Origin of the sequence: Thauera sp. WH-1 (genome assembly GCF_047806685.1) — a bacterium.
In the GTDB taxonomy this organism is placed as follows: Bacteria; Pseudomonadota; Gammaproteobacteria; order Burkholderiales; family Rhodocyclaceae; genus Thauera.
The window spans coordinates 170,835-283,310 of sequence record NZ_JBLQGP010000003.1; the positions used below are offsets into that span (position 1 = coordinate 170,835).

A 112,476-nucleotide genomic window follows, 5' to 3' on the forward strand; every position below is an offset into this window, starting at 1 on the left:
ACCGCATCGAGGATGCGGCTGCTGTTGCCGTGATCACCTCCGACGGCCAGTTCCGCGGTGGCAAGGCGCTGCCGCTCAAGCCGATCGCCGACGAGGCGCTGTCGCTGGGCGGCTGCGATACGGTCAAGAACGTCGTCGTCGTCAAGCGCACCGGCGCCGACATCAACATGGTCGCCGGTCGCGACAGCTGGTATCACGAGGTGGTCGCCAGTCAGTCCGAGACCTGCGAGCCCGAGTGGGTCGAAGCCGAGCACCCGCTCTTCATCCTCTACACCTCGGGTTCCACCGGCAAGCCCAAGGGCGTGCAGCACTCCTCGGGCGGCTACCTGCTGCAGGCGGTGCTGTCGATGAAGTACACCTTCGACATCAAGCCCGACGACGTCTACTGGTGCACGGCCGACATCGGCTGGGTGACCGGCCACACCTACATCACCTACGGCCCGCTCGCCTGCGGCGCGACCGAGATCGTGTTCGAGGGCGTGCCCACCTACCCGGACGCCGGCCGCTTCTGGAAGATGATCCAGGACCACAAGGTCAGCATCTTCTACACGGCGCCGACGGCCATTCGCTCGCTGATCAAGGCGGCCGACAACAACCCGGCGGTGCATCCGACCAAGTACAACCTGTCCTCGCTGCGCATCCTCGGTTCGGTGGGCGAGCCGATCAACCCCGCAGCCTGGGAGTGGTACTACGAGAACGTCGGCGGCAGCCGCTGCCCGATCGTCGATACCTTCTGGCAGACCGAGACCGGCGCCCACATGATCACGCCGATGCCGGGCGCCACGCCGATGGTGCCGGGTTCGTGCACCCTGCCCTTCCCGGGCATCATGGCCGCCGTGGTCGACGAGACCGGCACCGAGGTGCCCTGGGGCCAGGGCGGCATCCTGGTGGTCACCAGGCCGTGGCCGTCGATGATCCGCAACGTCTGGGGCGACCCCGATCGCTTCAAGAAGACCTACTATCCGGAGGACTTCAAGGGCAAGCTCTATCTGGCGGGCGACGGCGCCATCCGTGATGTCGAAACCGGTTACTTCACCATCACCGGCCGGATCGACGACGTGCTGAACGTCTCCGGGCACCGCATGGGCACGATGGAAATCGAATCGGCGCTGGTCGCGCACGAGAAGGTGGCCGAAGCCGCGGTGGTCGGTCGTCCGGACGATGTCACCGGCGAGGCGATCGTCGCCTTTGTGGTGCTCAAGGGCGTGCGCCCCACCGGTGAGGAAGCAGCCAAGGTCATCAAGGAGCTGCAGAACTGGGTGGGTCACGAGATCGGACCGATTGCCAAGCCCAAGGACATCCGCTTTGGCGAGAACCTGCCGAAGACGCGCTCGGGCAAGATCATGCGCCGTCTGTTGCGTCAGCTGGCCAAGGGCGAGGACGTCACGCAGGACACTTCGACGCTGGAGAACCCGGCGATCCTTGAGCAGCTCAAGGGCTGAGCGCCGTCGGCTGGGTTGCGAGGCCCGGCCGTGCAAGAACGATAGGGGGAGAGGCCCGACCATTGAGCCGGGCACAGGGGGGAGACCGGGCACGCGCAACGCGTGAACCCTGATCGTGCGAAGCGCCGAACCCGTCCACAAGAACGGGGCGGCGCCTTCGTCAGCCATTGCGCGAGGCGAACATCATGGGAGGGTCATGATGCGCAAGGGACTGGCCGGACAGCGTCTGGTGGCCGTGTTCATCGCCGGCATGCTGTTGCTGAACTATCCGATTCTTTCTTTGTTCGACCGGCCATTGAGCCTGTTCGGACTGCCCTTGCTACACGTCTATCTGTTTTCCGTCTGGATCGGACTGGTGGTGGCCGTGGCCTGGATCGTCGAGCGCGGAGCGCGATGATGGGGAGGGCGCGATGCTGCCGGGCTGGCTGATCGTTGGCGTTTCCTTCGCCTATCTGCTGTTGCTGTTCGCGGTCGCCTATTTTGGCGATAGACGGGCCGACCAGGGCCGCTCGATCATCGCCAACCCCTGGGTCTACAGTCTGTCGCTGGCGGTGTACTGCACGGCGTGGACCTATTTCGGCAGCGTCGGTCGGGCCGCCTCGGGCGGGACCTCCTTCCTGCCGACGTACCTCGGGCCCACGCTGGGCCTGGCGCTGGCCTGGCTGGTGGTGCTGAAGATGATCCGCATCGCCCGCAGCCATCGCATCACCTCGATCGCCGACTTCATCGCCTCGCGTTACGGCAAGAGCCACCTGCTTGGCGGGCTGGTCACCATCATCGCGGTGGTGGGGATCGTGCCTTACATCGCCCTGCAGTTGAAGGCCATCTCGAGCGGTTACGCGCTGCTGATCGGCGACCATGACACCCTGTTTCGCGCCGAGGGGCCGACCGGCTGGTGGCGCGACAGCACGCTCTACATCGCGCTCACGCTGGCCGCGTTCACGGTGCTGTTCGGCACCCGCCACCTCGACACCACCGAGCGCCACGAGGGCATGGTGGCGGCGATCGCCTTCGAGTCCGTGGTGAAGCTGCTCGCCTTTCTCGCTGTCGGTATCTACGTCACCTACTGGCTATACGACGGTTTCGGCGACCTTTATGCACGTGCGATGGCGGCGCCGGAACTTGCCAACCTGCTGGCGTTCGACGGCGTTGGCCGCCTAGGGTACGGCGGCTGGTTCGCCCATGTGCTGCTGGCGATGCTGTCCATCATCTTCCTGCCGCGCCAGTTCCAGATCGCGGTGGTAGAGAACGTCAACGAGCAGCACCTGCGCCGCGCGACCTGGGCCTTTCCGGCCTACCTGCTGGCGATCAACATCTTCGTGATTCCGATCGCGATCGGCGGACTGCTGCATTTCGGCCAGGGCACGGTCGATCCGGATACCTTCGTGCTGACGCTGCCGCTTGCGCACGACAATGCGGCGCTGGCCCTGTTCGTGTTCGTCGGCGGGTTGTCGGCGGCCACCGGCATGGTCATCGTCGAGGCCATCGCGCTGTCGACGATGGTGTGCAACGACCTCGTGATGCCGATGCTGCTGCGCAGCCGACGGCTGAACCTGGCGCGCGAGCGCGACCTCACCGGACTGCTGCTCGCTATCCGGCGCGGCGCCATCGTCGGCGTATTGCTGCTGGGCTACCTCTACTTCCGTCTCGCCGGCGAAGCCTACGCGCTGGTCAGCATCGGCCTCATCAGCTTTGCGGCGGTGGCGCAGTTCGCGCCCGCCATGCTCGGCGGCATGTACTGGCGCGGTGGCACGCGCGAAGGCGCACTCGCCGGCCTCCTCGCAGGCTTTGGCGTGTGGGGTTACACGCTGATGCTGCCATCCTTCGCGAAGTCGGGCTGGCTCGACCCCGGTTTCCTCGAAGCGGGGCTGTTCGGCCTGAGCTGGCTCAAGCCCGAGGAGCTCTTTGGTCTGGTGGGCTGGGACAACATCACGCATGCGCTGTTCTGGAGCCTGCTCGCCAACATCGGCTGCTACGTCGGCGTGTCGCTACTGCGCATCCCGACCGGCGCAGAGGCCACGCAGGGCGCGCTGTTCGTCGATGTGTTCCGGCGCGCCGATGCGCCGCCCGCCAGCTTCTGGCGCAGCGGCGCCGAGGTGCGTGATCTGCTGCCCCTGGTCGCGCGCTTCCTCGGCCAGCGTCGCACCGAGGAGGCCTTCAGTGCCTATGCGCGTACCCACGGCTTCGAGCGCATCGAGCAGCTCAAGGCCGACCCCGAGCTCGTGCATTTCGCCGAGTCGCTGCTGGCGGGGGCGATCGGCAGTGCGTCGGCGCGGGTGATGGTATCGACCGTGGTGCAGGAGGAGCCGCTCGGCCTCGGCGAGGTGATGGACATCCTCGACGAGGCTTCGCAGGTGCGCGCCTACTCGCACAAGCTCGAGGAAAAATCGCGCGCGCTCGAGGCGGCGACCGCGGAGTTGCGCGCCGCCAACGAACAGCTGAAGGAGCTCGATCGCCTCAAGGACGACTTCATGTCCTCGGTGACGCATGAGCTGCGCACCCCGCTGACCTCGATCCGCGCCTTCTCCGAGATGATGGTCGACGACCCGGAAATCGACGTCGAGGACCGCCAGCGCTTTCTCGGCATCATCGTGTCCGAGACCGTGCGCCTGACTCGGCTGGTGAATCAGGTGCTGGACATGGCCAAGATCGAGTCCGGCCATGCCGAGTGGCACAACACCGACATCGACATGCGCGAGCTGGTGCAGCACTCGGTCGATGCCACGATGCAGCTGTTCCGCGACTGCGGTGCAGCGGTGCATGTCGACATGCCCGACGCGGTGCCGGTGCTGCGTGCGGACCACGACCGCCTGCTGCAGGTGATGCTGAACCTGCTGTCGAACGCGGCCAAGTTCGTGCCGCACCGAGGCGGGCGGGTGGATGTGCGGCTGCGGTGCGACGGGCACATGCTGCGCGTCGACGTCCGCGACAACGGGCCGGGGATCGAGGCTGCGCTCGTACCGGTCATCTTCCAGAAATTCCGTCAGGGCGGTGACGAGCGCTCCCGCCCGCAGGGTACGGGGCTCGGTCTGCCGATCAGCCGCCAGATCGTGGAGCACTTCGGAGGAAGGCTGTGGCTGGAGTCGACCCCGGGAGAGGGGGCGACTTTCTCCTTCGAATTACCGCTGGCGTCGGCGCCGACCGAGCGATGACATAGAATAGCGCCCGGGGAGGAGCATCAATGAACAAGAAAGTGCTGATCGCGGACGATGAGCAGAACATCGTCATTTCTCTGGAATTCCTCATGAAGCGGGAGGGCTTCGAGGTCTTGATCGCCAGCGACGGCGAAGAGGCGGTGAGCCGCATCCGCGCCGACCACCCCGACCTCGTCCTGCTCGACGTGATGATGCCCAAGAAGAGCGGCTTCGAGGTGTGTCAGGAGATCAAGGCCGACCCCGCACTGGCGACTGTCCGGATCCTGATGCTCACGGCGAAGGGGCGCGACACCGAGGTCGCCAAGGGCCTCGCTCTGGGGGCCGATGCCTACATGACCAAACCCTTCTCCACCAAGGAACTGGTGGAAAAGGTGCGCAGCCTGCTCGGGAGCTGATCGATGTCCGCGCGCGTGCGTTTCATCCTCGCCGTGATCTTGCTGTTCTTGTTGATGACCGGGCCTTTTCTGCTCACTGCGCTCATCATCTGGGTGGAGACCACGGAGGAAGGGCGCGCACAGCTGATCGAGGTGGTTGCGCCGCATCTGACGCTGGGGACCATGCTCACTGCGCTCGGGTTTGCCGCCGGGGTAGGGGTGGTGCGTGCGCTGTTCCGCCAGTACGTGCAGGGTTTGCTGCGCATGTCCGAGCATCTGCGCCTGATGCTGGGCGCCAACCGCGGCTTTCGCGTCCAGCCCGATGGCCCGCCCGAGGTGCAGGCGCTGGCGCGGGCGACCAACGAACTGGCCTGCCAGCGCGATGCCTTGCTCGGCGACGTGGAGGCGCAGATCGCCCGCGCCAAGGAGTCGGTCGAGCTCGAGAAGAATCGTCTCGCCACGCTGATGTCCGAGCTCACGCAAAGCGTGGTGGTGTGCAACCTCGACGGCCGCATCCTGCTCTACAACCAGCGCGCGCGCATGCAGTTCCGCGCCTTGTCCGACGCGCCCGCGGTGGCGGGCGGGGGCGAACTGATCGGGCTGGGGCGCTCGATCTATGGTGTTTTCGAGCGCAACCAGATCGCGCATGCGCTCGACACCGTGCAGCAACGTCTGCGCCGGGGCGTGGTGCAACCGCAGGCGAACTTCGTGACCACCACCCGTGCCGGGCAGTTGCTGCGCGTGCAGATGGCGCCGGTGCTGTCGGTGCTCGGCGCCGCGCGCCAGGAGCCGACCCTCGCCAACGGTGGGGGCGAGTCGAACGCGGGCACAGCCCACGAGGGGCCGGCCGAGGCGGCGGTCGCGGTCGGGGCTTCGGGCGTGCCATCGCAGGCCGAGCGCATGCTGACCGGCTTCATCCTGATGCTCGACAACATCACCCGCAACTTCGAGAACGAGTCGCGCCGGGACCAGATGCTGCACGGGCTGACCGAGGGCAATCGCGCCTCGCTCGCCAACGTGCGCGCGGCGGCCGAGATGCTCGACTACGCCGATCTGCCGGAGGAAATGCGGGTGCGCTTTCGCAGCGTGATCCGCGACGAGGTGCAGGCGATGAGCCAGCGCCTGGACCAGACCGCGAACGAATTCGCCGATTCGCTGAAGGCACGCTGGCCGCTCGAGGAGATGCTCGGCGCCGACCTGATCGCCGCCGTCCAGCGTCGCATCGAGAGCCGCATCGGCCTGCCGACCAAGCTCGAGGAGGTCGATGAATCGCTGTGGGTGAAGGTCGACAGCTTCTCGCTGATGCAGGCGATCACCTATCTCGCCAGCCGCCTGTCGGACGAGTTCGAGGTGCGCGAGGTGCGCTTCCGGCTGACCGCAGCGGGGCGGCTGCTGCACCTGGACCTGATCTGGTCGGGGCAGGCGATGAGCACCGAGACGGTCATGAGCTGGGAACTCGAACCGATGCAGATCGACGGCGAGAGCAGCCCGCTGACCGTGCGCGACGTGATCGACCGCCATGATGGCGAGATGTGGCTCGAGCGCGAGAAGGTGCGCCACCGCGCCTTCTTCCGCATCCTGCTGCCGGCGGCGACGCCGCAGGAGCAGGTCGAGTCGGAAACCTACCTGCGCGGCGAGAGCCGGCCCGAGTATTACGACTTCGATCTGTTTGCCTGGTCCGAGAAATCCCATGGACTCGAAGACCGCCTGCTGTCCGAGCTGACCTACACGGTGTTCGACACTGAGACCACCGGCCTCAACCCGTCTCAGGGCGACGAGATCATCCAGATTGGGGCGACCCGCATTCTCAACGGCAAGCTGCTGCGCAGCGAGTCCTTCGAGCAACTGGTCGATCCGCGGCGGCCGCTGGCGGCCGAGTCGGCGAAGATCCACGGCATCACCGCGGACATGCTGCGTGGGCAGCCGACGATCGACAAGGTGCTGCCTGCCTTCCATGCCTTTGCCGCGGACACGGTGCTGATCGCGCACAACGCGGCCTTCGACATGCGCTTCCTGCAGTTGAAGGAGCCACAGACCGGGCTGCGTTTCGACCAGCCGGTGATCGACACCTTGCTGCTGTCGGCGGTGATCCAGCCCAACCAGGAGTCGCACCGCCTGGAGGCGATCGCCGAACGCCTCGGACTCACCATCGTCGGCCGCCACACCGCGCTCGGCGATGCGATCGTGACCGCGGAGGTGTTCCTGAAGCTGGTGCCCTTGCTGGCCGAGAAGGGCATCCGTACGCTGCGCGAGGCGCGCGAGGCGGCAGAAAAGTCCTACTACGCACGGATCAAGTACTGATGTCCGGGCGGTACGGCGCGTTCCGGCGGGGTTGGGCTTGAGACGGAACGCCGGCTTTGCCCGTCGCCTGCGCCGCTACTACGGTTGGTATACCGCAACCTTCCTGCTGTTCGTGGTCCTGCTCGCGTTCGGCGAGTACCTGGGGCTGTCCGAGCGCGTCATCGGCCACATCTTCCTGTTCGTGACGATCGCGGTGTACGCCACCATCGGCGTCATGAGCCGGACCTCGGACGTGTCCGAGTACTACGTCGCCGGGCGGCGCGTGCCGGCGTTGTTCAACGGCATGGCCACGGCCGCCGACTGGATGAGCGCGGCCTCCTTCATCGGGCTGGCCGGCACCTTGTATTTCTCCGGTTTCGAGGGCCTGGCCTTCGTCACCGGCTGGACCGGCGGCTTCGTGCTGGTGGCGCTGCTGCTCGCCCCCTATCTGCGCAAGTTCGGCCAATACACCATCCCGGATTTCCTCGGAGCGCGCTACCAGGGCAACGTGGCGCGCCTGGTGGGGCTGGCCGCCGCGGTGCTGGCGAGCTTCGTCTATCTGGTGGCGCAGATCTACGGCGTGGGCTTGATCACGAGCCGTTTCGTCAGCGTGGAGTTCGAGATCGGGCTCTTCATCGGCCTGGCAGGCATCCTCGTGTGTTCCTTTCTCGGCGGCATGCGCGCGGTGACGTGGACGCAGGTGGCGCAGTACGTGATCCTGATCATCGCCTATCTGGTGCCGGTGGTGATCCTGTCGTACAAGCTCACCGGGATTCCGATCCCGCAGGCGGTGTACGGCACGGTGCTGCAGGAGATCAGCACGCGCGAGGACGTGCTGCTCGAGGCGCCGACCGAGCGCGAGGTGCGCGGCCTGTATGCCGAGCGCGCGGACGAACTCGCCGCCCGCATCGCGGCACTGCCCGAGTCGCTGGAGCGCGAGCGGCGCAAGCTGATCGAACAGCTCAACGAGATGCGGCTCAATACCGCGCCTGCGCGCGACATCGCGTTGACCGAGCGCGCGCTGCGCGACTTGCCGCGTACGCCCGCCGAGGCGCAGCAGGCCTGGGAGCGCGCCCGGCTCGAGGCGCTCGAGCGCTCGCGGCCGCCACCACGGCACGCCGATGCCCATCCGGGCCAGACGCCGCAGGAGTCGGCGGTGGCACGCAACAATTTCCTCGCGCTCATGTTCGTGCTGATGGTGGGGACGGCGGCCTTGCCGCACATCCTGATGCGCTACTACACAACGCCCGGCGTCGCCGAGGCGCGGCGCTCGGTCATGTGGTCGTTGTTCTTCATCTTCCTGCTCTACGTCACCGCGCCGGCCTATGCGGTGTTTGCCAAGTGGGAGGTCTACCACAACCTGGTCGGCAGCAGCATCGCGGTGTTGCCGGACTGGGTGGCGTCGTGGGGCAGGGTGGGCCTGGTCAGGGTCGAAGACCTGAACGGCGACGGCATCCTGCAGCTGGCCGAGCTTCGCCTCAACACCGATGTCATCGTGCTGGCGACGCCCGAGATCGCGGGCCTGCCCTACGTGGTGTCGGGCCTGGTGGCGGCGGGCGGTCTCGCCGCCGCGCTGTCGACCGCCGACGGCCTGTTGCTGACGATCTCCAACGCACTGTCGCACGACCTCTATTACAAGGTGGTCAATCCGCGCGCCTCGGCACATCGGCGGCTGGTGATCTCGAAGTCGCAACTGCTGGTGGTGGCGGTGGTGGCGGCCTGGGTGGCGTCGATGAGGCCCGACAACATCCTGTTCATGGTCGGGCTGGCCTTCTCCATCGGCGCCTCGGCCTTCTTTCCGGCGCTGGTGCTGGGTATCTTCTGGAAGCGAGCAAACCGCCCTGGGGCGGTCGCCGGCATGCTGCTGGGGCTGGCGCTGACGCTGTTCTATGTGGTGCGCACCCACCCCTTCTTCGGCGGCTCGATGGCTAATGCCTGGTTCGACATCAACCCGATCTCGGCCGGGGTGTTCGGCGTGCCGCTCGGTTTTTTCACCATCGTCGTTGTCAGCTTGCTGACGCCGCCGCCGCCGCAGGAGATCCAGGACCTGGTCGACTATGTGCGGTATCCCGAACTCCCTGAACGCGGGCCGCGTTAGGCGTGCCTCTTGAAGCGCCGCCGATGCGCCCCACATAGGGTTCAGTCAGATGATCCCTGAGGACGCCCACCATGCGCTTCGACAAGCTCACCACCAAGTTCCAGCAGGCCCTGCAGGATGCGCAAAGCATCGCCGTGGGCAACGACCAGCAATTCATCGAGCCGCTGCACCTGCTGCAGGCGATGCTCGAGCAGGACGACGGCGGCAGCGTGTCGCTGCTGCAGCGCGCGGGGGTCAATGTGCCGCCGCTGAAGACGGCACTCGGCAAGGCGATTGCGCGCCTACCCAAGGTCGAGGGCCATGGCGGCGAGGTCAGCATCGGCCGCGACCTGACCAATCTGCTCAACGTCACCGACCGCGAGGCGCAAAAGCGCGGCGACCAGTTCATCGCCAGCGAGATGTTCCTGCTCGCCCTGGCGGACGACAAGGGCGAGGCGGGCCGCCTGCTGAAGGAGGTCGGCCTGACGCGCAAGGCACTGGAGGCCGCGATCGAGGCGGTGCGCGGCGGTGCCGGTGTCGCCAGCCAGGACGCCGAAGGCCAGCGCGAGTCGCTCAAGAAATACTGCATGGATCTCACCGAGCGTGCCCGCAGCGGCAAGCTCGACCCGGTGATCGGTCGCGACGACGAAATCCGCCGTGCGATCCAGATCCTGCAGCGCCGTACCAAGAACAACCCGGTGCTGATCGGCGAGCCCGGGGTGGGCAAGACCGCGATCGTCGAGGGCCTGGCGCAGCGCATCGTCAATGACGAGGTGCCCGAGACGCTCAAGGGCAAGCGCGTGCTGTCGCTCGACATGGCGGCGCTGCTCGCCGGCGCCAAGTACCGTGGCGAGTTCGAGGAGCGCCTGAAGGCGGTGTTGAAGGAGATCGCCCAGGAAGAGGGCCGCATCATCGTCTTCATCGACGAGCTCCACACCATGGTTGGCGCGGGCAAGGCCGAGGGCGCGATCGATGCGGGCAACATGTTGAAGCCCGCGCTCGCGCGCGGCGAGCTGCACTGCATCGGCGCCACCACGCTCGACGAGTACCGCAAGTACATCGAGAAGGATGCCGCGCTCGAGCGCCGCTTCCAGAAGGTGCTGGTCGAGGAGCCGACGGTCGAATCGACGATCGCCATCCTGCGCGGTCTGCAGGAGAAGTACGAGATCCACCATGGCGTCGACATCACCGACCCGGCGATCGTCGCCGCCGCGGAGCTGTCGCATCGCTACATCACCGACCGCTTCCTGCCCGACAAGGCAATCGACCTGATCGACGAGGCGGCCGCCCGCATCAAGATGGAGATCGACTCCAAGCCCGAGGTGATGGACAAGCTCGACCGCCGCATGATCCAGCTCAAGATCGAGCGCGAGGCGGTGAAGAAGGAGAAGGACGAAGCCTCGCAGAAGCGCCTGCAGCTGATCGAGGAGGAGCTCGCCAAGCTGCAGCGCGAGTACAACGACCTCGAGGAGATCTGGAAGGCGGAGAAGGCCAAGGTGGCCGGCTCGGCCCACATCAAGGAAGAGATCGACGCGCTGCGCGCGCAGATGGCGGATTTTCAGCGCAAGGGCCAGCTCGACAAGGTGGCCGAGCTGCAGTACGGCCGCCTGCCGCAGCTCGAGGCGCAGTTGACGATGGCCGAGCAGGCGGGCGAGGGTGGCCAGCCCAACAAGCTGCTGCGCACCCAGGTCGGCGCCGAGGAGATCGCCGAGGTCGTGTCGCGTGCCACCGGCATTCCGGTGAGCAAGATGATGCAGGGCGAGCGTGAGAAGCTGCTGCATATGGAGGCCAAGCTGCACGAGCGGGTGGTCGGCCAGGACGAGGCCGTGCGTCTGGTGGCCGATGCGATCCGGCGCTCGCGTGCCGGGCTGTCGGACGAGAACCGCCCGTATGGCTCCTTCCTCTTCCTCGGCCCCACCGGCGTGGGCAAGACCGAACTGTGCAAGACGCTGGCGAGCTTCCTGTTCGACTCCGAGGAGCACCTGATCCGCATCGACATGAGCGAGTTCATGGAGAAGCACTCGGTCGCGCGCCTGATCGGCGCCCCCCCGGGCTACGTCGGCTACGAGGAAGGCGGCTACCTGACCGAGCAGGTGCGGCGCAAGCCCTACAGCGTGATCCTGTTCGACGAGGTCGAGAAGGCGCACCCGGACGTGTTCAACGTGCTGCTGCAGGTGCTCGACGACGGCCGCATGACCGATGGCCAGGGGCGCACGGTGGACTTCAAGAACACCGTGATCGTGATGACCTCCAACCTGGGCAGCCAGATGATCCAGGCCATGGCCGGCGACGACTATGGCGTGATCAAGCTGGCGGTGATGGCCGAGGTGAAGACCTACTTCCGCCCCGAGTTCATCAACCGCATCGACGAACTGGTCGTGTTCCACGCGCTCGACGAGAAGCACATCGCCGGCATTGCCAGGATCCAGCTCAGATACCTGGAGAATCGCCTGGCACGGCTGGAGATGGCGATGGAGGTGACCGACGCGGCGCTGGCCGAGCTGGCGACAGCCGGCTTCGATCCGGTATTCGGTGCGCGCCCGCTCAAGCGCGCGATCCAGGAGCGCATCGAGAACCCGCTGGCGAAGGCCATTCTCGAAGGCCAGTTCAGCGCCAAGGACAGGATCCGCGTGGATGCCCGCGACGGCCACCTGAGCTTCGAGCGGGCCGCGGCCTGAGCCGGCTCAGGGCGGTGTGGCCTGCCTCAGCCACGCCGCGAACTCGTCCGCGGGTAGCGGACGCGAGAACAGATAACCCTGCATCAGCGTACATTGCCGCTCCCCCAGGAAGGCACGCTGGGCGGGCGTTTCCACGCCCTCGGCGACGACGTCCATGCCCAGGTCGCGCGCCAGCGACAGCGCAGCGGTGACGACTGCGGCATCTTCGGGGTCTCCCGGCAGGTCGGCGACGAAGCTCTGGTCGATCTTGAGGCGGGCGATCGGCAGCCGCTTCAGGTAGGCGAGTGAGGAGTAGCCGGTGCCGAAGTCGTCGAGCGCCAGGGTGAAGCCGAGCTGCACGAGCTGATGCAGGCGATCGGACAGCTTGTCGCCGGGATGCATGAGCGCGCTCTCGGTGATCTCCAGCTCGATCGCGCTCGGCTGCGCGCCCGTCTCCTCGAGGATGGCGGACACCTTGTCCACGAAGTCGTCGCGCTGGAACTGCAACGCCGAGATGTTGACCGCGATGCAGACCTCGCCCAGCCCGGCGCGCATCCACCGTACCTGCTGGCGGCAGGCCTCGCGCAGCACCCAGTCGCCGAGCGGGATGATGAGCCCGGAGTCCTCGGCGACGGGAATGAAGCGCGCGGGCGAGATCGCACCCAATGCCGGGTCGGTCCAGCGCACCAGCGCTTCGCAGCCGCAGGTGTGGCCGCTGGCGGTGTCGATCTGCGGCTGGTAGTGCAGGGACAGGGCGTCATTGGCGATGGCGCGGCGCAGCGCGTTCTCGAGCAGCAGGCGCTCGGTGGCGCGGATGTTCATCTCGGGCGTGAAGAACTGGTAGTTGTTGCGCCCGGCGGCCTTGGCGCCATACATCGCGGTGTCCGCGTGCTTGAGCAGGGTCTCCATGGAGTCGCCGTCGTCCGGGAAGAGGGCGATGCCGATGCTGACCGAGGGCCGCAGCTCGTGGTCGTCGATCTCGAGCGCGGTGGCCAGCTTCTCGAGCATCTTGCGCGCGACGGTGGCGGCGTCCTCTGGCCCGGTGATGCGCGGCAGGAGGGCGACGAACTCGTCGCCGCCAAGACGCGCGAGCAGGTCCTCGGTGCGCACGCAGGCGCTCAGGCGGCGCGCGACCGCCTCGAGCATGCGGTCGCCGGTGAAGTGCCCGAGCGAGTCGTTGATGGTCTTGAAGTTGTCGAGATCGAGGAAGAGCACCGCAAAGCGGTCGCCGTGGCGCGCCGCGCTGCGCAGCGCGAGCGTGCCCTGCTCGATCCACGCGCTGCGGTTGGGCAGGCCGGTGAGGGTGTCGTAGCGGGCGAGGTAGTGGATGTGGGCTTCGGCTTCGCGCGAACTGGTGACGTCTTGCACCGTGCCGCGCAGCCGGCCGAGGCCGTCGGCCGTCCATTCGCTCTCGATCTGGAGCTGCAGCACACGCGGCGGCGTGGACAGGGTGCGGCAGTCGAGTGTGCTGCGTCCTGCGCCTCGGCACAGCTCGTCGAGCTTTGCCTGCAGCGCGGCGCGGTCATCGGCGCAGAAGCTGGCGACGAGGTCGTCGAGGCCGCGCAGCGCCTGCGGGTCTCGATGGAGGAGGGCGTGAAGGTCGTGCGAGCAGCGCAGGCCTTCGCAGCCCCGCACGGTCTCCCAGCTCGCCATGTGCGCGATGCGCATGGCCTCGCTGAGGGCGCGCTGCTTGTCGCGCAGGTCGGCGCTCGTGGTTTCCAGTTCGTGCGTTCGACGCTCGACGAGGGCGGCGATCCGGCGTGTGTTGCCGGAGCTGATGAGAAGGAAGGCGCCGAGCAGCCCGCTGGCAAGCAGGCCGGAGGCGATCGTCCCCCAGGCTGCCCAGCTGCGCAGGCCGTAGAGGTAGAGCGGGGTGGCTCGCAGGCGCAATTCGAGCTGGCGCTCGGCAAACTCGATGCCGATGCTGCGTTGTATCTGCCGTTCGCTCCAGGCTGGCTGCTCGCAGCCCGCCGCGCCGACCAGGCGGGTGCCTCCGGGGCTGCCGTCCGCGTCGACGAGGCAGAGCTCGATTTCCGGCGCGAGCGCGGGGGTTACCACGCTCTTGATCGCGTCCTCCATGCGGAAGGCGGCGGATACGATGCCGGTGCGCGCCTCGCCCTCGTCTGCCGGCCAGGCGGGTCCGGACGTGGCGAGGTAGACCACCATGCCACGCTGGGTGCCGCTTTCCTGCACGAGGCGGAAGGATTCGCTCGCCACCGGGCGACCGCTCTGCTGGCTGGCGCGGATGGCGGCCGCGGCGGCCGGCAGTGAGTACGGGTTCATGCCGATCACGCTGAGATTGGCCTCCAGCGGCTCGACATAGGTGATCGGGTAGTAGCGCGCGGCGGGCGCGGCGGGAAAGGTGCGTCCCTCGGTGTCGCGGTCGAGGATGCGAAAGCCGGCCATTGCCGCCTGCATGTGGGCTTCGAAGCCGGCGCGTTCGTCGTCGCGCACGAGCGGCGCCCAGGCGAAGTTCTTGGCGCCGGGGTAGCGTTCGAGCCAAGCGTGGACGAACGCGGCGAACTCGGCCCGCGTCAGCGCCTTGCTGACGCCGACCAGGTCGCGGATCGACAGCAGGGTGTCGATCTGGGCGTCGAGGCGGCGCTGGATCTGGATGCCGAGCAGTTCGGTGTCGCGGTTGAACTGGGTGTGGACACGGGCTTCTTCCCAATGGATGACCTGGCGGAAGGCAAAGCTGAGCACCAGCAGCGCGATCAGCAGGGGGACGGCCACCCCCGCGCGGCGGCTGCGCCAGTCGGATGCCGGGCGGCCAAGGAAGACCAGCATCAGCGGTGTGGCGATGATTGCGCCAAGCGTGTCGCCCAGCCACCAGTTCCACCAGTTGAACAGCATCTCGTCGCGTGCGATGAGGCCTTCGGCGGCGAGCAGGGGAATGCTCGTCGATGCCGCGATCAGGCAGCTCAGCGGGGCGATGACGGCGAGCAGGAGCAGGATGCTGGCGGGGGTGTCGAAGCGGTGCCGCGCGCCGATCAGGCGCTTCACCATCCAGCCCCCGGCCAGCGCCTGCAAGGTGGCGGCGGCCGGGACCAGGAGCAGGATCGAGGGGTGCAGGGCCTCCGCACCGACGGCGTTGGCGGCGAGCCACTGCACGCACAGCGAGCCGACGAAGATGCCCGGCCACATCCGCCAGCCGAAGATCATCACCGCCGACAGGGCAATGCCCGCCGGCGGGAAGACGGGCGCGGCATAGCCGGGTGGAATCGCCACCTGCAACGAGATCCAGCCCGCGACCGCGTAGCCGAGGGCAAGCAATGCGATCGCGATCAGGGTAGGCAGGGGGCGAGGGCTCATCGCGCGGAGTATAGGTGGGCGGCATTTCGCCAATTGCGGCATGCTGCACGCTTCGGGCCAGATCGCGGGGTAGATGCGCTAAACTTCGAGCTTTCGCCCGCAGCGAAGCCCTCTGCTGTGGCGGCAGCAAGCATTGCCTGTCGTTTCGATATGGCGGCTGCGCCCTGCCACCTTTCCTTCCACCTTTCCAGTCCGTCGCGGAAATCGAGATGTTCGAAGCCATTCGCAGCAACAAGCGGGTTGCGCAGGTCATCCTGGCAATCCTCATCATCCCCTTCGCCTTCTTCGGTATGGACGCGTACTTCAGCGACTCGCCGACCGGCAACGAGATCGCCAAGGTCGGCGGGACCGGCATCAGCGCCTTCGAGTTCGACCAGGCCTTGCGCGAGCAGCAGGACCGGCTGCGCCAGAGCGCCGGCGGCCAGGTCGACCGCGCCTTGCTCGAGTCGGTAGAGCTGCGCCGCGTCGTGCTCGACAACCTGATCAACCAGCGCGTGCTGGCGCTGTACGCGGCCGAGAATCGCCTGGTGGTCACGCCGCAGCAACTGCAGGAGACCATCGCCGCCGTGCCGGCGTTCCAGGAAGACGGCCGCTTCTCCCTGCAACGCTACGAGATGATGGTGCGCGCGCAGGGCATGACGCCCGCCAATTTCGAGGCCCGCCTCGCGCAGGACGTGCGTGTGCAGCAGATCGTGAGCTCGGTCGGCGACGCCAGCGTCGTGCCGCAGGCGTCGGCGCAGCGCTTCCTGGCTGCCCAGCTCGAGGAACGGCGCATCCGCGAGCTGCGCTTCCCGGCCGCGCGCCTGGCCGCCGAGGTGCAGGTGAGCGAGGACGAGATTGCCGCCTACTACGAGGCCAATCCGGCGCGCTTCGAGCGCGCTGCGCGACTGCAGGCCGATTACCTGGTGTTCGACCGCAGCGCCGTCGAGCAGGGTATCGAGGTCGCCGATGAGGAGGTGCGCGCCTTCTATGAGGCAAACCAGGCGCGCTACGGGGTGGCCGAAGAGCGCCAGGCGCGCCATATCCTGCTCGCGCTCGACGCTGGCGCGGACGAGGCCGAGGTAGCCCGGGTGATGGGCGAGGCCCAGGCCCTGGTTGCCGAATTGCGTGCGCAGCCCGAGCGCTTCGCCGATCTGGCCCGCGACAAGTCGCAGGATCCGGGTTCGGCCGGGCGCGGGGGTGACCTCGGCTTCTTCGGTCGCGGCATGATGGTGGGGGCGTTCGAGGACGCCGTGTTCGCGCAGGACAAGGGGCAGGTGGGCGATCCGGTGCGCACCGAGTTCGGCGTGCACATCATCGAGGTGACCGACATCAAGCCGGCCACGATCAAGCCCCTGGACGAGGTGCGCGAGCAGATCGTCGCCGAACTGCGCGGCGCCGAGGCCGGACGCCGTTTCGCCGAGCTGGCCGAGCAGTTCGCCAACACCGTCTACGAGCAGCCTGACAGCCTGGCCCCGGCGGCCGAGCTGCTGGGTCTCGAGGTGCGCAGCACCGACTGGATGTCGCGCGACGCCGCCACCGGCCCGTTTGCCAACGAGCGCCTGCTCAACGCCGTCTTCTCCGAGGAGGCGGTGCAGAAGGGGCGAAATACCGAAGCCATCGAGATCGGCAACGGCACGCTGGTGTCGGCGCGGGTGAAGGCTTTCGAAGCGGCGCAGCGGCTGCCGCTCGATGAGGTGCGTGAGCGTATCCGGGAGGATCTGCGCCTCGAGCGTGGCGCCCGAGCGGCGGCAGAACAAGGGGCGGCAGCGCTGGCCGTGCTGCAGAAGGGCGAGCCGCTTGCCGAGACGCAGCGCCCGGGCGAATGGGGCGAGGCGCGCACGCTGCAGCGCGGTGCGCCGGGCCTGCCGGCTGCCGCCATGCAGGCGGTGTTCGCCGCGCCCGCGGAACCGCTGCCGGCCCATGTAGGCGTGAGCACGGTCGAAGGCGACTATGTGATCTATCGCATCGAGGCCGTCGAGCGGCCGCAGATCGCCGACAGCGACGAGCGCGTCGCGGCGGTGGCGGCGCAGTACTCGCAGCTGCTCGCGGGGCGGGACTTCGCCGCCTTCCTCGCCGAGCTGCGCCAGCGCTACAAGGTCGAGATCAGCGCCGACCCGCTGCCCGCATCCTGAGCTCGGCCTGACCGCCTGTAAACGCAGAACGCCCGGCATCGCCGGGCGTTCTGCTTTGGGCGCTGGCGCTTTTCGCGCGGCTTACTGCGGTATCGGCGTGGGGTTGCCGAGGGCGGTGATGTTGAAGCCGGCATCGACGTACATCACCTCACCGGTGATGCCGCTGGCGAGGTCCGAGCACAGGAAGGCCGCGGTGTTGCCGACCTCCTCGATGGTCACGTTGCGGCGCAGCGGGGCATTGTGTTCGTTGAAGGCCAGCAGCTTGCCGAAGCTGCCGATGCCCGAGGCAGCCAGGGTCTTGATCGGGCCGGCGGAGATGGCATTGGCACGCGTGCCCTCGGGGCCGAGGGTGACGGCGAGGTAACGTACCGCCGCCTCCAGGCTGGCCTTGGCCAGGCCCATGATGTTGTAGTTGGGCATGGTGCGCACCGCGCCGAGGTAGGACAGCGTGAGCAACGCGCCATTGCGGCCCTTCATCATCGGGCGCGCCGCCTTGGCCAGCGCAGGGAAGCTGTAGGCGCTGACCTCCTGCGCGATGCGGAAAGCGTCCCGCGTGAGGCCGTCGAGGAAGTCGCCCTCGAGCGCCTCGCCCGGCGCGAAGGCGATCGAATGGACCAGGCCGTCGAGCCCGTCCCAGTGCTGACCGAGCTGCTCGAACAGCGCGGTGATCTGGGCGTCGTCCTGGACGTCGAGCGGGAACAGCAGGTCGCTGCCGAAGTCCGCCGCCATCTTGGCGACGCGCTCCTTGAAACGGTCGTTCTGATAGGTGAAGGCGAGCACTGCCCCTTCGCGGTGCATGGCCTTGGCGATGCCGTAGGCAATCGAACGGTTGCTGAGCAGACCGGTGATGAGGATTCGTTTGCCGGCTAGAAAGCCCATCAGGGGAAACTCCAAATGACAAGAGCCGGATTATAGCGAAAACCCTGATGCCGGCATGCGCTTCCGATCGCGCTGGGGCATAAAACCTGCCAGAATCCGGCCTGTTCTTGATATTGCCCCTTGCACGTGCGCCGCATTTCCTGTCTCCGTCGTGCCCTTCCCGCAAGCCTGCCTGCGCGCATTGCCGCCTGCCTCCCGGTGCTTGCCGCGAGCCTGCTGCTGACTGCCTGCGGCGCTGCCTGGAACGATCCCTATCCGGCCGATGAGCGCGGGCAGAACATCCTGTACACCGCCTTCACCGAGCGTCCCAAGCACCTCGACCCGGTGCAGTCCTACAGCGAGGACGAGGCCACTTTCCTGTACCAGATCGTCGAGCCGCCGCTGCAATACCACTACCTCAAGCGGCCCTATGTGCTCGAGCCGGCGACGGCCGCCGCCATGCCGAGCCTGCGTCGTTTCGACGCCCTTGGCCGCGAACTGCCGGCGACGGCCGATGCCGCCAGGATTGCGAAGACGGTGGTCGAGGTCCGTATCCGGCCGGGCATCCTGTACCAGCCGCATCCGGCTTTTGCCACCCATGAGGACGGCAGCCCGCGCTACCTGGGGCTGAGCGCTGCCGATCTGCGCGGGGTGCGCGGCCTGGGCGACTTTCGGTACACCGGCACGCGCGAGCTCGAGGCCGGCGACTATGTGTACCAGATCAAGCGCCTGGCCAACCCGCGCCTGCATTCGCCGATCTTCGAGCTGATGGCCGAGTACCTGCCCGGCCTCAAGGACCTGCAGGCCGCGCTGGTCGAGGCGGGGCGGGCGGGGGAGGGCGCAGCGGATGCGGACGGGTCGGCGCCGGCCGGCGGCTCGGATCCGGGCTGGCTCGATCTCACCCGCTTCGCGCTGCCCGGCGTCGAGGTCGTCGATCGCCACACCTATCGCATCACCCTGCAAGGCGCCTATCCGCAGTTCCTGTACTGGCTTGCGATGCCCTTCTTCAGCCCGGTGCCGCCGGAAGTGGACCGCTTCTTCGCCCAGCCCGGCATGGCCGAGCGCAACCTCACCCTCGACTGGTGGCCGGTCGGCACCGGTCCCTACATGCTGGTCGAGAACAACCCGAATGCGCGCATGGTGCTGGCGCGCAACCCCAACTATCGCGGCATGCCCTATCCCTGCGAGGGCGAGCCGGGCGATGAGGCCGCGGGTTTGCTGGCCGATTGCGGCCAGACCCTGCCCTTCATCGACAAGGTGGTTTTTTCGCGCGAGCGCGAGGGCATCCCGTACTGGAACAAGTTCCTGCAGGGCTATTACGACGCCTCCGGCGTGTCTTCCGACAATTTCGACCAGGCGGTGAGCCTGACCAGCCAGGGCGAGGTGTCCCTGTCCGAGGAGATGGAGGCGCGGGGCATCCGCCTGCTGACCTCGGTGTCCCCCTCGATCTTCTACCTCGGCTTCAACATGCTCGACCCGCTGCTCGGTGGCGGGCCGTCGAAGGCCGAGCAGGAGCGCGCGCGCAAGCTGCGCCAGGCGATCTCGATCGCGCTCGACATGGAGGAATTCGTGTCGATCTTCCTCAATGGCCGCGGGGTACCGGGCATGAGCCCGATCCCGCCCGGCATCTTCGGCGCGCGCGAGGGCAGGGCGGGCATCAATCCGGTGGTGTACGAGTGGCGTGGGGGCGAGGCCGACGGACGGCCGCAGCGCCGCAGCGTGGACGCGGCGCGCCGCCTGCTGGCCGAGGCGGGCTGGCCCAATGGCCGTAATGCGCAGACCGGCGAGCCGCTCATCATCAACCTCGACACCACCCCGGGCGGGCTGGGCGACAAGGCGCGCTCGGACTGGCTGGCCAAGCAGTTCCGCGAGCTCGGCGTGCAGTTCGTGGTGCGCCCGACCGACTTCAACCGCTTCCAGGACAAGATCCGCCAGGGCAACGCCCAGCTCTTCTTCTTTGGCTGGAATGCCGACTACCCCGACCCCGAGAACCTGCTCTTCCTGCTCCACGGCGCGCAGGGCAAGGTCCGCTTCAACGGCCAGAACGCCGCCAACTACGAGAACGCGGAGTACGACGCCTTGTTCGAGCGCATGAAGGCGATGCCCGACGGCCCCGCCCGCCAGCAGATCATCGACCGCATGGTGGCGATGGTGCAGCAGGACGCACCATGGATCTTCGCCTTCCATCCCAAGGCCTATTCGCTGCAGCACGGCTGGGTGCACAACCGCAAGCCGGGGGCGATGGTGCGCAATACGATGCAGTACCAGCGTCTCGACGTGGCGCGCCGCGAGGCTGCGCGTGCCGAATGGAACAGGCCGATGCTGTGGCCGCTGGCGCTGGTCGCGCTGCTGCTCGCCGCAGTGATCGCCCCGGCGGTGATCCACTGGCGCCGGCGCGAGACCGCCACCGCCGCCCCGGCGGCGCCGTCGCCCGCTTCCTCCTCCCCGGCCGAAGGAGGCGCGCCCTGATGCTGGCCTACCTCGTCCGTCGTCTGCTGTATGCGATCCCGATCCTGATCGGGGTGAACCTGCTCACCTTCCTGCTCTTCTTCGTGGTCAATTCGCCTGACGACATGGCGCGCATGCACATCGGCGTCAAGCGCGCCACCCCCGAGGCGATCGAGCGCTGGAAGGTGGAGCGCGGCTACGACAAGCCCATGTTCGTCAATGCCGAGGCCGCGGGTAGCGCGCGCTTCACCGACACCATCTTCTTCGACAAGTCGCTGCGCATGTTCGCGCTCGAGTTCGGCCGCGCCGACGACGGCCGCGACATTGGCCAGGAGATCCGCGACCGCATGGGACCGTCGCTGGCGATCGCGCTGCCGACCTTCGTGCTGAGCCTTGTCGTGTCGATCAGCTTCGCCTTGCTGCTGGTGTTCTTTCGCGCCACCTACCTCGACTTCTGGGGTGTCGTGCTGTGCGTGGCGATGATGTCGATCTCGAGCCTGTTCTACATCATCGGCGGCCAGTGGCTGGTGTCCAAGATGTGGTCACTGGTGCCGATCTCGGGCTATGCGCCGGGGTTCGATGCCGCGCGCTTCCTGCTGCTGCCGGTGCTGATCAGCGTGCTCGCGGGGATCGGCTCGAGCGCGCGCTGGTACCGCACCATCTTCCTCGAGGAGATCTCGAAGGACTACGTGCGCACCGCGCGTGCCAAGGGCCTGTCCGAGCTTGCGGTGCTGTTCCGCCACGTGCTGCGCAACGCGCTGATCCCGATCCTGACCGGCGTGGTCGTAGTGATTCCGCTGCTCTTCATGGGCAGCCTGCTGGTCGAATCCTTCTTTGCCATTCCCGGCCTGGGCAGCTACACGATCGACGCCATCAATGCGCAGGACTTCGCAGTGGTGCGGGCGATGGTCTTCATCGGCTCCGTGCTCTACATCATCGGCCTGATCCTGACCGACATCTCCTACACGCTGGTCGACCCGAGGGTGAGGCTGCAATGAGCACGCCGTGGGGAACACCGATGGGCTTCCAGCCGGTGCTGTTGTGGACCGACGTGCTGCTCTTCCTGCTCGTCGGCGTGGCGGTGCTGGCCGCGCTCTACGTGCGCGGGCAGGAGCCCTTGCGTGCCGCCTGGCGCAAGGTTGGCAAGCGCCCCACCGGCATGGCCGCGGCGACCGTGCTGTTCGCCTTCGTCGCGGTCGGCCTACTCGACAGCCTGCATTACCGACCCTTGTTGCCGCCGGTGGCGGCCACGCCCGCTGCAGAGGATGGCGAGCAGGCGCCAGGCTCGGCAGCGGGCGAAGGGGCAGAGTCCGAGCGCGCTGCGGGCGAGGGCGCGCTGGCTGCGCAGTACTCGACCGAGGTGCTGTCCGTGCTCGACGCGCTGTTGATGCCGCTGCGCCTGCAGACCGAGAAGACCTACTCCGCCCCTTTTGCATGGCGCCTGTACCAGCGCGAGACCATGGAGCTCGAGGATGGCCGCCAGGTGCGCGACTACCCGCGGCTTGTGCACGGGGCCGCTCACTTGCAGGCTCCCGAGCATGAGCGCGGCGCGGACGTGGCGGCGCGGGTGGCCAACGCCGTGGGGCAGGCCGCGCTGTGGTCGGCCGTCGCCTTCGTGCTGCTGGTGACGACGGTGTGGCGTGGCAGCGGGCTGGGCTGGGGGGCGGTGGCGGTGGCGATCCTCGGCGGGCGCACCGTGCTGGCCTGGCGCGCCGCGTTAGTGACGCTGGCCTTCGTGCTGTTGATCGTCGCGCTGTGCCTGCAACTCGCGCCCCTGTATCACGTGCTCGGCACCGACAAGGTCGGCCAGGACGTCCTGTATCTGGCCCTCAAGAGCGTGCGCACTGCGCTCGTGATCGGCACCATCACGACGCTGGTGATGATGCCCTTCGCGGTCGCCCTCGGAATCGCCGCCGGCTACCTGGGCGGCTGGGTGGATGATGCCGTGCAGTACCTGTACACCGTGCTCAACGCCATTCCCGGCGTGCTGCTGATCGCCGCCGCGGTGCTGATGATGCAGGTCATCATCGACACCAACCCGCAGTGGTTCGACACCGCCGCCGAGCGCTCCGACGCGCGCCTGCTGGCGCTGTGCTTCATCCTCGGCATCACGAGCTGGACGGGGCTCGCGCGCCTGCTGCGCGGCGAGACGCTGAAGCTGCGCGAGCTGGAATACGTGCAGGCGGCGCGCGCCTTCGGGGTGAAGACGCCGGCCATTCTGCGCCGCCACATCCTGCCCAACGTGATGCACATCGTGATGATCGCGCTGGTGATGGACTTCTCCGGGCTGGTGCTGGCGGAAGCCGTGCTGTCCTATGTGGGCATCGGTGTCGATCCGACCACGATCAGCTTCGGCACCATGATCAACATGGCGCGCGCCGAACTTGCCCGCGAGCCGATGGTCTGGTGGTCACTGGCGGCCGCGTTTGTATTCATGTTCGTGCTGGTGCTGGCGGCCAACCTGTTCGCTGACGTGGTGCGCGACGCCTTTGATCCTCGACGGGGCTGAGGGCGGTGGGGCGCCGGGCGGTTTCGGCGCGCTCTTGACCGCAGCGCGGGGCATTCCTTCCGCCGGCTGCGGAACTCGCCGTCGCTGCGCTCGGCTCGGACAGTCCTCGCCGGCTCCAGGAAGGCCCCACCCTCCGGTCAGCGCAGCCTGGCCTCAACGCCCGACAAGACCCTAGCCCAATGAATGATCTTCGATTCGACAACCGCTTCGTGCGCGAGCTGCCCGGTGATCCGGAGCACGGACGGCACGTTCGCCAGGTGCATGGGGCCTGCTATTCGCGGGTCGAGCCGACACCGGTGCGCGCACCGACGCTGCTGGCGTGGTCGCCCGAGGTGGCCGAACTGCTCGGCCTCGATCAGGCCGATGTCCGGAGCCAGCACTTTGCCGACGTGTTTGGCGGCAACGCGCTGCTGCCGGGCATGGAACCCTACGCCGCCTGCTATGGCGGGCATCAGTTCGGCAACTGGGCGGGGCAGCTCGGCGACGGGCGGGCGATCACGCTCGGCGAGGCGATCAATGCGCGAGGTGAACGCTGGGAACTGCAGCTCAAGGGCGCCGGGCCCACGCCGTATTCGCGCCGGGCCGACGGGCGTGCGGTGCTGCGCTCGTCGATCCGCGAGTTCGTCTGCAGCGAGGCGATGCACCATCTTGGCGTGCCGACCACGCGTGCGCTCAGTCTGGTGGCCACCGGCGAGCATGTGGTGCGCGACATGTTCTACGACGGCCATCCCCGGCCCGAGCCGGGCGCGGTGGTGTGCCGCGTGGCGCCGTCCTTCATCCGCTTCGGCAACTTCGAGATCTTCGCCTCGCGTGGCGAGGAGCCCCTGCTCGAGCGCCTGATCGACTTCACCATCGCCCGCGACTTTCCCGAGCTCGCCACCGAGCGCGATCCGGTGGCGCGTCGCCTGGCCTGGTTCGAGGAGGTCTGCCGGCGCACGGCCGTCCTGCTGGCGCACTGGATGCGGGTCGGCTTCGTGCATGGGGTGATGAACACCGACAACATGTCGATCCTCGGGCTGACGATCGACTACGGACCCTATGGATGGATCGACAACTTCGACCCCGACTGGACGCCGAACACGACCGACGCCGGGGGGCGCCGCTATCGCTTCGGCCACCAGCCGCGCATCGCGCACTGGAACCTGTGGCAGCTGGCCAATGCCGTGTATCCGGTGATGCAGCAGGTCGAGCCGCTCGAGCGCGCGCTGGCGGGCTATGCCCGCGTGCATGAGGCCGAGTACCGGCGGCAGATGGCCGCGAAGCTCGGCCTTGAATCCTGGCGGGCTGGCGTGACGGATGACGACACGCAGGCGGACGAGCACCTGCTCGACGAGCTGCACCGCATCCTGCAGGCGGGCGAGATGGACATGACGCTCTTCTTCCGCCGCCTGGCCGACCTGGACCCGGCCGCCCCTGATCCGGCCCTGTTCGAGACCGGGCTCGATGGGGGCGTGTTCTACGTCGAGGCTCGCCGCGCGGCGGTGGCGCGCGACTTTTCGGCCTGGCTGCAACGCTACGCGGCGCGGGTGACGGAGGAGGGCGTGGCGGCCGAGACTCGGCGTGCCGCGATGAACCGCGTCAATCCGCTTTACGTGCCGCGCAATTACCTGGCGCAGCAGGCCATCGATGCGGCCGAACAGGGCGACCTGAGTGAGCTCGAGACCTTGTTCGAGGTGTTGCGCAAGCCCTATGAGGCGCAGCCGGGGCGCGAGCGCTTCGCCGCCAGGCGCCCGGACTGGGCGCGCCACAAGGCGGGGTGTTCGATGCTGTCGTGCAGCTCGTGAGCGTGCGCGCCCTTAGGCCTTGACCCGCATCAGGCGCTGCTTCTCGCGCTCCCAGTCCTTCTTCTTCTCGTCCTCGCGCTTGTCGTGCAGCTTCTTGCCCTTCGCCAGCCCGATCTCGAGCTTGATGCGGCCCTGCTTGAAGTGCATGTCGAGCGGCACCAGGGTGTAGCCGGCACGCTCGACCTTGCCGATCAGGCGGGCGATCTCCTTCTTGTGCAGCAGCAGCTTGCGCGTGCGCGTGGGGTCGTGGCGGACGTGGCTGGAGGCGGTGGTGAGCGGGGTGATGTGCATCCCGAACAGGAAGATCTCCTCGCCGCGGATGACGACGTAGGATTCCTTGATGTTGGCGCGCCCGGCGCGGATGGCCTTGACCTCCCAGCCCTCGAGGACCATGCCGGCCTCGTGCCTTTCCTCGATGAAGTAGTCGTGCGTGGCCTTGCGGTTTTCGATGATGCTCATGGTGTGGCGATTCCTCGGGCGCGGGGCGCGGCAGCGAACGGGGGTGCCCGCATGCGGTAGAATCGCGCATTTTAACAGTTTGGCTGCGCGCCCGTTCCGGCGGGTGTGGGGGCCGACAGGCAGGCTTGCGCATGGCCGACGTCAAGAAGCTCGTTCTCATCGAATTCACGCCCGCACAGATGTTCGACCTGGTCGACCGGTGCGAGGACTATCCGCAGTTCCTGCCCTGGTGCGGCGGTGCCGATGTGCATCAGCGGACCGCCGAGCTCACCTCGGCGACGCTGCACATCAATTACCACGGCATCAAGGCGCATTTCAGCACCGAGAACGCCAAGCGCTACCCGAGCGACATGCGCCTGCGGCTGACCGACGGCCCCTTCACCCATCTCGACGGCCACTGGCAATTCACCGCGCTGGGCGACACCGCCTGCAAGGTCGAATTCAGCCTGCATTACGAGTTCTCCAGCAAGCTGCTGGAGAAGGTGCTCGGTCCCGTCTTCAACCACATCGCCAACACCTTCGTCGATTCCTTCGTGAAGCGTGCCGGGCAGATCTACGTAAAGGCCTGAAGATGAGCGCGATGATTCACGTCGAGGTCGTGTATGCGCTGCCGCAGCGCCAGGAACGGGTCGAGCTGCGCCTGCCCGAGGGGGCGACGGTGCGCGATGCGGTCGAAGCCTCCGGCCTGCTGGCGAAGTACCCGGACATCGAGCTCGAGCGCAAGAACAAGCTCGGCGTGTATGCAAAGCTGGTGAAGGCGGACGCCGCCCTGCACGACCGCGACCGGGTCGAGATCTACCGCCCGCTGATTGCCGACCCGAAGGCCGTACGGAAGAAGCGTGCCGACGAGGGCAAGGTGATGAAGAAGGGGGGCGGTCCGGCCGAAGAGCAGGTCTGAGCTGCAGGCCTGATCCCGCGGTCATCCCCTACTGGCAGTGCTGGGCGATCTGCCCCTGCAGGCGTGCCGCTTCGGCGCTGCGGGCGTCGTCGTCGAGGAACTCGCGCTCGCCCTGGGCATTGAAGCGCGAGATGCGCTGGCCCGATTCGAGGGCCGCGAGCTGGTTGCGCGCCTGCTCGCAGAAGCGCTGGCGCTCGGCTTCGCGCGCCGCGTCCTCCTGGGTCTTGGCCTGGGCTTCGGCCTGCGCGGCGCGGCGCTCGCGGAACTCGCGTTCGCGCTCCGACAGCGTGCGCGGGCGGTTGGGATCGGGCTCGCCCTCGGCCGCCGCGGCCGCGTCGCCGCTGCCCTCGGCGGGCGGCGGGCCGAGTTGCAGCCCGCGCGGGCGCTGGATCACGGTGAATTCGCCGGTAGGCGGCGGCGTGTCGGTGTAGTGCACGCGGCCGTCGCGGTCCTTCCAGCTGTAGATCTGCGCCATTGCCGGTAGCGCGAGGAACAGGGCAAGAACGAGGACGGCGGGGCGCATCATGGAGAATCTCCGGACTGCGCCGCTTACATGGCGCTTTAGCGCTCTGTATAATACGGATTTGGTCGAAAGGAAAATAGCCATGCGAGTGATTCAGAAGGCGCTGACCTTCGATGACGTCCTTCTCGTTCCCGCCCACTCCACGGTTCTTCCGCGCGACGTGAGTCTGCAGAGCCAGGTCACACGCCGCATCCGGCTCAATATTCCGCTGGTTTCCGCGGCGATGGATACCGTCACCGAGAGCCGCCTCGCGATTGCGCTGGCGCAGGAAGGCGGCATCGGCGTGGTGCACAAGAACCTGAGCCCGGCCGAGCAGGCGGCCGAGGTGCACAAGGTCAAGCGTCATGAATCCGGCATCCTCAAGGATCCGATCACCATCCCGCCGACGATGACCGTGGGCGAGGTCATCGCGCTGCAGCGCCAGCACCGCTTCTCCGGCGTGCCGGTGGTGCAGGCGGGCAAGGTGGTCGGCATCGTCACCAATCGTGACACGCGCTTCGAGACCAACCACGATCAGCTCGTCAGCGAGATCATGACGCCGCAGGATCGCCTGGTGACCGTCCGCGAGGGCGCGAGCCTGGAGGAGGCGCGCGAGCTGCTGCGCGTGCACCGCCTGGAGCGCGTGCTGGTGATGAACGATGCCGGCGAGCTGTGCGGCCTGATCACCGTGAAGGACATGATGAAGTCCACCGAGCATCCGCTGGCGGCCAAGGACGAGCAGGGGCGCCTGCGCGTGGCGGCGGCGATCGGCGTGGGCGAGGGCACCGAAGAGCGTGCCGAGCGGCTGGCCGAGGCCGGCGTCGACATGATCGTGGTCGACACCGCGCACGGCCACTCGCAGGGCGTGCTCGACCGCGTCAGCTGGGTCAAGAAGCGCTTCCCGCACATCGAGGTGGTGGGCGGCAACATCGCCACCGCCGCAGCTGCGCTGGCGCTGGTCGATGCCGGGGCCGACGGGGTCAAGGTCGGCATCGGTCCGGGCTCGATCTGCACCACCCGTATCGTTGCCGGCGTCGGCGTGCCGCAGATCACCGCGGTCGACAACGTCGCCAATGCACTGGCCGGCACGGGTGTGCCGATGATTGCCGACGGCGGCATCCGCTTCTCGGGCGACATCGCCAAGGCGATCGCCGCCGGTGCCGACTGCGTCATGCTCGGCGGCCTGTTCGCCGGCACCGAGGAGGCGCCGGGCGAGACGGTGCTGTTCCAGGGCCGTTCCTACAAGGCCTACCGCGGCATGGGTTCGCTCGGGGCGATGCAGAAAGGGGCGGCCGACCGCTACTTCCAGGACGAGAACACCGGCAACATCGACAAGCTCGTGCCCGAGGGCATCGAGGGTCGGGTGCCCTACAAGGGCGCGGTGACGGCGGTGATCCATCAGCTGATGGGCGGTCTGCGCTCGTCGATGGGTTATCTCGGTGCGGCGGACATCCCGACCCTGCATGCGCAGGCGGAGTTCGTCGAGATCAGCTCGGCCGGCATGCGCGAGTCCCACGTCCATGACGTGCAGATCACCAAGGAAGCGCCCAACTACCAGATCAGCTGATCGGGTGGTGCCCAATCTCCCAGGCGGCTGCGAGGCCGCCTTTCCTTTTTTCAAGACGCTAGAGACGTTCGCGCCCATGGCTCACCAGAAAATCCTCATTCTCGACTTCGGTTCCCAGGTCTCCCAGCTCATCGCCCGTCGCGTGCGCGAGCAGCAGGTGTACTGCGAACTGCATCCCTTCGACGTGTCGGAGGAGTTCGTGCGCAACTTCGGCGCGCAGGGCGTGATCCTGTCGGGTGGCCCCAACTCGGTGTACGAGGCCGAGGACTGGCGCGCGCCGCAGGCGGTGTTCGAGCTCGGCGTGCCGGTGCTGGGCATCTGCTACGGCATGCAGACAATGGCCAGCCAGCTGGGGGGCAAGGTCGAGAGCTCGAGCAAGCGCGAGTTCGGCTACGCCGAGATGCGCGCGCGCGGGCATTCCAAGCTGTTCACGGACATCGAGGACCGCCGGAACGACGAGGGCCATGGCCTGCTCGACGTGTGGATGAGCCACGGCGACAAGGTCACCGAGCTGCCGCCCGGGTTCAAGGTCATCGGCAGCAACGAATCCACCCCGATCGCGGCGATGGCCGACGAGACGCGCGGCTTCTACGGCGTGCAGTTCCACCCCGAGGTCACGCACACGATCAAGGGACGCGAGATGATCGCCCGCTTCGTGCATGACATCTGTGGCTGCGGCCACGACTGGAACATGCCCGACTACATCGCCGAGGCGGTGCAGAAGATCCGCGAGCAGGTTGGCGACGAGGAGGTCATCCTCGGCCTGTCCGGCGGCGTGGACTCCTCGGTGGCGGCGGCGTTGATCCACCGCGCGATCGGCGACCAGCTCACCTGCGTGTTCGTCGACCATGGCCTGCTGCGCCTCAACGAAGGCAAGCTGGTGATGGAGATGTTCGCAGGGCGGCTGCACGCCAAGGTCGTGCATGTGGATGCGACCGAGCAGTTCATGGGCCACCTCAAGGGCGTCACCGACCCCGAGCAGAAGCGCAAGATCATCGGCCGCGAGTTCGTCGAGGTGTTCCAGGCCGAGGCCAGGAAGCTGCCGAACGCAAAATGGCTGGCGCAGGGCACCATCTACCCTGATGTCATCGAGTCGGGCGGGGCCAAGAGCAAGAAGGCGCACACGATCAAGAGCCACCACAACGTCGGCGGCCTGCCCGAGACGCTGGGCCTCAAGTTGCTCGAGCCGCTGCGCGACCTGTTCAAGGACGAGGTGCGCGAGCTCGGCGTGGCGCTCGGCCTGCCGCACGACATGGTGTATCGCCACCCCTTCCCGGGACCGGGCCTGGGCGTGCGCATCCTCGGCGAGGTCAAGCAGGAATACGCCGACCTGCTGCGCCGCGCCGACGCGATCTTCATCGATGAGCTGCGCGCCGCCGACTGGTACGACAAGACGAGCCAGGCCTTTGCCGTCTTCCTGCCGGTCAAGAGCGTGGGCGTGATGGGCGACGGCCGCACCTACGAGTACGTGGTGGCCCTGCGCGCAGTACAGACCCAGGACTTCATGACCGCACACTGGGCGGAGCTGCCGCACAGCCTGCTCGGCAAGGTCAGCAACCGCATCATCAATGAGGTGCGCGGCATCAACCGGGTGGTGTACGACATCTCTGGCAAACCGCCGGCGACCATCGAGTGGGAGTGAGCCTCCGCCCGTCAACGGCAGTTACCGAGTAGTCGGGGCTGGCCTGCGGTGGCGGCACCGTTGGCCCGCTCAGGGCGGCTCACGCAGGATGTGGCCGTGCGGGCGGAGCTGGGTGAACAAGGCGTTGGCGGTCAGCACGGTTCTGGGACGCAGGGGAACCCCTGCCGTGCTCAGCAACTCGGCGATCCAGACGTTGCACGTGCGGAACAGGTGGAAGCGCTCGCGCGAGGCGTAGAAGTGGCTGACGCCGTATAGTCCTGGCCCGACCAGTTGGGGCCCCTGGGCGAGGGTGCCCACGCCTGCTGCTTCAGGCCCGCGCTCGTGGCTGTCGCTCACGGCGTCCACCAGCGCCGCGAAGCCGGACGGTGACAGCTTCAGTTCGACCACGCCGAATTCGGCAAAGTAGCGCTCGACGGGCCCGTCGAAGGCGACCACATGCAGCACGGCCGGCGTCGGCCACAACAGGGCGCGCAGGCCGCTCCACAGCCCCGGGGCAGGTGCCATGTAGTATTCGCGGTCGCCCCAGCCGACCTCCAGAAACTCGGCCTGCGGAAAGTCGCGCCGCGCCGGCCAGGCCTGTGGCGCAACATCTGCGGCGCGCACGACGATGCCGCTGTGGTAGCCGTGATGCACGACCCAGATACGGTGCGCCGGCTGCTCGGGGGCGGCCGCCGGTGTGGCGGGCCGAGCCGCTGGCACGGCACAGCCGGCGCTGGCGAGCACAAGCACCAGCGCCAGCACGAAGGCGCGTGCCCATGCACGCCAGCCGCCTGCGCTGCCGCCACCATCCAGGCGTGCGCGGTCGTCGACGCCGTGTGCCCCGCCGCCGCGCAGCGTCCTCACCGGGGCGGCGCTGGAATCACGCTGGGCAGGGGCGGCGCGGATCCTGTCGGAGGCGGGCCAGAAGCGGGTCGTATCGACACCGCCGTGGGTGAGCAGTCGCATTGGGGGCGCAGATCGGGGGACGCTGCAAGTATAGGCAGCTGCGCGTGCTTGTTCGAAAACGTGTCCCGAGCGCGCTGCACGCGATCGACGGACGCGCGTGAAGTGCCTCGCGTCGGGCGGATGGGTCGCTGAGGTGCGCGTCGGCGCGGCCGTCCGGCATCGTCGTGATGGCGGCGGGCTCAAGGCCTCGCATGGCGTGGTCATCGGCCGGCGACGGGCTGCAAAGGTGGGCGGCTACCGTGTCATGAGGTATCTTTTGCCGCATGAATGTGATCGTCCTTCCCTTTAACGCGCCGCGGGTGGCGGTTACTGGCCTTTACCGGGTTTCCCTTTCCGCAGCCGGTCGCGCGGGAGCACGCCGGTGACTGCGCTCATTCGATACTGGTTCGGCGTGTTGAGTCGAACCGTGCGCCTGTGGCTGGATGCGCAGGTCTTCATGCACGCTGCGGCGCTAGCCTTCTTCACCCTGTTCTCGGTCGCGCCGGTGGTCATCATCGCCGTCACCGTGGTCGGCCTGGTGCTGGGCGAGAGCGCGGCACAGGGCCAGATCGTCGAGCAGTTGCAGGCGGCGATCGGCGCTGAAGCCGCCGCCGCGGTGCAGACCGCGGTCGAGAACAGCCGCATCGAGCAAAGCGGCTTGCTGCCGACGCTGGCGGGCATCGGCGCAGTGCTGTTCGGTGCGACCACGGTGTTCACGCAGATGCAGATGTCGCTCAACGCGATCTGGGGCGTGGCGCCGCGCCCGACCCGCAGCGGCGTGTTCATCTACCTCAAGACGCGCCTGTTGTCGCTGGCGGTGGTGCTCGGCATTGGCTTCGTGCTGCTGGTGTCGCTGACGCTCAGCGTGCTGCTGCGCGCGCTGGTCACCTTTGCCCAGGACTGGCTGCCGGTGCCGCCCGCGCTTGTACTCGGGCTGGACTGGACGGTGTCGCTGGCGGTGATCACGCTGCTGTTCGGGACCGTGTTCCGTGTCTTGCCCGATGTCATCCTGCTGTGGCGCGACGTGCTGCTCGGTGCCTTCGTCACCGCCCTGCTGTTCGCGCTCGGGCGCGCCCTGATCGCGCTCTACCTGGCGACGACGGCGACCGCCTCCACCTATGGCGCGGCGGGTTCGCTGGTGATGCTGCTGCTATGGGTGAATTATTCGTCGCTGATCCTGCTGTTCGGCGCCGCCTTCACGCGGGCGCACGTCGAGGCCAGGGGCCGCGCGGTGCGCCCGCGCGCCACCGCGGTGTGCGTGCACCGGCAACTCATCGAGGATTGAGCGGTGGCCCCTGCCACCGGTGACGACTTCAGTGCCGCAGCAGATGCAGGCTGAAGTGGTGCTTGATGAAGGCCTGGAACTTGACGACGCCCTCGAGCGCGAGGCGGAATTCACCCTGTTCCATCGCGTTGAGCTGGTCGAGCGCAATGTAGTTGCTCGGCTCGCGGCCGGCGCGCAGGGCCTCGACATGGCCGCGCAGCCGCATCAGCACGAGGAAGTCGAAGGCCGCCCGCAGGTCGGCGGCAGCGTCATCCTTCAGCACGCCGTCGGCCACCAGCGCCTCGATGCGGTCATGGGTGCTGCCGTCGAGCTTGCGTGCCTTGATCGCAAGTGCCTTGACGCCGTCCGTGATGGCGAAGATGCCGGCCTTCTTGACGTCGACCTTGCCGCGTTGGGGCCCCGATTTCTCGACCTTGATGCGGCCGAACCAGCCCAGCGGCGGGTGAAAATTGGTCATGTTCTGCGCCATGCGCATCAGGAAGCCCTGGTCCTGGCTCATGTGCCGGAAGGCGTGCTCGCGCAGGCTATCGACCAGGTCGGCACGACCGTAGAGCGCACGCAGGTCCATGAACATGCTGCCGGTCATCACGTTGTCGGGCGTGGGCGTCGACAGCCAGCGGTTGAGTTCGACCTTCCAGCCCGACAGGCTGCGCCGCCACTGGGGGTTCTTGGCCATGATGCCGCCGGGGCAGGGGGGTACGCCGATCGAGATCAGCGCATCGATCAGCTCCTGCGAGAAGGCCACGAGGCGCGCGACCTGCGCGCTGTCAAGCGCATCGTCATAGATGATGGCGTTGTCCTGGTCGGTGGACAGGGTCTGCTCGCCGCGCCCCTCGCTGCCCATGACGACGAAGGCGAAGTCGGCGCTGAGGTCGGGGTATTTCTCGTTGCGCAGCAGATGGATGAGGCGGATCAGCACCTGGTCGTTGAGGTTGGCGATCAGCTTCACCATGTCGCGGATCGCGACGCCGGTGCCGGCCAAGTGCAGCACCAGCTTCTGGATGCGCTCGTGCAGGTGGCGCAGGGCATCGATGGAGTTCGCCTTCTCGATGTCGAGCACGAGCTGATGCGGCGAGTGCGCCTGCAGCCTGAGGATATCGGTGTCGGTGATGATGCCGGCAAGCCCGCCCGCGGAATCGACCACGACCAGGCGGTGGATTTTCAACCGCGACATGCGGTACAGCGCCTCGTACAGCACGTCGTCCTCGCCGATCACGGCCAGTGGGGCATTCATGACCGCAGCGACGCTGAGCGTGCTGGGGTCGAGGCCAGGTGCGACCACCTTGTTGCGCAGGTCGCGGTCGGTGAGGATGCCGTGAGGCCTCTCGTCCCTGACCACGACCAGGCTGGAGATGTTGCGTTCGCGCATCCGTCCGACCGCTGCAACGAGGCTGTCCTCGGGCCGGCAGGTGATCACTTCGCGCTGGCAGAAATCCCTGATCGGGCGGAAAAACTGGTTCTCTTCGGCCATGCGCGGAGATCCCTGGATGAAATGCGGCGTGCGCGGATTATACGCATTTGAACTTGAAGGATTCTGCGCTGTCCGGCGGGCGCTGCGCCGCCGTTGGGGCGATCGCGGTGGTGTGACCCGTGACGGAGCGGTCAGGCCGTCGCCGCGAGCCGTGCTGCAAGCAGCAGGCCAGGGTCGACCGACACGACCTCGCCGATCATGATCAGCGCAGGGGCGCGGATACCGGAGTCACGCACCGCCGCAGGCAGGCCGGCGAGGGTGCTGCGCACGCCGCACTGCGACGGCGTGGTGGCGGCGTGAATCACCGCGGCCGGCGTTGTCGCGGGCAGGCCGTGGGCGACGAGCGCCGCGCAGATCTGCTCGAGGGCGCCCAGGCCCATGTAGATCACCACCGTCTGGTGCGGACGGGCAAGGGCGGGCCAGTCCAGGTCGACCGTGCCGTCCTTGAGATGGCCGGTGGCGAACACCAGGGTCTGGGCATGCTCGCGATGCGTCAGCGGGATGCCGGTACAGGAGGCCGCGCCGGCGGCCGCGGTGATGCCGGGGACGATCTCGCACTCCAGGCCGGCAGCATGCACGGCCTGCATTTCCTCGCCGCCACGGCCGAAGATGAAAGGGTCGCCACCCTTCAGGCGCACGACGTCCAGACCCTGGCGGGCCAGATCGACGAGGAGCTGATTGATCTCGTGCTGGGGCAGAGCGTGGTTGCCGGCCTCCTTGCCGGCATACACGCGGCGCGCCGAGGCCGGGATCAGGTCAACGATGGCTTCGCCGACTAGGTGGTCGAATACGACGGCCTGGGCCGAGGCGATCAGGCGTGCCGCCTTCATCGTCAGCAGCTCGGGGTCGCCGGGCCCGGCGCCGACCAGGTAGACCTTGCCGACCCTGGGCTTGGCCTGCAGCTCGTCGGCAGCGGCGGGGTCGAAGTCATGCGAGCCGGAGGCACGGCGGCTTCCCGTCGCCCTGAATGCGCGTGCCCCCCGGTGCTTGCCCTGCGCAGTGCTTGCTGTGTGGATCGCTGCATACATGGTTCGGGCTCCGGCGAGGGGTCAGGTGAAGGGCGTGGATGAGGGCGTGTGTGGCGTTTCGGGCGTGTTCCGACCGTGGCACAACTTTATCCTTACGCGTCATGGGGAAAATTAATTCACATCAAGGATCGGCGACTGCCTAAAAAACCATACTGCCCTCACCGTGTTGTTTCACATCCCGTGTCGTAAAGGAGAGGGAAATGCAAAACAAAAGCTTGATCGGTAAGACGCTCGCCATGGCAATCCTGCCGCTGGCGATGAGCAGCGCCTGGGCGCAGGAAGCTCCCAAGCTGACTGCCGAGGAAATGGAGCAGGGCAAGCTGATCTACTTCGAGCGCTGTGCCGGTTGCCACGGCGTGCTGCGCAAGGGCGCCACCGGCAAGAACCTCGAGCCGGCCTGGAGCAAGACCATGCCCGACGGCACGAAGATGGAAGGCGGCACCCTGAAGCTGGGTACCGACCGTCTCGAGAAGATCATCGCCTACGGTACCGAAGGCGGCATGGTCAACTACGACGACATCCTCACGCCCGAAGAAATCAACCTGATGGCGCGCTACATCCAGGTCGAGCCGCCGGTCCCGCCCGAGTTCTCGCTCAAGGACATGCGCGACAGCTGGAAGCTTCTGGTTCCGGTTGACCAGCGTCCGACCAAGCAGATGAACAAGGTGAACCTGAAGAACGTGTTCGCCATCACCCTGCGCGACGCCGGCAAGCTGGCCCTGGTCGACGGTGACACGCACCAGATCTGGAAGATCCTCGACACCGGCTACGCGGTTCACATCTCGCGTCTGTCCGCCTCGGGCCGCTATGTCTACACCGTGGGTCGCGATGGCCTGACCACCATCATCGACATGTTCTACGAAGAGCCGACGACGGTGGCCACCATCCGTCTGGGTTCGGATGCGCGTTCGGTCGATACCTCCAAGTTCAAGGGTTACGAAGACAAGTACCTGATCGGCGGCACCTACTGGCCGCCCCAGTACTCGATCATGGACGGCGAGACGCTCGAGCCGTACAAGATCGTGTCGACCCGCGGTCAGACCGTCGATGGCGATTACCACCCCGAGCCCCGCGTGGCCTCGATCGTGTCCTCGCACATCAAGCCCGAGTGGGTTGTGAACGTGAAGGAAACCGGCATGATCCTGCTGGTCGACTACACCGATATCGACAACCTCAAGACCACCACGATCAATTCCGCCAAGTTCCTGCATGACGGCGGCTGGGACATGACCAAGCGCTACTTCATGGTGGCGGCCAACGCCTCCAACAAGGTGGCAGCGGTCGACACCCAGACCGGCAAGCTGGCTGCCCTGGTCGATACGGCCAAGATCCCGCACCCGGGTCGCGGCGCCAACTTCGTCCATCCGCAGTTCGGTCCGGTGTGGGCGACGGGTCACCTGGGTGACGACGTCGTGTCGCTGATCTCGACCGCGCACGACGACGCCAAGTTCGCCAAGTTCAAGGAGCATAACTGGAAGGTCGTCCAGGAGCTCAAGATGCCGGGCGCCGGCAACCTGTTCGTCAAGACGCATCCGAAGTCCAAGAACCTGTGGGCCGATGCGCCGATGAACCCGGAGCGCGAGATCGCCGAGTCGGTGTACGTGTATGACCTGACCGACCTGTCGAAGGAGCCCAAGCGCCTCGACGTCGCCAAGGATTCCGGCCTGCCGGAAAGCAAGGCGATCCGTCGCGCGACCCACCCCGAGTACAACGAGGCCGGTGACGAAGTCTGGATCTCGCTGTGGGGCGGCAAGACCGACCAGTCGGCCATCGTGATCTACGATGACAAGACCCTGCAACTGAAGAAGGTCATCACCTCGCCCGAGATGGTCACGCCGACCGGCAAGTTCAACGTCTATAACACGATGCACGATATCTACTGATCGGCCGGTTCGATCGTAGCCTGAGAAACCCCCGCGCCTCGGCGCGGGGGCAGAGAGGGTAAAGTTTCCATGTCAGATCGAGACAGCAACACCAAACAAGAACAATCTGGCGGCCTGCTGGCGCGCCTTCGCCGCCCCTCCAAGAAATCCCTGGGCGGCCTGCTCGCGGTCGGTTTCGTCATCGGCATCCTGTTCTGGGGCGGCTTCAACACCGCCATGGAAGCGACGAATACCGAGAAATTCTGTATCTCCTGCCATGAAATGCACGACAACGTCTATCAGGAGTACAAAGAGACCATCCATTACAGCAACCGCACCGGTGTGCGTGCCGTCTGCTCCGATTGCCACGTGCCGAAGGACTGGACGTACAAGATGATCCGCAAGATCCAGGCTTCGCGCGAAGTCTGGGGCAAGATCACCGGCACCATCGACACACCCGAGAAGTTCGAAGCCAAGCGTCTGGAGCTGGCGCGCCGCGAATGGGCGCGCATGAAGGCGGTCGATTCGCGCGAGTGCCGCAACTGCCACAGCTTCGAGAGCATGAACACCGAGGCGCAGAAGCAGCGTGCGCGCAAGCAGCACGAGATGGCGCAGGAAGACAACATGACCTGCATCGACTGCCATAAGGGCATCGCGCACCACAAGCCGGAAGGCATGACCGAGGAAGACGAGGAGTAAGCCTTCTCGCGCAAGAATGGCCAACCCAAGCACAGTGAGGGAATGACGATGAAGAAGACGATGATTGCCGGCGCCGTCGGCGCACTTCTGGCCTTTGGTGCGGGTGGCGCCTTGGCTGCCGCGCCCGACTGGGGCAAGGTCGACGCCAAGGAGATCACCCTGTTCTACCCGGGTGTATCGCCGCTCGAGTGGATCCAGAAGGGTACCGAGCACGGTGGCGCCCGTGCCCTGCGCAAGGGTGAGACCTGTGCCGACTGCCACAGCGACGAGGCGGCCGACATGGGCAAGAAGATCGCCAGCGGCCAGAAGCTCGAGCCGAACCCGATCCCGGGCAAGGCGCCCTTCATCCCGGTGACGGTCCAGGCGGCGCATGATGGCGAGAACCTCTACCTGCGCTTCTCCTGGAAGCAGCCGGCCGCCTCGGGCGCGCCGAAGATGGACGAGGCCAACCCGGTCAAGATCGCCTTCATGCTCGAGTCGGGCGGCAAGGTCGAGCTCGCCGACCAGAGCGGATGCTGGGCGACCTGCCACCAGGATTCGCGCACCATGCCGGGCGCCGACGACGCCAAGAAGAAGTACGTGAAAGGCGGCTCCTTGGCCGACGGCAAGTTCTACGATCTCTACCAGTGGCGCAGCGGCGAGAACAAGGGCTTCAATGGACACGTCGCCGATACGCGCGTCATGGAAGGCGGGGCGGCGCTGGTGAGCGCCGAAGGCAAGCAGGACGGTGATGCCTGGGCGGTCGTGTTCACCCGTAAGCTCACCGGCGGTGAAGGTGACGTGACGCTCGAGGCCGGCAAGAGCTACAACTTCGGCTTCGCCATCCACAACGACAACGCTGCCGGTCGTTACCACCATGTTTCGCTCGGCTACAAGCTGGGCATCGATGCCGAAGGCGATGTGAAGGCCGCCAAGCACTGATATCGCCGGCGCCCTTGCGCCACGCGAGCGTGGCAGGCGTCTCTGAAACTGAGCGGGAATTCGGGCTTGCCCGGGTTCCCGTTCGCGTCTGGAACGTCCAGAATGTGCTTGTTCCACGACAGGAGCAGCGTCCATGAAGGCAGGAATTGATCGCCGGTTCATCGCTGCAGCCGTGAGCGCATGGGCTTTCTGCGCACCGGCCGCGGCCGCAGACCACCAGGTGCTGATCGAGAAGTACACCTTTGTACCGGTCGAGTTGCGGATCAAGACCGGCGACACCGTCACCTGGGTGAACGAGGAAAAGCGGGTCAGTCACTCGGTGTACTTCATCGCCGCGAACGAAGAATCCGAGCGCTTCTTCCCGGGCGAGCGCTGGTCGCGCACCTTCGATCAGCCCGGTCGTTTCGAGTACCGCTGCGGGCCGCACCCCGAAATGCTGGGCGTGGTCATCGTCGAGGACTGAGCCTGTGCACCGGGCAACCCTGCTGCAGATGGGGTTGATTCGAGTCAAGGTTTCGGAACGCTCAAAAGTCCATCCTGTTCCCGAATCGAAGCCCGTCGGAAGAACAAGATGAAGCTGCCGCCCCTCGTTGCCCATGTCGCCGTGTTCATTGGTGCTGCCCTGGTTTCTGCCTTCGCCGCCGCAAGCGACACCCGGCCGCCCGCGCCCGATCCCGACCGTTATCGCGAGCTCGTACACGTCGTTCGCCAGGATTGTGGCTCCTGCCATGGCCTGACGCTAAAGGGTGGCCTGGGCCCCGCGCTCACGGTCGAGGCATTGGCCGACAAGCCGGCCGAGGGCCTCGTGGCCACCATCATGGGCGGTCGCCCCGGCACGCCGATGCCGCCTTTTCGCGGCATCGTCACCGAGGCCGAGGCCGAATGGATCGTCGATCAGTTGATGCGGGGTTTTCCGCCCGACGCTGGCCTGCCCGCGACGAGTTCGCTGAATTGAGCAGCGTGCGCCGCACGCTCGCCGCATCCACCCTGTCGTACCCGACCTTTCCAGGCCACTCCCGGCCCTGAATGCTGGAGTCCGCATGTCTTCCCAAGCCGTTCGTCTCGCGCCGCCCGCCCTGTGGGCCGTGATCCTGCCCGCGATCGTGTTCCTGCTCTCGGCGTGTGCGAGCACGCCGCCGGTGACGCTGCGCGGCACGGGTGACCTCGGTGTCGTCATCGAGCGCGCCGATGGCAAGGTCAAGGTGGTTGAAACCACTGGGCGAAGTGTCCTCGCCACCGTCGATGGGCTGGGCGACCTGTCGCATGCCTCGGTGGTGTTCTCGCGCGATGGACGTCATGCCTTCGTCTTCGGGCGCGACGGTGGGCTGACCAAGGTCGACCTGCTCGAGGCGAAGGTGGTCGGCCGCGTGCTGCAGGCGGGCAATGCGATCGGCGGCTCGATCTCGCATGACGGCAGCCTGGTCGTGGTGCAGAACTACGAGCCGGGTGGCATCAAGGCCTTCGATGCTCATACCCTCGAGCTGGTCGCCGACGTGCCGGCCACCACCGAGGACGGCCGGCGCTCGAAGGTGGTCGGTCTCGCTGACCTGTCGGGCAAGCGGTTCATCTACGCGCTGTTCGAGGCCGGCGAGATCCGCATCACCGATTTCTCCGACCCGCGCAATCCGGTCACCCAGCGCTTCGCCGGTGGCAAGCAGCCCTATGACGCGCTTGTCACGCCCGATGGCCGCTACTACATCGCCGGGCTGTTCGGCGAGGATGGCCTGGCACTGATCGATCTGTGGAACCTGGACAAGGGCAGCCGCAAGATCCTCGCGGGCTACGGCCGCGGCGAGGAACCCCTGCCGGTGTTCAAGATGCCGCATCTGCGCGGCTGGTCGGTGGCCGGCGGGCGAGCCTATCTGCCGGCGATCGGGCGCCACGAGGTCCTGGTGGTGGACACCGATACCTGGCAGGAGGTCGGCCGCATCCCGGTCAAGAGCCAGCCGGTGTTCGCCATGGCACGGCCCGATGGACGCGAGATCTGGGTCAATTTCGCTTTCCCCGACAATGGCTGGGTGCAGGTCATCGACACCGTCAGCGGCGAGGTGACCCATACCCTGCAGCCGGGCCGCGGCATCCTGCATATGGAGTTCCTGTCCAAGGGCCACGAGGTGTGGCTGTCCGCCCGCGACGACAATCGCGTGGTCATCTACGACACCGCCTCCAAACAGCCGATCGGTGGCTTCGACTCACTCAGTCCGAGCGGCATCTTCTTCACCACGCGCGCCGCGCGCACGGGGTTCTGATGCCACGCAATGTCAGCCTGCCGAGCACGGTCAACGACACGGCCTTTCGCCTGCTCAACGAGTGGCAGCGTGACTTCCCGCTCGAGGCGCGGCCATTCGCCCTTATCGCCAACAGCGTCGGCAGTAGCGAAGAGGCGGTCATCGCCGCCTACCGCGCGCTCAGGCAGCAGGGCCTGGTGAGCCGGGTGGGGGCGGTGTTCGCGCCGCGGCGCCTGGGGGCCAGTGCGCTTGCCGCGCTGGCTGCGCCACCCGAGCGCCTCGAGGAAGTGGCTGCGCGGGTGAGTCGGGAGCCCTCGATCAACCACAACTACCAGCGCGAGCATCGCTACAACCTGTGGTTCGTGGTCACCGCAGCGTCGCAGGCACAGTTGGGCGAGGTGGTCGCAGCCATCGAGCGCGATACCGGCTGCGAGGTGATCGTGCTGCCGCTGGAAGAGGAGTTCCACATCGACCTCGGCTTTGACCTGAAGGGGCCGGGGGTGGCACGCACGCCGCGTCATGAGCCGATCGCCCTCGGCACGGGCGACGCCGCGTGTGCGCTGCCCACCATCGAGCGCGCGCTCATCACCGCCCTGCAGCAGGGGCTGGAGATCGAGCCGCAGCCCTTCGCCCGACTGGGTGCCCGCGTCGGGCTCAGCGAGGCGATGACCCTCGAGCTGGTCGCGCGCTGGGTCGAGGAAGGTCTGATCCGGCGCTTCGGCGTGGTCGTGCGTCATCACGAACTGGGGCTGGAAGCCAACGCCATGTGCGTGTGGGATGTGCCGGACGATAAGGTGTCCGAACTCGGCCGCCGCCTTGCTGGCGAAGCGGCGGTGACGTTGTGCTATCGCCGCCGGCGCGTTGTGCCGGAGTGGCCCTACAACCTCTTTTGCATGATTCACGGCAGTGCGCGCGACGAGGTGCTCGCCGCGCGCGAGGATCTGGCCACCCGCCTCGGCCTGGATGCCCATCCGCACGCCGTGCTGTTCAGTTGCCGTCGCTTCAAGCAGACCGGCGCTCGTTATCTGGCTGCCAGCGATGCCGCCCATGTCTGAGGCGAAGGCCGGCGCGGGCGAGCGCGCAGGGTCGGGCGGCCGTCGTGGCGTGGCGGCGCGGCGCGCGCCGGACGAGGTCGATCGTCGTCTGATCAACGCCTTGCAGGGCGATTTCCCGCTCAGCGAGACGCCTTTCGCCGAGGTCGGGGCGGCGCTCGGCCTGCCCGAGTCTGAAGTCATCGCGCGCCTGCAAAGCCTGCTCGACGATCATGTGCTGACCCGCTTCGGGCCGATGTTCCAGATCGAGCGCATGGGCGGCGCCTTCTGCCTGGCCGCGATTGCGGTGCCGGAGGCGGACTGGGCGCGGGTGGTCGAGGCCGTGAATGCCTTTCCCGAGGTGGCGCACAACTACCGGCGCGAGCACGCGCTCAACATGTGGTTCGTGCTTGCCACCGAATCGCCGGCTGGCATCGAGGATTGCGCACGGCGCATGGAGGCCGCTACCGGCCTGGCCGTGCATCTGTTCCCGAAGGAGAGGGAATACTTCGTCGAAATGAAGCTGGAGGCGTGATGCGGGCGAACGCAATGGACGGCACGGGCGCTGAAGGGGGGAGTGAGGGTACGCTCGCCGATCTCGACCGTCGCATCGTGCTCGCCACTCAGGGCGGCTTGCCGCTGGTGCCGCGACCGTATGCGGCCATCGCCGCGCAACTCGGTGTGAGCGAGCCGATCTTGCGCGAGCGCATGGCGGCGATGCTGGACGACGGCCGCATACGTCGCATCGGCGCGGTACCCAACCACTATGCGATCGGCTATACGGCCAATGGCATGAGCGTGTGGGACATCGACGATGCGCTGATCGACGCGGTCGGCGAGCGGGTCGGGGCGCTGCCTTTCGTCACGCATTGCTACCGCCGCCCGCGCCACCTGCCGGACTGGCCCTACAACCTGTTCGCGATGGTGCACGCAGGCAGTCGCGAAGCGGCGATGGCGCGCGTGGACGAGATCGCCACGCTGCTCGAGGCTGAGTTCGGCGGCGCCTGCCGAGGGCGTGACGTGCTGTTCTCCGCTGGGATCCTGAAGAAGACCGGTTTGCGCATCGGCGGCTGAGCGGGGCGCAAGGCTCCGCGCGAAGGCGCACGAACCGCGGCCTTTCGGCTTCATCCGCGGTGGGATCGGGCGCCCCTTGACCGGCATCATTTTCCCGCTCGTCTCGCTGGGCTGTAATCGCGGCAACAAGGAGGTTTCCATGTTCCGCATCTCCCAATTCATCCGCGAACTCGATCACCCGACCCCTGCCGGCCCGCGGCGCAATCCGCCAGGCCCGGTGGTGATCTGGAACCTGATCCGGCGCTGCAACCTGACCTGCGAGCACTGCTATTCGATCTCGGCCGACAAGGACTTTCCCGGCGAGCTCGATACCGCCGAGGTGTTCAAGGTCATGGACGATCTCAAGGCGGCACGCGTGCCGGTGCTGATCCTGTCGGGCGGCGAGCCGCTGTTGCGGCCCGACATCTTCGACATCGCCCGTCGCGCCAAGGGCATGGGCTTCTACGTCGGCCTGTCCTCCAACGGAACGCTGATCGACGAATCGAACATCGACGCGATCGACGCCATCGGCTTCGATTACGTTGGCGTGAGCCTCGATGGCATCGGCGCCACCCACGACCACTTCCGCCGCAAGCAGGGCGCCTTCGAGGCCTCGATGCACGGCATCCGCCTGTGCCGCGATCGCGGCATCAAGGTTGGCGTGCGCTACACGATGACCGAGGGCAATGCCCATGACCTGCCGGCGCTGCTGAAGCTGGTCGAGGACGAGAACATCGACAAGTTCTACTTCTCGCACCTCAACTATGCCGGCCGGGGCAACAAGAACCGCGCCGGCGACGCCCGCCATCGCACCACGCGCGAAGCCATGGAGTTGCTGTTCGAGACCTGCCTCGACCTGCATCGGCGCGGCATCGACAAGGACTTCGTCACCGGCAACAACGACGCCGACGGCCCCTTCCTGCTGCACTGGGTGCAGCGCCGCTTTCCCGAGCGCGCTGCCCACATCGAGGCCAAGCTGCGCCAGTGGGGCGGCAACGCCAGCGGTGTCAATGTCTCCAACATCGACAACCTGGGCATCGTTCACCCGGACACCATGTGGTGGCATGTGCCGCTCGGCAACGTGCGCCAGCGCGCCTTCGGCGAGATCTGGAACGACCTCTCCAACCCGCTGCTGGCAGGACTCAAGCAGCACCCGCGCAAGCTCGAGGGCCGCTGTGGCGCCTGTCGTTATCTGGACATCTGCAACGGCAGCTCGCGCGTGCGCGCCGAACAGGTGACCGGCAACCCCTGGGCGGAGGATCCCGCCTGCTATCTCGACGACGAGGAGATCGGTGTCAGCGCCGAGGACTACGGCGCGGAGCGCGTCGTCACCACCCCCTGGGTGCGCATCACCAAGGTGTCGGCATGAAAGCCCTTCCGTCCCTTGCCGTCGTCGCGGTCGCCCTCGGTTTCGTGCTGCCCGCGGCGACGGCCGCCGAGCCGGCAGGCGCGGCCACGGCGCCGGCCGGTGTCGACGTCGCCCAGCTCTACGCGCAGCATTGCGCCGCCTGTCATGCGCCCAATCGCCTCGGCGCGATGGGGCCGGCGCTGTTGCCCGAGAACCTCTCGCGCCTGCGCAAGGGCGAGGCGCTGAAGGTCATCGCCGAGGGCCGCACCGCGACCCAGATGCCGGGCTTCGCCGCCCAGCTGGCCGCGCACGAGATCGCCGCCATCGCCGACTGGATCTACACCCCGGTGGTGCCCGAGCCGCGCTGGACCGATGCCGACATCACCGCCTCGCGCATTCAGCATGTCGATCCGGCCACGCTGTCCGACAAGCCGGTGTTCGACGCCGATCCGATGAATCTCTTCCTGGTGGTGGAGGCGGGCGACCACCATGTCAGCGTGCTCGATGGCGACAAGCTCGAGCCCATCCACCGCTTCCAGTCGCGTTTCGCGCTGCATGGCGGGCCCAAGTTCGCCGGCGACGGGCGCTATGTCTTTTTCGGCTCGCGCGACGGCTGGATCACCAAGTTCGACCTGTGGAACCTGAAGGTGGTGGCCGAGATCCGCGCCGGCATCAATACCCGCAACGTCGCCGCCTCGCCCGATGGCAAGCACGTGGCGGTGGCCAACTACCTGCCGCACAACCTGGTGCTGCTCGACGGTGACCTCAAGCTGATCAAGTCGATCGAGGCCAAGGACCGTGACGGCAAGATCAGTTCGCGCGTGTCCGCGGTCTATGACGCCACGCCGCGCCAGTCCTTCATCGCCGCGCTCAAGGACGTGCCTGAGGTGTGGGAGATCAGCTACACCAAGGCGGTCGAGGACATCCCGACCGGCTTCATCCACGACTACACCCAGCGCGAAGGCAGCTTCATCCCCGGCTACCTGAATCCGCGCCGCACCATCCTGGCCGAGGTGCTGGACGATTTCTTCTTCACCCAGGACTACTCCGAGCTGATGGGTGCTTCGCGCGAGGGCGTCGGCCAGGTGGTGAACCTGGACGTCCGCAAGAAGATCGCCAACCTGCCGCTCGACGGCATGCCGCACCTCGGTTCGGGCATCACCTGGGAGTGGGTCGACCCCGCGGCCGGGCCCGATGCAAAGCCGCGCACGGTCATGGCGAGCACCAACCTGAAGGCGGGCGAGGTCACGGTCATCGACATGAAGACCTGGGAGGTCATCAAGCGCATCCCGACCCGCGGCCCGGGCTTCTTCCTGCGCAGCCACGGCAACAGCCGCTTCGCCTTCGTCGATTCGATGATGAGCCCCGAGGCCAAGCACATCCTGCAGGTGATCGACAAGCAGACGCTCGAGGTGGTCAGGGAGATCACCGGTGAGCCCGGCAAGACGCTCGCTCACATCGAGTTCACCCGTGACGGCCGCCATGCGCTGGCGAGCCTGTGGGAAGACGACGGCGCGGTGATCGTGCTCGACGCGCAGACGCTCGAGGAGGTCAAGCGCCTGCCGATGAGAAAGCCGGTCGGCAAGTACAACGTCTGGAACAAGATCACCCGCGAGGAAGGCACCAGCCACTGAGGCGGGTGCCCGACGTCCTCCTTTCGCATCACCTACGCCCCGCCATCCCCGAGAACACGCAATGCCCCTGATTCCGCTCGAAGAGCCCACCACCAAACGCATCCCGCCCGACACCTTCTCGCTGTGGGCGCTCGCCTTCCGGCCCTTCTATCTGCTCGCCGCGCTGTTCGCGGCGGTCGCCGTTCCGCTTTGGGCGGTGGCGTATTCCGGTGGGCTCGAGCTGCCGATTCCGGGGATGTGGTGGCATGCGCACGAGATGATCTTCGGCTTCGCGGTGGCGGTGATCATCGGTTTCCTGTTTACCGCGGGGCGCAACTGGACGGGTCTCGACACGCCCGCCGGCAAGCCGCTGCTGGCGCTGGCTGTGCTGTGGCTGGCGGGACGGCTGGCGATGGCCTTTGGCAGCGGGGTGTGGGTCGCAGTCATCGACATCGCCTTCCTGCCGGTGGCCGCGGCCCTGCTGCTGCGGGTGCTGGTGAAGGCCAAGAGCAAGCGCAACTACTTCGTCGGCGTGCTGCCGGGGCTGCTGGCCTTGACCAACCTGCTTTTCCACCTCGCGGTGCTGGGCGTACTCGAGATCGATCCGCTGATGGCGATGCACCTTGCGCTCGGGCTGATCGTGGTGCTGGAGACCGTCATCGGCGGGCGCGTGATCCCGATGTTCACCTTCAACGCCGTGCGTGGCATCAAGCAGTGGCGCGACCCGCGTCTGGACTGGGCGGCAGCCATCGCCACCGGCCTCGCCCTGCTGCTGTGGGCGCTCGGTGCGGGCGCCTGGGCGGGGGCGGTGTCGCTCCTCGCCGCGATCCTGCAGGCGCTGCGGCTGGGGGGCTGGAACCCGTGGGCGACCCGCGGTGTGCCGCTGCTGTGGGTGCTGCACCTGGCCTACCTGTGGATTCCGCTCGGCCTCGCGCTGATCGCGCTCACGCAGTTCGGCGTGCTGCCGCGCTCGGCCGGCATTCATGCGCTCGCGATCGGTGCGACCGGTGGCCTGATCATCGGCATGATCACGCGCACCGCGCTCGGTCACACCGGGCGCATGCTGGTCGCCGGCCCGATCGAGACGCTGGCCTATGCGCTGGTGCTGCTGGCCGCGCTGGTGCGTGTGCTCAGTGTGGCCTTGATTCCTGCCGCGCTGGTCGGCGGGATCCATGCCGCGGCGATGCTGTGGTCGCTCGGCTTCGCGCTCTATCTGTGGCGCTACACGCCCTTCCTGCTGCGCGCGAGGGTCGACGGCAAGGAGGGCTGAGCGGAAGGGCGAGTCCATGCGTAGGCCGCCGCGGCCTGCGGACCGGGCAAGGTCCGTTGGCTCCCCACGGTGCACTCAGGCGGCGAGCAGGCTGGCCAGCACACCCGGATCGGGAACGGGCAAGGACTCGAAGCCGGGGCGTGCGTAGAGGTAGCCCTGCTGCAGGCTGATGCCCATGTCGGCCAGACAGCGGGCCTCGTCGAGGGTCTCCACGCCCTCGGCGATCAAGGTGCAGGGCAGTTCGGCCGCGAGCAGGGTCAGGTGGCGCACGATCAGCTGACGCCGACGGTCCTGGTCGATGTTGCGGATCAGGTTCATGTCGAGCTTCAGCGTATCGGGCTGAAAGTGCGTGAGCAGGTTGAGTCCGGCATAGCCGGCGCCGAAGTCGTCGATCGCGGTACCGAAGCCGATCGCGCGGTATTCCTCGACGATGCGCCGCAGATGGCCGTCGTTTTGCACCTCCTCGACCTCGGTGATCTCGAACTGCAGACGGTCGAGCGGGAAGCCCACGCGGTTCGCCGCCTCGATGGTGGCGCGAATGCAGGCACGTGGCTCATAGACGGCGTTGGGCAGGAAGTTGATGCTCAGTCTAGAGGTCAGCCCAAGCTGATGCGCGATTTCGATGGCGCGGGTGCGGCAGCGTTGGTCGAACTGGTAACGGTTGTCGTCGTTCACCCGTGACAGCACGCTGGCGGCGCCTTCGCCATTGGCGCCGCGTACCAGTGCCTCCCAGCCCCAGACCGCCCCCGTGCCGAGGTCGACAATGGGCTGAAAAGCCATGCTGAAATCGAATGGCAGGGGCTCTAGCGCGCGGCAACGCTCACAGGCGGGCGCCTTGTCCGCCGGGATGGCCTGGTGCAGCTGAATTTCCTGTTCTGTCATCGAAGCGGCCTGGGCAAGAAAGTGTGCGCGACATTATTGGTCGGGCGCAGGGCCGGTCAAGGATGAAATGCACGATCGGGCGAGCGATCCGTGCACCGCACGCAAGCAGAGGGCTCAGCCCAGGCTCATGCGCAGCTTGCCGATGTCGGGGATGTGGATGGTGCGGCCCTCGACCTCGATCAGGCCGGAATCGGTGAGCTCGTGCAGGATGCGCGAGAAGTGCTCCTGGGTGAGGTTGAGCCGCGAGGCGATCGTGCCCTTGCTGGTGGGCAGGCGGATCGACACGCGGCCGACGGCGACGCCCTCGCCCTCGCGCTCTTCCTCCCGCAACAGGTAGCCGATGATGCGTTCGCGACCCGAGCGCAAGGAGTAGCTCTCGACGTCGGCCATCAACTGGTGCAGGCGCTGTGCCAGGCCGGCGATGATCTTGCGGCAGAACATCGGGTCGCCGGCCATCTCGTCGAAGAACACCTGTTTGCCGATGTGCAGCAGGCTGGCATCGGTCAGCGCCTGTGCCATCACCACGTAAGGCTTGTCCATGAACATCACCGCCTCGCCGAAGCTCTGCCCGGGATGCAGGATGTCGACCACCTTTTCGTTGCCCTCGGCCGAGGTGAAGGCGAGCTTGATCTGGCCGCTGAGGATGAGGTGAAAGCCGTGGCAGGTGTCGCCGCGATGGAACAGGATGTCGCCGCGGGCGGCCTTGAGCTCGCGCACGCCACGCGCGAAGCGGGCGATCTCGTGGCAGCCGAGGCCGTTGAACAACGAAGCCTGGCCGAGAAGTCGGCACAGGCGCTCGAGTTCCGGGGTGGCCGGCTCGCCGGGCGTGTTGTCATGCAGCGCTTGGGCGCAGGGGAGGTCTCGGTGGTTCATGGCTTCACCGGGTGAGCTGGGCATAGAACATGGGCAGGCGGGCGGGCAGTTCGTCGGGCTGGCGGATGACGGCAAAGCCGGCCGGGCCGAACAGGTGCGGAAGGTAGCTCGCGCCCTCGCGATCGATGGTCACGCAGAAGGGCACGATGCCACGGCCACGGGCCTCGACGATCGCCACCCGGGTGTCCTCGATGCCGTAACGGCCATCGTAGAGGTCAAGGTCGTTGGGCTTGCCGTCGGACAGGATGAGCAGGATGCGACGGGCCGCCGACTGCTTGTCGAGGATGCTGGTGGCGTGGCGGATGGCCGCGCCCAGGCGCGTGTAGTAACCGGGCTTGATCGCCATGATGCGGCCGCGGGCACGGTCGTCGAAGCGTTGGTCGAAGTCCTTCAGGCGGTGAAAGCGCACGTTGCTGCGCTTGACCGACGAGAAGCCGCACAGCGCGAAGCGGTCCCCGGTGGCCATCAGGGCCTCGCCGAACAGCAGCAGGGAATCGCGAATGACGTCGATGACGCGCGCCTCGGACGACACCCAGGCGTCGGTCGACAGCGACAGGTCGGCCAGGGCCAGGCAGGCGAGATCGCGCTCGCGCTTTTCCAGCGACAGATAGAGCTGGTCGGAGGGGTGGTGGCCGCTGGCGCGGTCGGTGGCGGCACGCACCACCGCATCGACGTCGAGCTCGCTGCCATCGCCCTGCGCCTTGAGCCAGCGTCGGCCCGGCGTGAGTGCGGCGAACTGGCGGTGCAGGCGGCGCGCGGTGCGCCGCAGCGGCTCGGGCAGCGGGCAGGGGACGGCACGCGGATCATGGGCGGCGGCGCTCAGCTCGATCAGGCGCACGTGGTCCTCGCGCAGCAGGTTCTTGCGGTAGTCCCATTCGGGCAGGGGGATGCCCTCGCCCAGCACGACGTCGTCCTCGGCGGCCGAGGGCAGGTCGAGGTCGAAGCGCACCTTGGAGGCGACACGCTCGTTGTCGCGCGTGATCGACAGGTGCTCGAGGTTGGCGGCGGCGTCGGCGGCGTTGTCGTCCGGATCGTCGTCCGTGCTGCGCTTGACCTTGATGAATTCCGCCACCGACAGCAGGCTCTCGGCGCGAAAGGGGATGATCATGCCGTGCTTCTCGGGCGCATTCTCCTGGCGTTCGACGCGGTGCGCCTGCTGGCTGGCGTCGCGTCCGGGACGGCTGTTGCCGCCCTCGGCCGCTTCGGCGCCGCTGCCGCTGCCGGTGAGGCCGGCCACGTCCTTGCTGCGGAAGTCGCTCAGCCACAGCAGCACCGGCTGCGCCGGCTTGGCCTTGAGCGGCAGGGCGGGCAAGGCCGCCACACTGCCAGGGGCGTGCATCGCCTGGCGCAGCAGGGTCTCGCGCTCCGCCTCGGCCGGTGGCAGCTTGGAGGGCGGGCGGCGTTGGGCGATGACGGCATCGACCAGGCGCCGATAGCGCGCCTCCATCCCTGGCCAGCGCTTGAGCGCGCGCAGCGTGGCACGCTGGTTCTCGCGCAACTCGCGGCTGGCTTCCACGTCGATCTGGCCCTGGGGCAAGGGGGATAGCGCAGCGTCGACCGCGGCATCGGCGTCGGCGTCACCATCGGCGTGCCCGGCGGCGAGTGCGGCCAGCCATAGGTAAAGGTCGCGGTTCAGGCTGCGCTCGGGCAGCGCGTCGATCTCCGGTGGCAGGCGCAGGGTGGAGAGGTCCATGCGGCCGCGCGCAAGGCGTTCGTCGGCGCCGGCGATGCGTTGCAGCAGGCTGCGTCGCGCCCCATGGGCGTCGGCCGTGGCGGCGGCGACACGCAGGCCGGGGTCGCCGCCGAGGGCACGAAAGAACACTCCTGCGACCTTGTCGATGTCCTTGAGCCTGACCGCGGCCTTGGGAAAGTGGCCGCCCGCGGCGCGGGTGATCAGGCGGTGCCACAGCAGGCCGACGGATTCTTCCATGGTTCAGCGTTCCTTGAGCGCGCGGAAACCCGCTTCGTTCTGCCGCGCCGCCTCGTCGGCGACCCAGCTCAGCAGCGCGCCCTGCGGGTTGTCGCGCTGGGTTTCGCCGCAGGCGTCGATGCATTGGCGGCACTGCGTGCAGGTGAACATGTGGCGCTTGATGTTGCGCGGGCGTAGCCGCATCGGGCACACGGCGTCGCAGGCGGACTGGCGATCGGGCAGGCAGCTCGCGCAGTCGCTGGCGCGTTCGCGCTTGAAGCCGACCACCATGGCGTCCTTGTTGCCCATCCAGGCCAGGCTCTGGAACAGGCCAACGGCACACACGAAGCGGCAGAAGAGGTGGCGCGCGAAGAGGAATTCGAGGCTCAGCACCACGGTCGCTGCGGTGATGAAGATGAACTGGTTGCGGGTCAGTTCGCCGGCGAACAGGTTGCCGTAGACCTCGGCCGGCGGCAGCAGGTAGGTGAGAAGGACGACCGCCCACAGGAAGGCGAAGGCCACCGCGGCAGGCACGACCACGCCCCACCAGCGCGCATCGATCCGGGCCGGCGTGCCATCGGGCTTCCAGGCCGGTAGGCGATGCTTCTCCCACACCGAGGGCTTGCCCGTGGCACGCGCCATGAGCGTGTTGATGCTTTCCACCACCGAGAAGTGCGGGCAGAGCCAGCCGCAGTACATCCGACCCCACTTCCACGCCACCCACAGTACCGCGGCCGCCACCACCAGCAGCGGGACGAACAGGCGCAGGATGATGTTGCCCGCGGCCTCGAGGGCGCTCGCCTGGCCGGCGAGGAAGGGGTCCAGCCCGAGCCGCCATTCCATGCCCAGCAGCCAGGCGTGGTCCGCATCGAGGTCGTAGCGGAACAGGTTGAACACCGGCGCCAGCACGAACAGCGCGAAGAACCCGACCTGGAACACCAGGCGCAGGCGCTGGCGCGAGCGCGGCCCTTGCCCCTCGCCCGCTGCGGCAATGCGGGCGATGGGGATGACGCGGCGTGTGGACGCGGGCCCTGCCATAGCGTGTTCCTGTCCGCTCACGCCGGTTCGCGCGGCCCGAAAACCGGATAGCGCCAGCTGCGACCGTTGATGGCGCGCGACAGGCCCATCACCCCAAGCAGGATCAGGCTGGCATGGACCACGGTGAAATAGAGCACGCCGATGACCCAGGTCCACGGGTTGTCGAAGCCGCCGAGGAGGAAGATGGACACGCTGATGATCACCAGCAGCAGGCCGCCCCAGATACAGGTCCAGCCGGTCTGGCGCAGGTGATTGCGCACCAGCGGGTCGGCATGGTCGTGATGCTTGGCCCACAGGACCATCAGCGCGAGGAAGGCGAGGCCGGGCAACAGCATCAGGTTGATCAGGAACAGCGCCTCGGCGGCCACCGCGAGCTGCGGACCGGGCATGATGTGCTTGAGGGGGTCAGGGCGTTCGATGTTCATGAATTTGTTATAGCGCGCCGGTGCAGGCTTAGCGTCCGAAGGTGGCGGAAACCACTTCCATCAGTCCCTCGGCGATGTCTGCATCGTCGGTGAGGCTTTCGACGATGCCCACCCGGCAGGCTGCCACAGGGTCCATGCCGTCCTTGATCAGCAGCGCGGCATAGACCAGCAGCCGGGTACTCGCCGACTCCTCGAGGTCGCGGTCCTTGAGCGAGCGCAGGGCGCCGCCGATCGCGACCAGGCGCCGCGCCAGGTCGGGCGGGCAGGCGGTCTCCCCGATCAGGATGGCCTCTTCCTGCGCGGCACGCGGAAAGTCGAAGCGCACGCTGATGAAGCGCTGCCGGGTGGAGGGCTTCATGCCCTTGAGCAGGTTCTGGTAGCCGGGGTTGTAGGACACCACCAGCATGAAGCCGGGCGGGGCCTCGAGCACCTCGCCGGTGCGATCGATGGGCAGGATGCGGCGGTCGTCGGCCAGGGGGTGGAGGACGACGGTGGTGTCCTTGCGCGCCTCGACCACCTCGTCGAGGTAGCAGATGCCGCCCTCGCGCACCGCACGCGTCAGCGGGCCGTCGCACCACAGGGTGCGCCCGTCGCCGATCAGGTGCCGGCCGACGAGGTCGGCGGCGGTCAGGTCGTCGTGGCAGGCGACGGTAAACAGCGGCAGGCCGAGGCGGGCCGCCATGTGGGCGACGAAGCGCGTCTTGCCGCAGCCGGTCGGGCCCTTGATGAGCAGCGGCAGGCGGTTCTTCCAGGCGTGCTCGAAGACCTCGACCTCGTCGCCGGCGGGTTGATAGAAGGGGATGTCGAGGTTGGGCGTGTCCGGCTTCATTGTGCGAGTCCTTTGATGTAGGCGATGGCGATGACGACCCACACCAGGATCATCCAGCCCATGGTGACGGCGCGCCACAACAGGGGCGCGTGGCGCAGGGCCATGAAGTCGAGAATGATCACCGCGCCTTTCCAGAACGAGATCGTCGCCAGTGCGGCGATGGCCCAGGTTCCGGTGGCGCCGAGCATGCCCATGCCCCAGGTGAGCAGGGTGGCGGCGATCAGCGTGATCCACAGCCAGGTGGCGCGCCGGGGCGTGCCGTGCATCTGGACGTCCATGTCCGGCTCCTCAGTGAATGACGTAGACCAGCGGGAAGAGAATCAGCCACACCAGATCCACCATGTGCCAGTAGGCGGCGCCGGTCTCGAGGCCGTTCATGTCGCCCGGCCCGTAACGGCCCTGGCGGGCGCCGTTCCACATCGCCACCAGGATTACCAGGCCGAGGATGACGTGCATGAAGTGAAAGAAGGTGAGCGACAGGTAGAACATGTGGAAGGGGCTGCTCGACAGGCTGATGTCGTGCGCGAATGCGGCGGCATACTCGCCCAGCTTGACGACGATGAAACCCAGCCCGGCGAGGATGGCCCCCAGCAGCCAGTTCGCGGCGGCGCGCGAGGCGCGCAGCTCGGCCGCCTGGACCGCCCGCACCACGAAGTAGCTGGCCGTCAGCAGCAGGATGGTGTTGAGCGCGCCGGCGTTGCGGTCGAGCGCCGCCTGCTCGGCATTGAACAGCTCGATGTTGTTCGCCCGCGTGAAGGCGTAGGCGGCGAAGAACACGCCGAAGGCCAGCAGTTCGGCCAGGATGAAGAACCAGATGGCGAGGTCGCCCGCCAGCCGCGGACCGCTGGCTGGGGTGGGGGTGCTCGCGGGGGCGACCGGAAGGGAGGTGCTTGTCGTTTCCATGCGCGGCAGTCTAGGCAAGCGCGCATGGTTTGAACTTGATCGTGGTTAATTGGTGTCCGGTGCCGCCGGGTTGGGGTGTCCACCGGTGAGCCAGTGGCGGGTGACATCGGCCATGCGGCTGGCAAAGCCCCACTCGTTGTCGAACCAGATCATCAGATTGACCATGCGCGGCCCGATCGCGCGCGTCTGGCCGCCATCGACGATGGCCGAATGCGGGTCATGATTGAAGTCGATCGAGGCGTGCGCTTCGTCGGAGTACGCGATCAGCCGTGCATAGCAGCCCCTGGCTGCGCTGCGCAGCAGATGGTTGATGTCGCCTGCGGTGACGTCGCGCGCCAGGGTCAGCACCATGTCGATCGCCGACACGTTGTGGGTCGGCACGCGGATGGCCTTGGCCTGCACGCGGCCGGCGAGGACCGGCAGCAGGCGCTCGACGCCGCGCGCCAGGCCGGTCGATACCGGGATGATGGACTGCATGGCCGAGCGCGTGCGGCGCAGGTCGGTGTGATGGTAGCCGTCGATGAGCGGCTGGTCGTTCATGGCCGAATGCAGCGTGGTGAGCAGGACCTGCTCGATGCCGATCTCGCGCTGCAGCAGGTCGAGCACCGGGACCACGGCGTTGGTGGTGCAGGAGGCGTTCGACACCAGGCCCTCGCTGCCGCGCAGCTCATGGTGGTTGATGCCATAGACGATGGTGGCGTCGACGTCCTCGGCACCATTGCCCGGATGCGACAGCAGCAGGCGGGGGCAGCCGGCGTCGAGAAAGCGCTGCAGTTCGGCGCGGCTGCCGTACTGGCCGGAGCATTCCACCACCAGATCGAGCTCGAGCGCGCCCCAGTCGACCGTCTCGGGGCGGTGGGCATGGGTGACCAGGATCGAGCGACCTTCCACCAGCAGCGTGTCTTCGGTGCTGTCCACCGTTCCCGGAAAGCGACCGTGGGTGGAGTCGAAGCGGGTGAGGTAGGCGATGCTCGCCAGATCGGCCGGCTCGTTGATGGCGACGACGCGGAACTGCTCGCTGAGGCCGGCCTCGTGCAAGGCACGCAGATAGCAGCGGCCGATGCGGCCATAGCCGTTGATGGCAATGCGGAAACCGGGTGTGGCTTGGGGGGAGACAGGGGCGGTTGCGGACACGGTGGGCTCTTGCAGGGCGAAAGCCGGCACCAGGGCCGGCGTACGCGGGGAAGCGGCATTCTAGCGGTTCGGCTGACGAAGGCTGGCGTCGGCAGGAAAAAAAAGGGCGGCTCGCGCCGCCCCAACCCCTTCCCCTGGATCGCCCAGGAGTTGCTACTACTGCACCTGCTGCATGTCAGGCCTTGACGCCCTTCGCTTCGCCCTTGATGAAGAAGCTGGCGAGGTAGGTCAGCAGGCCGATGAAGAACATCACCCCGGCCCATTCACGCATCCAGTAGAACAGCATCAGCTGGTCCTGGGTCGCCATGAAGGACATCGGCGTGTCGGAGACGCGCTGCAGCCACACTTGCAGGATGCCGGCGGCGGTCAGGAACAGCGTGATGAACACCATCGCGATGGTCATTAGCCAGAACGACCACATCTCCACCACCTGGGCCTTGGTGTCGTTCGCCGCACGACCGCGCAGGATCGGCATGGCGTAGCTGATGATGGTGATCACGACCATCACGTAGGCACCGTAGAAGGCCATGTGACCGTGGGCCGCGGTGATCTGCGAGCCGTGGGTGAAGTAGTTCACCGGAGCCAGGGTGTGCAGGAAACCCCACACGCCAGCGCCGAGGAAGGCCATCACGCCGGTACCCAGCGCCCACAGCACGGCAGCCTTGTTCGGATGCTCACGGCGGCGGCGGTTCACCATGTTGAAGGCGAACACGGTCATGGCGAAGAAGGGAATCGGCTCCAGCGCGGAGAAGATCGAACCCCACCACTGCCAGTACTCCGGCGTACCAATCCAGAAGTAGTGGTGACCGGTACCGATGATGCCAGTGACCAGCGCCAGGGTGATGATCACGTACAGCCACTTCTCGATCACTTCGCGGTCGACACCGGTGACCTTGATCAGCACGAAGGCGAGCAGCGCGGCCATGATCAGTTCCCACACGCCTTCCACCCAAAGGTGCACCACCCACCACCAGTAGAACTTGTCGCGAACGAGGTTGACCGGGTTGTAGAAGGAGAACAGGAAGAAGATCGCCAGACCCCACAGGCCCAACAGCAGCACGATGCTGATGACGGTCTTGCGGCCCTTCAGCACGGTCATGGTGATGTTGAACAGGAAGGCCAGGGCGACGACGACGATGCCGATCTTCGTCAGCAGGGGCTGCTCGAGGAACTCGCGGCCCATGGTGGCGAGGATGTCGTTACCCGTTGCCGAGGCGAGCGTGGCGTAATCCACCAGCAGATAGCCGAGGATGGTGGCCGCACCGGCGACGAGGAAGACCCAGAACAGGATCAGCGCCAGCTTCGGGCTGTACAGTTCGGTCTCGGTTTCCTCAGGCACGAGGTAATAGGCCGCCCCCATGAAGCCGAACAGCAGCCACACGATCAGCAGGTTGGTGTGCACCATGCGGGCGACGTTGAACGGGATTTCCGGGAACAGGAAGTCGCCGACGACGTACTGCATGCCCAGAATTAGGCCGAATATGATTTGCCCTACGAATAGTCCGATCGCCGCAATGAAGTAGGGCATGGCGACCGCTTGTGATTTGTATTGCATCTGTGATCCCCTTGTGGTCTCCAGGTTTCCGGTCAACCTTCGATGTTGGGCGGCCAGTTGGCAGTGTTGATGCCCGCCGTGTACTTGAAGAAGGCCACGAGCTGGTCGAGCTCTTCATCGGTGAGGTGGAAATTCGGCATCTGGCGACGGCCCGGGGCGCCCGTGGGCTGGGACATCATCCACGCCTTGATGAAATCCGGGCCGCGGCGGGTGTAGACGTTGCCGAGTTCCGGGGCGAAGTAGGCGCCTTCACCCAGCAGGGTGTGGCAGCCGAGACAGTTGCGTGTTTCCCAGATGTGCTTGCCGGCAGCGACTTCAGGTGTGATGTTCTGCCGGTTGTCGCGATTCGGGAGTTCGCGTTCGGTGTCGAAGGTGAGCGCCAGGAACAGGAGGAAGAAGAACACCGTTCCCCCGTAGAAGATGTTCCGCGCCATGGATTTTGTGAAGATGCCGCTCATGGAGTACTCCTCATCGCTTGTCTCGTTTTGTCCGGATAGGTGGCAGGTTGGCTGGGTGGTTCAGGGGGTGAAGCTACCCACGGCGGTGCCGATGGTGGGCGCATTGTCCGAGTCGCGCCGGATGGGCTCCATGATTTGAATCAAGATTGTCCGGGCCGACGGCCTGCAGGGCGCGAACTGGCGTGCTTTCACGCTGTCGTTGAGGTGGCGGGGGGCGCAGCGGGCTTGCAAGCGGCATGGCCGAGGACCCTCCTGAACAGGAACGGAGCAATGAGCGAACGCTTCAGCACCCATGCTCTGCGCATGGGAATCGGTGTCCTGGCGGTGGTGGTGGCGCCGTGCGCGCAGGCCGGCGACTGGATTGCGGTCGACATCGGCCATACCCTCGAGGCGCCGGGGGCCATCAGCGCGCGTGGACGCAGCGAGTTCGAGTTCAACCGCGACCTCGCCCGCGTGCTGGTCCATACGCTGCGCGCGCGCGGCATGCGCGCCGAGCTGGTCAATGCCGACGGCCGCATCGACAGCCTGCAGGCGCGGCCGCGGGCGGCGCAGGGCGCGCGCCTGCTGCTGTCGATCCATCACGACTCGGTCAATGCCTTCGAGTTGCGGCCGTGGGAATGGGAGGGCCGCATGCTCGACTACAACGACGCGTTTGCCGGGCACTCGCTATTCGTGTCGCGCGACAACCCGCAGACGGCGCAGAGCATCCTGTGTGCGCGGGTGATCGGCGCCCGCCTGCAGCGCATGGGCTTCGAGCCCACGCACAAGAACGGGCGGCGCCGTGCCTATGTTGATTTCGAGCATGCGGTGCATTACTTCGACGGTCTTGCGGTGCTGCGCCACGCGACGATGCCGGCGGTGCTGTTCGAGGCAGGGGTGCTCAAGAACCGCGATGAGGAGTTGCTGCTGCGCGACCCCGCGCGTCAGGCGCGCATGGCCGACGGCATTGCGACCGCGCTCGCGGCCTGCCTCGACCATGGCCTGCCGGCTGACGACGAGGCGGCGGCCGACCGCCCGGATGCGGTCGATGCGCGTCCCGTCGAGGGGCGGCGCGGAGGCTGACGCACATCGTGCGAGCGGGCTCGCCGCCGCTCGGCGGGAGCCCGCTCGATTCGTCGCCTCGGGGGCGTCAACGCTGGTTGGGCAGGCGCGAGGAGACACCCTGGACGAAGTAGTCCATCCGGCCAAGTGTCGCATCGTCCATCACCGCGCCGGCGGCAAGGCGTTCACTGCCCGCCTGGTCGATGACCGGGCCGGTGAACGGGTGGAAGCTGCCGTCGCGGATCTTGTCCTCGAGCGCGCGCACCTCGGCCTGCAGGTCTGCAGGGATGGCCGGATTCAAGGGCGCGAGCTTGATCATGCCGTCCTTGATGCCGCCCCACACGTTTTCGGGCTTCCAGGTCCCGGCCAGCACCTCGTTGACGGTGCGGGTATAGAACTCGCCCCAGTGGTGGGTGGTGGCGGTGAGTTGCGCCCTGGGGCCGTACTTTGCCATGTCGGAGTGATAGCCGAAGGCATGGACGCCGCGCTCCTCGGCCGCCTGTACGGTGGCGGTGGAGTCGGTGTGATGGGTGACCATGTCCGCGCCCTGCGAGATCAGCGTCATTGCCGCTTCGCGTTCCTTGCCCGGGTCGTACCAGCTGTTGACCCAGATCACGCGCACCTCGACGTTCGGGTTGACGCTGCGGGCGCCCATCGTGAACGCGTTGATGCCCTGCAGGACCTCGGGAATCGGGAAGGCGCCGACGTAGCCGAGCACGTTCGACTTGGTCATCTTGCCGGCGATCACGCCGTTGAGGTAGCGGCCTTCGTAGAAACGCGCGTTGTAGGGCGCGAAGTTCTTGGCCGACTTGTAGCCGGTGGCGTGCAGAAAGGTGACGCTGGGAAACTGGCGGGCGACACGCTCGACGTAGTTCATGTAGCCGAAGCTGGTAGCGAACACGATCCTGCTGCCGCTGGCGGCGAATTCGCGGATCACGCGTTCGGCGTCGGCGCCTTCGGCCACGCTCTCGACGAAGCGCGTCTCGACCTTGTCGCCGAGCGCGGCCTGCATCTGCTTGCGGCCCTCGTCGTGCTGGTAGGTCCAGCCCGCATCGCCGATCGGACTCACATAGACGAAACCGATCCGGGTCGGCGCCTGCGCAGCGGCGCTGAAAGGCAGGGTGGCGGCCACGGCGAGCGCGGCGGCAGACAGCATGAACTGGCGACGGGGCTTCATCGAGACTCTCCTGGACGATTCACGGGGTGTGGGTGGCGGAAATTGTAGCGCCGGGGCCCTGCGGTCAGCCTGGCTGCTCGGCCGTGGCGCGCACACATTCGCGCACCAGTGCCGGACCGCGATAGATCAGGCCGCTGTAGAGCTGCACCAGCACGGCGCCGGCCTGCAGCTTGGCTCGGGCATCGGCCCCCTCGAGCACGCCGCCGGCGGCGATGATGGGCAGCTCGCCGCCCAGCGCCCGGGCGAGCTGGCGCACCACGGCGGTCGAGGCCTCGAAGACGGGCGCGCCGGACAGGCCGCCCTGCTCGTTGCCATGGCGGAGGCCCTGTACCTTGTCGCGCGCGAGCGTCGTGTTGGTGGCGATCACACCGTCGATGCGGTGGCGGCGCAGCGCGTCGGCAATGTTGATGACCTGGGGCTCGTCGAGATCGGGCGCGATCTTGAGCGTGAGGGGTACGTAGCGCCCGTGCGTGTCGGCAAGCCGCGTCTGCATCGCCTTGAGGCGCCCGAGCAGGTCGTCGAGTTCGGATTCGCCTTGCAACTGGCGCAGGTTCTTGGTGTTGGGCGACGAGATATTGACGGTGACGTAGCTTGCCAGCGCATAGACCTTGTCGAGGCAGGCGAGGTAGTCGTCTGCGGCACGCTCGATCGGCGTGTCGAAGTTCTTGCCGATGTTGATGCCGAGAATGCCGCGGTACTTGGCCGCCCTGACGTGGGCGAGCAGGGCGTCGACGCCGTGATTGTTGAACCCCATGCGGTTGATGATGGCGCGCGCCTCGGGCAGGCGGAACATGCGTGGGCGTGGGTTGCCCGGTTGTGCGCGCGGCGTGATGGTGCCGATCTCGATGAAGCCGAAGCCCATATGGGCAAGGCCGTCGATGGCCTCGCCGTTCTTGTCGAGCCCTGCGGCAAGGCCGATGCGGTTGGGAAAGCTCAGGCCCATTACCTCGACCGGCGTGGCCGGCGCGGGCTTGGCGGGCGGCAGCAGCTTGCCGGCGTAATGCAGCGCGTGAAGCGTGAATTCGTGGGCGTTTTCGGGATCGAGCGAAAACAGTAGCGGGCGGGCGATGTCGTAGAGCATCGGCCGATTGTAGCGATTCGCCGTGCATGCGGCGAGGCGCGGTCGCTCAGCCCGGCGGCCGGAATGGCTGCCACTCGCCGTCGCGCAGGACTTCGAGTGCGCCAAAGCGGGACTTGTAGGCCATCTTCGGGCTTTCGGCGATCCAGTAGCCGAGATAGACGTGGGCCAGATGCAGGCGCCGACAGGCGTCGATCTGCCACAGGATGCCGTAGGTGCCGAGGGCGCTACGGGGCAGTTCGGGCTCGTAGAAGGTGTATACGCTCGACAGGCCGTCCGCCAGGCGGTCGATCACGCTGACCATGCGCAACACGCCGTCCTCGCGGAATTCCACCAGGCGGGTGTCGACATGGCTCTGGAGCAGGAAGTGGCTGTATTGCTCGCGGTTGTCGAGGTCCATGCCGCCGCCCGAGTGGCGTGCCGCCTGGTACCGCTGATAGAGCAGGTAATGCTCCTCGAAGAACTCGAGCGGACGCTCGCCTGCCTGCAATGCGGTGTGCTTGTTCCACGCGCGGCGCTGGCTGCGATCGGGGCGAAAGGCGTCGACGGCGATGCGCACCGGCACGCAGGCATGGCAGTGGTCGCAGTAGGGACGGTAGGTGAACACCCCGCTGCGACGAAAGCCGCGGCGCACGAGCTCGCTGTAGACCTGCGGGTCGATCAGATGCCCCGGCGTCGCGACCTGTGAACGTGCGCTGCGATCGGGCAGGTATGAGCAGGCGTAGGGCGCCGTCGCATAGAACTGGATCAGCGCGTAGGGGTAGTCCTTTTGCATCGCGTGGTCTGGGCGGCGTGGGGTGGGTTCAGGTCCAGTCGATCGAGCTTGCTGCATCTGCCGCCCAGCGCTGAGCGGGCGGCCCCTCGTCCACCCACCGCACCAGGGCCCGGGAGAATGCCGCGCGCGGCATCTCGCACGCGCCCATGGACTGCAGGTGAGACGTCGTCATCTGGCAATCGATCATGCCATAAGCGCGCTCGGCAAGCAGGCGGGCAAGATGCGCGAGGGCGACCTTGGAGGCGTCGGTCTCGCGCGAGAACATCGACTCGCCGAAAAACACCCGGCCGATCGCGATGCCGTACAGGCCGCCCACCAAGCTTCCGTCGCGCCAGCATTCGACACTGTGCGCATGACCCAGTTCATGCATGCGCAGATAGGCGGCCTGCATGGCCGGGGTGATCCACGTCCCGTTAGCCGGCGGTCGCGGCGCGGCACAGCCACGCAGCACCTGGGCAAAGGCGCTGTCCACCCGCACTGCGAAGCGCCGGCGGCGCAGGGTCTTGCGCAGCGAATGGCTGATGTGGACTTGTTCGGGGAGCAGCACCAGACGTGGATCGGGGCTCCACCACAGGATCGGCTCGCCGGCGCTGAACCAGGGAAAGATGCCCCGACGATAGGCTGCGAGCAGCCACTCCGGCGAGAGCTCGCCGCCCGCGGCGAGCAGACCGTTGGGTTCGGCCAGTGCACAATCGACCGGCGGAAAGGCCGGCTCCTCGCCCAGCCACGGAATCATGCCGCCACGGCTTCCGGATGGGCGGCGAGGTTCAGCCCGGTGCTCTCGTCCTGGAAGGTCACCACATGGTCGACCCCGAGGCGGATGCCGATGCGCTCGCCGATGGCGTGGTTGTGGTGGCTGGGCACCAGCGACAGCACCCGGGAGCCACTGCTCAGGCGCAGGGTGTAGAGAATCTCGGCGCCGCGAAACGCCTTGTGCACGACTTCCGCCTTCAGGGAGCTGGCATCGTCGTGGACGATGTCGTCCGGGCGCAGCAGCACGTCGACATCGCTGCCGTGGGTGCAGCCGCCGCAATCGTCGCCGCACACCAGCGGCACCGCGCTGTTGAGGATGCCGAGCTCGACCCGCACCTGGCGGTCGTTGAGCACGCGGCCGCGCAGGAAGACGCCCTGGCCGATGAAATCGGCGACGAAGCGGTTGATCGGCCGGTGATAGAGGTTGTAGGGCGTGTCCCACTGCTGGATGCGGCCCTCGTACATGATCCCGATCTCGTCGGCGACCGCGAAGGCCTCGTGCTGATCGTGCGTGACCAGGATGGCGGTGGTGTTGGTGGCCTTGATGATGTCCCGCACTTCATAGGACAGGCGCTCGCGCAGGTCGACGTCGAGATTCGAGAAAGGCTCGTCGAGCAGCAGCAGGCTCGGCCGCGGCGCCAGCGCGCGGGCCAGGGCCACGCGCTGCTGCTGGCCACCGGACATCTCGTGCGGGTACTTGGCGCCGTGCTCGCTCAGGCCGACCAGGCCGAGCAGCTCGTCCACTCGGTGGCGCTTGCTTGCGGCGCTCTCACCGCGCAGGCCGAAGGCGATATTGTCGGCGACCGAAAGGTGCGGGAACAGCGCATAGTCCTGGAACACCATGCCGATGCGGCGGCGCTCGGGCGGCACGCTGTGGCTCGGGGTGCCGACGGTGACACCATCGAGCTGGATCGCGCCCGCCGTCAGACGTTCGAAGCCGGCAATGCAGCGCAACACCGTCGTCTTGCCGCAGCCCGACGGGCCCAGCAGGCAGCCGATGCGGCCCTTTTCCAGCCGCAGCGACAGCTTGCGCACGATCATGTGCTTGCCGAAAGCAAGATCGATGTCATCGAGTTGGAGGTGGGACATGGGGCAGGCCTGTAGCGCGAGTTTTTTTTGCTCGGATGATTATTGCACCGGGGCGTTCCAAATGCGATCAATTATAATTCTGCCCCACGAGCGGGCGCGCGAACTGCAGCACCCCATGACAACGGACAAATGATGAAGGGAACGGGAGGGCAGGGCACGGCACGATTGCACTGGTCGACGCTGACATTGACCGCGGTGCTGATCGCCGCCCTGATTGCCGCACCGGTGCTGTCGGTGTTTTCCAACGTGTTCATTGGCGGCACCAGCGAGACTTGGTCGCACCTCGCCGACACCGTGCTCGGCGAGTTTGTCTTCAACACCGTGGTGCTGTGCATCGGGGTGGGGCTGGGCGTGTCATCCATCGGCGTCACTTCGGCCTGGCTGACCACGATGCTGGACTTTCCCGGGCGGCGCTTCTTCGAATGGGCGCTGGTGTTGCCGCTGGCGATGCCTGCCTATGTGATGGCCTATGTCTACACCGACTTCCTGCAGTTCGTGGGCCCGGTGCAGAGCTGGTTGCGCGAAACCTTCGAATGGCGGCGGGGCGACTACTGGTTCCCGGACGTGCGCAGCGTCGGTGGCGCGGTGGCGATGTTCATGTTCGTGCTCTATCCCTATGTGTACATGATCGCGCGTACCGCCTTCCTCGAACGCGCGGGCGGGATGCTCGAGGCCGGACGCTCGCTCGGCCTCGGGCCTTGGGATTCGTTCTTTCGCGTGTCGCTGCCGCTTGCGCGGCCGGCGGTGGTGGCCGGCACGGCGCTGGCCCTGATGGAGACGCTGGCCGATTTCGGCACCGTGTCCTACTTCGGGGTGCAGACCTTCACCACGGGCATCTATCGGGCCTGGTTCTCGCTCGGCGACCGCATCGCCGCGGCGCAGTTGTCGGCCGCCTTGCTGAGCTTCGTGATCCTGGTGCTGACCCTCGAGCGCATCTCGCGCGGGCGTGCCCGCTTCAACAACACCTCGCGCCAGCAGATATTGCCCGTGCGTCTGCGCCTGCCGCTGCCACTCGGCCTGCTTGCCGCCTTTGCCTGTTTCATGCCACTCCTGCTGGGTTTCCTGCTGCCTGCCGGATTGCTGTTGCAGATGGCTTTCGCCGAGGGCGATGCGCAGTTCGGGCCGCGCTTCCTGCAGCTTGCGCGCAACAGCTTCGTGCTGGCTACGGTCACGGCGCTGATCGCGGTCCTGCTCGCGCTGCTGCTCGCCTACGCGGCGCGGCTGGCCCGCTCGCGCCTGCCGCAGGTGCTCAACCGGGTGGTGGGGCTGGGCTACGCGGTGCCGGGCTCGGTGATCGCGGTCGGCGTGCTGATTCCGCTCACCCGGCTTGACAACTGGCTCGCACAGTCCTGGGAGACGGCTTTCGGTAGCAACCCCGGACTCATCCTGACCGGCGGCATCGCCGCCCTGGTCTATGCCTACCTCGCGCGATTTCTGGCGGTGGCGCTGCAGACGGTGGACTCCAGCCTGGGTAAGATCACGCCGAGCATGGACGACGCCTCGCGCAGCCTCGGCTTCGGCAAATGGGCGACGCTGGCGCGGGTGCATATGCCGATGCTCAGGGGCAGTCTGCTCACCGCCGGTCTGCTGGTCTTCGTGGATGTCATGAAGGAACTGCCCGCCACGCTGGTGATTCGACCCTTCAATTTCGACACCCTGGCCACCCAGGCCCACACCCTGGCCGCGGACGAGCGCCTGACCGAGGCGTCCACCGCGGCGCTGATCATCGTGGCCGTCGGCCTGTTGCCGATGTTCCTGATCTCGCGCCAGATCCTGCGCGTCAGGCGCAAATAGGCGCGCCGCGATCGGGTCCGGCGGCGGGCGTGAGAATTGCCGCAGGACGGTGCTGAAGCCACGCTATGTGGTGATCCGGATGAGGGATAATCGCGTCCGTGCGCACCCAGCCATCCCCCACCCCAGAGGCCATCCTGTCTCCCATGCTCTCGAATCGACCGCTGCAATGGGCGATCGTCCTGAGCGTCGTCTTTGTGCTGAGCGGGCTGTTGCCGCCCCTGCCCCTGTTCGCGGCGCCCGAGCACTATCTGGCGCTCCATACCGCGCTCGAGTTCTTCTCGATCGCGGTGGCGGGCATGGTGTTTGCGCTGGGCTGGAACCTGCGCCGCATGGTCGCCGGGGGGCGGCTGGTGTGGCTGGGAGCGGTATTCCTCGCGGTTGGCCTGATCGACCTCGGCCACACGCTCTCCTACCAGGGCATGCCGGTGTTCGTGACGCCGAACGATGCCGACAAGGCGATCCAGTTCTGGCTGATGGCGCGGCTGGTGATGGCGGTGGGCCTGATGGTGTTCGCCTTCATGGCGCAGCAGCGTTGGTCCGGGGCGCGGGCGAAGGGCGTGACCACGGCTGCCTTGGCGCTGGCGCTGGGGTGGACCTGGGTCGTCCTCGCGCATCAGGATCGCCTGCCGCGAACCTTCATCGACGGGCAGGGGATGACCGATTTCAAGGTCTGGGCCGAATACCTGCTGGCCGGCCTCTTTGTGCTTGCAGCCGTGCTGCTCGCACGGCGTGCGCGGCATGAGCGCAACGCGTCCCTGCTGTGGCTCGCGGCGGCGGCCTGGGTGCTGGCGCTCGCCGAACTGTTCTTCACGCGCTATGTTGAGGTCAGCGACTTTTTCAATGTCGCGGGTCATGCGTACAAGCTTGCCGCCTGCGCGATGGTCTATCGCGCAGTGTTCGTGTCGGGGGTGCGCGAGCCGCAGGAGCAGCTTGCCCGCGAACGTGCGCTGCTGCGCGGGCTGATCGATTCGGTGCCCGACCTGATCGCCTTCAAGGACCCGGATGGGCGCTACCTGGGCTGCAACAAGGCCTTCGCACAGGCCTATGGTGTGAGCGAAGCGCAGGTCATCGGGCGGCGTGACGGCGAGGTCCTCCATGGCCGGCGAGAACTGGCCGATGCCGGGCGCGACGGGGAAGTGGTGAGCGCGCCGGCGCATCACGAAGAATGGCTTGAAGGCCCTGATGGGGCCTTGCGCCTGTTCGACACCTTGCGTACCCCCTACCGCGACGAGGAGGGCGAATGCCTGGGGGAGATTCGCGTCAGCCGCGATTTCACGGAACGGCGCAAGGTGCGTGAGCAGATCGCCGAACGCGAACGTCGCCTGATGCGCGCCCTCGAGGGGGCGGAACTCGGTCTGTGGGACTGGGATGTGCCGGCCGGCAAGTGCGTCTTCAGCCCGGCCTGGTGTCGCATGCTCGGTTATGAGGTCGATGAGCTGGCGCCGATCGTATCGACCTGGGAGGGCTTGGTGCATCCCGACGATTGGCGCGACATCCGTGACGGCCTTGAGCCCCACCTGCGCGGGGAGACCGAAGCCTACCGCGCCGAGTATCGGCTCAAGCATCGCGACGGGCGCTGGATCTGGATCCTGGCGGCGGGACGGGTGCTTGAGCGCGGCGAGGGGGGTGAGCCCCTGCGGGTGGTGGGCATCCATCAGGACATCTCGCAACGCAAGGCGATGGAGGAGAGCCTGCTCCAGCTCGCGACCAGCGATCCGCTGACCGGCCTGTGGAATCGCCGCCACTTCACCGAGATGGTGCGTGGCGAGCTCGGGCGGGTGCGCCGCCGGCAGTCGCAGGCGGCCTTGTTGCTGCTCGACCTGGATTTCTTCAAACGCATCAATGACACCTACGGCCATGCGGCCGGCGACGAGGTGCTGCGGCATTTCGTGCTGGTGGTCAATGCGCAGTTGCGCGAGGCGGATGTCTTCGCGCGCATGGGGGGCGAGGAGTTCGCCGTGCTGCTGCCGTGCATCGACGCGCTCGGCGCGATGCGTGTGGCCGAGCGCCTGCGGCGTGTGGTGGCGGACACGCCGGCGCGTTTCGAGGCGCGACCGCTCGCGTTTTCGGTGAGCATCGGCGCCGCCATGCTGCATGCGGACGACGAGGGCTACGAGGAGGCCTATGCGCGGGCGGACCAGGCGCTCTATGCGGCCAAGCATGACGGGCGCAATCGCGTCGTGCTGGCGCCCGAACGCGACACCGCCCCGGCATCGAGCGATGTCGGGGCGGTGAGCGGTCGAGCCTGAGTCGCTGCTCGAAGCCGGCAGCGTGCGCCTTGCTTAACGGAAGCCGGCGCGGTCGAAGATGCGCTGTGCTTCGGCGACGGTGGCCGCCAGTTCGCCGATCGGGAGGGTGTCGGCCTTGAACTCACCCAGCGCGTTCAATGCCGGGTTGTCCACCTTGAGCGTGCTGACCACCGGCCACTCGTTGTTGCCATTGGCGAAGTAGGCCTGTGCGTCGTCCGAGGCCAGATACTCGAGGAACTTGACTGCAGCTTCCTTGTTCGGGGCGTGCTTGAGCATGCCGGCGCCCGAGACATTGATGTGGGTGCCCCAACTGCTCTGGTTCGGCCACACGGCCTTGACGTTGGACACCACCTGTTTGTCTTCAGCACGCTCGGAGTTCATCAGGCGCGCAAGGTAGTAGCTGTTGGCGATGGCCACGCCGCATTCGCCCGCGGCGACCGAGCGGATCTGGTCGGTGTCGCCGCCCTTGGGCGCACGCGCAAAATTGGCGACGATGCCGCGGGCCCAGTTCTCGGTCGCTTCCGCGCCGTTGTGCTTGATCATCGCCGCGCCCAGCGACAGGTTGTAGGGGTGGCTGCCCGAACGGGTGCACACCTGGCCCTTCAAGGCAGGGTCTGCGAGCTGCTCGTAGGTCTGCACCTGCTCGGCCTTCACCAGACTGGGGTTGTAGACGATGACGCGCGCGCGGGTGGAGTACGAGAACCAGTTCTCGGCGCGCAGGTGGGCGGGGATGCGGGCCTCGAGTTGGGCCGACTTCACGGGCGCGAAGATGCCAAGCTCATCGGCCTTGGCCAGGCGCGAGGCATCCACGGTGATGAGGATGTCGGCGGGGCTGTTCGCGCCCTCGGTACGGATGCGCTCGAGCAGTTCGTCTTCCTTTGCCTCGATCCGGTTGATCTTGATCCCGGTCTGCTGCGTGAAGTTACCGTAGAGCTGTTCATCGGTCTGGTAGTGACGTGCCGAGTAGATGTTGAGTTCGGCAGCGTTGGCACTTGCGGCGATGCTGAGGGCAGAGACCAGTGAGGCAAGAACGACTTTTCGCATGATGGATAACGGCCTATGAGGGTTGTGTGGGCAGTGCGCGGATCATAACGATAAAGATTCGCAGTTGCAAATGACTCGTATTTTGTTCACTATCAATGCGAACTATTCGCAATAAGGAGTCTTGCATGGATGCGCTGCTTGTCGGTGCCGATCGTCTCGGCAATATCCCCGACGTTCTGGGTGGCTTCGGGATTCGCATCGCCGCTCACGTCAGTGGCCGTGACACAAGTCATCAGCGCCGCTCCACCGCGCTGCCGAGCGGCATTGGCATGGTCATCCTGTTCACCGATTTCCTCGGCCACAACGTCATGCAGCGTTTCCGCGAGGCGGCCAGTCGTGAGGGGGTGATGTTCGTGTGCTGCCGGCGCTCGACCTGCGCCTTGCAGCAGGCCCTGGACAAACGGCTCGACAGGCGGCCTTGCAGCGAATGTCCGCGCCGGGCTCGAAGCGGGCGTTGAGCGCCTTGCGTCGTCGGCCGGGGGCGAAAAAAAGCCCCGCGCAGTAACGGGGCCTGTCGGCCGGGGGCAGGTCCGGTGGGTGTGGTGCGCTTGCGGTCGCGCTCAGCGCAGCGCGCTCAGCGCAGCGCGCTCAGCGCAGCGCCATTACCGATCATGCTCGTGTCGTCGACCAGCCGACGGGCGCCGTTGAACCGCTGCGCCCAGTACCGCGTGGCGATGCTTTCGACGCGGACCTTGCCACCAGAGGAGGGGGCGTGGACGAACTTGCCGTCGCCCAGATAGATGCCCACATGCGAGAAGGTGCGCCGCATGGTGTTGAAGAACACCAGATCGCCAGGCTTGAGCTCCTGCCGACCGATGTTGTCGCCAAGCTTGGCCATTTCGCGCGCCGTACGGGGCAGGTCTAGGCCGACGGCGTTGCGAAACACGTTGAGCACCAGTCCGCTGCAGTCCAGCCCGGTCTCGGGCGAGGTGCCGCCGAAGCGATAGCGGATGCCGAGGTAGGACAAGGCCTCATCGACAAGCTGCTCGGCAGCATTGGCGTACTCGTCGAAGGTCGAGCGCTCCGTCTTCACCTGCGCCAGGGGCTTGGCCGTTTCCACCGCCTGGGCGGCAAGTGGCGATAGCACAAGCGTCAACAGCAGGAGGAGGGCGGGGCGGCGCAAAAACATTCGGCGGAATATACGCAGGCGAATGGGACTTGTAAACAGGAAATGTCTGATTTCCAGGACTTTGTTCCGGTCTGTAAGCGATCGCTCTGCGCCAGCGGGCGGCGCTCAGGTCTTCAGTTTCTGGCGGTAGGCCCGCTCCTGTTCGGCAAGCGCCGGGGGCGTGTTCAGGCCGATCGACAAGGCACGGGCCTGGGCCGCAAGGAAAAGCTGGGCGATCGCCCAGGCGTCGCCGAGTGCATGGTGACGCTGGAAGGTCTCGATGCCGAAGCTCGCCATCCAGTCGGCGAGGCGCACCGGACGCTCGAAACGCTCCGGGAACAGCGTGGGCAGCAGGAAGTACAGATCCAGCCACAGGTGCTCGGTGCTCAGGCCAAGCTGCTCCTGCAGGGCGCGCTCGAGCATGTTGCGGTTGAAAGCGGCGTTGAAGACGACCAGCGGACTCTTGCCGGCGAAGCCGAGCAGGGCGCTCAGCGTGTCGCCCGGCGCCGGTTCGAGTTTGGCGTAGTAGGCGGCGTCGAGGTGGATGAGCCCGCAGTCGACGGCGATGGCGCCGACCGCAAGCAGGCGATCGCGCTCGAGGTCGAGGCCGCTGGCCTCGGTGTTGATCACCGCGTAGCGCGTCTCGAAGTGCGCGTGGGTGAGATCGGGCTCGGCCAGTGCCTGCCACTTCTGCAGGGTCTCGGCTGCTTCGGCGCCGAGCGCCTGACGCCCGCTGCGCGCCGAGATCAATCGTGACAGCCAGCTCGTCATAGTTGGTAGTCCAGCTTCAGGCGCAGTTGCAGCTTGCGCGCCTGGCGAAAGGCTTCCTTGAGGATGCGGCGGTCGAGTTCGTTGAGCGAGTCGGGGTCGATGCGGTTGTCGCCGGGGGCGTCATGTTCGGTTTCGAGGTGCTGGGATCGGAGCCGCAGCAACTGGATGAAGTTGAAGCCGTCGATGATGGCGGCGGCCTCGTCGGCCGAGACGCCCATGCGTCCGGCAGCCTGGCGCAGACGCTGCACGGTGCTGCTGGAGTCCACGCCGGTACGCAGGGCGAGGATGCGCGCGACGTCGACGAACAGGCGGGCGCCCGACTTCTTGAGGTCGATGGTGCCGTCGTCCTCGAGCACGAAGTCGCGGATGCGGCCCAGCGGCGGGACAACCTGCAGCGCGTTGACCGCCATCATGCGCAGGAAGGTCGTGTTGCCCTTGACCGTCTTGTTGAGCCAGGCGCGCAACTGGTTCGCCGGCCGTTCGTTGCCATACAGCACACGAAAATCGAAGAAGATCGAGGCGTTGAGCAGGGCCTGGGGGTCGGGCTCGCGAATCCACGCGCCAAAGCGCGATTTCCACTCCTCGAGCGTCAGGCACAGCTCCGGGTTGCTCGCCATGATGTCGCCCTTGCACAGCGGGAAGCCACAGGCGGCAAGATCCTGGTTGACGTCGCGCGCAAAGGTGACGAGGCGCTGGCGGGTGCGATCGGGGTCGTCCACCTCGGTGCAGCGCCACAGAATGCCGTTGTCCTGGTCGCTGGACAGGGTCTGCTCGTGGCGACCCTCGGAACCGAAGGCGATCCAGCTGAAGTCGATGCCGCTGAGGTCGTGGCGGGCAAGCGCAAGTTCGATGATGCGGCGCGTGAGCGCATCGTTGAGGGCAGAGATGAACTGGGTGAGCTGCTCGGCGCCGATGCCTTGTGCAATCAGGTTGAGGGCGAGCTGGCGGATGTCCTTGCTCGCGCGCTGCAGCGCCTCGATATCGGCGGCATTTTCGATGCCGGCGCGGATCTGGCGCAGGCTGATACGCTGCAGTGAGAACAGGTCGCGCTCGGACACCACGCCTTTGAGGCGGCCGTCGGCGGCGATCACGAGCAGATGACGCACGCCGTGGGTGGCCATCTCGAGCGCGGCGTCGTAGGCTGAAGCGCTGGCCGGAAGCTGGTGCGGGTTGGCGGTCATGACTTCGCCGATCGGTCGGTCGAGGTCGAAGCGGGCCAGGATCACCCTGGGCAGCAAGTCGCTCTGCGTGAGCACGCCGACCGGATGCTTGTCCGGGTCCACGACCACGATGCAACCCAGTCGCAACTCGCTCATGCGCTCGAGCGCGGTGCGGGTGGGCGTGTCGGGGGTGACCGAGAAGGGCTCCTGCTTGATGAGCTCGGCGAGCGAGGTGGTCATCGTCTGCTGCTCGGCCGCGCGCTGGGCGAAGGTGGTCTGCAACTGCTGGCGCGACTGGTTGAGCAGGCTGGCGATGTAGTGCGTGCAGAACAGGTGGAACACCCGGCTCATCTGCATCAGCTGCAGGAAGTCGTCGGCGCTGATGTGGAAGCAGAAGCTGTCCTCGGCGGCAACGTAGGCGTTGGTCGAGGGGCGACGTGCCGAGATGGCGCCGATCGGGAAGCACTCACCGGGCCCGAGCGCTAGGCTGGCATATTCGGTGACGACCGCCCCGCGGGTCTGGCGCGCCTGCACCTTGCCCCGCTGCACGATGTAGAAGTGCTTCGGTACGCCCATTTCGGGGGTCAGGATGTCGCTGCCGCGGGGGTGGAAAGCGAGCACGGCATGCTCGGCCAGAAAGGCGAGCGCCTCGGGCTCCATGCCGTTGAAGGGCGAGAAGTTACGCAGGAAGTCGGTGCTGGCTCCCTGCAGCAGGTTGGCGGCGGTGGCGGTCATGACGGGCGGTCGTCGGGCTAATCTCGCGATTATACGGGGGGTGCCCGGCGGGCGGCCTTATGGCATGCAAAGGCCCGTTAATGAACAGCGCCTTGGGCACACGTCCGTGCGCCCTCAGAGCACCTCGGCGGCGTAGTCCGCCAGGCGCGAGCGTTCGCCACGCTGCAGCGTGATATGGCCCGAGTGCGCCCAGCCCTTGAAGCGGTCGACGACGAAGGTGAGGCCCGACGAGCCCTCGGTGAGGTAGGGGGTGTCGATCTGGGCGATGTTGCCCATGCAGATCACCTTGGTGCCGGGCCCGGCACGGGTGATCAGGGTCTTCATCTGCTTGGGCGTGAGGTTCTGCGCCTCGTCGATGATCAGGTACTTGTTGAGGAAGGTGCGCCCGCGCATGAAGTTCAGGCTCTTGATCTTGATCCGGCTGCGGATCAGGTCGCGGGTCGCGGCGCGGCCCCAGTCGCCACCTTCGCCGGCAGTGCCGTTGAGCACCTCGAGGTTGTCCTCCAGCGCGCCCATCCACGGCGCCATCTTTTCTTCCTCGGTGCCAGGCAGGAAGCCGATGTCCTCGCCCACCGGCACGGTGACGCGGGTCATGATGATCTCGCTGTAGCGCTTGGACTCGAGCACCTGGGTGAGGCCGGCCGCGAGGGTCAGCAGTGTCTTGCCGGTGCCGGCCTGACCGAGCAGACTGACGAAATCGATCTCGGGATTCATCAGCAGGTTGAGCGCGAAGTTCTGTTCGCGATTGCGCGCGGTGATGCCCCACACGTTGTTCTTGTGGTGGCTGTAGTCAACCAGCGTCTCGAGCACCACGCTGCGACCGTCGCGCTCCTTGACCCAGGCCTGAAGCGGGCTGTCACCGTCCTGGAAGACGAACTCGTTGATCAGCAGCTCGGGGGCGAGCGGGCCGCTCAGGCGGTAATAGGTCTGGCCTTCCTCCTTCCACGACTGCATGCCGCGCCCATGCGCGTCCCAGAAATCCGTGGGCAGTTCGCGGGTGCCGGTGTACAGCAGGTCGCTGTCTTCCAGCACCTTGTCATTGAAGTAGTCCTGCGCCGCGAGCCCGAGGGCGCGCGCCTTGATGCGCATGTTGATGTCCTTGGACACCAGGATGACTTCGCGCCCCGGGTGCTTGTCCGCGAGGTACATCACCACGGCCAGGATCTGGTTGTCGCCGCGCGCGGTGGGCAGTGCGGCCGGCAGCGCCACGTCGATGGCCTCGGTCTGCAGGTACAGGCGGCCGGTGGCGAGCTTGCGCGACACCTGCTCGAGTTCGATGCCTTCGCCGATGCCGTCGGGGGCCGAGCTGACGATCTCGTCCAGCAGTCGGCTGGCCTGGCGGGTGTTGCGGGCGAGCTCGGTGGTGCCCTTCTTGTTGTTGTCCAGTTCCTCCAGCGTCATGATCGGCACGTAGAGGTCGTGTTCCTCGAAGCGGAACAGACTGGTGGGGTCGTGCATCAGGACGTTGGTGTCGAGCACGAACAGCTTGCAGGCGTCTTTCTTCGCCGCCTTGCGACGGCTGGTGGCAGAGGCGGACGGGGTCTTGGTCTTGGCGGTCGCTGGCATGATGGGTCGGCAGGAGTGGGAGCGGTGGCGGTCGGGGTGGCTCAGAGCGCCTGCACGGCGGCGAGGACTTCGGCCGCGTGACCCGGTACCTTCACGCCGCGCCACTCGCGGGCGATGCTGCCGTCGGCGTCGATCAGGAAGGTGCTGCGCTCGATGCCGCGTACCTGCTTGCCGTACATGTTCTTGAGTTTCATGACGCCGAAGGCTTCGCAAGCGGCCTCTTCCGGGTCGGAAATGAGCTCGAAGGGGAGTTCGAGCTTGGCCTTGAAGTTCTCGTGGCTCTTCAGGCTGTCGCGGCTGACCCCGAAAATCGTGCAGCCGGCGGCCTCGAACTCGGCGTGGAGTGCGGCGAAGTCCCGCGTCTCGTTGGTGCAGCCCGGGGTGTTGTCCTTGGGGTAGAAGTAGATCACCACCTTGCGGCCGCGCAATGAGGCCAGGCTGACGGTTTGGCTGCCGGTGGCGGGCAGGCTGAAGTCGGGGGCGGGTTTCGCGCTCATGGGTTCTCCTGCGGGTCGGGGGCAATGCGCTGCGGGTGGGTCAGGGTAGCCGAAGGCTCTCGAGGCTGACAATCTCGCCGTGCTCGAACCGTGCAGGCGAATCCCGTGCTGCCGGCGCTAGGCTTCGTAGAGCAGGGCGAGGGCGACGGCCCGGCTTTCACCGACCAGGATGTTGTAGGTGCGACAGGCGGCAGCGAGATCCATGAACTCGAAGCCGATGCGTGCCTCGATCAGCGGGCGCAGCAGCGCCGGTTGCGGAAAGCGCTGGCGCTTGCCGGTGCCGACGATGAGGATCTCGGCGCCGAGTGTGGTGGCTGCCGCGAGATCCTCGGCGCGCAGGCCGCTGAGGTCGGCCGTCGCCTCGGGCGCCCAGCCAGTGAAGATGTCCTTTGCAGTGAGCAGCAGGTTGCCGTCGTGGCGCACCTTGCTGATCATCACATGATCGTCGCCGTAGCCGGTGACGACGTTGGTGTTGGCATTGTTGTCGAGATAGAGCTTCATGTCGCGGTTTCCGGCTGCATGGCGAAATTGCCGCAGTGCGGCAGCAAGGCTAAGATAACAATCTTTTGCAGCCGCGGGCACGCCGCGCTGCGCATCTCCCTCTGTCAGGACAGGCGAACATGAAAGCGGTGAAGACACTCGAGCTTGCAACGGTATCCCCGGACCCCGTCGTGAAGGCCGAGGCGGGTGCGGCGGCCCTACGCCCGATCCGCAAGTCCACCAAGCTTGCCGAGGTGTGCTACGACATCCGCGGCCCGGTCCTGGTTCGTGCCAAGCAGATGGAGGACGAGGGGCACAAGATCATCAAGCTCAACATCGGCAACCTCGCCGCGTTCGGCTTTGACTCGCCCGAAGAGATCCAGATGGACATGATCCGCAACCTGCCGAATGCGGCGGGCTACTCGGATTCGAAGGGGATCTTCTCGGCGCGCAAGGCGGTGATGCACTACACCCAGCAAAAGGGCATCAAGGGCGTCGACATCGAGGATATCTACATCGGCAACGGCGTGTCGGAGCTGATCGTGATGGCGATGAACGCCTTGCTCGACGCCGGTGACGAGGTGCTGGTGCCGGCACCCGACTACCCGCTATGGACCGCGGCGGTGAGCCTGTCTGGCGGCAAGCCGGTGCATTACCTGTGTGACGAGGCCAAGGGCTGGATGCCCGACCTCGACGACATGCGCGCGCGGATCACCCCGAATACGCGCGCGATCGTGATCATCAACCCGAACAATCCGACCGGCGCCGTCTACCCGGATGAGGTGCTCAAGGACATCATCGAACTCGCCCGCGAGCACGACCTGATCCTGTATGCCGACGAGGTGTACGACAAGGTCCTGTATGACGGCGTCACGCACACCTCGGTCGCGGCGCTGTCCGAGGATGTGCTCACCATCATCTTCAACGGCCTGTCGAAGAACTACCGCTCCTGCGGCTACCGTGCCGGCTGGATGGTGGTGTGCGGCGACAAGCGTCGGGCGCGCGATTACATCGAGGGCCTCAACATGCTGGCCTCGATGCGCCTGTGTGCCAATGTGCCGGGCCAGTATGCGATCCAGACCGCGCTCGGTGGCTACCAGAGCATCGACGACCTGGTCGCCGAGGGCGGACGCATGCGCCGCCAGCGCGATCTGGCGTGGGAGCTGATCACGCAGATTCCGGGCGTGAGCTGTGTCAAGCCGCAGGCCACGCTGTACATGTTCCCCAAGCTCGACCCCAAGGTGTATCCGATCGAGGACGACCAGGCCTTCATCGCCGAACTGCTCGAGGAGGAGCGTGTGCTGCTGGTGCAGGGGTCGGGCTTCAACTGGCCGCACCCGGACCATTTCCGCCTGGTCTTCCTGCCGCACGAGGACGACCTGCGCGACGCCATCGGCCGCGTGGCCCGCTTCCTCGAGAACTACCGCAAGCGCCACGGCACCTGAGTCTTCACCGGGAGACGGCCCCGGCGTCGTCTCGCTCCTGCCTCCTCACTCCTGATTCCTGACGCAAAAAATGAAACCCATCAATGTTGGCCTTCTTGGCATCGGTACCGTCGGCGGCGGCACCTTCACCGTTTTGAAGCGCAACGCCGAGGAAATCACCCGGCGCGCCGGTCGCCCGATCGTCATCACCACCGTGGCCGACAAAAATCTGGAACTCGCGCGCAAGGTCACCGGCGGCGCAGCCAAGCTCACCGATGACGCCTTCGCCGTCGTCACCGATCCCGAGATCGACATCGTGGTCGAGCTCATTGGCGGCTACGGCGTGGCCAAGGAGCTGGTGCTCAAGGCGATCGAGAACGGCAAGCACGTGGTCACCGCCAACAAGGCGCTGCTCGCGGTGCATGGCAACGAAATCTTCGCCGCGGCGCAAGCGAGAGGCGTGATGGTGGCCTTCGAAGCGGCGGTCGCCGGTGGCATCCCCATCATCAAGGCGTTGCGCGAGGGCCTGACCGCCAACCGCATCGAATGGCTGGCGGGCATCATCAACGGCACGACCAACTTCATCCTGTCCGAGATGCGCGACAAGGGCCTGCCCTTCGCCGAGGTGCTGAAGGAAGCGCAGGCGCTCGGCTACGCAGAAGCCGACCCGACCTTCGACATCGAGGGCGTGGATGCCGCCCACAAGGCGACAATCATGAGCGCGATCGCCTTCGGTGTCCCGATGCAGTTCGACAAGGCCTACATCGAGGGCATCAGCAAGCTCGACTCGGTCGATATCGGCTACGCGGAGCAACTCGGTTACCGCATCAAGCTGCTCGGCATCGCCCGCATGCGCGACGCCGGCGTGGAGTTGCGCGTGCATCCGACCCTGATCCCGGCCAAGCGCCTGATCGCCAACGTCGAGGGTGCGATGAATGCGGTGCTGGTGCAGGCCGATGCGGTCGGCGCCACGCTCTACTACGGCAAGGGCGCCGGCGCCGAGCCCACGGCTTCGGCTGTCATCGCCGACCTGGTCGATGTCACCCGCCTGCATACCGCCGACCCCGAGCACCGGGTGCCGCACCTGGCCTTCCAGCCCGATCAGGTGCAGGACCTGCCGGTGCTGCCGATCGAGGAGGTCGTCACCTCCTACTATCTGCGCATGTGTGTGGCCGACAAGCCGGGCGTGCTCGCTGACATCACCCGCATCCTGGCCGACAGCGACATCTCGATCGAGGCCCTGATCCAGAAGGAAGCGGCCGAGGGCGAGACCCACACCGACATCATCCTGCTCACCCACCAGACGGTGGAGCGCAATGCCAATGCCGCGATCAGCAAGATCGAGGCCTTGCCGGTGGTGCAGGGCAAGGTGACCAAGCTGCGCATGGAAAGCCTGTGATCCCGGGCTGAAACCGCGACCAGGGCCGTTCCCGCTGGAGCGGCCTTTTTCGTCAACTGCATCGCCGGGCGCGATGGAGCGGCGCCGGGGAGGAGAGGCATGAAGACCGTCATCGATCAGATCTTCACCGGTCGGGTACGGCCGATGCTGCCCGAGGGTGAGCCGACGGCAATTCACAAGACCGCCGTGGAAGGTGCGTTGCGCCTGACCGCCACCGGGCTGGAGGGCGACGAGCAAGGTGATCTGCGTCACCACGGCGGTCCCTGGAAGGCCTTGCACCATTATCCGGTCGAGCATTACGCGGTCCTTGCCGCGCAATGGCCGCAATGCGCGGCCCTGCTCGGCGCGGGCGTGCTGGGCGAGAACATCAGCACGCACGGCCTCACCGAGCACGAGGTCCATGTCGGTGACATCTTTCGCATCGGTCAAGCCCGCGTGCAAGTGAGCCAGCCGCGTTCGCCCTGCTGGAAGATCGACCGCCGCCTGAAGGTGGATGACGCGTCGCGCTTCGTCGAGGCGGCCGGCGTGACCGGCTGGTATTACGCGGTGCTGACGCCCGGTGAGGTCGCCGTCGGTGATCTGATCGAGCTCGAGGAGCGGCCCAATCCCTGGCTCACGCTCGCGGATTACTGGGATACGGTAATCGCGCACCGCCCCGATCCGCTTGCCTTGCGCCGCATCGCCGCGGCGGTCGGACTGGCACCCGAGAAGGCACAACGCTGGCGGGAGCGGGCCGACTGGCTGGAGCGCCACGGACTGAGCCCGAAGGCCTGAGGGCGCCGCGAGCGGAGCGCGGTGCGACCGGCTACACTTGCAGGGCGGCATGGAGCAGCCTGGCTCCGTCCCCAACCGTCTCGCTGGACCCGCACGGCCTTCCATGACCTTCAAACTCATCACCTTCGCACTCATCCTCCTCGGCATCGCCGTACTGGGCATCCGCGGTTACCGGGCGGCCGTGCGTCGCTTCGAGTGCGAGGCGGGGGCGCGGGGTTCGCAAGAGGCGTTGAGCGAGGGGCCCTGCGAAGAGGCGAAGCGGGAGCGGCCGCCAGCCTGAGACTGCTGCGCTTAATCGACCACCGGGAGAACACCATGTCCAGCCATGTGTACAAGATGATCGAATTGGTCGGCTCGTCGACCAAGGGCACCGATGATGCGATTCAGAACGCCATCGAGACGGCGGCCGAAAGCATTCGCCACATCGACTGGTTCGAGGTTCTGGAGACGCGCGGCCATGTCGTCGATGGCAAGGTTGCGCACTTCCAGGTCACGCTCAAGGTGGGCTTCAGGCTCGAGACGAGCTGAGGCGGGTCAGGCTTCGCCGCGCCCCTTCGGCCATTCGGCCCGCATGGACGAGGGGGCGTCCATCGCTGCGCGTCAGACCGGCGTCGCGCCGGTGATCTGGTGCAGGCGGCTGACGGTGTCGGGGTCCAGTCCGAGTCGCTGTGCAAGCTGGCGCAGGTAGGCGACCTCAGCCGGGGTGTCGATATCGATCGCGAGCAGCGAGGCGGCATAGACCTCGGCGCCCACCAGCGGATTCGGCACCTCGGCAATCAGGCCTTGCAGGTCGAGCGGGCGGCGAAGCTCGTCCATCAGAAAGCGCTTTTCCTCGGCACTGACGCCGTCATCGCTGAGCTTGCCGACGATGCGCTGGATCTCGGCCTCGTCCACCTCGCCATCCGCCTTCGCTGCCGACATCATCGCGCGCAGGATCAGCGCCTCGGTGTCGGGCGCCGTCATCGACGACAGTTCCTGGGCCGATACATCGCCCGCCGTCAGGCCGGCCATCGAGGCGCGCTTGGTGCTCCAGTTCTTGAACGCCGCGAGTGCGATCGTTGCCAGCAGCCCCATCGCCGCACTGCTGCCCTGTCCTTGCGCGCCGGACGCGCTGCGCCCGCCGCCGAGCAGCCCCCCCAGCAAGTCGCCCAGTCCCCCCGCACCTGCGCCAGCAGCGGGCGCGGCTGAGCGCTGACCGAGCATGCCACCCAACAGATCGTCCAGCCCCGCACCGCCGGCGCCACGGCCACCACCGAGCGCGGCACCGAGAAGATCTCCTAGCCCGCCACCGCCCGCGCGCCCGCTCGTTGCGCCGGTCTGTCCACCCAGCACTGCGCCAAGCAGGTCACCGATGCCACCCGGGCCTGCTGCGTGTTCGAGCCGCGAGCGGCCTTGTCCGGCCATGCCCTGCTGCAGAATCTGACCAAGTAGGTTGCCGAGGTTCATGGGTGCTCTCCGATCGGTTGTGGGTGAAGCCATTGTAGCCATCCACGGCGATTGGGTGCGGTGCGCGGGCGTGATTCGTTAGAATCACGGCTTCGCGCATCGGTGGGGGCCCTCCGCCTGCCGACGATTCCAATTTCAAGGACTGCCTCGTGAAGTACATCTCCACCCGTGGCCATGCCGGTCAGCCCGCCAACCCCGAATTCTGCGACATCCTGCTCGGTGGCCTTGCGCCGGACGGCGGTCTTTACCTGCCCGAGCGTTATCCGCAGGTGAGCCGCGCCGAACTCGATGCCTGGCGCGGCCTCTCGTACGCCGAGCTGGCCTTCGCAATCCTCTCGAAGTTCATCACCGACATCCCGCCCGCCGACCTCAAGGCCATCTGCGACAAGACCTACACGGCCGAGGTCTATTGCCACGTGCGCGCGGGCGACGATGCCGGCGAGATCACGCCGGTGCATTGGCTGGAAGAGGGGCGACTCGGCCTGCTCGAACTGTCCAACGGCCCCACGCTCGCCTTCAAGGACATGGCGATGCAGTTGCTCGGCAACCTGTTCGAGTACGTGCTGGCGAGGCGCGGCGAGACGATCAACATCCTCGGTGCCACCTCGGGCGACACCGGGTCGGCCGCCGAGTACGCGATGCGCGGCAAGCAGGGCGTGCGCGTGTTCATGCTCTCGCCGCACGGCAAGATGAGCGCCTTCCAGCGCGCGCAGATGTATTCGCTGCAGGACGACAACATCTTCAACATCGCCGTCACCGGCATGTTCGATGATGCCCAGGACATCGTGAAGGCGGTCTCCAATGACCACGGCTTCAAGGCCGCGCACAAGATCGGCGCGGTCAATTCGATCAACTGGGCGCGCGTGGCCGCGCAGATCGTCTACTACTTCAAGGGCTATTTCGGGGCCACGAAGAGCAACGACGAGCAGGTCGCCTTCTGCGTGCCCTCGGGCAACTTCGGCAACATCTGCGCCGGCCACATTGCGCGCCAGATGGGCCTGCCGGTGGCGCGGCTGATCCTCGCCACCAACGAGAACGACGTGCTTGACGAGTTCTTCCGCACCGGCATCTATCGTCCGCGCAAGGCGGCCGAGACGCATGTCACCTCGAGCCCGTCGATGGACATCTCGAAGGCGTCAAACTTCGAGCGCTTCGTCTACGACCTGGTCGGTCGCGACCCGCAGAGGGTCGCCGCGCTGTGGGCCGAGGTCGACGCCGGGCGTCCCTTCGATCTGTCGGCGTCGGCCGAATTCGCGCGCATCGCCGACTTCGGCTTCATCTCGGGCGCGAGCAGCCACGCCGATCGCCTGGCGACGATCCGCAAGGTGTTCGAGCAGTATGGCGTGATGATCGATACTCACACCGCCGACGGCGTGAAGGTGGCCTGGCAACATGCGGCCGAGTTGCGGGCGGGCGTGCCGCTGCTGGTGCTGGAGACCGCCTTGCCGGTGAAGTTCTCCGAGACCATCGTCGAGGCGCTCGGCCGTGAGCCCGAGCGCCCGGCCGACCTCGAGGGCATCGAGAAGCTGCCGCAGCGGGTGACGGTGATGGCGCCCGATGTCGATGCGATCAAGCGCTTCATCACCGAGCGCGTCACGCCGCAGTAAGGCTCACCGGCGCTGCTTGTCGGCGTTGCCGGGGAGCATGCGCCTGAGGATGTCGTCGCGGTCGACGAAGTGGTGCTTCAGCGCGGCCGCGACGTGACCGGCAAGCGTGGCGGCGAGCAGCCAGTTGAGGTACTTGTGGGTGACCTGCAGCAGCTTGCCGAGCGCTTCGTCCTTCGCCAGCAGGTCGGGGATCGGGAGTATGCCGAACCACACGGTGGGCACACCCTTGGCCGAACTCATCAGCCAGCCGGTGAGCGGAATCGCCAGCATCAGGACGTAAAGCAGCAGGTGGCCCGCATGGGCCGCAAAACGCAGCATGGGCGACATGCTCGCGGGCAGCGGCGGAGGCGGGTGGAACAAGCGCCAGCCCAGGCGCAGCAGGGCGAGCATGAAGAGCGTCACGCCGGCCCACTTGTGCCACGAGATCAGCTTGAGCTTCTCGGGCGAGAAGGGCAGGCCTTCCACATACATGCCCAGTGCCATCGCGGCCGGGATCAGGATCGCCATCAGCCAGTGCAGCAGCTTCGCCGTGGCGGTGTAGCGGACGGCGGGCGTCATGCGGGCACTCCCTGTTCGAAGGCGAAGATATCCATGGCCAGCACACGGTCGTCGATGCCTGCGTGTAGGCGCCGGGCTGAGGGGCGCTCACCCGCCGCACCGAGGGCCACGTACAGTGGGAGCAGGTGCTCGTCGCTCGGGTGGGCGCGGGCGGCGTCCGGTGCCTGCTGGCGATAGTCGAGGATGGCGGGGATGTCGCCGGCCGACAGGCGATCGCCGAACCAGTCGGCGAAGCGGCGGACATAGGGGGGCGTGTCCGCCCTGCCCGCGTCGCCGAAGCGGAAATCGGCCAGGTTGTGGGTCAGGTTGCCGGAGGCTAGGATCAGGAAGCCCCGTTCGACCAGTGGCGCGAGACTGCGCCCCAGTTGCCAGGCCGCGGCGGGCCCGCCGTGGCTCTGGATCGACAACGGCACGACCGGAACATCGGCGTCCGGAAACATGGTCCGTAGCGGGATCCAGGCGCCATGGTCGAGGCCACGCACCGCATCGCGCTCGACCGCCAGGCCGGCGGCGAGGAGGGTCTGCACTACTTCCTCGGCCGCTTCGCGGCAGCCGGTGGCGGGGTAGCGCAGGCGGTAGAGCTTGGCTGGAAAGCCGTAATAGTCGTGAATCGTCTCCGGCCGCCCAGCAGAACCGACGGTTGGCACCGTGGTGTCCCAATGGGCGCTGACGACGACCACGACGCGGGGCTGCGGCAGGCGCCGAGCGGTTTCAGCCATGGCAGCGCCGGCCGCGCCCGGGCGCAGGGCGAACAGGGGTGAGCCGTGAGGGACGAACAGGGAGGGCAGGCTGGAGGGCATGTCGGTTCGGGGTGAATCGCGTTAAATCCACTATAGGCCCCGCGCGTAATCCCGGATACCGCACAATCAAGACATTTCTGTTGCAGGAATGACAACAATGGACCGCTTGGACGCAATGCAGCTCTTTGTCCGCGTGGCCGAGACCGGCAGTTTCTCGATGGTCGCGCAGCAGCTGGGCATCGCGCGCTCGGTCGTGACGCGCAAGATTGCTGCGCTCGAGGCCCATCTGGGGGTCAAGCTCATGGAGCGCAGCACCCGCCGTCTGACCTTGAGTTCGGCCGGTACGGCCTTCCTCGAACGCTGCCGGGTGATCCTGAATCTGGTCGAGGTTGCCGAGGCCGATGTCGCCCAGGAGCACGCCACGCCGCGCGGGAGGATTCGCCTGAGTCTGCCGCTGAGCTTCGGGCTGCGCCGGCTGACGCCGCTCTTGCTCGACTTCTCGCAACGCTACCCCGAGGTCGGGCTGGACACGGAGTATGCCGACCGCAAGGTGAACCTGATCGAGGAGGGCTTCGAGCTGGCGATCCGCATCACTGCGGAGCTCGAGCCCGGCGACATCGTGCGCCGCCTGGCAAGCTGCCGTCTGCTCGTGGTCGCCGCGCCCGCCTACCTGTCGCAACATGGCCGGCCGCAGTATCCGCGCGAGCTCGCGCACCACGACTGCCTGGGTTACATGACGCGATCGGGCAGTCAGCCATGGCGCTTCAGCGTCGATGGTCGGGCTGAGAACCATACGCCGCGCTGTCGCCTCAATGCCAACAACGGCGATGCGCTGATGGAAGCCACGATTCGCGGCCTGGGGATTTCGGTGCAGCCGGATTTCATCGCGGAAGAGGCGCTTGCCAGCGGCAAGGTCGAAGCGATCCTCGACGCCTTTGCGCCGCCCGAACTGGGCATTTTCGCGGTGTTGCCGAGCAATCGCCATGTGCCGCATCGGGTGCGGATGCTGATCGACTTTCTGGCGGAAGGACTCTCGGCCGAACGGCCGGGAGATGGTGCCTTGGGCGAGACTCGAACTCGCACGGCTTTCGCCACTACCCCCTCAAGATAGCGTGTCTACCAATTTCACCACCAAGGCATTCCCGCGCAACAGCCTTTCAGTGGCGCCAGCGTGTTGCTTGCCGGCGGTGCTGCACGAGGGCGCGGATTATAGCCGCGACCCCCGGGTGGCCGTCAAGCGCTGCCGCGCGGCCCGGCAGCGGCGTCTGCGGCCTGGGGATCGAGCTGAAAACCGAAGCGGGCCGCAAGCGCGCTCCGCGGGCAGGCGACGAGCCTGTGCCCGCGCCAGAACAGCGCCTCGACGGCGGTGCCGGTGAGGGTGGCGAGCAGCGTTTCGTCGCTGGCGGGCTGGCCCTGCCCATCGCGCAGTTCGGCAACGAAGCTCGCGAGATCGCGATCATCGACCACGCCCGGTCCGGCATCGGTGGCAAGGACGACGCAGCCTTCCTCGTCGATGCATACGGGCGCGCGGGGTGTGACGGCGCGCCCGGTATGGCTCGACAGGCGGCCGTCGGGCTGCAGGCGCAGCACCAGCGGGGCGCGTTCGAGGCGCACATAGACGCGCTGCGGACCGTTGTTGACGAGCCAGTTACCCTCGGCGTCATGCGCGTAGTGGGCGTTGAGAAAGGCGATCAGCCCCGGGTGGGCGATGCGCTCTTCCTTCAGGCGCCAGTTGCCACGCGCGTCGAGCGACAGCCAGCCATAGCAGGCGGGGACGTCGGGCCAGTGGGGCACAGGGGTGGTCATGGTCATGCGCGCCCGAGGCCGGCCTGCGGGCTCATTCCTCGATATGCCGCAGCGACAGATCGAGTGCGCGTACGTCCTTGGTCAGGGTGCCGATCGAGATGCGGTCGACACCCGTCTCGGCGATGGCCCGCACGCGTTCCAGGTTCACGCCGCCCGAGGCTTCGAGCTCCGCACGGCCGGCGGTGATGGCGACGGCCTCGCGCATCTGTTCCAGGCTCATGTTGTCGAGCAGGATCATCGTGACGTCGGCATCGAGTGCCTCCTCCAACTGCTCGAGGGTCTCGACCTCGACCTCGATGAAGACGTTGGAGGGTGCGATCAGGCGTGCCTGCTCCACCACCTCGTGGATGCCGCCGGCGGCGATGATGTGGTTCTCCTTGATCAGGATGCCGTCGTAGAGACCGACGCGGTGATTGGTGCCGCCCCCTATCGCGACCGCGTATTTCTGCGCCAGGCGCAGGCCGGGGAGGGTCTTGCGGGTATCGACGATGCGCGCCTTCGTGCCTTCGACCGCATCCACGAAGCGCCGCGTCACCGTGGCCGTGCCCGACAGCAACTGGAGGAAGTTGAGCGCGGTGCGCTCGGCGGTCAGGAGCACGCGGGCGCGGGCGAGGATCTCGCACAGCACCTCGCCAGGCTGGACGCGGTCGCCGTCCTTGACGTGCCAGTGTACGACGGCTGCGGGGCTGAGCGCGGCGAAGGCGGCGTCGAACCAGGCCGTGCCGCAGATGATGGCGTCCTCGCGGGTGATGACCCGGCCGCGCGCTTCGGTCTCGGGGGCGATCAGCCTCGCCGTGAGGTCGCCGGTGCCGATGTCCTCGGCGAGCGAGGCTGCGATGTTGCGCTGGATTTCGACGCGGAGCTGTTCGGAGAGCATGGTGGCGGCCACGAGAGGAGGACAGGGGCGGATTCTAGCACCTGGCCCAGGCCGCAGCCGGGGCGGCGCCCGCTGCACTCACCGCGGGGTGCGTGGGGCGGCGTTGCGGGGCGGTCGCTGCGCCTCGATCAGCCAGCCGTTGAAGACGCCCCGCGCCGCGTCGATGGTCTCGCTGGCGGTGAGGCCGACGGGGCCGATACCTTCGCGCGCGAGCCGATCGGCTGCCGCACCGTGCAGGTGCACCGCGGCGATCAGGGCCGACTCGGGGGGCCAGCCCTGGGCGAGCAGGCCGACGGTGAGGCCGGTGAGAACGTCGCCCATGCCGGCGCTGGCCATGCCGGGGTGACCGCTGCCGTTGATGAACCAGCGCCCGTCCGCGGTGGCGATGATGCTGCCGCAGCCCTTGAGCACGACCAGCGCCTGGTAGCGGCGCGCGATCTCCAGTGCGGCGCGCAGGCGGTCGCGCTGCACGCTGGCGGTGTCGCAGCCGAGCATGCGCGCAGCCTCGGCCGGATGGGGGGTCAGCAGGCTGGGGGCCTGGCGGGCGCCCAGCGCCGCGCTGAGGCCAGGGTCGGTACCGATCAGGTTGAGCGCGTCGGCATCGAGCACGAGCGGGATCTCTCGCTCGAGGGCGGCGGCGAGCAGTCCTTCGGATGCCGCCTGGGTGCCGAGACCGGGGCCCACGGCCAGGGCGCTGAGCCGCTCGGGCAGGCTGCGCGCGTGGCGCAGCATCAGCTCGGGCCGGACGAGGTCGACCGCCGGCCCATGCTCGTCGAGCAGGCCGACATACACGCGCCCGGTCCCGAGCCAGAGCGCCGCACGGCCGGCGAGCAAGGCGGCACCCACCATGCCCGTGTTGCCGCCGAGGATGCCTGCGTCGCCGTAGATGCCCTTGTGCGTGTTGCGCGGGCGCGGCCGCAGCAGGCCGCGAAAGAGCGAGGGTGCGATGGCGTGGCCGCTTGCGGGCAGCCAGGCCTCGGCGTCGATGTCGATGCGCTGGACGCTGATTTCGCCGCAATAGTCCGGACCATCATTGGTGAGCAGGCCAGGCTTGAGCGCGATGAAGGTGGTGGTGTGGGTGGCGCAGAAGGTGGCGCCGAGCGGCTCGCCCGAATCGGCATTGAGCCCGCTGGGCACGTCAAGTGCCATGCGGGGCGCCGGCTGGGCGTTCAGGGTGTTGATCCAGCTGGCGTAGCGGCCTTCGACTGGACGAACGAGGCCGATGCCGAACAGGGCGTCGACCACCAGCGCCCAGCCGTTGGCCGGCGCCGCCGGCAGGTCGGACACGACGGTACCACCGGCGGCGACGTAATCCGCGTGCGCCTTGGCTGCCTCGGCCGGCAACCTGTCGGCCGTTGCGCAGAAGGCGACGATCACCTCGCGCCCGGCCTGGGCGAGCTGGCGCGCCATGACGAAACCGTCACCACCGTTGTTGCCGGGGCCGCAAGCGACAAGGATGGGGCCGGGGCGGTCCATGATCAGGCGCACCGCATCCTCGGCGGCCGCCCGCCCGGCCCGTTCCATCAGGGGCGGGCGGGCGCTGGGGATGAGCTTGTTCTCGATGGCGCGGATGCCGGCGACGGGATAGATGGGCCGCAAGGGGCTGAACATGCGAAGACTCCCAGAAGTGAGCCCGGATTCTACTGCCTCGGTGGTCTGGCGGATGCGCTGCGGTGCGTCAGTAACCGGGGCGGGGCTTTTCGGGGCGGATCTCGTTGCTCAGTTCGACGCTGCCATCGTCGCCGACGGCTTCCAGGCGGACCGTGAAGCCCCATAGGCGGGCGACGTGTCGCAGCACCTCGTCGGTGCTGTCGGCGAGCGGGCGACGGTGATAGGGCTGGTGGCGCAGGGTCAGCGAGCGGTCGCCGCGCAGATCGACGTTCCACACCTGCACGTTGGGTTCGCGTGCGCCGAGGTTGTACTGGTCGGAGAGGATCTCGCGCACGCGCCGATAGCCGCTGTCGTCGTGTATGGCGGAGACCTCCAGCTTGTCCTTGCGGTCGTCATCGAGCACGGCGAACAGACGGAAGTCGCGCATCACCTTGGGCGACAGGTATTGCGCGATGAAGCTCTCGTCCTTGAAGTTGCGCATCGCGAAGTCGAAGGTCTCGAGCCAGTTGCTGCCGGCGATCTCGGGGAACCAGCGCCGATCCTCGTCGTCCGGGTGCTCGCACATGCGGCGGATGTCCTGCCACATGGCGAAGCCGAGCGCATAGGGGTTCAGTCCGCTGAACCAGCGACTGTTGTAGGGCGGCTGATACACCACGTTGGTGTGCGACTGCAGGAACTCCAGCATGAAGCTGTCTGCGACCAGGCCTTCGTCGTAGAGCGTGTTGAGCAGGGTGTAGTGCCAGAAGGTGGCCCAGCCCTCGTTCATGACCTGGGTCTGGCGCTGGGGGAAGAAGTACTGCGCGATCTTGCGCACGATGCGCACGACTTCGCGCTGCCAGGGCTCGAGCAGCGGCGCGTTCTTCTCGATGAAGTAGAGCAGGTTCTCTTCCGGCTCGGGCGGGAAGCGCTGTTCCTGCTTGGGGCCGGGCCGGGTGTCGTGCACCGGAAGCGTGCGCCACAGGTCATTGACCTGGCTCTGCAGGTATTCCTCGCGTTCCTGCTGGCGCAGTTTTTCCTTCGCCAGCGACAGCTTGGGCGGGCGCTTGTAGCGATCGACGCCGAGGTTCATCAGGGCGTGGCAGGAGTCGAGCAGCAGCTCGACCGCCTCTTCGCCGTACCGCTCCTCGCACTGGGTGACGTAATTGCGCGCGAACACCAGGTAGTCGATGATCGCGTCGGCATTGGTCCACGAGCGGAACAGGTAATTGCCCTTGAAGAAGCTGTTGTGGCCGTAGGCGGCATGGGCGATGACCAGGCCCTGCATCGTCAGCGTGTTCTCCTCCATCAGGTAGGCGATGCAGGGGTTGGAGTTGATCACGATCTCGTAGGCCAGGCCCATCTGACCGCGTTTGTAGCCCTTTTCGGTGGCGAGGAAGTGCTTGCCGAAGGACCAGTGATGGTAGTTGACCGGCATGCCCACCGAGGCGTAGGCATCCATCATCTGCTCGGCGGTGATGACCTCGATCTGCACCGGGTAGATGTCGAGGCCGAACTCGGCCGCCACGCGGGCGATCTCGCTGTTGTAGCGCTCGATTGCCTCGGCGGTCCATTCCGAGCCGCTGGGCAGCGGCGCCTTCCTGTGCTTGCGGCTTTCCAGGGTCGTCATGGCATTCATGCGATGGTCTTCTTGAACAGTTCGCGGAACACCGGGTAGATGTCGGCCGGCGACTCGATGCGCTGCATGGCGAAGTTGTCGTGTTCGCCGCTGAGCTTGGCGTACTCGCGCCACAGGTTCTGCGGCTCGCCGGCGGTGATCTCGATGTAGGCGAAATACTGGCACCAGGGCAGGATCTCGTTGTTCAGCAGGCGGCCGCAGATCGGCGAATCGTTGTCCCAGTTGTCGCCATCCGAGGCTTGGGCGCCGTAGATGTTCCACTGGCCGTTGGCGTAGCGCTCGCGCAGGATGTCGCGCATCATCACCAGGGCGCTCGACACCACGGTGCCGCCCGACTCGCGCGAGTGGAAGAATTCGTCCTCGTCGACCTCCTTTGCCACGGTGTGATGACGAATGAAGACGACTTCGATGTGCTCGTAGCTGCGGGTCAGGAACAGGTACAGCAGCATGAAGAAGCGCTTGGCGATCGACTTGCGCTCCTCGTCCATCGAGCCGGAGACGTCCATCACGCAGAACATCACCGCCTGGGTGGTCGGTCGCGGCACCTTGATGCGGTTGTTGTAGCGCAGATCGAAGCTGTCGATGAAGGGAATGCGCTCGACCTTGGCACGCAGCGCACCGAGCTCTTCGCGCAGGGCTCGCACCTCATCGCTGTCCTCGCCGCCGCCGGCCAGCGCATCCTCGAGCGCCTGCTGCAGCTCGCGGATGCGTGCGCTGTAGGGTGAGCCGAGCGCCAGCCGGCGCCCGAGCGCACCCCGCATCGAGCGGATGATGTTGATGTTGGCCGGCGTCCCATCGGACTTGAAGCCGGCGCGCTGGGTCTTGTAGTCGGTGACCTTGGCGAGTTGGGTGCGTACCAGGCGCGGCAGCTCGAGGTCCTCGAAGAAGAGGTCGAGGAACTCCTCGCGCGAGAGCTGGAAGACGAAATCGTCTTCGTGCTCGCCCTCGTTGCTCGCCTTGCCCTTGCCCGAGCCCCCGCTGCCGCCCAGCGGGCGATTGATGCGGTCGCCGGTGCTGAACTGGTCGTTGCCCGGAAAGACCTGCTCCCAGACACCGCCCTTGCCGTGATGCAGCGAGGGCTCGGAGAGGTCGCGAGCGGGGATGGAGATCTGCTCGCCGTTGTCCAGGTCACGGATGGAACGACCGTGAATGGCCTCAGACACCGCCTTGCGGATCTGCTGCTTGAAGCGGCGCATGAAGCGCTGGCGGTTGACCGCGCTCTTGTTCTTGCTGTCGAAGCGTCGGTCGATGATGCGGACCATATCTCCTCCCTGTGCCATGCCCCGGGCGGGCGAGGCATCCGGCCCCGCCGCGCCCCTGTGGCAGCCTTACGACGACTTGCGCACGCGCAGGTACCACTCGCACAGCAGTCGCACCTGCTTCTCGGTGTAGCCCTTGTCGATCATGCGATCGACGAAGTCCTGGTGCTTCTTCTGCTCGTCGGCGCTGGCCTTGGCGTTGAAGCTGATGACCGGCAGCAGGTCCTCGGTGTTGGAGAACATCTTCTTCTCGATCACCGCGCGCAGCTTCTCGTAGGAGGTCCAGCTCGGGTTGCGGCCGTCGTGCTTGGCGCGGGCGCGCAGCACGAAGTTCACCACCTCGTTGCGGAAGTCCTTCGGGTTGCTGATGCCGGCCGGCTTCTCGATCTTCTCCAACTCCTCGTTGAGCGCCGCGCGGTCGAGAATCTCGCCGGTGTTGGGGTCGCGGAACTCCTGGTCCTGGATCCAGAAGTCGGCGTAGATCACGTAGCGGTCGAAGATGTTCTGGCCGTACTCGGAGTAGCTCTCGAGGTAGGCGGTCTGGATCTCCTTGCCGATGAACTCGGCGTAGCGCGGCGCCAGGTACTCCTTGATGAAGCCCATGTAGCGCGCCTCTGCCTCGGCCGGGTATTGCTCGGCCTCGATCTGCTGCTCCAGCACGTACATCAGATGCACCGGGTTGGCGGCGACCTCGCGGTGGTCGAAGTTGAACACCTTGGACAGCACCTTGAAGGCGAAGCGCGTAGACAAGCCCGTCATGCCCTCGTCGACGCCGGCGTAGTCGCGGTACTCCTGATAGCTCTTGGCCTTGGGGTCGGTGTCCTTGAGGTTCTCGCCGTCATAGACGCGCATCTTCGAGTAGATGCTCGAGTTCTCCGGCTCCTTCAGGCGCGACAGCACGGCGAACTGCGCCATCATCTTCAGCGTGTCCGGGGCGCAGGGCGCTTCCGACAGCGAGCTGTGCACCAGCAGCTTCTCGTAGATGCGGATCTCGTCCGACACGCGCAGGCAGTAGGGCACCTTGACCGTGTAGATGCGGTCAAGGAAGGCCTCGTTGTTCTTGTTGTTCTTGAACGCGACCCACTCGGACTCGTTCGAGTGCGCCATCACGATGCCGTCGAAGGGGATCGCGCCGAAGCCCTCGGTGCCCTTGTAGTTGCCTTCCTGGGTGGCGGTCAGCAGCGGGTGCAGCACCTTGATCGGGGCCTTGAACATCTCGACGAATTCGAGCAGGCCGCGGTTGGCCAGGCACAGGCCGCCGGAGTAGCTGTAGGCGTCCGGGTCGTCCTGCGAGAACTGCTCGAGCTTGCGGATGTCGATCTTGCCGACCAGGGACGAGATGTCCTGGTTGTTCTCGTCGCCGGGCTCGGTTTTGGCCACCGCGGTCTGCTTGAGCACCGAGGGGCTGAGCTTGACCACGCGGAACTTGGTGATGTCCCCGCCGAATTCATGCAGGCGCTTGACCGCCCACGGGCTCATGATGGTGTTGAGATAACGGCGCGGGATGCCGAAGTCGCCCTCGAGGATGTGGGCATCCTCGGCCGCGTTGAACAGGCCCAACGGCGACTCATGCACCGGCGAACCCTTGATCGCGTAGAAGGGCACGTGCTCGATCAGGCTCTTGAGTTTCTCGGCGAGCGAGGACTTGCCGCCGCCCACCGGGCCGAGCAGGTAGAGGATCTGCTTCTTCTCTTCCAGGCCCTGGGCGGCGTGGCGGAAGTAGGACACGATATTCTCGATGACCTCCTCCATGCCGTAGAAATCGCGGAAGGCCGGGTAGAGCTTGATGATCTTGTTGGAGAAGATGCGCGACAGCCGCGGGTCGAGCCGGGTGTCGACCAGTTCGGGCTCGCCGATGGCGGAGAGCATCCTCTCGGCGGCAGTGGCGTAGGCCATGCGGTCGGCGCGACACAACTCGAGGTAGTCCTGGAGGGACATCTCCTCCTCGCGGGCAGCCTCGAAGCGCGCCTGATAGGCATTGAAGATGCTCATGGGGTGTCTCCTGTGCGAGCCTGATGCGGCGTGGGAAAAAGCTTGCCGCAACATTCGGTGATCTTGCAAATGCCGTCTTCGCGGCTCCGCCCGGCTCGTTGGCTAGCAGTTGCCGGGTCTGTACATGAGAACAGCGAGCGGGGGGCGAGTTCCAGTCCTGATGGGCCTTTATTTGTGGTCAAGTGTGTCGATTTTCTCACCCGTGATAAGGCGTCCGGCGCGCTGCAGGTGCTGTGCTAGAATCCCGCTCTTCGTTCAACGTGTTCACGCTGGCGCGGTGTGTGCTCGGGCGTCTTCCGGGGGCGTGCCGCAGTGGGCGGGAACGGACCTATTGACTTCTCAGGATCGACTTAATGGAGCACAACCAGGAAACCCCGAGCGCGCTGGAGCGCCGTATCGACATCGCCGTTGCACTGGCGGACATCGAGAAGGAGGTGGATGCCCGCCTCAAGCGCATGGCGCGCACGGTGAAGATGCCGGGTTTCCGCCCGGGCAAGGTGCCGATGAAGATCGTTGCCCAGACGCACGGGGGGCAGGCGCGTGGCGAAGCCGTCGGCGCTGCCGTCGAGAAGGCGTTCGGTGAGAAGGTGCGCGAGCAGGGCCTGCGCGTGGCCGGTTACCCGAAGATCGAACCCAAGGAAGCGCAAGGTGAAGGCACGCTTGAATTCACCGCCGTGTTCGAGGTCTACCCGGACGTGACGATTGGAGACCTGGCGACCCAGAAGATCGAGCGGCCGACGCTGACGATCGGCGATGCCGAAGTTGACAAGACGCTCGAGGTGCTCCGCAAGCAGCGCACCACCTTCGCGCCCGTCGATCGCGCCGCGGCTGAGGGCGATCGCGTCGTGATCGATTTCACCGGTCGCAAGGATGGCGAAGTCTTCGAGGGCGGCCAGGCGCAGGACTTCCCGTTCGTGATCGGCGCCGGCGCAATGCTGAAGGATTTCGAGACCGCCGTGCTCGGTCTCAAGGCGGGCGAGGGCAAGGCCTTTGACATGACCTTTCCGGCCGATTACCACGCCCAGCATCTGGCGGGTCAACCGGTCCAGTTCGAGATCACCGTGAAGACGGTGGAAGAGCCGGTGCTGCCGGTCGTTGACGCCGACTTCGCCAAGTCGCTTGGCGTAGCCGATGGCGATGTTGCCAAGCTGCGCGAGGAGGTCAAGGCCAACCTCGAGCGCGAGGTCAAGCGCCGCATCCAGTCTCGCGTGAAGGAGCAGGTGATGGACGCGCTGATCTCCGTCACCCCGATCGAAGTGCCGAAGGCGCTGGTGCAGGCCGAGTCGCAGCAGCTCGCTGACAACGCGCGCCGCGATCTCGAGATGCGTGGTCTCAAGACCAAGGACATCCCGGTCGATCCGTCCTGGTTCGTCGAACAGGCCGAGCGCCGTGTCAAGCTGGGCCTTATCATGGCCGAGCTGGTCAAGGTGAACGAGCTGCACGCCAAGCCCGAGCAGGTCCGCGCGCTGGTCGAGGAGATGGCGCAGAGCTACGAAGACCCCTCGGAGCTGATGCGCTGGTACTACGCCCAACCGGAGCGCCTGGCGCAGGCCGAAGCCGTCGTCATCGAAGACAACGTCGTCGCCTGGGTCAGCACCAAGGCCGATGCCGCCGACAAGGAAGTGGCATTCGATGAACTGATGGGTAACGCGGCCTGAGGCCGCAGAGGGTCTGACGAATGATGCAAGGAACACCGCAGCACAGCAGCGACTGGAATCCGGTCGGTCTCGGCCTGGTTCCGATGGTGGTCGAACAGAGCGGTCGCGGCGAACGCGCCTACGATATCTATTCGCGCCTACTGAAGGAGCGGGTGGTGTTCCTCGTCGGCCCGGTCAATGACGTCACCGCCAACCTGATCGTCGCTCAGTTGCTGTTCCTGGAGTCCGAGAACCCTGACAAGGACATCTACTTCTACATCAACTCGCCCGGCGGTTCGGTGACCGCCGGCATGGCGATCTACGACACCATGCAGTTCGTCAAGCCGCATGTGAGCACCCTGTGCATCGGCCAGGCGGCGAGCATGGGCGCTTTTCTGCTGGCTGCCGGCGAGAAGGGCAAGCGCTACTGCCTGCCCAACTCGCGGGTGATGATCCACCAGCCGCTCGGCGGCTTCCAGGGTCAGGCCTCGGACATCGAGATCCATGCCCGCGAGATCCTCTACCTGCGCGAGCGCCTCAACGGCATGCTGGCCAAGCACACCGGGCAGAGCATCGAGCGCATCGAGAAGGACACCGATCGCGACAACTTCATGTCTGCCGCGGCCGCGGTGGAGTACGGCCTGGTGGACAAGGTCCTGACCAGCCGCGACGACACCTGATTACGGAGAACCTCACATGACGGACAAGAAGGCAGGCAGCGAGAAGCTGCTGTACTGCTCGTTCTGCGGCAAGAGCCAGCATGAGGTGCGCAAGCTGATCGCCGGCCCCTCCGTCTTCATCTGCGACGAGTGCATCGAGCTGTGCAACGACATCATTCGCGACGAGATCGTCGGCAGTTCCGATCCCGAGAGCTTCAAGGGCTCGCTGCCTACACCGCACGAGATCTGCAAGATCCTCGACGAATACGTGATCGGCCAGTCGCAGGCCAAGCGCAACCTGGCCGTGGCGGTGTACAACCATTACAAGCGCCTGCGCCACGTCGAGGCCAAGCAGGACGACGTCGAGCTGGCCAAGAGCAATATCCTGCTCATCGGCCCCACCGGCTCGGGCAAGACCCTGCTCGCGCAGACGCTCGCGCGCCTGCTCAACGTCCCCTTCGTGATGGCCGACGCCACCACGCTGACCGAGGCCGGCTACGTCGGTGAGGACGTCGAGAACATCATCCAGAAGCTGTTGCAGAAGTGCGACTACGACGTGGAGAAAGCCCAGCAGGGCATCATTTACATCGACGAGATCGACAAGATCTCGCGCAAGGCCGACAACCCCTCGATCACGCGGGATGTGTCGGGCGAGGGCGTGCAGCAGGCGCTGCTCAAGCTGATCGAGGGCACCGTCGCCTCGATCCCGCCGCAAGGCGGGCGCAAGCATCCGAACCAGGACTTCATCCAGATCGACACGACCAATGTGCTGTTCATCTGCGGTGGCGCCTTTGACGGTCTGGAGAAGGTGATCCGCAACCGCACCGAGAAGGTCGGGATCGGCTTCGGCGCCGAGGTCAAGAGCAAGGACGGCAAGAACCTCACCGACACGTTCCGCCAGGTCGAGCCCGAGGATCTGATCAAGTTTGGCCTCATCCCCGAGCTGATCGGCCGCCTGCCCGTCGTCGCAACCCTGCAAGAGCTTGATGAGGATGCGCTCATCAAGATCCTTGTCGAGCCCAAGAACGCGCTGCTCAAGCAGTACCAGAAGCTGTTCTCGATGGAAGGCGTAGAGCTGGAGATCCGCCCGGCGGCGCTGCACGCGGTCGCCCGCAAGGCGATCAAGCGCAGGACCGGCGCGCGCGGCCTGCGCTCGATCCTCGAGGCCTCATTACTCGACATCATGTACGACCTGCCGACGCTGAGCGGCGTCGAGAAGGTCGTGGTCGACGAGTCGGCGATCGAGGAGGGTGGCAAGCCGCTGCTGATCTACGCCGATCAGCAGAAAGTGTCGGGCGCCAATTGAGTAGCGTTGTCCCGCGCGCACGCGCGCAGGACAACCGCCCGCAGCCCGCCACTTGAATTTCCAGGTCACGCCCATAGATGGGCCTGACCTTTTGCTTGAGGAAACAAAAAAATGTCGGGTCCTGCTGACCTCCCCAATGAAGCGATGGAAATGCCGCTGTTGCCTTTGCGCGACGTGGTGGTGTTCCCGCATATGGTCATCCCGCTGTTCGTCGGCCGTCCGAAGAGCATCAAGGCGCTCGAGAGTGCCATGGAGGCAGGAAAGAGCATCCTCCTCGTGGCGCAGAGATCCGCTGCCAAGGACGAGCCCGCGGTCGAGGACCTCTATTCGATCGGCTGCATCGCCAACATCCTGCAGATGCTCAAGCTGCCCGATGGCACGATCAAGGTGCTTGTCGAGGGCGTGCAGCGTGCCCATGTCGACCATGTCGAGGATGAGCGCAGCGTGTTCATGGCCACGGTGCGCCCGGTGCCGGTCGTTGAGGCCGGGAACAACGAACTCGAGGCCATGCGGCGCGCGATCATCGCCCAGTTCGACCAGTACGTTAAGCTCAACAAGAAGATTCCCCCCGAGATCCTCAGCTCGCTCGCCGGCATCGACGAAGCGGGCCGACTGGCCGACACCATCGCCGCCCACCTGCCGCTCAAGCTCGAACAGAAGCAGGAAGTGCTGGAGATGTTCGACACCGGCGAGCGCCTCGAGAAGCTGCTGACACAGCTCGAGGGCGAGCTCGACATCCTGCAGGTGGAAAAGCGTATCCGCGGCCGCGTCAAGCGCCAGATGGAGAAGAGCCAGCGCGAGTACTACCTCAACGAGCAGGTCAAGGCCATCCAGAAGGAGCTCGGTGAAGGCGAAGAGGGCGCCGATCTGGAGGAGATGGACAAGAAGATCAAGGCGGCCGGGATGCCGAAGGAGGCGCTGGCGAAGGCCGAGGCCGAGTTCAAGAAGCTGCGCCTGATGTCGCCGATGTCGGCCGAAGCCACCGTGGTGCGCAACTACATCGACACCCTGATCGGCCTGCCTTGGAAGAAGAAGTCGCGCGTCAGCAAGGACTTGGGCGAGGCCGAGAAGGTCCTGGACAAGGATCACTACGGGCTCGAGCGGGTCAAGGAGCGCATCCTCGAGTACCTCGCCGTGCAGCAGCGCGTCGACAAGGTCAAGGCGCCGATCCTGTGCCTGGTCGGCCCCCCGGGCGTGGGCAAGACCTCGCTCGGCCAATCGATCGCCAAAGCCACCAACCGCAAGTTCATCCGCATGGCCCTCGGTGGGGTGCGTGACGAGGCCGAGATTCGCGGTCACCGTCGCACCTACATTGGTTCGATGCCGGGAAAGATCCTGCAGAACATGAGCAAGGTCGGGGTCAAGAACCCGCTGTTCCTGCTCGACGAGGTCGACAAGCTCGGCATGGATTTCCGTGGCGACCCCAGCTCGGCGCTGCTCGAGGTGCTGGATCCCGAGCAGAACCACACCTTCCAGGATCACTACGTCGAGGTCGACTTCGATCTGTCGGACGTGATGTTCGTCGCCACCGCGAACACGCTGAACATTCCGGCGGCGCTGCTCGACCGCATGGAGGTGATCCGCCTGTCCGGGTACACCGAGGACGAGAAGGTCAACATCGCCCAGCGTTACCTGCTGCCCAAGCAGATGAAGAACAATGGTCTCAAGCGTGACGAACTGTCGGTCACCGAGGACGCCTTGCGCGACATCGTGCGCTACTACACGCGCGAAGCGGGCGTGCGCAGTCTTGAGCGCGAGATTTCCAAGATCTGCCGCAAGGTGGTCAAGCAGCTCGTGCTGCGCAGCCGCAACACCAAGATCGTGGTGAATGCGAAGAATCTGGACAAGTTCCTCGGTGTGCGCAAGTTCAGCTTCGGCATGGCGGAGAAGGAAAACCAGATCGGTCAGGTCACCGGGCTGGCGTGGACCGAGGTCGGTGGCGAACTGCTCACGGTGGAGGCGGTGCAACTGCCGGGCAAGGGCAAGGTGGTCACCACCGGCAAGCTCGGCGAGGTCATGCAGGAGTCGATCCAGGCGGCGCTCTCGGTGGTACGCAAGCGTGCGCGCTCACTGGGGATCGATCCTGATTTCTACCAGAAGAGTGACATGCACATCCACCTGCCCGAGGGTGCGATCCCGAAGGACGGGCCGTCGGCGGGCATCGCCATTTCGACCGCGCTCGTCTCGGTGCTGACCGGCATTCCGGTGCGCTGCGACGTGGCGATGACCGGCGAGATCACGCTGCGCGGCGAGGTGCTCGCGATTGGCGGACTCAAGGAAAAACTGCTGGCGGCGGTGCGGGGCGGCATCCGTACCGCGTTGATTCCCGAGGAGAACGTCAAGGATCTGGCCGAGATTCCTGACAACATCAAGAACGCGATCGAGATCGTGCCGGTCAAGTGGATCGACCGCGTCCTCGAGCTGGCGCTCGAGCGCAAGCCCGAGCCGCTGCCCGAGGCGCAGGAGAGCACCCCGGCGGTGACGCCGGCAACGGACGACGGTGGCGCCAAGGGCTCTGCAGCGGCAAGCCTTCGCGCGCACTGAGCGCCATTTCCGCGGCGCAAGCTTCGGGTCCGGCAGACGAAGCCGCAACGCAGTCCCGGCGTTGCGGCTTCGTCGTTGACAGTGCCGAATTCAGCGCGCTATAAAACATGAAGTTTGCAAGTCGTGGCGTATGATCCGGAATCCCGCGCCTATCGCGGGTCTGTCTGGTCCTGGTGCAGCACCTATTCGGAGGGTTCAAGTGAACAAACAAGAACTGATCTCAAGCATTGCGGAGAAGGCATCGATGACGAAAGCAGACGCGACGCGTGCTCTCGACGCAACTGTGGCAGCGGTCACCGAGGCCCTTCAACAAAACGATACGGTCACCCTGGTCGGTTTCGGCTCCTTTTACGTCGGCGAACGTGCTGCGCGAACGGGCCGCAATCCGCGCACTGGCAAGAACATCAAGATCAAGGCGGCCAAGGTGCCGAAATTCCGCGCTGGCAAAGGTCTGAAGGATGCAGTAAACTAGCGGGCTTTGCAGCTGGGCCAGTTATCTAGGCCTGCAGCGCGGGTGCTTAGCTCAGTTGGTAGAGCGTCGCCCTTACAAGGCGAATGTCGGCGGTTCGACCCCGTCAGCACCCACCAGAAAATGCAGTAAAAACAGCCGGTTAGAGCGAAAGCCCAGCCGGCTGTTTTCATTTGGCATGGTCGGTCAGGTGGCGAGTGCACAAATAGTGCACCTCGGGTGCCCCGACGTGACGAAGCCCCCGCAAGCATCACGCAGGCGAGGGCTTCGTACCGACCACGCGCCCCCAGGTGCATCTAAAGGAGTCGGGGCGCTGTCGGCTGTCGCGGTTTTTCTTAACAGGCACTCACGACTGATCCTGTCCGGCGTTTCCGCTAACGCGGCCCGTCCGGCTCGGGTGCATTCACACGAAGAACACGGCGCTGTCCTCGCGCTCGGTCACTTCGCCAATCCGGGCAGCGAGTCCGAAGGCTTGCGCCATCGCCTGCAATCCGTCTATCCGTCCTGTAGCGCGCGACTTGTCCAGCTTCCTCGCGCCTGTCGGGTCTTTCACGGTGGTCGCGTTCGCCGCACACATGCTCAGGACAGGATGTCCACCGTGGGCAATGCGCCCGTTCAGCAGCTCGGCTTCCAGGGCGTCTAGAGCCGGTGCCATGTCCTTGAAGCCCTGGCCCCATTCGACCAGGGGAAGGTCGGCGCCGATCTTCTCGAACTCCTGGCGCAGCAGATCAATCCGCCATCGGTCATAGGCGATGCCTTGCACCTCCAGGCCGGCGCATATCCTGGCGATGTCGGCAGCGACGAAGGCGTAATCGACCGTTCGGCCCGGTGTGGTCTTCAGGAAGCCCTGGCGCTCCCAGGTGGTGTAGGGGCTGCGGTCCTTGCGTTCGCGGTCGAGAAGGCCCTTCTCGGGTGTCCAGAACGTCGGCTGTACGTGCCACACGCCATTGACGCGGCCGATCAGCACGAAGGCGGTTAGGTCCGTCCGCATGGACAGGTCGAGGCCACCGAACACAGGCCCGTCAAACGGCAGCACAGGCCCGCCGTTGGCCTTCCATACGTCCGGCGATACGAAGGGTGCGTCGGTGGACACGCGCTGGTTCAGCAGCAGGTTACGCGCGCTGTTCTCCATGCTCGGCATCCGCTTCGCCTGCGTCATCTGCTCGCGCAAGTCGTCTTCAGAGCGGAACAGGCCCAGGGCTGGGTTCGCGGCCTTCCAGGCTTCCACGTCGAGCAAGTCGCATCCTTCGGGTGCCGCATACACATGGGACACGATCCGGGGATCGTTCGAGCGTTCGGCATCGTCCAGCCAGATACTGAGCAAGTCCGCATCGGTTGCAGCTTGTGTGCTGATGACGATCAACAGAGGATCTTCGTGTGCGCCCTGTGCCGTGGTGATCGCGTCGATGAAGTCCGACTGCGGCCCGCGTACCTGTCCGGTTTCGTCGAGGATCGCCAGAACGGGGCTTAGGCCGTGGGCGGTCTTGCCCTCGGCAGCGAGTGCTCTGTACTCGGTGTTCAGCGGTAGCCCGATCAGCCGCTTGCCGCTCGGGATGATCTTCACCAGCTTGGACAGCTTCGGGGACAGTTGAACCATCTTCGATGCGAGGTTGAACACGAGCGCGGCCTGATCGCGGCTCATGGCCCCGGACACGATTTGACTGTTCAGCTTCGCTTCAGGCCCCACGAGGTGCGCTAGCAGCAGGCCGGCCACCAGTCCACTTTTTCCGTTCTTGCGGCTAACTGATAAATAGGCACGACGGGTGCCGGCCGGGTTGTCATACACAGCCCGGATAAACTCTTTCTGGAACTCGGCCAGCTTGAGCGGTTTGCCGACGTGCGCCCCGTCAGGCGTCACGCAGTAGGTTTCCACGAAGCGAATCACCCGCTCGGCGCGACTCATTTGATTAGCCGAATCCCCGGAATCAAATCATCTTCGGCGGCGTCGGCGCGGGCTTGCCGTTCCAGCTCGGCACCGTTGGCAATGTCTGCTCGCCGTCCGACCGTGGCAACAGTGTTCACCGCAATCGCGCGGGTGATCGCCAGCGCGCGACGGGTGGCCTTTTCCAGTAGCTCACAGGCCGGGTGCGGCTTGCCTTCGATCAGGAAGCCTTCGTCGTCCACCAGGGCTTGCAGCGTCTCAATGTCCGCTTGGCAGCGCGCGAGGCTCGCAGCAAGGCACAGATCGGAGTCCGTCCAGGTGTCGCGCGGCCGTGCCGTGACGATCGCGTTCCAGAACGGACGATCGCCCCGGCGCAGCTTCACATGCTTGGGCGGTGGCAGCGGCCCCAGCGCGACGGCTTGAACGGCTGCAACAGCGGCGGCGGCGCTGTCGGAGCGCACGCGCTTGGGGGTCAGCTTCATGTCGATTGCCTCATTTTTAGGCGGTCAGCAATAACAGACGACTTACCGGGCGGTTCGTGGCGCTCGGTTCCTCGTGATTTTTCGCAAGCGTGCGCCCACGCCATCAGCACAGGATGCCACTCGAATACCGTGGTGTGCTTGCTGCGCTGCGGCGTGAGTAGCGCACAAGCAGGACGCGTGCCACTCACTTGAACACTACGCGGCATAGGCAAGGCCACGATTCTTGCTTGTGCTTCCACATGGCATGTTGCAGCGCACATAAGTTACTCCTTCACCGCGCGGTGTTCCATGGGTGATCCGGGTCGAGGGGCTGGCCGTTGGCGTCACAGCCGGCGCTCACCTTCTTGCCCATGTCCGCCTGAGTCTTACGCGAGTGACATGGGGCGCACAGGGGAACCAAGTTGTCCGGGTCGTTGTTGCGCGGGTCGTTGTCGTGGTGATCGAGGTCCGTCGCCACCGTCAGGCGGCCACGCTTCCAGCAGTCCCGGCACAGCGGCTCACGCTCCAGGACGCTCGCACGGAGCCGTCGCCACGCAGCGCCGTTCAGGCTCAGGGTTCGGCCAGTCTCTTGCTGGCGTTCGCGTAGCGTCTTCACGATGCCGCCTTGCACATCAGTTGCATGAACCTGTGCTGGTTGCGCTCATCAATCACAGCGGTGATGTTGAGCACGCGCCCGTCGTCTAGCAGGACACGGCAGGACGCATCCACGCCAGCGAGATAGCGCACGCGCACCCTGATGGTTGCCTCAGCCTGTACCGCCATGGCTGCGATGAACTCGCGGCCCTGTAGCGGCTCCACGCTGGCCCAGGTCGAGGTCACGAGGCCCCAGCCTTCAACCACACCGCCCCACTCATCGCGGGTCGTCTCGGGGCGTTGGATCGTGATCCGCGTATCCAGTTGAGCCGCGTACATCACAGCACCTTCGAGTAGGGGCGCAGCAGTGCGGTAGCGGCCTTGCGGTAGCTCTCGCGCTTGACGGGATCGCCGTCATAGTCCGCCTGTACCAACAGGAAGATGCCCTGCAATACGTCTTCGGGGATGTCCATTTCCACCGCAGGCCCTGGCACATCGGGCAGGCGGTCATCATCCATCCAGGCGAGGGCTTCGCGGGTGGCGGAACCGAGAAGGCGAGTCAGCAGCGCGTCGTCCTCGTCGTGCGTCAGGCGCAGGAAAGCTTTCAGATCGGCAAGCGTCGTCATTGCGCGGCCCCCTTCGGTGCTTGCATCGGCTGGTACTTGCTCGGCAGCTTCGGCATGGATTCAAGTTGCCGGACTTCCTCCACCGTCATCCATCCCGATTCGATGCCCAGCTTGTAGAACTCGGCTCGCGTCTTCGAGTCACCGCGCAACATGCCTTCGGCGTTGAACTCGGGGTACAGGGTGCGGGCTGCGGCCGGCGTGAGTAACTGCCGACTGATCGCACCTTCCCAGGCGCTCATGTGCCGCTTGAGCGTGTGCGCGGTGAACCAGCGGTACATCTCGGTCGAGTTCGAGTAGTTCGCGTGCGAGAGGTCGCCAATCAGGACGGGCGGAATCTTGAAGATGCGCGCGACTTCCTCCACGGAGAAGCGGCGGGATGCTACCCACTCTGAGTCTTCGAGTGACATGCTGATGGGATGGTAGGTCAGGCCGTCGTCAATGACGGGTGTTTGCCCGGACTTGAACGCGCCCCATGCCGCAGCAATCGCCTGTCGTTGCGTGGTGTTCAGCCGTCCAGGGGCTTGCAGGATGCCGGACAGCTTCGCCCCATGCTCGAACGTATCGAGGCCGTGGTTTGCTTCGGCAATCGCAAGTTCCAGCACCGCCCTGGCGGCTTGGATCGGGGACACGCCCACCAGGGGATCGGCCCCGGCCCGGTGGCGCAGGTGAAACACTTCAGCCGGCAGCAGGCGTTCTTTCTTGCCGTCTCGGTCGGTGTACTCGTAGCCGCCGATGATGTCGCCTTTGCGCATGATGACGACGCGCTCGGCAGGCAAGGGCTGTAGCTGTCGGACTTGGCCGTCCGATCCGCGCACGATCCGGCTGTAGGCGTTGCCGGTGGCCAGCATGGATGCCGTCATCCACTCGCGCCACTCAACAGCGGATTGCTGATCGTTCGGCGCATGGTGCAGCACACCGTACAGGGGATGTTCTGCGGCCCTTACGCGGCCTTCCTCGCTTCGGCGGTACAGGTGCAAGGGTAGCGAGCCGATCGCCTCGGCAATGGCCCCTATGGCGGCGTAGCAGGCAGCGACGGACTGAGCGGACTCAGGCGTTACCGCCACGCCCGCGCGCATCTGTACGAAGTCCGACCAGAAGGTGTCGAAGGTGTCGGCGCGACGTTCGAGGCCCACCAGGGACAGGGCTTTATCGAGGATCTTCATCGGCAGGTTTCCAGCCACATGCCGCGCACATCGCCGCTTTCCCAGAAGCTGAGTTCAGCGGGCTTGTTGCGCAGCGAGATTTCCGTTTGTTGGTACGCGGGGAAGGCTTGCACTACGCTGATTTCGCGCAGATCAACTTGCCGTAGCTCGCGCGTCTCGCCGTTCCAGGCTTCATCCTCTGCGATGAATCCGAAGCTCATGCCGCCCACGTCGCCACGCTCGGCAAGGGCCACCAGATCGCGGCCCGCTTGGGTGTCAGGCAGTCGGAGTTCAAAGGCGAGGCCCTTGTCATCCTCGAACAGCTTCAGCGTGCCGGACTTGGTGCGGCCCAGCAGTGCATCGGCGCGGTGATCCAACAGCGCGAGAATGTCGCGCCCGCTGGCGAGTGACTTGGAGAAGGCCCCCGGCCTGATGCGCTCGGTAAAGCCCCCTATGCGGGTTTCCTGGCCGAATACGGCCGCGTAGCCTGTCAGGGTGCGACCAGAGGCCCGCAGGCCCCCAGCCGCGCCCCGGCGCTCAATGTCCGGGGTCGTCATGGTCACAGTCCGATGTCTTCAACCAGGACGAAGGCGGCTTCGTGCCGGACTTGCATGTCCATTGTCGCCATCACCCGGATTTGCACCGCGCCGGCATCGAAGCTGTCTTGCGCGTATGGGTTCGCCAAAATGTCGAGCGCTCCCCACTGGCCGATCATGATCTGGCCGAAGTCGCCCAGGATCAGCCTGCCTTTGTCCGGGGTGCCGGCCTTCGCCGCAAGCTGGTTCGTCATGCTCACGTTGATGCCGCCGACTTGCCCGTTTTCCATCAGGTAGCCCGGCAGGCTGGCCGTCTTCAGCGTGCTGCGCAGCTTGGTGACGACTTCGGCGTGCGTCACGATGCCGTTCGGGGCGGCATTCACCAGGGCCAGCTTCTCGAACAGTTCGAGGAAGGTCGCCCACGAGAGCGTTGCGAGGTTGCCGGTTTGCACATCGCCAGCAAGGCCGGTGCGCCCGATCAGGCCCAGCGGTTCCTTGATGCCATCGCCGTGAAGCATCGCCTTGTCGACAGCGAGGCTCACGATTTGCACGAAGTCGTCTCGAACCAGGGCTTCCACCGCAGGCGAGGACTGTTGCAGCAGTTGGCGGGACAGCTCGGTCTTGGCCCCGACGTGGCGCGGCGTCAGCTTGATGCTGTCGTACGTCGCGTTGCTGCCGACCAGCTTGTCACCTTCGGCCAGCCATTCGGCGGTGTGGGCAGTCGCAGCTTTCGGAATCACCAGATCGCCGCGCAGGTTCGGCAGGACTCGCGCACCCAGGCGTTGCACGACCATGCTGTTACGCAGCAGACCGACGTATTCGTTCGGGGCGTAGTCGTCGGGGACGATTTGCGCGGCCGTGGTGGTGGTGGCGCGTTTCTCGAACAGCGAGGCCGGCACCAGCACGCCACGCGAGGCAATGCCCATGCGCTTCTGTTCTTGGTTGAACTCGGCCAGTGCGCCCGAGAGGCTGCGGCCTTCGATCTGCGCATTGATCGCGTCGATTACCGAGATACGGCTTTCGAGTTGAGCGGCTTGCTTGTCGGCGGGTTGGCCCATTGCGCGGCGCTCGCATTCCTCAACGAAGGCAGCGCGTTGTTCCTGGCCTTCCAGATCGGTGATTTCCGACTTCAGGCCGTCGAAGGTTTTCTGTTGCTCGGCATTCAGCTTGCCTTGAGCGGTATCCAGCAGGGCGCGGGCTTCTTGCACCTTGGCGGCGCGGGCTTCGCGGATTTCGTGAAGTTTCATTTGGTGTGGTTCCTCATGAGGATAGGTGTATGGCCATACAGGCATCGCCATCGTAGCACACCACATGCAACAAAGTTGCATTTCGCCTGGCCGTTGTGTTAGGGCGAAAAAAAGCCCCGTCGTGCGGGGCTGGGTGTCGCCGGTGTCGCCGGGTGTCGCCAAAGCATCGCGGCGAGACTTAGAAAACCGAGAGAAGAGAACGGCGGAAGTGTCGCCGCCGTCTCTGTTCTCTATAGGGCGGCGAGGGTAGTTTAGGCGGCGAGGGTCATAGCGTCGTCCTCTTCCATATCGCATATTTCGGGCTGGGTGTCGCCGGTGTCGCCGGCGAGGGTCACAGGCTCATAGTGCGAGCCGGCTTTTCCCTTCACCTCGTGATACACGACGCGGCCGGATACCTTCAGTGCGGTGATCGCGCTGCGTATCTGCGCCCTGCTCAAGTTCATCCGGGCTGTCGAATTTTCAAGATCCGCGGTTGCGTACTTGCGGCCCTGCTCGAACTCGTGGCGAATGAACTGCATCACCTGCTCTGTGATTGCGTCCGCCCGCTGCTCAGGGCTTCGCTTCATCACGGCCTCTTTCTGGAAGCGGTAGCCGGTGCGCCGGATGAATATCGGTTCCTGCGGCTTGGAATAGCTCAACTTCGGCAGGGCCATGACAATGCCGCTTTCGCCCGCGTCCAGTTTGGTGCCGGTGGCGGCGTGCCACTCAGCAGGCGTTAGGGGCTGCATCACGGCCACCATTCGGCATCCGTCAGACAGCGCACTGCCACCGCGCCCCGCGTATTGGTCGAGGGACTTCTCGCGCGCATTTGCCTTGCCAGAGTGGTGAATGCCTTCAACGCAGCAATTGAGCCGGTTGCGCAGGATGCGGAAGGCTTCAATCAGCCCCTGCTCTGCGTCATTCACGCGGGACTCTCCGACGCCGAAGGAAACGAGCGGGTCGAAGATGATCCAATCCGGCCCCCAGGCTTCGAGCATTTGCGTGATGCGGTCGAGGTTTTCGGAGTGCGGATAAACCACGTCCTCAACTACGCGCGAGAGCCGGAACGGCACGCTAGATAGGTCGAGGATTTGGACGTTCTCTAGCACCTGCTCCAATTCGCCCGCGCTCAATTGCATCGAATAGGTGATTTCTCGCAGTCGCGCCACGAGGATTTCACGGCCATCCTCGCGCGTCACGATCAACGTCCTGATTTGCCGGTCAGGCATTCGGCCCCAAAGCTCGCGGCCAAGCGCCAGCGTCACGGCCTCGAATAGTGCGACCGTGGTTTTTCCGGTGCCGCCTGCCGATATGCGGGTTCTCACGTCCGCATAAAGCAGGCTGTCCAGGATCACGCGCGGCGTGAGTTGCGCATGGCGTAGTTCGTCCAGTGTGATCGGCGCGAGTTCGATCTCGCCTCGCAGCGTATCGGCCGGCGTAATTGCATCGGTGGCGAGTTGGTCGAGGAAGGATTGCCCACGGTCGTATTCAGCCATGACGCACCCCCGCAAGCGTGAGAGCCGATTGCAGGCGCTGCACTGCAACGAGCAAGCGGTCATTGTCCTGGCGTGATAACGGCTCGCCTTTGCGAATTGACGTTGCCGCCATCAGCACCACGAGGGCTTCAAATCCGACAGCGCGCAGCACGTCCGCTGCGGGGAACGGTCGGCGCTCTTTCGGCTGGTACTGGTCAATCCGCTCGGGGAACAGATCGGAAAGCGTCAGGCCGATTGCAGCGAGGATGTTCTCTACCGACTCGCCGCCGAAGTCATGGATCAGCAATCGACCGTCGGGAAGCTCGCGCCATGTGCCGCTCATGTTCTTGTCGCGTCGAGTCGGGACGCGGAACATGCCGTGATCGCGGCCGGTGGTTTTGTGATCCACGAGCGCGAGGAACTTCTCGCGTGCGCCGGCGGAATGGCTATAATTCGTCTTGCCCGCTGTGCTGTTTGCTTTGCCGACCTCGCCACGATTGCCCGTCGTGGCGTTGTCATTTCTGGGGGGTGCAATGCCCGTCAGTGCAGAGTAGAAACGAGCGCCGGCCTCGCCAGCGTTGGCGATAGGGGGATTGTGTTTCATGGCTCACGCCTCCTGCTCAAGAGTGCGCAGGTAGCCGTTCAGCGCGTCAGTGCGCCATCCGACACAGCGAGGGCCTAGAACGATCTTTCGAGGGAAGCGGGGATCTTGTTCGGACAGTTGCCAAAGTTTGGTTCGTCCGATGCCAAGCAAGGCACATGCGGCCTTAGGGCGCAGAAGCTGCGCAGGGGGAAGGGGTCTTGCGGTGCGGCGTTTCGTTTGTCGTTCTGGGTCTGAGTCTCCATCGCCGTCGCCATCGCCGTCGTCTTCATCGGCTGCGACCTCCGGCGCAGCAGATTCAACAGTTTCGCCGCCGACGTTCTCGCCAGCGATCAGATTAGCGTCGTTGCGAATTGAGAGCGTGCCACGAGACTCCGCCCATTTCGTATTCGACTGCTCAATTCCCATAGCGCGCATCGCGTACTTGAGGTAGCTGCCACGCGCGCCCGCATCGGCCAACTGGTCGATGATTTCCACGTCGGCGCGACTGCGCCCGAATCGGATATCTCGCATCTTCTTTGCTCCTGTAGAAAAATACAGCTCCGGTACAGCCGCGCCAATAATAAACAATGCGCCGACGGTAGGGAACTACTGCGAACAAAATAATTCAGGATGCGCGTATTGCTTTCTCGGGTGCCATCTGCGTAATTGCCTTTCCAAAGGCTTGCATTGCCGTTGCGGCCGCAGCAGGACACAGGTGTCCGTAGCTGTCTTCGATCATTTTTGAACTCTTGTGTCCGACCATGCGCGCCACCTCGAAAATTGGCACGCCGATATGCAGCATCGTCGAAATGAAGTTGTGCCGCAGCGAATAGAAAACGAGGCCGGCCGGCATCACGCCCAGGCGTTTCACGTTGGCCCACGGCTTTTGATGCGCAGTGCCGCTCAGGCGTCCGCCTGTAATCGGGGATGGGAACACGAGGCCGTCAGAGGGCTTGCCGCACTGCTGCCACCAGCGGCCCATGATGGCCTTGATCTCGTCGTTCAGCGGAAGGTCGATCTTGATTGGGTCGGGGTTGTGCAAAGTCTTCTCGGGGTACTTTTGCAGGCGACCGAAGCGGATATTGAGTTCCTTCCACGTCAGGCTGTACAGATCGCCGCAGCGCATCCCTGTGTGCATCGCAAGATGGCAGTAAGGGATGAACCAGTGCGCGAACTCCAGCCCGTCCAGGCTGGGCAGGTGCGGCTTACCGTGCGCGCGACTGCTGCGGCGCTGTTCTCTCAGTTCTTCGTCCCACTTGTCGAGGCCGGACAGCAATCCGACGCGCTCGGCATCAGTCAGCATTCGCCTGTCTTCCTGGCGCTCGGCGTTGAAGCTCTTGGCCTTGTCGTCGTGCGTCGGTGCCAGCAGTTGAACGTCTTGCAGCGGGTGGCGGTCGAGTGCGCCATTCTTGAAGGCGTGCCGCACCATCGTCTTCAACGCGCCATAGTCGCGCTTGAGCGTGATGTAAGCGATGCCGGCTTTCTCGCGCTTGAGTTGCCACGCTTCGATATCCGACTTGGTCAGCGTCAGCATGTCCCTGTCCAGCAAGTCCGCGAACACTGAGCGGATACGGCCGATGGTCAGCTTGCCGCTGTTCTTCTTGCGCGCCTGAGCGCGCGTATAGGCCCCGTCCAGGTAGCTGCGGACGGTTCGATGCTCGGCTTGCTGCTCGGCAGTGATCGCCGCCTGTCGGGCTTCCTTGCGCTCTGCAATGGGGTCGGCTTCGCTGTGTCGCCACTCACGCGCCCACCATGCGGCCTCAGGTGCCTTCATGGCGGGATAGGTGCCGATGGTCTTAACGCGGCGCTTGCCGGTGGCGTCGTTGTACCTGTAGCGCCACGATCCGCCCTTTGCTACTTTGCGCAGGTGAAACCCTGTCTGGACGGCGCAGGACAGAATTTCGTTGATCGCCGCATCCTTCAGGAACTTGCGGACGGCGGTGTCCGTGATGCTGGTTTCGGCGGTGTTCATGACGGCCTCGTGCGTGAATGTGTCAATGGCATCAAACGAGTGCACTTTTAGTGCACCTCAATGATAACAAAACACGGTATTTCACGCACAAACGCGAACAAACACTAAGGGCTAAGTGATTGAAAATGAACGTAAGTGCTTGTTTTCAGAACCATCGTGGTAGCTCTTACAAGGCGAATGTCGGCGGTTCGACCCCGTCAGCACCCACCAAACACCCTCAAGCCCGGACACGTTCCGGGTTTTTTTGTGCCCGTGCTTCCTCGTGCGCGCTTTTTCCGTCAAGTTGCTGCGGTGCACAATAAAATTCTTGACAGGCTCTTCCGGGGTTTTATAATTGAGGAATGTTGCAGTGCAGCAACCGGTCTGGTTGGGATCAGGTCGCGAGTGCAGTGCGTCGAAGCTTCTCACCCTCAGACTTCAAGGAAATTACACATGACCAAGATCAACACCCCCGAGCAGTTCCTTGCCATCAACAAGGCCCAACTCGAGACCCTGCTGTCCCTCGCCAACAGCGCCCTGGCCCGTGCAGAGCGCCTGACCGAACTGAACCTCAACACCACCCGCTCGGTGCTCGAGGACGGCGTCGCCATCACCCGCAAGCTGGCCGAAGCCAAGACCCCGCAGGAACTCGCCAGCCTCCAGGGCGAGCTGACCCAGCCGATGCTGGACAAGGCGGTCGCCTATGCGCGCAACGTGCAGGAACTGGCGGCCGAGGGTCAGCAGGAGACCAGCAAGCTGGTCGAGTCGCAGGTTGCCGAGCTGAACAGCGCGTTCGCCAGCGCCCTTGATCAGGCCGCCAAGTCGGCGCCGGCCGGCTCCGAGGCCTTCTTCGCCGCGATCAAGTCGGCGATGGATACCGCCAACGGCCTGTACGAGAATGTCAGCAAGGCCGCCAAGACTGCAGAAGCCAACCTGACCGCCGCCACCGGGCAGGCCGTCGAGGCCGTGACGGCCAGCGTCAAAAGCGCGGCGGGCAAGAAGCGCGCCTGAGCGGCTTCGGTCCAGCCGGACTGAAGGGTCCCGGCTGGGCTGACGCGATAAGGGCGAAACAGGGGGCTGGCCGGACGCGTTCGGGCCAGCCCCTTCTTGCGTGCACTCGGGCGGGCGGAGGAATGCGCGGCATTCGCCGCCCGCCCGAGCCTCCGATGCGCGAAAATCGCACGTCCCCGCTGGCGAGGCGTGAGCGGCTTATTGCACCTTCTCCGGGCCTTGGCGGGCTTTCAGGCTCTTCGACGGCAGCATGCCGAAGGTCTTGCGATACAGCTCGGCAAACCGACCCAGGTGCGTGAAGCCGAATTCGAGCGCGACCGCGGTCACGTTCGCGGCCCTGCTCGCAGGGTCCATCAGCGTGGCGTAGACGTGCTCGAGCTTCTTTTCGCGGATGAAGGCTTTCGGCGTCATGTGCGCGTTGCGCTCGAACAGCAGATAGAGCGACCTAAGGCTCAATCCCGCATGCTGAGCGAGATGCTCCGCCGTGATGTCGTTGCGGATGTTGTCGTCCACGTACTGGGCGAGGCGGGCGAAGCATTGGGCGTGCGAATCGGTCACACCCTCGAGCCTGCTCTGATCCAGTGTCACGATCAGCTTGCAGGCAAGGACTCTCGCGTAGTGCTGCAGCACCTCGAGCGGCGTGGTTTGCGAATCTGCCTCCTCTCTGACGAGATCGAACAGGCGCAGGATCCGGTGCTGCTCGACGAGCGGCAGCGGCGTCGCGCTGAATGCCGAGCGTCCGTCCGGCTTTACCCAGCCGTGCTCCAGGCAAAGCTCCTGCAGTGTGGTCGTGGAAAGCAGAACGACGACACTCTCGAAATCGCCCGAGAAGCTCAGTGGGCTGAGCCGGCTCGCATCACGCAGCACGATGTGCCCTGCACCGAGCTGTCGTACATGGGGGCAGCTCACGAAACGGAACAAATCGTACGCTAAGGCATAGCTCGCCCAAGCCGGTCCCCTGCCGACGTGGCGAGGCTCGTTTCGCCTTGCAACGACGCAATCAGCGGACACGAAACATTTCCCTGGCGTGCATGGCAGGCGCACACGAGTTGGGACAGCACGACCTCCATGCGCGCCAGGTCGGCCAGCTTGGCGCGCACGTCCTGGAGCTTGTGCTCGGCCAGGCGGCTGGCTTCGTCGCAGTGGGTGCCATCCTCCAGCCGCAGCAGCTCGGCGATCTCATCCAGGCTGAAGCCCAAGCGCTGGGCCGATTTCACGAACTTCACCCGGGCTACATCCGCCTTGCCGTAGCGGCGGATGCTGCCATAGGGCCGCGCCGGTTCGGGCAGCAAGCCCTTGTGCTGATAGAACCGGATCGTCTCCACATTGACCCCGGCCGCCTTACCGAAGGCGCCGATGGTCAGGTTCTTCAGACCGTTCTCCATCCCGCTTGACTCCGTAGTTGACTACGGCAGTAACGTTACAACATCAAGCGAAGACCCAGAAGGAGAAGCTTTATGTCAGAACCCAAGACCGGTCGTGGCGCGCTGGCCACCGGAGGTGTCGCGGCCATCCTCGCCTCGACCTGCTGCCTCGGCCCCCTCGTGTTGGTCGCGCTTGGCTTTTCCGGCGCCTGGATCGGCAACCTGACGGTGCTGGAGCCATACCGCCCGATCTTCATCGGCACGGCGCTGGTGGCGCTGTTCTTTGCTTACCGGCGCATCTTCCACCCGGTGCAAGCCTGCAAGCCGGGGGAGGTCTGCGCAGTTCCACAGGTGCGCGGCAGCTACAAGCTCATTTTCTGGATCGTGGCCGCGCTGGTTCTGGTCGCGCTCGCCTTTCCCTTCGTCGTGCCATTTTTCTACTGATCAGGAGTTCGCCATGAAAAAGCTGTTTGCCTCCCTCGTCCTCGTCGCCGTTGCTGCCCCGGTGTGGGCCGCCACGCAGACTGTCACGCTGTCGGTGCCCGGCATGACTTGCGCCGCCTGCCCGATCACGGTCAAGAAGGCGCTCTCCAAGGTCGAAGGCGTGAGCAAGACTGCGGTGAGCTTCGAGAAGCTCGAGGCCGTCGTCACCTTCGACGATGCCAAGACCAGCGTGCAGGCCCTGACCAAGGCCACCGCCGATGCCGGCTATCCGTCCGAGCTCAAGAGGTGATCCCTGGATAACCGGACCTTGCTCAAGACCGGCATCACCGGTTCGGTGATCGCCGCCATATGCTGCGCGACCCCCGTGCTCGTGATTGCGCTCGGCGTCCTGGGTCTGTCCGCCTGGGTCGGGTGGCTCGATTACGTGCTGATCCCGGCCCTCGTCGTTTTTGTCGGCATCACGATCTACGCGCTGCGTCGCCGGCGGGCGGAAGCCGCTTGCTGCGCTGTTGGAGTCGGAGAAAACCAGAAGAAGGGGATATGAAATGAATAGCCGTGTTCTGCATGTTACCGGGATGACTTGCGATTCCTGCGCAAACCACGTCGAGAAGGCGCTTCTCACCGTGCCCGGTGTTCATAAGGCGGAGGTGTCCTACCCTGACGCCTTGGCCCGTGTGAGCGGGGAGCCGGCGCTTGATCCGACGATGCTCGTCTCGGCAGTCGCAGCAGCTGGCTACCGGGCCGCGCTCGCCGATGCGCCGCCCGCCGCGATGGGAAGCGGGTTGCTCGGCAAGATGCGCGAGTGGCTGGGCAGTGGCGACAAGGCGGGCGGCGATGGGGGTGGTTTGCATATCGCTGTCATCGGCAGCGGCGGTGCCGCGATGGCGGCGGCGCTGAAGGCCGTCGAGCAAGGCGCGCGGGTCACGTTGATCGAGCGCGGCACCCTCGGCGGCACCTGTGTCAATGTGGGCTGCGTGCCGTCCAAGATCATGATCCGCGCCGCGCACATTGCCCACCTGCGGCGAGAAAGCCCGTTTGACGGCGGGATCGCCGCGGCACCGCCGGCGATCCTGCGCGAGCGGCTGCTGGCCCAGCAGCAGGCGCGGGTCGATGAGCTGCGCCACGCCAAATACGAAAACATCCTGGACGGCAACACCGCCATTACCATGCTGCGCGGCGAAGCGCGCTTCAGGGACGGCCACCACCTCACGGTGCGCCTGACCGACGGTGGCGAGCGCGAGGTGGCCTTTGACCGCTGCCTGATCGCCACCGGCGCCAGTGCGGCCGTGCCGCCGATCCCCGGACTGAAGGACACGCCCTACTG

The 112,476-nt window shown here is 66.1% G+C and carries 102 protein-coding genes, 2 tRNA genes and 1 pseudogene (2 of these 105 running past the window's edge); 51 read left to right on the forward strand and 54 right to left on the reverse strand.

The window, feature by feature from the left end; genetic code table 11:
- From acs to clpB, 7 genes are all read left to right on the forward strand, one after another.
- Window positions 1-1,442, forward strand: the 3' portion of a protein-coding gene (gene acs / locus ACMV5O_RS05060) for an acetate--CoA ligase (RefSeq protein ID WP_416162473.1). 523 nt of this gene lie to the left of the window's left edge; only the last 1,442 of its 1,965 coding nucleotides appear in the window; its start codon lies off the left edge, out of view; the stop codon is at window positions 1,440-1,442.
- A gap of 199 nt (window positions 1,443-1,641) precedes the next feature.
- Entirely contained in the window at window positions 1,642-1,839 is a 198-nt protein-coding gene (locus ACMV5O_RS05065; RefSeq protein WP_416162564.1) for a hypothetical protein, read from the forward strand.
- A 13-nt stretch (window positions 1,840-1,852) separates the two neighbouring features.
- Window positions 1,853-4,594, forward strand: a complete 2,742-nt coding sequence (locus ACMV5O_RS05070) for an ATP-binding protein (RefSeq protein ID WP_416162474.1) — start codon at window positions 1,853-1,855, stop codon at window positions 4,592-4,594.
- 29 nt (window positions 4,595-4,623) lie between these two features.
- The gene (locus ACMV5O_RS05075; protein ID WP_416162475.1) at window positions 4,624-4,992 is read left to right on the forward strand and encodes a response regulator transcription factor; all 369 of its coding nucleotides are present in this window, start codon (window positions 4,624-4,626) and stop codon (window positions 4,990-4,992) included.
- Window positions 4,993-4,995: 3 nt separating this feature from the next.
- The gene (locus ACMV5O_RS05080; RefSeq protein ID WP_416162476.1) at window positions 4,996-7,272 is read left to right on the forward strand and encodes an exonuclease domain-containing protein; all 2,277 of its coding nucleotides are present in this window, start codon (window positions 4,996-4,998) and stop codon (window positions 7,270-7,272) included.
- A 37-nt stretch (window positions 7,273-7,309) separates the two neighbouring features.
- Window positions 7,310-9,349 carry a VC_2705 family sodium/solute symporter gene (locus ACMV5O_RS05085; RefSeq protein WP_416162477.1) on the forward strand — a complete coding sequence of 680 codons (2,040 nt, stop codon included), beginning with the start codon at window positions 7,310-7,312 and terminating at the stop codon, window positions 9,347-9,349.
- Between the two features lie 71 nt (window positions 9,350-9,420).
- Window positions 9,421-12,006, forward strand: coding sequence for an ATP-dependent chaperone ClpB (gene clpB / locus ACMV5O_RS05090; protein WP_416162478.1), 2,586 nt, complete (start codon window positions 9,421-9,423; stop codon window positions 12,004-12,006).
- Between the two features lie 6 nt (window positions 12,007-12,012).
- On the opposite strand, the gene ACMV5O_RS05095 is transcribed toward clpB, so the two are convergent.
- On the reverse strand, window positions 12,013-15,297 hold the full coding sequence (locus tag ACMV5O_RS05095; RefSeq protein WP_416162479.1) for an EAL domain-containing protein: 3,285 nt from the start codon (window positions 15,295-15,297) through the stop codon (window positions 12,013-12,015).
- A gap of 209 nt (window positions 15,298-15,506) precedes the next feature.
- Between ACMV5O_RS05095 and ACMV5O_RS05100 the strand changes: the two genes are divergently transcribed.
- Entirely contained in the window at window positions 15,507-17,411 is a 1,905-nt protein-coding gene (locus tag ACMV5O_RS05100; RefSeq protein WP_416162480.1) for a SurA N-terminal domain-containing protein, read from the forward strand.
- A gap of 81 nt (window positions 17,412-17,492) precedes the next feature.
- Here ACMV5O_RS05100 and fabI read toward each other — a convergent pair whose 3' ends face one another.
- Window positions 17,493-18,290 carry an enoyl-ACP reductase FabI gene (gene fabI / locus ACMV5O_RS05105; RefSeq protein WP_416162481.1) on the reverse strand — a complete coding sequence of 266 codons (798 nt, stop codon included), beginning with the start codon at window positions 18,288-18,290 and terminating at the stop codon, window positions 17,493-17,495.
- A 180-nt stretch (window positions 18,291-18,470) separates the two neighbouring features.
- On the opposite strand from fabI, the gene ACMV5O_RS05110 reads away from it, so the two are divergent.
- The 4 genes from ACMV5O_RS05110 to ACMV5O_RS05125 all read left to right on the forward strand — a co-directional run bounded on the left by ACMV5O_RS05110 (window position 18,471) and on the right by ACMV5O_RS05125 (window position 25,010).
- A complete protein-coding gene (locus tag ACMV5O_RS05110) occupies window positions 18,471-20,738 on the forward strand; it encodes an ABC transporter substrate-binding protein (protein ID WP_416162565.1) in 2,268 nt (755 codons plus the stop codon).
- A complete protein-coding gene (locus tag ACMV5O_RS05115) occupies window positions 20,738-21,715 on the forward strand; it encodes an ABC transporter permease (protein WP_416162482.1) in 978 nt (325 codons plus the stop codon). Before ACMV5O_RS05110 ends, ACMV5O_RS05115 begins: the two co-directional genes overlap by 1 nt.
- Before the next feature lie 20 nt (window positions 21,716-21,735).
- A complete protein-coding gene (locus ACMV5O_RS05120; RefSeq protein ID WP_416162566.1) occupies window positions 21,736-23,226 on the forward strand; it encodes an ABC transporter permease in 1,491 nt (496 codons plus the stop codon).
- A 179-nt stretch (window positions 23,227-23,405) separates the two neighbouring features.
- On the forward strand, window positions 23,406-25,010 hold the full coding sequence (locus ACMV5O_RS05125) for a protein adenylyltransferase SelO (RefSeq protein WP_416162483.1): 1,605 nt from the start codon (window positions 23,406-23,408) through the stop codon (window positions 25,008-25,010).
- Between the two features lie 12 nt (window positions 25,011-25,022).
- Here ACMV5O_RS05125 and smpB read toward each other — a convergent pair whose 3' ends face one another.
- A complete protein-coding gene (gene smpB, locus ACMV5O_RS05130) occupies window positions 25,023-25,469 on the reverse strand; it encodes an SsrA-binding protein SmpB (protein ID WP_324540967.1) in 447 nt (148 codons plus the stop codon).
- Between the two features lie 131 nt (window positions 25,470-25,600).
- Here smpB and ACMV5O_RS05135 point away from each other — a divergent pair, with 131 nt between their 5' ends.
- Both ACMV5O_RS05135 and ACMV5O_RS05140 read left to right on the forward strand, forming a co-directional pair.
- The gene (locus ACMV5O_RS05135) at window positions 25,601-26,038 is read left to right on the forward strand and encodes a type II toxin-antitoxin system RatA family toxin (RefSeq protein ID WP_416162484.1); all 438 of its coding nucleotides are present in this window, start codon (window positions 25,601-25,603) and stop codon (window positions 26,036-26,038) included.
- Window positions 26,039-26,040: 2 nt separating this feature from the next.
- The gene (locus ACMV5O_RS05140; RefSeq protein WP_416162485.1) at window positions 26,041-26,367 is read left to right on the forward strand and encodes an RnfH family protein; all 327 of its coding nucleotides are present in this window, start codon (window positions 26,041-26,043) and stop codon (window positions 26,365-26,367) included.
- A 28-nt stretch (window positions 26,368-26,395) separates the two neighbouring features.
- Here the strand turns inward: ACMV5O_RS05140 and ACMV5O_RS05145 are convergent, their stop codons facing one another.
- On the reverse strand, window positions 26,396-26,893 hold the full coding sequence (locus tag ACMV5O_RS05145) for a DUF4124 domain-containing protein (RefSeq protein ID WP_416162486.1): 498 nt from the start codon (window positions 26,891-26,893) through the stop codon (window positions 26,396-26,398).
- Between the two features lie 79 nt (window positions 26,894-26,972).
- On the opposite strand from ACMV5O_RS05145, the gene guaB reads away from it, so the two are divergent.
- Both guaB and guaA read left to right on the forward strand, forming a co-directional pair.
- Window positions 26,973-28,436, forward strand: a complete 1,464-nt coding sequence (gene guaB, locus ACMV5O_RS05150) for an IMP dehydrogenase (RefSeq protein WP_416162487.1) — start codon at window positions 26,973-26,975, stop codon at window positions 28,434-28,436.
- A gap of 76 nt (window positions 28,437-28,512) precedes the next feature.
- A complete protein-coding gene (gene guaA, locus ACMV5O_RS05155) occupies window positions 28,513-30,078 on the forward strand; it encodes a glutamine-hydrolyzing GMP synthase (RefSeq protein WP_416162488.1) in 1,566 nt (521 codons plus the stop codon).
- 69 nt (window positions 30,079-30,147) lie between these two features.
- Here the strand turns inward: guaA and ACMV5O_RS05160 are convergent, their stop codons facing one another.
- Entirely contained in the window at window positions 30,148-31,023 is an 876-nt protein-coding gene (locus tag ACMV5O_RS05160) for a DUF2459 domain-containing protein (RefSeq protein WP_416162489.1), read from the reverse strand.
- Window positions 31,024-31,384: 361 nt separating this feature from the next.
- Between ACMV5O_RS05160 and ACMV5O_RS05165 the strand changes: the two genes are divergently transcribed.
- A complete protein-coding gene (locus ACMV5O_RS05165; protein ID WP_416162490.1) occupies window positions 31,385-32,287 on the forward strand; it encodes a YihY/virulence factor BrkB family protein in 903 nt (300 codons plus the stop codon).
- 28 nt (window positions 32,288-32,315) lie between these two features.
- On the opposite strand, the gene ACMV5O_RS05170 is transcribed toward ACMV5O_RS05165, so the two are convergent.
- Both ACMV5O_RS05170 and cobA read right to left on the reverse strand, forming a co-directional pair.
- Window positions 32,316-33,758, reverse strand: coding sequence for a DUF294 nucleotidyltransferase-like domain-containing protein (locus ACMV5O_RS05170; protein WP_416162491.1), 1,443 nt, complete (start codon window positions 33,756-33,758; stop codon window positions 32,316-32,318).
- 131 nt (window positions 33,759-33,889) lie between these two features.
- The gene (gene cobA / locus ACMV5O_RS05175) at window positions 33,890-34,786 is read right to left on the reverse strand and encodes a uroporphyrinogen-III C-methyltransferase (RefSeq protein ID WP_416162492.1); all 897 of its coding nucleotides are present in this window, start codon (window positions 34,784-34,786) and stop codon (window positions 33,890-33,892) included.
- A gap of 200 nt (window positions 34,787-34,986) precedes the next feature.
- Here cobA and ACMV5O_RS05180 point away from each other — a divergent pair, with 200 nt between their 5' ends.
- From ACMV5O_RS05180 to ACMV5O_RS05235, 12 genes are all read left to right on the forward strand, one after another.
- Window positions 34,987-36,669: a cytochrome D1 domain-containing protein gene (locus ACMV5O_RS05180; protein WP_416162493.1), complete on the forward strand. Its 1,683-nt coding sequence runs from the start codon at window positions 34,987-34,989 to the stop codon at window positions 36,667-36,669.
- A 69-nt stretch (window positions 36,670-36,738) separates the two neighbouring features.
- Window positions 36,739-37,347: a NapC/NirT family cytochrome c gene (locus ACMV5O_RS05185; protein WP_416162494.1), complete on the forward strand. Its 609-nt coding sequence runs from the start codon at window positions 36,739-36,741 to the stop codon at window positions 37,345-37,347.
- Between the two features lie 42 nt (window positions 37,348-37,389).
- Window positions 37,390-38,268, forward strand: coding sequence for an ethylbenzene dehydrogenase-related protein (locus ACMV5O_RS05190; RefSeq protein WP_416162495.1), 879 nt, complete (start codon window positions 37,390-37,392; stop codon window positions 38,266-38,268).
- A gap of 133 nt (window positions 38,269-38,401) precedes the next feature.
- On the forward strand, window positions 38,402-38,731 hold the full coding sequence (locus tag ACMV5O_RS05195) for a cupredoxin domain-containing protein (protein ID WP_416162496.1): 330 nt from the start codon (window positions 38,402-38,404) through the stop codon (window positions 38,729-38,731).
- Between the two features lie 108 nt (window positions 38,732-38,839).
- Window positions 38,840-39,223: a c-type cytochrome gene (locus tag ACMV5O_RS05200; RefSeq protein ID WP_416162497.1), complete on the forward strand. Its 384-nt coding sequence runs from the start codon at window positions 38,840-38,842 to the stop codon at window positions 39,221-39,223.
- A gap of 85 nt (window positions 39,224-39,308) precedes the next feature.
- Entirely contained in the window at window positions 39,309-40,517 is a 1,209-nt protein-coding gene (locus ACMV5O_RS05205) for a cytochrome D1 domain-containing protein (RefSeq protein ID WP_416162498.1), read from the forward strand.
- Window positions 40,517-41,551 (forward strand): Lrp/AsnC family transcriptional regulator, encoded by a 1,035-nt coding sequence (locus ACMV5O_RS05210; protein WP_416162499.1) that lies wholly within the window; start codon window positions 40,517-40,519, stop codon window positions 41,549-41,551. Before ACMV5O_RS05205 ends, ACMV5O_RS05210 begins: the two co-directional genes overlap by 1 nt.
- Window positions 41,544-42,062, forward strand: coding sequence for an Lrp/AsnC family transcriptional regulator (locus tag ACMV5O_RS05215; protein ID WP_416162500.1), 519 nt, complete (start codon window positions 41,544-41,546; stop codon window positions 42,060-42,062). The genes ACMV5O_RS05210 and ACMV5O_RS05215 overlap by 8 nt, the downstream gene beginning before the upstream one ends.
- Entirely contained in the window at window positions 42,062-42,601 is a 540-nt protein-coding gene (locus ACMV5O_RS05220; RefSeq protein ID WP_416162501.1) for an Lrp/AsnC family transcriptional regulator, read from the forward strand. The genes ACMV5O_RS05215 and ACMV5O_RS05220 overlap by 1 nt, the downstream gene beginning before the upstream one ends.
- A 139-nt stretch (window positions 42,602-42,740) precedes the next feature.
- On the forward strand, window positions 42,741-43,949 hold the full coding sequence (gene nirJ, locus ACMV5O_RS05225) for a heme d1 biosynthesis radical SAM protein NirJ (protein WP_416162502.1): 1,209 nt from the start codon (window positions 42,741-42,743) through the stop codon (window positions 43,947-43,949).
- On the forward strand, window positions 43,946-45,562 hold the full coding sequence (locus ACMV5O_RS05230) for a cytochrome D1 domain-containing protein (protein ID WP_416162503.1): 1,617 nt from the start codon (window positions 43,946-43,948) through the stop codon (window positions 45,560-45,562). Before nirJ ends, ACMV5O_RS05230 begins: the two co-directional genes overlap by 4 nt.
- 61 nt (window positions 45,563-45,623) lie before the next feature.
- Window positions 45,624-46,811, forward strand: coding sequence for an NnrS family protein (locus ACMV5O_RS05235; protein WP_416162504.1), 1,188 nt, complete (start codon window positions 45,624-45,626; stop codon window positions 46,809-46,811).
- A gap of 75 nt (window positions 46,812-46,886) precedes the next feature.
- Here ACMV5O_RS05235 and ACMV5O_RS05240 read toward each other — a convergent pair whose 3' ends face one another.
- From ACMV5O_RS05240 to ACMV5O_RS05290, 11 genes are all read right to left on the reverse strand, one after another.
- Window positions 46,887-47,591 carry an EAL domain-containing protein gene (locus tag ACMV5O_RS05240; protein ID WP_416162505.1) on the reverse strand — a complete coding sequence of 235 codons (705 nt, stop codon included), beginning with the start codon at window positions 47,589-47,591 and terminating at the stop codon, window positions 46,887-46,889.
- 216 nt (window positions 47,592-47,807) lie between these two features.
- Window positions 47,808-48,566, reverse strand: coding sequence for a Crp/Fnr family transcriptional regulator (locus tag ACMV5O_RS05245; RefSeq protein WP_416162506.1), 759 nt, complete (start codon window positions 48,564-48,566; stop codon window positions 47,808-47,810).
- Window positions 48,567-48,570: 4 nt separating this feature from the next.
- A complete protein-coding gene (locus ACMV5O_RS05250) occupies window positions 48,571-50,496 on the reverse strand; it encodes a nitric oxide reductase activation protein NorD (RefSeq protein WP_416162507.1) in 1,926 nt (641 codons plus the stop codon).
- A 3-nt stretch (window positions 50,497-50,499) separates the two neighbouring features.
- Window positions 50,500-51,513: a 4Fe-4S binding protein gene (locus tag ACMV5O_RS05255; RefSeq protein WP_416162508.1), complete on the reverse strand. Its 1,014-nt coding sequence runs from the start codon at window positions 51,511-51,513 to the stop codon at window positions 50,500-50,502.
- Between the two features lie 17 nt (window positions 51,514-51,530).
- Window positions 51,531-51,938: a hypothetical protein gene (locus ACMV5O_RS05260; protein ID WP_416162509.1), complete on the reverse strand. Its 408-nt coding sequence runs from the start codon at window positions 51,936-51,938 to the stop codon at window positions 51,531-51,533.
- Window positions 51,939-51,966: 28 nt separating this feature from the next.
- Window positions 51,967-52,767, reverse strand: a complete 801-nt coding sequence (locus ACMV5O_RS05265; protein ID WP_416162510.1) for a CbbQ/NirQ/NorQ/GpvN family protein — start codon at window positions 52,765-52,767, stop codon at window positions 51,967-51,969.
- Window positions 52,764-53,045, reverse strand: a complete 282-nt coding sequence (locus ACMV5O_RS05270) for a cytochrome C oxidase subunit IV family protein (RefSeq protein ID WP_416162511.1) — start codon at window positions 53,043-53,045, stop codon at window positions 52,764-52,766. Before ACMV5O_RS05270 ends, ACMV5O_RS05265 begins: the two co-directional genes overlap by 4 nt.
- A gap of 10 nt (window positions 53,046-53,055) precedes the next feature.
- Window positions 53,056-53,670 carry a cytochrome c oxidase subunit 3 family protein gene (locus ACMV5O_RS05275; RefSeq protein WP_416162512.1) on the reverse strand — a complete coding sequence of 205 codons (615 nt, stop codon included), beginning with the start codon at window positions 53,668-53,670 and terminating at the stop codon, window positions 53,056-53,058.
- A 45-nt stretch (window positions 53,671-53,715) separates the two neighbouring features.
- A complete protein-coding gene (locus ACMV5O_RS05280; RefSeq protein ID WP_416162513.1) occupies window positions 53,716-54,804 on the reverse strand; it encodes a type I glyceraldehyde-3-phosphate dehydrogenase in 1,089 nt (362 codons plus the stop codon).
- Between the two features lie 175 nt (window positions 54,805-54,979).
- Window positions 54,980-56,359, reverse strand: coding sequence for a cbb3-type cytochrome c oxidase subunit I (locus ACMV5O_RS05285; RefSeq protein ID WP_324541829.1), 1,380 nt, complete (start codon window positions 56,357-56,359; stop codon window positions 54,980-54,982).
- Between the two features lie 32 nt (window positions 56,360-56,391).
- Window positions 56,392-56,817: a cytochrome c gene (locus ACMV5O_RS05290; RefSeq protein ID WP_324541827.1), complete on the reverse strand. Its 426-nt coding sequence runs from the start codon at window positions 56,815-56,817 to the stop codon at window positions 56,392-56,394.
- 303 nt (window positions 56,818-57,120) lie between these two features.
- Between ACMV5O_RS05290 and ACMV5O_RS05295 the strand changes: the two genes are divergently transcribed.
- The gene (locus tag ACMV5O_RS05295) at window positions 57,121-57,879 is read left to right on the forward strand and encodes an N-acetylmuramoyl-L-alanine amidase family protein (RefSeq protein ID WP_416162567.1); all 759 of its coding nucleotides are present in this window, start codon (window positions 57,121-57,123) and stop codon (window positions 57,877-57,879) included.
- A 67-nt stretch (window positions 57,880-57,946) separates the two neighbouring features.
- Here the strand turns inward: ACMV5O_RS05295 and ACMV5O_RS05300 are convergent, their stop codons facing one another.
- The 5 genes from ACMV5O_RS05300 to ACMV5O_RS05320 form a co-directional block, all read right to left on the reverse strand.
- Entirely contained in the window at window positions 57,947-59,035 is a 1,089-nt protein-coding gene (locus ACMV5O_RS05300) for a BMP family ABC transporter substrate-binding protein (RefSeq protein ID WP_416162514.1), read from the reverse strand.
- 64 nt (window positions 59,036-59,099) lie between these two features.
- The gene (locus tag ACMV5O_RS05305) at window positions 59,100-60,116 is read right to left on the reverse strand and encodes a quinone-dependent dihydroorotate dehydrogenase (RefSeq protein WP_416162515.1); all 1,017 of its coding nucleotides are present in this window, start codon (window positions 60,114-60,116) and stop codon (window positions 59,100-59,102) included.
- 46 nt (window positions 60,117-60,162) lie between these two features.
- Complete coding sequence (locus ACMV5O_RS05310) at window positions 60,163-60,888, reverse strand: arginyltransferase (protein WP_416162516.1); 726 nt, start codon at window positions 60,886-60,888, stop codon at window positions 60,163-60,165.
- Window positions 60,889-60,916: 28 nt separating this feature from the next.
- Window positions 60,917-61,624: a leucyl/phenylalanyl-tRNA--protein transferase gene (gene aat, locus ACMV5O_RS05315; RefSeq protein ID WP_416162517.1), complete on the reverse strand. Its 708-nt coding sequence runs from the start codon at window positions 61,622-61,624 to the stop codon at window positions 60,917-60,919.
- Complete coding sequence (locus ACMV5O_RS05320; protein ID WP_416162518.1) at window positions 61,621-62,730, reverse strand: ABC transporter ATP-binding protein; 1,110 nt, start codon at window positions 62,728-62,730, stop codon at window positions 61,621-61,623. The genes aat and ACMV5O_RS05320 overlap by 4 nt, the downstream gene beginning before the upstream one ends.
- A gap of 132 nt (window positions 62,731-62,862) precedes the next feature.
- Here ACMV5O_RS05320 and ACMV5O_RS05325 point away from each other — a divergent pair, with 132 nt between their 5' ends.
- Window positions 62,863-64,524: an ABC transporter permease gene (locus ACMV5O_RS05325; RefSeq protein WP_416162568.1), complete on the forward strand. Its 1,662-nt coding sequence runs from the start codon at window positions 62,863-62,865 to the stop codon at window positions 64,522-64,524.
- A gap of 143 nt (window positions 64,525-64,667) precedes the next feature.
- The gene (locus tag ACMV5O_RS05330; RefSeq protein WP_416162519.1) at window positions 64,668-66,773 is read left to right on the forward strand and encodes an MASE3 domain-containing protein; all 2,106 of its coding nucleotides are present in this window, start codon (window positions 64,668-64,670) and stop codon (window positions 66,771-66,773) included.
- 33 nt (window positions 66,774-66,806) lie between these two features.
- Here the strand turns inward: ACMV5O_RS05330 and ACMV5O_RS05335 are convergent, their stop codons facing one another.
- Complete coding sequence (locus ACMV5O_RS05335) at window positions 66,807-67,817, reverse strand: Fe(3+) ABC transporter substrate-binding protein (protein WP_416162520.1); 1,011 nt, start codon at window positions 67,815-67,817, stop codon at window positions 66,807-66,809.
- A 125-nt stretch (window positions 67,818-67,942) separates the two neighbouring features.
- Here ACMV5O_RS05335 and ACMV5O_RS05340 point away from each other — a divergent pair, with 125 nt between their 5' ends.
- Entirely contained in the window at window positions 67,943-68,275 is a 333-nt protein-coding gene (locus ACMV5O_RS05340; RefSeq protein ID WP_416162521.1) for a DUF2325 domain-containing protein, read from the forward strand.
- Window positions 68,276-68,391: 116 nt separating this feature from the next.
- Here ACMV5O_RS05340 and ACMV5O_RS05345 read toward each other — a convergent pair whose 3' ends face one another.
- The 6 genes from ACMV5O_RS05345 to ACMV5O_RS05370 all read right to left on the reverse strand — a co-directional run bounded on the left by ACMV5O_RS05345 (window position 68,392) and on the right by ACMV5O_RS05370 (window position 74,155).
- Entirely contained in the window at window positions 68,392-68,946 is a 555-nt protein-coding gene (locus ACMV5O_RS05345) for a C40 family peptidase (RefSeq protein ID WP_416162522.1), read from the reverse strand.
- Between the two features lie 105 nt (window positions 68,947-69,051).
- Window positions 69,052-69,696, reverse strand: a complete 645-nt coding sequence (locus ACMV5O_RS05350) for a PolC-type DNA polymerase III (protein WP_416162523.1) — start codon at window positions 69,694-69,696, stop codon at window positions 69,052-69,054.
- On the reverse strand, window positions 69,693-71,591 hold the full coding sequence (locus ACMV5O_RS05355; protein WP_416162524.1) for a DUF294 nucleotidyltransferase-like domain-containing protein: 1,899 nt from the start codon (window positions 71,589-71,591) through the stop codon (window positions 69,693-69,695). The genes ACMV5O_RS05350 and ACMV5O_RS05355 overlap by 4 nt, the downstream gene beginning before the upstream one ends.
- A gap of 114 nt (window positions 71,592-71,705) precedes the next feature.
- Window positions 71,706-73,157, reverse strand: a complete 1,452-nt coding sequence (locus ACMV5O_RS05360) for a PhoH family protein (protein WP_416162525.1) — start codon at window positions 73,155-73,157, stop codon at window positions 71,706-71,708.
- Window positions 73,158-73,198: 41 nt separating this feature from the next.
- A complete protein-coding gene (locus ACMV5O_RS05365) occupies window positions 73,199-73,654 on the reverse strand; it encodes a peroxiredoxin (RefSeq protein WP_416162526.1) in 456 nt (151 codons plus the stop codon).
- A gap of 117 nt (window positions 73,655-73,771) precedes the next feature.
- Window positions 73,772-74,155, reverse strand: a complete 384-nt coding sequence (locus tag ACMV5O_RS05370) for an Mth938-like domain-containing protein (RefSeq protein WP_416162527.1) — start codon at window positions 74,153-74,155, stop codon at window positions 73,772-73,774.
- Window positions 74,156-74,274: 119 nt separating this feature from the next.
- On the opposite strand from ACMV5O_RS05370, the gene ACMV5O_RS05375 reads away from it, so the two are divergent.
- The 5 genes from ACMV5O_RS05375 (at window position 74,275) to ACMV5O_RS05395 (ending at window position 78,259) form a co-directional block, all read left to right on the forward strand.
- Entirely contained in the window at window positions 74,275-75,579 is a 1,305-nt protein-coding gene (locus ACMV5O_RS05375; protein ID WP_416162528.1) for a pyridoxal phosphate-dependent aminotransferase, read from the forward strand.
- Window positions 75,580-75,649: 70 nt separating this feature from the next.
- Entirely contained in the window at window positions 75,650-76,957 is a 1,308-nt protein-coding gene (locus ACMV5O_RS05380) for a homoserine dehydrogenase (RefSeq protein ID WP_416162529.1), read from the forward strand.
- 99 nt (window positions 76,958-77,056) lie between these two features.
- Window positions 77,057-77,731, forward strand: coding sequence for an MOSC domain-containing protein (locus ACMV5O_RS05385; RefSeq protein ID WP_416162530.1), 675 nt, complete (start codon window positions 77,057-77,059; stop codon window positions 77,729-77,731).
- 103 nt (window positions 77,732-77,834) lie between these two features.
- Window positions 77,835-78,011, forward strand: coding sequence for a hypothetical protein (locus tag ACMV5O_RS05390; protein ID WP_416162531.1), 177 nt, complete (start codon window positions 77,835-77,837; stop codon window positions 78,009-78,011).
- Window positions 78,012-78,046: 35 nt separating this feature from the next.
- On the forward strand, window positions 78,047-78,259 hold the full coding sequence (locus tag ACMV5O_RS05395; RefSeq protein ID WP_416162532.1) for a dodecin: 213 nt from the start codon (window positions 78,047-78,049) through the stop codon (window positions 78,257-78,259).
- A 72-nt stretch (window positions 78,260-78,331) separates the two neighbouring features.
- On the opposite strand, the gene ACMV5O_RS05400 is transcribed toward ACMV5O_RS05395, so the two are convergent.
- Entirely contained in the window at window positions 78,332-79,177 is an 846-nt protein-coding gene (locus ACMV5O_RS05400; RefSeq protein ID WP_416162533.1) for a tellurite resistance TerB family protein, read from the reverse strand.
- Between the two features lie 149 nt (window positions 79,178-79,326).
- Here ACMV5O_RS05400 and thrC point away from each other — a divergent pair, with 149 nt between their 5' ends.
- The gene (thrC, locus tag ACMV5O_RS05405) at window positions 79,327-80,784 is read left to right on the forward strand and encodes a threonine synthase (protein ID WP_416162534.1); all 1,458 of its coding nucleotides are present in this window, start codon (window positions 79,327-79,329) and stop codon (window positions 80,782-80,784) included.
- Between the two features lie 3 nt (window positions 80,785-80,787).
- On the opposite strand, the gene ACMV5O_RS05410 is transcribed toward thrC, so the two are convergent.
- Window positions 80,788-81,342 carry a cytochrome b gene (locus ACMV5O_RS05410; RefSeq protein ID WP_416162535.1) on the reverse strand — a complete coding sequence of 185 codons (555 nt, stop codon included), beginning with the start codon at window positions 81,340-81,342 and terminating at the stop codon, window positions 80,788-80,790.
- Window positions 81,339-82,061 (reverse strand): DODA-type extradiol aromatic ring-opening family dioxygenase, encoded by a 723-nt coding sequence (locus ACMV5O_RS05415; protein WP_416162536.1) that lies wholly within the window; start codon window positions 82,059-82,061, stop codon window positions 81,339-81,341. Before ACMV5O_RS05415 ends, ACMV5O_RS05410 begins: the two co-directional genes overlap by 4 nt.
- 238 nt (window positions 82,062-82,299) lie before the next feature.
- On the opposite strand from ACMV5O_RS05415, the pseudogene ACMV5O_RS05420 reads away from it, so the two are divergent.
- A pseudogene (locus tag ACMV5O_RS05420) lies at window positions 82,300-83,055 on the forward strand (LysR family transcriptional regulator); the annotation flags it as partial.
- An 80-nt stretch (window positions 83,056-83,135) separates the two neighbouring features.
- Here ACMV5O_RS05420 and ACMV5O_RS05425 read toward each other — a convergent pair.
- The 7 genes from ACMV5O_RS05425 to ACMV5O_RS05455 form a co-directional block, all read right to left on the reverse strand.
- Window positions 83,136-83,220: transfer RNA gene (locus ACMV5O_RS05425), tRNA-Leu, on the reverse strand.
- Window positions 83,221-83,315: 95 nt separating this feature from the next.
- The gene (locus ACMV5O_RS05430) at window positions 83,316-83,888 is read right to left on the reverse strand and encodes a DUF2946 family protein (RefSeq protein WP_416162537.1); all 573 of its coding nucleotides are present in this window, start codon (window positions 83,886-83,888) and stop codon (window positions 83,316-83,318) included.
- A gap of 31 nt (window positions 83,889-83,919) precedes the next feature.
- On the reverse strand, window positions 83,920-84,765 hold the full coding sequence (gene nadC, locus ACMV5O_RS05435; RefSeq protein WP_416162538.1) for a carboxylating nicotinate-nucleotide diphosphorylase: 846 nt from the start codon (window positions 84,763-84,765) through the stop codon (window positions 83,920-83,922).
- A 78-nt stretch (window positions 84,766-84,843) separates the two neighbouring features.
- Entirely contained in the window at window positions 84,844-86,376 is a 1,533-nt protein-coding gene (locus ACMV5O_RS05440) for an NAD(P)H-hydrate dehydratase (protein WP_416162539.1), read from the reverse strand.
- 67 nt (window positions 86,377-86,443) lie between these two features.
- Window positions 86,444-87,982: a SpoVR family protein gene (locus tag ACMV5O_RS05445; RefSeq protein ID WP_416162569.1), complete on the reverse strand. Its 1,539-nt coding sequence runs from the start codon at window positions 87,980-87,982 to the stop codon at window positions 86,444-86,446.
- A 5-nt stretch (window positions 87,983-87,987) separates the two neighbouring features.
- Window positions 87,988-89,253, reverse strand: a complete 1,266-nt coding sequence (locus tag ACMV5O_RS05450) for a YeaH/YhbH family protein (RefSeq protein ID WP_416162540.1) — start codon at window positions 89,251-89,253, stop codon at window positions 87,988-87,990.
- Between the two features lie 66 nt (window positions 89,254-89,319).
- Window positions 89,320-91,242, reverse strand: coding sequence for a PrkA family serine protein kinase (locus ACMV5O_RS05455; RefSeq protein WP_416162541.1), 1,923 nt, complete (start codon window positions 91,240-91,242; stop codon window positions 89,320-89,322).
- Between the two features lie 353 nt (window positions 91,243-91,595).
- On the opposite strand from ACMV5O_RS05455, the gene tig reads away from it, so the two are divergent.
- The 6 genes from tig to ACMV5O_RS05485 all read left to right on the forward strand — a co-directional run bounded on the left by tig (window position 91,596) and on the right by ACMV5O_RS05485 (window position 97,976).
- Entirely contained in the window at window positions 91,596-92,900 is a 1,305-nt protein-coding gene (gene tig, locus ACMV5O_RS05460; RefSeq protein ID WP_416162542.1) for a trigger factor, read from the forward strand.
- A 20-nt stretch (window positions 92,901-92,920) separates the two neighbouring features.
- Complete coding sequence (gene clpP, locus ACMV5O_RS05465) at window positions 92,921-93,559, forward strand: ATP-dependent Clp endopeptidase proteolytic subunit ClpP (protein ID WP_416162543.1); 639 nt, start codon at window positions 92,921-92,923, stop codon at window positions 93,557-93,559.
- Between the two features lie 16 nt (window positions 93,560-93,575).
- Window positions 93,576-94,844, forward strand: a complete 1,269-nt coding sequence (clpX, locus tag ACMV5O_RS05470; RefSeq protein WP_416162544.1) for an ATP-dependent Clp protease ATP-binding subunit ClpX — start codon at window positions 93,576-93,578, stop codon at window positions 94,842-94,844.
- Window positions 94,845-94,955: 111 nt separating this feature from the next.
- Entirely contained in the window at window positions 94,956-97,388 is a 2,433-nt protein-coding gene (lon, locus tag ACMV5O_RS05475; RefSeq protein WP_416162545.1) for an endopeptidase La, read from the forward strand.
- A 130-nt stretch (window positions 97,389-97,518) separates the two neighbouring features.
- The gene (locus tag ACMV5O_RS05480; RefSeq protein WP_416162546.1) at window positions 97,519-97,860 is read left to right on the forward strand and encodes an HU family DNA-binding protein; all 342 of its coding nucleotides are present in this window, start codon (window positions 97,519-97,521) and stop codon (window positions 97,858-97,860) included.
- Between the two features lie 40 nt (window positions 97,861-97,900).
- Window positions 97,901-97,976: transfer RNA gene (locus ACMV5O_RS05485), tRNA-Val, on the forward strand.
- A gap of 284 nt (window positions 97,977-98,260) precedes the next feature.
- Here the strand turns inward: ACMV5O_RS05485 and ACMV5O_RS05490 are convergent.
- The 12 genes from ACMV5O_RS05490 to ACMV5O_RS05545 all read right to left on the reverse strand — a co-directional run bounded on the left by ACMV5O_RS05490 (window position 98,261) and on the right by ACMV5O_RS05545 (window position 108,354).
- Complete coding sequence (locus ACMV5O_RS05490; RefSeq protein ID WP_416162547.1) at window positions 98,261-99,760, reverse strand: terminase large subunit; 1,500 nt, start codon at window positions 99,758-99,760, stop codon at window positions 98,261-98,263.
- The gene (locus ACMV5O_RS05495) at window positions 99,757-100,221 is read right to left on the reverse strand and encodes a hypothetical protein (RefSeq protein ID WP_416162548.1); all 465 of its coding nucleotides are present in this window, start codon (window positions 100,219-100,221) and stop codon (window positions 99,757-99,759) included. Before ACMV5O_RS05495 ends, ACMV5O_RS05490 begins: the two co-directional genes overlap by 4 nt.
- A 271-nt stretch (window positions 100,222-100,492) precedes the next feature.
- A complete protein-coding gene (locus ACMV5O_RS05500; protein WP_416162549.1) occupies window positions 100,493-100,816 on the reverse strand; it encodes an HNH endonuclease signature motif containing protein in 324 nt (107 codons plus the stop codon).
- Entirely contained in the window at window positions 100,813-101,133 is a 321-nt protein-coding gene (locus ACMV5O_RS05505; protein ID WP_416162550.1) for a phage head closure protein, read from the reverse strand. Before ACMV5O_RS05505 ends, ACMV5O_RS05500 begins: the two co-directional genes overlap by 4 nt.
- Window positions 101,133-101,420, reverse strand: a complete 288-nt coding sequence (locus ACMV5O_RS05510) for a head-tail connector protein (protein ID WP_416162551.1) — start codon at window positions 101,418-101,420, stop codon at window positions 101,133-101,135. Before ACMV5O_RS05510 ends, ACMV5O_RS05505 begins: the two co-directional genes overlap by 1 nt.
- The gene (locus ACMV5O_RS05515) at window positions 101,417-102,583 is read right to left on the reverse strand and encodes a phage portal protein (RefSeq protein WP_416162552.1); all 1,167 of its coding nucleotides are present in this window, start codon (window positions 102,581-102,583) and stop codon (window positions 101,417-101,419) included. Before ACMV5O_RS05515 ends, ACMV5O_RS05510 begins: the two co-directional genes overlap by 4 nt.
- Window positions 102,580-103,119, reverse strand: a complete 540-nt coding sequence (locus tag ACMV5O_RS05520) for an HK97 family phage prohead protease (protein ID WP_416162553.1) — start codon at window positions 103,117-103,119, stop codon at window positions 102,580-102,582. Before ACMV5O_RS05520 ends, ACMV5O_RS05515 begins: the two co-directional genes overlap by 4 nt.
- Window positions 103,120-103,121: 2 nt before the next feature.
- The gene (locus tag ACMV5O_RS05525) at window positions 103,122-104,345 is read right to left on the reverse strand and encodes a phage major capsid protein (RefSeq protein ID WP_416162554.1); all 1,224 of its coding nucleotides are present in this window, start codon (window positions 104,343-104,345) and stop codon (window positions 103,122-103,124) included.
- 251 nt (window positions 104,346-104,596) lie between these two features.
- A complete protein-coding gene (locus ACMV5O_RS05530; RefSeq protein ID WP_416162555.1) occupies window positions 104,597-105,820 on the reverse strand; it encodes an AAA family ATPase in 1,224 nt (407 codons plus the stop codon).
- Entirely contained in the window at window positions 105,813-106,403 is a 591-nt protein-coding gene (locus ACMV5O_RS05535; protein ID WP_416162556.1) for a hypothetical protein, read from the reverse strand. Before ACMV5O_RS05535 ends, ACMV5O_RS05530 begins: the two co-directional genes overlap by 8 nt.
- A 3-nt stretch (window positions 106,404-106,406) precedes the next feature.
- Window positions 106,407-106,877: a helix-turn-helix transcriptional regulator gene (locus ACMV5O_RS05540; protein ID WP_416162557.1), complete on the reverse strand. Its 471-nt coding sequence runs from the start codon at window positions 106,875-106,877 to the stop codon at window positions 106,407-106,409.
- 130 nt (window positions 106,878-107,007) lie between these two features.
- Window positions 107,008-108,354 carry a tyrosine-type recombinase/integrase gene (locus ACMV5O_RS05545; RefSeq protein WP_416162558.1) on the reverse strand — a complete coding sequence of 449 codons (1,347 nt, stop codon included), beginning with the start codon at window positions 108,352-108,354 and terminating at the stop codon, window positions 107,008-107,010.
- Window positions 108,355-108,786: 432 nt separating this feature from the next.
- Between ACMV5O_RS05545 and ACMV5O_RS05550 the strand changes: the two genes are divergently transcribed.
- Window positions 108,787-109,344 (forward strand): phasin family protein, encoded by a 558-nt coding sequence (locus tag ACMV5O_RS05550; protein WP_416162559.1) that lies wholly within the window; start codon window positions 108,787-108,789, stop codon window positions 109,342-109,344.
- 198 nt (window positions 109,345-109,542) lie between these two features.
- Here the strand turns inward: ACMV5O_RS05550 and ACMV5O_RS05555 are convergent, their stop codons facing one another.
- The gene (locus tag ACMV5O_RS05555) at window positions 109,543-110,211 is read right to left on the reverse strand and encodes a helix-turn-helix domain-containing protein (protein WP_416162560.1); all 669 of its coding nucleotides are present in this window, start codon (window positions 110,209-110,211) and stop codon (window positions 109,543-109,545) included.
- A gap of 62 nt (window positions 110,212-110,273) precedes the next feature.
- A complete protein-coding gene (merR, locus tag ACMV5O_RS05560) occupies window positions 110,274-110,729 on the reverse strand; it encodes an Hg(II)-responsive transcriptional regulator (protein ID WP_008063290.1) in 456 nt (151 codons plus the stop codon).
- A 72-nt stretch (window positions 110,730-110,801) separates the two neighbouring features.
- Here merR and merT point away from each other — a divergent pair, with 72 nt between their 5' ends.
- The 4 genes in view from merT to merA are tightly spaced (at most 18 nt apart) and all read left to right on the forward strand, a layout consistent with a single transcriptional unit that may run on beyond the window.
- Window positions 110,802-111,152, forward strand: a complete 351-nt coding sequence (gene merT / locus ACMV5O_RS05565) for a mercuric ion transporter MerT (protein ID WP_008063289.1) — start codon at window positions 110,802-110,804, stop codon at window positions 111,150-111,152.
- 13 nt (window positions 111,153-111,165) lie between these two features.
- The gene (merP, locus tag ACMV5O_RS05570) at window positions 111,166-111,441 is read left to right on the forward strand and encodes a mercury resistance system periplasmic binding protein MerP (RefSeq protein ID WP_008063288.1); all 276 of its coding nucleotides are present in this window, start codon (window positions 111,166-111,168) and stop codon (window positions 111,439-111,441) included.
- 18 nt (window positions 111,442-111,459) lie between these two features.
- Complete coding sequence (gene merF / locus ACMV5O_RS05575; protein WP_008063286.1) at window positions 111,460-111,696, forward strand: mercury resistance system transport protein MerF; 237 nt, start codon at window positions 111,460-111,462, stop codon at window positions 111,694-111,696.
- Between the two features lies 1 nt (window position 111,697).
- On the forward strand, window positions 111,698-112,476 hold the start of the coding sequence (gene merA / locus ACMV5O_RS05580; RefSeq protein ID WP_008063285.1) for a mercury(II) reductase. It continues 913 nt past the right edge of the window; 779 of the gene's 1,692 nt are visible here — the first part of the coding sequence; it begins with the start codon at window positions 111,698-111,700; its stop codon lies beyond the right edge, outside the window.

Excerpts from the sequence above, each read along its gene's own strand:
- ACMV5O_RS05065 (WP_416162564.1), top strand. The coding sequence starts at position 1,642 with ATGCGCAAGGGACTGGCCGGACAGCGTCTGGTGGCCGTGTTCATCGCC.
- ACMV5O_RS05070 (WP_416162474.1), top strand. The coding sequence starts at position 1,853 with ATGCTGCCGGGCTGGCTGATCGTTGGCGTTTCCTTCGCCTATCTGCTG.
- ACMV5O_RS05075 (WP_416162475.1), top strand. The coding sequence starts at position 4,624 with ATGAACAAGAAAGTGCTGATCGCGGACGATGAGCAGAACATCGTCATT.
- ACMV5O_RS05080 (WP_416162476.1), top strand. The coding sequence starts at position 4,996 with ATGTCCGCGCGCGTGCGTTTCATCCTCGCCGTGATCTTGCTGTTCTTG.
- clpB (WP_416162478.1), top strand. The coding sequence starts at position 9,421 with ATGCGCTTCGACAAGCTCACCACCAAGTTCCAGCAGGCCCTGCAGGAT.
- ACMV5O_RS05095 (WP_416162479.1), bottom strand. The coding sequence starts at position 15,297 with ATGAGCCCTCGCCCCCTGCCTACCCTGATCGCGATCGCATTGCTTGCC.
- ACMV5O_RS05100 (WP_416162480.1), top strand. The coding sequence starts at position 15,507 with ATGTTCGAAGCCATTCGCAGCAACAAGCGGGTTGCGCAGGTCATCCTG.
- fabI (WP_416162481.1), bottom strand. The coding sequence starts at position 18,290 with ATGGGCTTTCTAGCCGGCAAACGAATCCTCATCACCGGTCTGCTCAGC.
- ACMV5O_RS05115 (WP_416162482.1), top strand. The coding sequence starts at position 20,738 with ATGCTGGCCTACCTCGTCCGTCGTCTGCTGTATGCGATCCCGATCCTG.
- ACMV5O_RS05120 (WP_416162566.1), top strand. The coding sequence starts at position 21,736 with ATGGGCTTCCAGCCGGTGCTGTTGTGGACCGACGTGCTGCTCTTCCTG.
- ACMV5O_RS05125 (WP_416162483.1), top strand. The coding sequence starts at position 23,406 with ATGAATGATCTTCGATTCGACAACCGCTTCGTGCGCGAGCTGCCCGGT.
- smpB (WP_324540967.1), bottom strand. The coding sequence starts at position 25,469 with ATGAGCATCATCGAAAACCGCAAGGCCACGCACGACTACTTCATCGAG.
- ACMV5O_RS05135 (WP_416162484.1), top strand. The coding sequence starts at position 25,601 with ATGGCCGACGTCAAGAAGCTCGTTCTCATCGAATTCACGCCCGCACAG.
- ACMV5O_RS05140 (WP_416162485.1), top strand. The coding sequence starts at position 26,041 with ATGAGCGCGATGATTCACGTCGAGGTCGTGTATGCGCTGCCGCAGCGC.
- ACMV5O_RS05145 (WP_416162486.1), bottom strand. The coding sequence starts at position 26,893 with ATGATGCGCCCCGCCGTCCTCGTTCTTGCCCTGTTCCTCGCGCTACCG.
- guaB (WP_416162487.1), top strand. The coding sequence starts at position 26,973 with ATGCGAGTGATTCAGAAGGCGCTGACCTTCGATGACGTCCTTCTCGTT.
- guaA (WP_416162488.1), top strand. The coding sequence starts at position 28,513 with ATGGCTCACCAGAAAATCCTCATTCTCGACTTCGGTTCCCAGGTCTCC.
- ACMV5O_RS05160 (WP_416162489.1), bottom strand. The coding sequence starts at position 31,023 with ATGCGACTGCTCACCCACGGCGGTGTCGATACGACCCGCTTCTGGCCC.
- ACMV5O_RS05170 (WP_416162491.1), bottom strand. The coding sequence starts at position 33,758 with ATGGCCGAAGAGAACCAGTTTTTCCGCCCGATCAGGGATTTCTGCCAG.
- cobA (WP_416162492.1), bottom strand. The coding sequence starts at position 34,786 with ATGTATGCAGCGATCCACACAGCAAGCACTGCGCAGGGCAAGCACCGG.
- ACMV5O_RS05180 (WP_416162493.1), top strand. The coding sequence starts at position 34,987 with ATGCAAAACAAAAGCTTGATCGGTAAGACGCTCGCCATGGCAATCCTG.
- ACMV5O_RS05185 (WP_416162494.1), top strand. The coding sequence starts at position 36,739 with ATGTCAGATCGAGACAGCAACACCAAACAAGAACAATCTGGCGGCCTG.
- ACMV5O_RS05190 (WP_416162495.1), top strand. The coding sequence starts at position 37,390 with ATGACGATGAAGAAGACGATGATTGCCGGCGCCGTCGGCGCACTTCTG.
- ACMV5O_RS05195 (WP_416162496.1), top strand. The coding sequence starts at position 38,402 with ATGAAGGCAGGAATTGATCGCCGGTTCATCGCTGCAGCCGTGAGCGCA.
- ACMV5O_RS05200 (WP_416162497.1), top strand. The coding sequence starts at position 38,840 with ATGAAGCTGCCGCCCCTCGTTGCCCATGTCGCCGTGTTCATTGGTGCT.
- ACMV5O_RS05205 (WP_416162498.1), top strand. The coding sequence starts at position 39,309 with ATGTCTTCCCAAGCCGTTCGTCTCGCGCCGCCCGCCCTGTGGGCCGTG.
- ACMV5O_RS05210 (WP_416162499.1), top strand. The coding sequence starts at position 40,517 with ATGCCACGCAATGTCAGCCTGCCGAGCACGGTCAACGACACGGCCTTT.
- ACMV5O_RS05215 (WP_416162500.1), top strand. The coding sequence starts at position 41,544 with ATGTCTGAGGCGAAGGCCGGCGCGGGCGAGCGCGCAGGGTCGGGCGGC.
- ACMV5O_RS05220 (WP_416162501.1), top strand. The coding sequence starts at position 42,062 with ATGCGGGCGAACGCAATGGACGGCACGGGCGCTGAAGGGGGGAGTGAG.
- nirJ (WP_416162502.1), top strand. The coding sequence starts at position 42,741 with ATGTTCCGCATCTCCCAATTCATCCGCGAACTCGATCACCCGACCCCT.
- ACMV5O_RS05230 (WP_416162503.1), top strand. The coding sequence starts at position 43,946 with ATGAAAGCCCTTCCGTCCCTTGCCGTCGTCGCGGTCGCCCTCGGTTTC.
- ACMV5O_RS05235 (WP_416162504.1), top strand. The coding sequence starts at position 45,624 with ATGCCCCTGATTCCGCTCGAAGAGCCCACCACCAAACGCATCCCGCCC.
- ACMV5O_RS05240 (WP_416162505.1), bottom strand. The coding sequence starts at position 47,591 with ATGGCTTTTCAGCCCATTGTCGACCTCGGCACGGGGGCGGTCTGGGGC.
- ACMV5O_RS05245 (WP_416162506.1), bottom strand. The coding sequence starts at position 48,566 with ATGAACCACCGAGACCTCCCCTGCGCCCAAGCGCTGCATGACAACACG.
- ACMV5O_RS05250 (WP_416162507.1), bottom strand. The coding sequence starts at position 50,496 with ATGGAAGAATCCGTCGGCCTGCTGTGGCACCGCCTGATCACCCGCGCC.
- ACMV5O_RS05255 (WP_416162508.1), bottom strand. The coding sequence starts at position 51,513 with ATGGCAGGGCCCGCGTCCACACGCCGCGTCATCCCCATCGCCCGCATT.
- ACMV5O_RS05260 (WP_416162509.1), bottom strand. The coding sequence starts at position 51,938 with ATGAACATCGAACGCCCTGACCCCCTCAAGCACATCATGCCCGGTCCG.
- ACMV5O_RS05265 (WP_416162510.1), bottom strand. The coding sequence starts at position 52,767 with ATGAAGCCGGACACGCCCAACCTCGACATCCCCTTCTATCAACCCGCC.
- ACMV5O_RS05270 (WP_416162511.1), bottom strand. The coding sequence starts at position 53,045 with ATGGACGTCCAGATGCACGGCACGCCCCGGCGCGCCACCTGGCTGTGG.
- ACMV5O_RS05275 (WP_416162512.1), bottom strand. The coding sequence starts at position 53,670 with ATGGAAACGACAAGCACCTCCCTTCCGGTCGCCCCCGCGAGCACCCCC.
- ACMV5O_RS05285 (WP_324541829.1), bottom strand. The coding sequence starts at position 56,359 with ATGCAATACAAATCACAAGCGGTCGCCATGCCCTACTTCATTGCGGCG.
- ACMV5O_RS05290 (WP_324541827.1), bottom strand. The coding sequence starts at position 56,817 with ATGAGCGGCATCTTCACAAAATCCATGGCGCGGAACATCTTCTACGGG.
- ACMV5O_RS05295 (WP_416162567.1), top strand. The coding sequence starts at position 57,121 with ATGGGAATCGGTGTCCTGGCGGTGGTGGTGGCGCCGTGCGCGCAGGCC.
- ACMV5O_RS05300 (WP_416162514.1), bottom strand. The coding sequence starts at position 59,035 with ATGAAGCCCCGTCGCCAGTTCATGCTGTCTGCCGCCGCGCTCGCCGTG.
- ACMV5O_RS05305 (WP_416162515.1), bottom strand. The coding sequence starts at position 60,116 with ATGCTCTACGACATCGCCCGCCCGCTACTGTTTTCGCTCGATCCCGAA.
- ACMV5O_RS05310 (WP_416162516.1), bottom strand. The coding sequence starts at position 60,888 with ATGCAAAAGGACTACCCCTACGCGCTGATCCAGTTCTATGCGACGGCG.
- aat (WP_416162517.1), bottom strand. The coding sequence starts at position 61,624 with ATGATTCCGTGGCTGGGCGAGGAGCCGGCCTTTCCGCCGGTCGATTGT.
- ACMV5O_RS05320 (WP_416162518.1), bottom strand. The coding sequence starts at position 62,730 with ATGTCCCACCTCCAACTCGATGACATCGATCTTGCTTTCGGCAAGCAC.
- ACMV5O_RS05325 (WP_416162568.1), top strand. The coding sequence starts at position 62,863 with ATGAAGGGAACGGGAGGGCAGGGCACGGCACGATTGCACTGGTCGACG.
- ACMV5O_RS05330 (WP_416162519.1), top strand. The coding sequence starts at position 64,668 with ATGCTCTCGAATCGACCGCTGCAATGGGCGATCGTCCTGAGCGTCGTC.
- ACMV5O_RS05335 (WP_416162520.1), bottom strand. The coding sequence starts at position 67,817 with ATGCGAAAAGTCGTTCTTGCCTCACTGGTCTCTGCCCTCAGCATCGCC.
- ACMV5O_RS05340 (WP_416162521.1), top strand. The coding sequence starts at position 67,943 with ATGGATGCGCTGCTTGTCGGTGCCGATCGTCTCGGCAATATCCCCGAC.
- ACMV5O_RS05345 (WP_416162522.1), bottom strand. The coding sequence starts at position 68,946 with ATGTTTTTGCGCCGCCCCGCCCTCCTCCTGCTGTTGACGCTTGTGCTA.
- ACMV5O_RS05350 (WP_416162523.1), bottom strand. The coding sequence starts at position 69,696 with ATGACGAGCTGGCTGTCACGATTGATCTCGGCGCGCAGCGGGCGTCAG.
- ACMV5O_RS05355 (WP_416162524.1), bottom strand. The coding sequence starts at position 71,591 with ATGACCGCCACCGCCGCCAACCTGCTGCAGGGAGCCAGCACCGACTTC.
- ACMV5O_RS05360 (WP_416162525.1), bottom strand. The coding sequence starts at position 73,157 with ATGCCAGCGACCGCCAAGACCAAGACCCCGTCCGCCTCTGCCACCAGC.
- ACMV5O_RS05365 (WP_416162526.1), bottom strand. The coding sequence starts at position 73,654 with ATGAGCGCGAAACCCGCCCCCGACTTCAGCCTGCCCGCCACCGGCAGC.
- ACMV5O_RS05370 (WP_416162527.1), bottom strand. The coding sequence starts at position 74,155 with ATGAAGCTCTATCTCGACAACAATGCCAACACCAACGTCGTCACCGGC.
- ACMV5O_RS05375 (WP_416162528.1), top strand. The coding sequence starts at position 74,275 with ATGAAAGCGGTGAAGACACTCGAGCTTGCAACGGTATCCCCGGACCCC.
- ACMV5O_RS05380 (WP_416162529.1), top strand. The coding sequence starts at position 75,650 with ATGAAACCCATCAATGTTGGCCTTCTTGGCATCGGTACCGTCGGCGGC.
- ACMV5O_RS05385 (WP_416162530.1), top strand. The coding sequence starts at position 77,057 with ATGAAGACCGTCATCGATCAGATCTTCACCGGTCGGGTACGGCCGATG.
- ACMV5O_RS05390 (WP_416162531.1), top strand. The coding sequence starts at position 77,835 with ATGACCTTCAAACTCATCACCTTCGCACTCATCCTCCTCGGCATCGCC.
- ACMV5O_RS05395 (WP_416162532.1), top strand. The coding sequence starts at position 78,047 with ATGTCCAGCCATGTGTACAAGATGATCGAATTGGTCGGCTCGTCGACC.
- ACMV5O_RS05400 (WP_416162533.1), bottom strand. The coding sequence starts at position 79,177 with ATGAACCTCGGCAACCTACTTGGTCAGATTCTGCAGCAGGGCATGGCC.
- ACMV5O_RS05410 (WP_416162535.1), bottom strand. The coding sequence starts at position 81,342 with ATGACGCCCGCCGTCCGCTACACCGCCACGGCGAAGCTGCTGCACTGG.
- ACMV5O_RS05415 (WP_416162536.1), bottom strand. The coding sequence starts at position 82,061 with ATGGCTGAAACCGCTCGGCGCCTGCCGCAGCCCCGCGTCGTGGTCGTC.
- ACMV5O_RS05430 (WP_416162537.1), bottom strand. The coding sequence starts at position 83,888 with ATGACCACCCCTGTGCCCCACTGGCCCGACGTCCCCGCCTGCTATGGC.
- nadC (WP_416162538.1), bottom strand. The coding sequence starts at position 84,765 with ATGCTCTCCGAACAGCTCCGCGTCGAAATCCAGCGCAACATCGCAGCC.
- ACMV5O_RS05440 (WP_416162539.1), bottom strand. The coding sequence starts at position 86,376 with ATGTTCAGCCCCTTGCGGCCCATCTATCCCGTCGCCGGCATCCGCGCC.
- ACMV5O_RS05445 (WP_416162569.1), bottom strand. The coding sequence starts at position 87,982 with ATGACGACCCTGGAAAGCCGCAAGCACAGGAAGGCGCCGCTGCCCAGC.
- ACMV5O_RS05450 (WP_416162540.1), bottom strand. The coding sequence starts at position 89,253 with ATGGTCCGCATCATCGACCGACGCTTCGACAGCAAGAACAAGAGCGCG.
- ACMV5O_RS05455 (WP_416162541.1), bottom strand. The coding sequence starts at position 91,242 with ATGAGCATCTTCAATGCCTATCAGGCGCGCTTCGAGGCTGCCCGCGAG.
- tig (WP_416162542.1), top strand. The coding sequence starts at position 91,596 with ATGGAGCACAACCAGGAAACCCCGAGCGCGCTGGAGCGCCGTATCGAC.
- clpP (WP_416162543.1), top strand. The coding sequence starts at position 92,921 with ATGATGCAAGGAACACCGCAGCACAGCAGCGACTGGAATCCGGTCGGT.
- clpX (WP_416162544.1), top strand. The coding sequence starts at position 93,576 with ATGACGGACAAGAAGGCAGGCAGCGAGAAGCTGCTGTACTGCTCGTTC.
- lon (WP_416162545.1), top strand. The coding sequence starts at position 94,956 with ATGTCGGGTCCTGCTGACCTCCCCAATGAAGCGATGGAAATGCCGCTG.
- ACMV5O_RS05480 (WP_416162546.1), top strand. The coding sequence starts at position 97,519 with ATGATCCGGAATCCCGCGCCTATCGCGGGTCTGTCTGGTCCTGGTGCA.
- ACMV5O_RS05490 (WP_416162547.1), bottom strand. The coding sequence starts at position 99,760 with ATGAGTCGCGCCGAGCGGGTGATTCGCTTCGTGGAAACCTACTGCGTG.
- ACMV5O_RS05495 (WP_416162548.1), bottom strand. The coding sequence starts at position 100,221 with ATGAAGCTGACCCCCAAGCGCGTGCGCTCCGACAGCGCCGCCGCCGCT.
- ACMV5O_RS05505 (WP_416162550.1), bottom strand. The coding sequence starts at position 101,133 with ATGTACGCGGCTCAACTGGATACGCGGATCACGATCCAACGCCCCGAG.
- ACMV5O_RS05510 (WP_416162551.1), bottom strand. The coding sequence starts at position 101,420 with ATGACGACGCTTGCCGATCTGAAAGCTTTCCTGCGCCTGACGCACGAC.
- ACMV5O_RS05515 (WP_416162552.1), bottom strand. The coding sequence starts at position 102,583 with ATGAAGATCCTCGATAAAGCCCTGTCCCTGGTGGGCCTCGAACGTCGC.
- ACMV5O_RS05520 (WP_416162553.1), bottom strand. The coding sequence starts at position 103,119 with ATGACGACCCCGGACATTGAGCGCCGGGGCGCGGCTGGGGGCCTGCGG.
- ACMV5O_RS05525 (WP_416162554.1), bottom strand. The coding sequence starts at position 104,345 with ATGAAACTTCACGAAATCCGCGAAGCCCGCGCCGCCAAGGTGCAAGAA.
- ACMV5O_RS05530 (WP_416162555.1), bottom strand. The coding sequence starts at position 105,820 with ATGGCTGAATACGACCGTGGGCAATCCTTCCTCGACCAACTCGCCACC.
- ACMV5O_RS05535 (WP_416162556.1), bottom strand. The coding sequence starts at position 106,403 with ATGAAACACAATCCCCCTATCGCCAACGCTGGCGAGGCCGGCGCTCGT.
- ACMV5O_RS05545 (WP_416162558.1), bottom strand. The coding sequence starts at position 108,354 with ATGAACACCGCCGAAACCAGCATCACGGACACCGCCGTCCGCAAGTTC.
- ACMV5O_RS05550 (WP_416162559.1), top strand. The coding sequence starts at position 108,787 with ATGACCAAGATCAACACCCCCGAGCAGTTCCTTGCCATCAACAAGGCC.
- merR (WP_008063290.1), bottom strand. The coding sequence starts at position 110,729 with ATGGAGAACGGTCTGAAGAACCTGACCATCGGCGCCTTCGGTAAGGCG.
- merT (WP_008063289.1), top strand. The coding sequence starts at position 110,802 with ATGTCAGAACCCAAGACCGGTCGTGGCGCGCTGGCCACCGGAGGTGTC.
- merP (WP_008063288.1), top strand. The coding sequence starts at position 111,166 with ATGAAAAAGCTGTTTGCCTCCCTCGTCCTCGTCGCCGTTGCTGCCCCG.